Origin of the sequence: Urbifossiella limnaea, assembly GCF_007747215.1 — a bacterium.
GTDB classification, from domain to species: domain Bacteria; phylum Planctomycetota; class Planctomycetia; order Gemmatales; family Gemmataceae; genus Urbifossiella; species Urbifossiella limnaea.
The window spans coordinates 7509372-7624714 of record NZ_CP036273.1 but is presented as its reverse complement, the minus strand read 5'-3'; the positions used below and the strand labels follow the sequence as shown (position 1 = coordinate 7624714).

Genomic DNA, 115343 nt, shown 5'->3' with positions numbered 1-115343 from the left:
GAATTCGACGCCGAGGCGGAACCGGCCCCCCCGGACGGCCATGATGCCGCGGGCGGTGCTTTTCAGGATGTCCTTAATGGACCGGATCGCACGATCAAACCGCTTCATCGGGCGAGTTCCTTCAGGCCGGCACGGGGTGCGTATCAAGATCGAGGGCCGAACCGGGCACCGACAATGCAGAAAACCACGTCCGTGCGTGTCATCCGGTTTCGAAGTAATCCCTACCGCCGGGCGGACGGCCGGCGGCAGCCGGCGGGTGGCGCCACCAGGCACTTGCCACCCCGACCAGCCGGCTGCCGCCGGCCGTCCGCCGGGAAGTCAATTCCCGAACCTCGTATCAGGCCCGTCAGGGCGAGACGTTCGGAACGCCTGGCAGGGTCGTTCGAGACCCCAAGGGGGGGCTCCGCCGTCGAACCTGCTGAATCGTCAAAACCAATACATTCTGTTATCCGGCATTCCCATGAGGGTAGCCACGCGACTTTCGCGAAAACGGGGAAAAGGGTTAACGAATCGCAACAATTCCGCCGGGAGTCCCCCGTCTGTGTTGGTACTACGAGCCGAGGGTGGTCCCCAGATACGGAACACGCCCCGCTCGCCCCGGGGGGCGCGAGCGGGGCGGGATTGACACCGTGGCTGCGGCCGGCAGCCTCACCGGCGCCGGGTCACCCGACGTATGCCCCGCCGGTGAACGTCTCCTCGTACGGCAGGATCTCGCCGAGGCTCGCGTGGGTGACGGCGTCGAACAGCCGCACCGTCGGGCCGTAGTCCGGGCCGGCGGCGGCGATGATCGCCGCCTTTCCGGTCGGCCCGATCACGTGGCTGGCGCTGACCGAGAACCCGTTGCGGAGCGGTTGGCCGGTGCTCCGGTCCGGGCCGAACGCGGCGAAGTTGTCCTTCAGCCGGCCGTTCTGGCTATCGAGCACCCGGACCTCGGGGCCGCCGCCGACCCCGGTGCCGGTCACGATGTCGGCGTACCCGAGGCCGTAGAGGTCGCCGGCCGACACGGTCACCCCGCCCGGGAAGCTGCTGTCGTAGGCGAAGAAGCTCCGGATCGTGTTGCCGAACTGGTCGAACACCTTCACGTGCGGGCCGCCGCCCTGGCCGGCGCCTGTAATGACCTCGGCCTTCCCGTCCCCGGTTGTATCCCCGGCGGCCACGAACACCCCGCCCCGGGCGCTGATGTCGTAGGCCGCGAAGCTCGACCGGAGGGCATTCGTCCGGCCGTCGAACACCTTCACCACCGGGCCGCCGCCGATCCCAGTCCCGGTGATGATCTCGGCCCGGCCGTCCCCGTCGGTGTCCCCGGCGGCCACGAACACCCCGCCCCGGAACGACGCCTCGTAGGCCATGAGGCTGGCGATCTCGAAGAAGGTCACCCCGTCGAACACCTTCACCACCGGGCCGCCGCCGACCCCGGTCCCGGTGATGATGTCCGGGATGCCGTCCCCGGTCACGTCCCCGGTCGCCACCAGCACCCCACCGCGGAACGTCGGCTCGTAGGCGGTGAAGCTGGCGACCAGGCTGTTGTCCAGGCTGCTGTACACCTTCACGATCGGGCCGGCGCCGATCCCGTTGCCGACCGCGAACACGTCCACGTTCGGGATCACCACGTTCCCCTGCGGGTTGGCGGTGTACTCGGTCACCCCCCCGTCCTTGTCGATGATCCGGCCGCGGACCACGTACGTGCCGGGTCGCGGCGGCGTGAACGTCGCCGTCGGGCTCGTCGTCGGCGCCCCGAACCCGTTCCCGTCGCCGAAGTCGAACTGGTACCGGAACCCGGCCGCGGTGTCGGTCGGCGACGGGTCGGCCTGGTTGGTGAACGTCACCGTGAACGGCTTCTTCGGGATGAACGGGCCGCTCACCGACAGCGTGGCGGTCGGGTTCACGTTGGTCACCGTCACCACGGTCTGGTAGTCGCTGAACAGCCCGTCCTTGTCGAAGATGCGACCGAACACCGTCTGGGTGGACGGGCCGTCCGGGAACGTGAACTGGGCGGAGCTCCCCGGCTGGGCGCCGGCGTACGACCCCGCCAGCCCGGCGGCCGAGGTGGCGAAGCTGTACCGGAACCCGGCCGCGGTGTCGGTCGGCGACGGGTCCTGCGGGTCGGACAGGGAGACCGTCACCGGGCTCCCCTCGCCCACCGGCCCGGCGTTCGAGATGACCGCCGTCGGCACCACCCCGGTCACCACCGCCGTCGTCGTGTAGTTGACCGTCGACCCGCCGCCGGTCTTCTGCACGAACACGCCGACGGTGTAGTTCCCGTTGTCCAGGTAGCGATGGCTGCCGGACACCACATACGTCGTCCCCGGGCCGCCGGGCTGTGTGACGACCCCGGTGTCCGTCGTGCCGTCGCCCCAGTTGATGGTCGCGGCGAACTCGGACGGGACCGACAGCGGGTTGCCGTCGGTGAACCGGAACACCGGCCCGGTGTACGTCCCCCCTTCAGTCGTCCCGATGGCCGGTTGGGTGCCCGCCGGCGCCGCGACGAGCGGGGCAGCGGCGATCAGGGCGACCGACTGGATGACCGTGGACGCCCCGAACCGGTCGGTGACGACCACGGTGATCGGGTACGTCCCGGGCCGCGGGTAGGTGAACGCCGCGTTGATCCGGTACGTCACCCCGCTCGGCGAGCCGACGGCGGTGACGGCCGAGGGCGGGAGCGGGACCGGCCCGCCCCCGTTGCCCCAGTCGATCGTGATCGACCCGCCGCCGGTCGTGAACTCGGCGAGCGCCGACTGCGGGTCGGCGTCGGTGAACGTCCCGATCAGGACCGACCCGGTCGAGTTCCCTTCGACCCCGTGGACCGTCCCCCCCTCAGACGACAGCGGGGCGCTCCCGACCGCGACCGTGGCCGTGGCCGTGGTGCTGTTCCCGCCGGTCACGCCGCGGACGGTGACGGTGACCGGGTACGGGGCGCCGGCCGCGCTCGGGTCGGCGTAGGTGTGCGTGCCGACGACGGTGAACTGCGGCGGCGTCCCGAGCGGGGTGGAGATCTGGCCGATCACCCCGGCCGAGGTCGTGCCGTCGCCCCAGGCGATCGTCGCCGAGTAGTCCGAGATCCGGCCAAGCAGGTCGGCGTCGCTGAACGTCGCCACCTGGGAGGTGAACCCGGACCCCTCGACCGCCGTCAGCGCCGTCGCCGGCCCGGCCGTCAGCACGGCGTCGGTGACGGTGATGACCGCGGTCGTCGAGGTGGAACTGGTGCCGCTCGTGCGGACGGTGACGGTGACGAAGTACGACCCCACGTCCGCGTACAGGTGCTGGCCGGTCACCGGGTAGACGAGCGTCCCGAGCAGCAGGGTCGGGTTGCCGATCACCCCGGTGGTCACCGCGCCGTCGCCCCAGTTGATCGTCGCGGTGTACTCGGACGGCGGGTTGGGCGCCGCCGGGGGCACGTTCCCCGCGTCGGTGAACGTGGCCACGTTGAACGTCGGGGCCACCACCCCGGGGAGCGGCACCGCCGGGAGCGGGCCTTCCACGATCGTGGTGTTGATCCCGGTCGCGGTCAGCGGGGCGTCGAACACCGTGGCCGTCTGGAACGCGGTGAACTCGGCCCCACCCGGCGCCCCGTCCCGGACGGTGACGCTGAACGCGAACGTGCCCTCCCGCGTGTACACGTGCCCGAGGCCGGACACCGGGTCGGCCCCGCCGACCAGGTACGACGCCCCGCTGCGGACCACCCGCCCGGTCGAGGTGGAGCCGTCGCCCCAGCTGATCGTGGCGGTGAAGTCGGCGGCCGTCCCGTTCGGGTTGGCGTCGGTAAAGATCGCCACCGTCCCGGTGAACGCCACCCCCTCGGTGGCGAACACCGGCACCGCCACCCCGCTGATCGGCGCGTCGGCGATGTTCGCCTGGCTCACCACGGTGGTGGCCGCCAGGCCGTTGTGGCTGATCGACACGGTGACCGAGTACGGCATGTTCGGGGCCACGTTCTCCCGCGGGTAGGTGTACGTCCCGAGGACCTGGAACGAGTTCCCGCCGAGCGGCACGATCTGCCCGAAGGTGACCGACCCCGGCAGCCCGGTGCCCCAGTTGATCGACGCCGAGTAGCTGCTCACCGGCCCGGCGATGCCGCTGTCGGTGAAGTACGCCACCACCCCGTTGCCGATTGGCTGCCCCTCGACGCCGGTGAGGACCGTCGGGGTGCCGGTGATGACCGACGCGGTGACGTTCGCCGTCGTCCGGGTCGTGACCCGGGAGCCGCCGACGTCCACGACGGTGACGGTGACCGCGTAGGGCGCGGCCGGCGGGGTGGTCGGGTTCGCGTAGGTGTGATTCCCGAGCACCACGAACGGCGTGCCGACGCCGCCCGGCTGGACCACCTGCCCGGCCGACTGCGGGGTGCCGTCGCCCCAGTCGATCGTCGCGGTGAAGTCGGTCACCGACCCGGCCGGGTTGCCGTCGGTGAACCGGCCGACCGGCACCCCGGCGAGCGGCGTCCCCTGGAACGCGGTGACCACCGGCTGAGTCGGGTCGGCCGCCAGCGGGGCGTCCGCGACCGTGGCGGTCGTCACCCCGACGGCCTGGAAGAAGCCGCTCGTCTGCGACAGGTCCACGTTCATCACCGTCACCTTGACGGTGTACATCCCGGCGTTGGCGTACACGACCGGCGGCGCGGCCGGGGCGACGACCACGAAGTTCGGCCCGACCCCGGCCACGATGGTGCCCGGGGTGGTCAGCCCGTTGCCCCAGTCGATGGAGGCCGAGTAGGAGGCCAACGGGTCGGCGCCGAACAGGTCCACGAACGTGGCGACGACCGTACCGTTCGTGGTGTTCTGGGCGTTCGGCAGGGCCACCCCCTCGGTCGCCTGGACCGGCGTGGCGGTGACCAGCAGCGGGGTCGCCACGATGGTCACGGTGGCCTGCACCTGCCCGAGCACCCCACCCCCCCCGACCTCGGAGACGGTCACGAGCGGGGTGAACGTGCCGGTCGAGGTGTAGGTGTGGATGCCCTGGACGTGGAACGTGCCGAACGCGTCCACCACGATGACCCCGGCCGACGTCGTCCCGTCGCCCCAGGCGATCGAGGCCGCGAAGTTCGCCGCCGTCTCGAACGGGTTGCCGGACGTGAACGTCGCCACGTCCACGCCCACCAGCGCGACGTTCTGCTGCCCGCGGATCACCAGCGGGGCGGGGTTCGTCGCGATCCCGGCCTCGGTCACGGTCGCCGTGGTCGTGGTCGTCGTCCGGCTCCCGTTGTCGTTCTGGATCAGCACCGTGATCGGGTACGGCCCGTCCACCTGGTAGATGTGGCTCCCGGACACCTGGAACGCCGTCCCGGCCCCGCCCGGCTGGGTGATGACCCCGGCGGAGGTGGTGCCGTCGCCCCAAGTGATCGTCGCCGTGTAGGCGGACGTGGGGCGGGTGGGGTCGGTGTCGGTGAAGGTGGCCACGAGTGCCGTCAAGGTGGTGCCCTCGACAGCCGTGATCCCGGCCGCCGGGGTCGCGGTCAGGATGGAGTTGGCGATCACGGCCGTGCTGCCGCCGACGCCGGAGGTACCGTCCAGGGCGTTCGCCACGGTCACCCGCGTCGCAAACACCCCCGGCTGGGGGTAGGTGTGGGCCGGGGCCGAAACGCTGAACTGATTGCCGCCAAGGGCTGCGACCGTCCCGACCGAGGTGGGCGTGCCGTCGCCCCAGTCGATCGTGGCCGTGTACGACGCGAGCGGGTCCGCCCCGCCGGTGTCGGTGAACGTGGCGATCACGCCGGCGGCCGTCGGGATGTTGACCGTACCGGCGACCGGCAGCGCGCCGACCAGAATCGCCGCCCGGGCGACCGTGGCCGTGTTGTTGATGGTCACGCTCGCGGTGACGTCCAGGATCGTGACCGTGTACGCTGACGACGCCGGGGCGGCCCCGTCGAACGTGTGGCTCCCGAGAACGTGGAACACGCCGTTCGTGTCCTGGACGACCGTGCCGCTCGTGGTCTGCGTCGGGTTCCCCCACGTGATCGTGGCGGTGTAGTCGCCGGCGAGGGCTAGCGGGTTGGCGTCCGTGAACGTCGCCACGTCCACGTACACGAGCGGCGCGCCGGCTGTGGCTGCGACCACCGGCTGCACGCCGGCCGCGGTCAACGGTTGGTCGATGACCGTGATGGGCGTGGAGGCCGCCTGCGTTGTGCCCGGGCCGGTGTTGTCAAACACCACGACGTCCAGGTTCAACGGGGTGAGTGGGTTCGACGCGTGCCGGTAGGTGTGGTACCCGAACACCTGATACGAGGCCCGCCCGGCCCCGTCGTTCGACAGGAATTGAATCGTGGTTGAGCCCAGGCCGCTGCTCGCGGTGCCGTCGCCCCACCCGATCGCGGCGCTGAACTGGATCGACTGGTCGAAGCCGAGGTAGTTATCGACCTGGAACGTGGCGACCGGCAGCGGGGCCGCCGGGCTCCCGAGCGCGACGCCCTCCGTCGGGCTGATCGGGGCCACCGTCATGTTGATGATCGCCGGGACGTCGCGCGACTCCAGCGTCTCGATCACCAGTTGCGACATCGGCTGCGAGCGCTTCGCCGACGCCCGCGGGGCGGACCGGCGTCCGGCGCCGGACCGGGCGAGGGGGCTCGTGAACAATTTGGAAAGAGACTTCTTCCAGCCGGGCGAGTTCATGGTGGGCGTCTCAGATGGTGTCGGTCGAGTCGGTCAGTCGGTGGAGGGCGGCATGGGTTTGGGTCTCCGGCCGCGTGATGGATCGAGGTCAAGCCGGTCGGGGCGATCGTACGGCGGTCAGGTCGCCGGGTGTGGGGTCTGACCGCGGCGCACTCCGTCCCGCCACGTTGCGACGGATGCCGCGGTCGAGTGACGGGTGAAAAAGCCGATTCACGTATCTCGATATGTGGCTGATGCTAATGGAGTTGGTGCGGCGTCACAATAAGCAATCGATCAACTTCTCCCAAACGCCCGACTCGACCCAACCGGCATTGTCAGAAGAACCAGAATTGGCCAGTCTTAAGTTGCAACGGGGTAATACTTTGGGTCGTGATTGGGGGGTGTTCCGATCGTAGTGGCGCAGAATGAAAATTTTCGCTCATTTTCTCTTGACGCGAACTTTTAGTTTCGGCGCAAATCGCATCCGTGGGGCCGACTTCTGATCGAGCGGACGATGGTTAGTGGGGAGGCGACTTGCGGGGACCAATGTGACCTGGAACCTGGATGCTGCCACAAGTGATACCGAATCCGGGTGATCCCTTGCCACTCCGCGGCGGGGTCGCTCGAACGGGGATCATTGGTTCCAGGAGAGTGATCCCTCGTCCGGCGGATGGGTAACCGTCCGCCGGTTGGCTCGGGCAGTTCTCATTGATTCTTGGGACGGAGACACCCCGTCCGTGGAAGCACTGAGTCGTCTGGAAGAAATACTGTTGGAGCGACTCCGCCCGGTCAGCCGCGACGTGAACCCCTGGTCCCACCGACACTTGTGACCACCGGCTACGGATCAGCCCGATTCGGTATGACAACAGAGAAACGATTCGCGATACGGACGACGCCCCGGCGGAACGGTAGCGTTCATTTGTGAATTGGGCTCACATCGTGCGGGACGGGGGGCGCACGCGCCGCAGCATGAAGGACCCCGACGATGATCGGCTCGTCCCTCGTCGGGCGTGGACAGCGAGCACCGACCCGAGAACCTACCCGACGTACACCCCACTGGCGAGGACGGAGCCGCCGAACGGCTCCAGGTCGAAGAACCCGCCCGGTTCGCCGCCGCCGCCGAATCCCGACCCCGCGTAGACCCGCACCCGCGCCGCCGACCCCTCGCCACTGCCGGCGACCACGTCCGCCCGGTCGTCCCCGTCGGCGTCCTTCACCGCCAGCCGTACCCCGCCGCGGTCAGAAGTGTTCCCGGCCACGAAGAAGTTCGCCACCGGCGCCGCGTGCGCCGCGTCCACCCGGCCGGCGCTCACCAGCGCCCCGCTCAGCACGAACACCCGCGGCGCCCCGCCCGGTCCGCCGCCGAACGCCAGGTCGGCGAACCCGTCGCCGTCCACGTCGCCGGCCGCCACGAACACACCGTTGCGAAGGTTTACCGCGTCCGTCCCCGGGAACGCGAAAAAGTCGCTCACCAGCCGCGACGGGCCGCCGCGGAGCGTCACGCCGTCGTAGATCGCCGTCCGCGGCCCGCCGCCGAACCCGGCCACGACCACCAAGTCCGGGGTGCCGTCGCCGTTCACGTCGCCGAACGTCACCCGGGCGCCGCCGCGGAAGTTCCGGTCGTCGATGCCGAAGAAGTCGGCCACCACCCCGGCCGCGCCGAACACCGTGACGCGGCCGCCGCCGCCGGTGTCCGGCGACACGGCAATCTCGGCCTTGCCGTCGCCGTCCACATCGGCCGCGGACACGAACAGCCCGCCGGTGAATGTGTCCTCGAAGGGCAGAATTGTGCGTGCCACGGCCCCGGTGGCGCCGTCGATCACCACCACCCGGCTGCGCACCCCGGGGCCGGTTGCGGTAATCGTGTCGGCGACGCCGTCGCCGGTCACGTCGGCGGTGACGACGCGCGCCGACGCTCCGGTGAACGGCGTGAGCGTGCCAGCCGCCGCGCCGTCGCCGCGGAACATCGCCACGATACCGCTGTCCCCCGAGCCGACGCCGATCCGCCCGACCTCGTCCTGGTTCGTCGGCAGGTTGTCGTCGCGGTACTTCAGCACGCTGATCGTGAACGTGCGCGCCGGCGAGGTGTCGGCGCCACCGGCGTCGTCGCGCAGCAGCACCGTGACGACGGCCGTGCCGAACCCGGTGCCCGGCGTGTACATGAGCGTGCCGGTCGCCGGGTCGATCGCGGGTTGGACGGCGAACAGGCCGGGGTTGTCGGTGGTCACCTCGAACGTGAGCCGCTGGCTGGCCTCGTCGGGCGGGCCGGCGCTGATGGCGGTCGCCCACCCGCGCACGACCTGCGGGCCGCCGCGGCGCGGGTCGGCCTGGTCCGGGCCGGGGGTGAACGCCGGCGGGTCGTTCACCGCCGCGACCCGGAGCGCGACCGCCGCCGGGGCCGACACCTCGCCCGCCGGGTTGCGCACCCGGTAGCTGAAGCCGACGGTGCCGTTGGCGTTCGCGGCCGGCGCGAAGGTGAACGTCCCGGCCGGGGCCAGGTTGAGCATGCCGCCGGCCGGCGCGGCGCCGACCAACTCCACGACCGACCCCGGCTGCGCGTTCGCCGTCGCCAGCAGGCTCGCCGGCGTGGTGAACGGCACGTCCTCGAATAGGTCGAAGCCGGCGGGCGCAGCCACGGGCAGGTCGTCGTCGGCGATCGTCAGTACGACCGGGCCGCCGGCCGCGGTGCCGTTTACGACGCCTCCGATCGTCAGCGTCACCGTTTCGTCCGGCTCGTCGGCGGTGTCGGTGCTGGCGACGACGACGACGTTGGCGGTCAACTGTCCGGCGGGGATTGTGACGCTCGCCGGCGGCGCCACCAAGTCGGTGGCGGTGGCGGTGCCGCCGAGCACGAACGACACCGTGACCGGCAGGTACGATGGGTTCGATAGTGTCACCGCGACCGTGGCGCTGTCGCCCGACTCCGCGACCGGACCGGCGACGGTGCTCAGCGCCGCGGCCGGGATGGCGTCGTCGTTGGCGATCGTGCCGGTGCCGGTGCCGGCGGCGCCGCCGGCGTTGGCGGCGCCGCTCAGCGTCAGCGTGAACGTCTCGTCCGGCTCGAAGGTGTTGTCGCTGGTCGCGGACACGGTGACCGTCTTGCTCGTCTCGCCGGGGGCGAACGTGAGCGTGCCCGAGGCCGCCGCGTAGTCGCTGCCGGCGGTCGCGCTGCCGTCCGCGGTGGCGTAGTTCACCGTCACGGTGCGCCCGCTCACTGCCGACAGCGACACGGTGAACGCGAGCGCGCCGCCTTCCGCGGCCGACACCGAGTCGACACTCAGGATCGGTTCCGGGTCGTCGTTCAAGACGGTGCCCGTACCGCTAGACGCGCCGATCGTCCCGTTCGTCGCGCCGCTCAGGTTCACGGTGAACGTCTCGTCGATCTCGTTGCGCAGGTCGCCGGTCGCATCCACGGTGACCGTCTTGCTCGTCTCGCCGGGAGCGAACGTGAGCGTGCCGGCCGCCGCGACGAAGTCGCCGTCGGCGGTTGTGGCGGTGCCGTTCGCGGTCGCGTAGCTCACGCTCACCGTCCGACCGCTGACGGCCGACAGCGTCACCGTGAACACGAACGCCGTGCCGCCGCTGGCCCCCTCCGCGTGTGACACCGAGTTGACACTCAGCGTCGGCAGCGGGTCGTCGTCGGTGATCGTGCCGGTGCCGGTGGCCGTGCCGATGGTGGCGTTCGTGGCGCCGCTCAGGTTCACGGCGAACGTCTCGTCGGTCTCGTTCCGCGCGTCCCCGGTCACCTGGACGGTGACCGTCTTGGTCGTCTCTCCGGGGGCGAACGTGAGGGTGCCGCTCGCCAGGGTGTAGTCGCCGTCGGCGGCGGTGGCGGTGCCGTCGGCGGTGGCGTACCCCACGGTCACGCTGCGCCCGCTCACTGCCGACAGGGTGACGGTGAACGCGAGCGCCGTCGTGCCGCCGGTCCCCTCCGCGAGCGTCACGCCGCCGATCGACAGCGCCGGCGTCGGGTCGTCGTCGGCGATGGTGGCGACGCCCTGGCCGTCGCCGATGACCGCGTTCGTCGGCTCGCCGAGGTTGAGCACGAACGTCTCGTCCGGCTCGTCCCACATGTCGTTCGTCACCGGCACGCTCACCGTTTTCGTCGTCTCGCTCGGCAGGAACGTCAGCGTGCCCGATGTCGCGGTGTAGTCGCCGTCGGCGACCGTCGCGGTGTCGTCCGCGGTCGAGTAGGGCACCAGCACCGTGTCTGGCGAGGCGTACGACAGCGTCACCGTGAACACCACCGGCCCGCCCGCCTCGCCCACCGTCACGTCCGACACCGACGCCGCCGGCACCATCAGCATCACCCAGCTGTCGGAGGCGTTCGCCGCTAGCGCGTTTTGCGCCGCGTCCTCCACGCCGGAGCCGGCCGCGGTCAGCGTCAGCACGTACGTCCCGGGGGCGGCCGTCAGCCCGGCGAGGTTGCCGAGCGTCCACGTCACGTTGTCGGTCGTCGTCAGCGTCTGCGCGGCGGTCAGCAGGTTCGCGCCGCCGTCGCGGGTCAGGCTCAGGTCCGCCAGGTCGAACCCGGTCACGGCCTCGCTGAACACGACCGCCACCGACGGCACCGGCGACGTGCGCGGGTCGGGCGTCACGTCGATGATGTCCGCGGTCGGGACCACGGGGTCGAAGACGGCCCCGAAGTCGCGGCCGTGGTACGTCGAACCGGCGACCATGGTGAGCGGCAGCCCGGCGGTGCCGATTGTGGTGAAGTAGCCGGCCTGCCGCTCCACCCGGATCGTGGTCGCCCCCGCGGCCAGCCCCGGCAGCAGGTAGTTGCCGAGGGCGTCGGTCAGGGCGTTTACCTCGCCGCCGTCCAGGGTGCCGTTGCCGTTGCGGTCGTCGAACACGCGCCACCCGGCCAGCGTGGGCTCGCCGGCGTCGCGGACGCCGTTGCCGTTCAGGTCGTTCGCCATCTGGCCGTACACGGCGTTTTGCCGCACCGCGCCGAAGTTCAGGCCGGTGACCGACCCGCCGGCCGACAGCGCCTGCGAGTAGCTGCCGCCGGCCGGGCCGGTGACCGTCCACCCGCCCGGCACGACGGTGCGCACCGCGTACGTCCCGGCCGGGAGCCCGGCGAAGGCGAACGTGCCGGCCGCGGTCGTCGTCTGCGTCGGCTCGGCGACCGTGAGGGTGAGCGTCCAGTTGGAGATGGTGCCGGTGTCGGCGGCGGCGGAGTCGCGGACGCGGAGCGTCCAGGCGCCGCCGGCCGCGGTCCCGATGAACGCGGCCAGCGACTCTTCGGGGCGGAACGTGGCGGTGAACGGGGAGCTGCCGCTGGCGATCGGGTTGGCCGCAGCGTCGTCGAACACGGTGTTGGTGAGGTTGGTGCCGGCCGCGCCCCGACCGCTGAACAGCATCACCGACTGCCCGCCCGGGCCGACCAACTCAATCGCCAGGTCGGAGACGTAGGTGTGGGCGATGCTCACCCGCACCGTCGCCTTCGTCACCAGCCCGGCGGCGGACACGGCCTGGGTGCTGGTGGCGACCGCCCCGGTGGCGTCCGGAATGGCGACGTTCACCGCCCCGGAGTTGAACACGACCGCGGTCGGCGTCGCGTCGTAGGTGCCGTTGCCGTTCAGGTCGAGGAACACCTGCCGGCCGGCGACGCCCGGGTCGTTCGCGTCGGCGGTGCCGTTCCCGGCCCAGTCCTCGTACACCCGCCCGGCCAGCGACGGCGTCAGCCCGGTGCCGGACACGGTGAAGTCGAACGTGCCTTCGTTCAGGTCGTTCGAGGTGAACGTCACGGTGCCGGTCGCGGCCCCGCTGGCGGTCGGCAGGAAGCGGAGGGTGAACGTGGTGTACTGGCCGGTCGTGAGCGTGCTGCTGCCGAGGCCGCTCACCACCTCGAACGGGCCGGTCACGCTCACCGCGCCGAGCGTCAGCGGCAGCGTGCCCTGGTTGCGGACGCGGAACGTTCGCGTCGCCCCGACCCCGCCGACCGGCACGCCGCCGAGGCTCACAGAGCCGGTGCCGTCCGGCACGTCGGCGCGGTCGTCGAGCACCTGCACCTCGGCCACGCCGACGCCGCGCACGGCCGCGTTGGCGTTCACCCGCCCGTACCCGAAGCCGACGGCGAACCCGGCGGCGTTCACGTTCGGGCCGATCAGCTCGGTCGTGGCCCGCATCAGGGTCCGTACCTGCGCCGCGGTCAGGGTCGGGTCCACGGCCAGCACCAGCGCACCGATTCCGGCCGCCAGCGGTGACGCCGACGACGTGCCGCCGAACGTGGTGGTGTAGTCCCCCGTCAGCCCGGCGGCGGTGTTGTACCCGCTCGTGCCCTGCCGGTCGGTGGTGACAATGCCGGACACGCCGCCGAAGTTCGGGCCGTCGCTCGGGGCCACGAAGTCGAGCTCCGGGCCGTAGTTGCTGTACGCCGCGCGGGTTTCCACGTCGGTGCTCGCGCCGACGGCGATCACGCCGGGCAGTGAGCCCGCCAGGCTCGCCGGGTACGACACCGCGGAGGCAAAATCGTCGCCGCTCGAGACGAATGTCGGCACCCCCTTGCCGGCCTTCGCGGTGTTGCTCGCCCAGGTGAACGCGGCGGTGATGGCGGCCACCGGCGAGCCGCCGCCCCACGAGTTGTTCAGCACGTCCCCGGAGCGAAACGTGCCGAGCCCGTCCCGCGTCCGCCCGGCGGCGTAGTAGATGGCGGCGGCCACGTTCGCGTCGGAGGTGATCGTGTTGCCGCTGAAGATGCGGACCGGCAGGATGCGGGACTGGAAGGCGATCCCGGTGGTGCCGAGGTTGTTGTTTCCCACCCCGACCGCAACCCCGGCCACCGACGTGGCGTGTTTGTCGCCGGCCACATCGGCCCCAGGGTTCAGGTCGCCGGTAGTGCCGTTCGTGGTGAAGTCCCACCCACACAGGTCGTCCACGTACCCGTTGCCGTCGCTGCCGTCGGCCCCGTCGGCCCACCCGCCGGATGCCGTCGGCGACAGGATGTCGTTCGGGTCGATGCGGCCGTTGCCGTTCACGTCCACGGCCTTGCCGGCGCCGACGTTCGCCGCGTTGTTCAGGTCCACGAAGCTGATGATCCCGTCGCCGTCCACGTCGGTGAGTGCGGCGCGGACCGCGGCCGGGATCTCGCCCTGGTTGATAAAGACGTTCGGCGCCAGGTCCGGGTGCGTGATGTCCATGCCGTCGTCCACCACCGCCACGACGACGTTCTGGCTCCCCTTCGTGACGTCCCAGGCGAGTTCGGCGTCGACGTCGGCCCCGGCCGTCTGCCCGGCGACCTGCCCGGTGTTGTTCAGGTGCCACTCGCTGGCATAGAGCGTGTCGTTCGGCGTGAAGTGCTTCTGGAAGTCCTGGTAGAAGTTCGGTTCGGCCCAGGTAAAGCGTGGGTCGCCGTGCAGGGCTTCGGCCAGGCTCAGCGCCACGGGGCCGTACCCGGCGGCGGCCTTGACTACAAACTGGTCGGGCGTGCCGGGCAACGGCTCCCAACTCGCGAAGCGCGGGTCGGCGAGCGCGGACGGGTCGGCGCCGGGAGCGAGGGCGACGATCACCTCGTTCGTAGCGACGAGCCAGCCGCCGGTGTCGGGGTTCTGGTACACGGGCGCGGTAAAGGTGACGCCGGGGATGGCGGCCGCCTTGGCGGCGTAGTCGGCGGGGCCGGCGAGGACGACGAGCTCGGGGGTGAGCCACCGCGCCGCGGTCAGCCCGACGAGAGGCCCGCCGGTGGCGACCAGTGGAGCCAGCGCCGCGGTGCCGCCGGGGAGGCCGACCACTAACTCGTCGGCGCGGGTGTCGAGGGTGATGATCTGGTCGCCGACGCGGTAGCCTGCTGCCGCGGCCGTGGCGACGGGGTGGGCGCCCGGATTGGTGCGGTCTTCGAGCCGCTCGACGGCCAACCGCTTACGAGTCCGGAGCGGGCGCATGCGCGAGTTACCAAGATGGGAGTACGTGCCCCCCGCCGCGGTGCGAGTCATGGGCGCTGGAAGGCCGGGAGAAGTACTGAATCAGATTGATGTTACGACGCCCGGCCGCCGGCCGCAAGTGTAGGGGCACCAGTGCAGCACCCGGGCGTTCCGGCAATCGGCCGCCAGCCGATCGTCGATGTTCTCCAGGTACCGGTCCAGCCGGCCCCTGAGGCATGAGCGGGAAGGTGATCTCCCAGTGACCTCTGGGATCGGCTACAAGGGATGCCTCACGGAGGAGGTCGTGATGGCAGAACTCACGGACGACGCCCGGCGGGCCATCCTGCTCGCCGCGACGCTGCTCACCGGGCACAAGCGGCGCCGATTCCAGGCCGAGATGGCTCACACCTACTGCCGCGGCTCCGCCCGCCACGCCGAGACGACCTTCGGTTGGGGACGCGACACCGTCCACACCGGCCTGAACGAACTCCGGACCGGCATCCGGTGCGTCGAGGACTTCGAATCCCGCGGGCGGACGGCGACCGAGGACTTGCACCCCGAGGTGGAAGTCCACATCCGCCGCCTGGTCGATCCGCACGCCCAGGCGGACCCCAAGTTCCAGACCCTGTTCGCGTACACCCGGATCACCGCCAAGGCCGTCCGCGAGGCGTTGCTGGCCGTCCCCGAACTGGCCGGGAAGGTGCCGACCCGTCAGACCGTCGGCGACATCCTCAACCGCCTCGGGTACAAGCTCCGCCGGGTTCAGAAGGCGCGGCCGCAAAAAAGGTCCCCCAGACCGACGCCATCTTCGCCCACGTCCAGGAGACCCGCGCCGAGACCGCGGCCGACCCGGACACGCTGAGGATCTCCATCGACACCAAGGCGAAGGTGAAGGTGGGCGACTTCTCCCGCGGCGGCGAGGGCCGGGCGGCGGAACCGGTGAAGGCGCTCGACCACGACATGGCTCCCGAGTCCATCTTGGTCCCGTTCGGGGTTCTGGAGATGAACCGCGGGGCGGTGCCGATCCACCAGCCGTGGTTCCTGTTCGGCCACTCGAAGGAGACGAGCGACTTCCTGGCCGACGGGTTGGACCTCTGGTGGAACGAGCGGAAGGCGGTCCACCCCGGCGTCGCCCGCCTGCACGTCGAGTTGGACAACGGCCCCGAGGTCGGCAACTCGCGGACGCAGTTCCTGAAGCGGATGGTGGCGTTCGTGGACCGGCACCGGGTGGCGGTGGAGTTGGTGTACCTGCCGCCGTACCACAGCAAGTACAACCCGATCGAGCGGTGCTGGGGCATCCTGGAGCGGCACTGGAATGGGGCGTTGCTGTCGTCGGTGGCCGACGTGTTGCGGTGGGCGGGGGCGATGACGTGGCGGGGGCTCCGCCCGATCATCCGGGAGACGACGGCCGTGTACGAGCGGGGCGTGCGGCTGACGAAGGCGGCGTTACGCCCAATCGCCGCCCGACTGATCCGCTCACCCACACTGCCCAAGTGGAGCCTCACCATCCGACCCAAAGAACTGGGAAGGTAACATCCCGCTCATGCCTTACGACCGCCTGATGAGGCCGCGGCACGAGGCGAAACGAGCCATGCTCAAAGGGGTTCGGGAGAAGTAGGCGACATTCGCCCGCCACGCCGTAGTAGCCTTGCGCCGGCGCCGGGAACAGGTGCCTGACGATGAACCGATCTGTCAAATAGGGGGGTGACCTTCGAGAACCGGGGCCACATCGGGTTCGGCTCGAAAGCCGATCCTCCATGCGGGCGAACGATGACATCGCCACGTGCATGTGGTACACGGGGATCGAGCCGTTTTCGAAGAAGCCGGTGACGATCGCCCGCAACCTGCGCGACCGGAAGCTGCAGCGGGCGCTGATGCAGTTCTTCAAGCCGGAGAACTACTTCCTGGTGCGCGACGCGCTGGCGCAGGCCGGGCGGGCCGACCTGATCGGCGGGTGCGACGGGCTAATCCCCGCTCAGCCGCCGAAGGAGGCGATCGAGGCGAAGCGGCGGCAGGCGAACGAGACGCTGCGCGGCGACCACTACCACACCGTGGCCAACCCGGCGACGGGCGAGAAGCCCGGTGAGAGGGGTGCCGGTCCGCCGAAGCCGGCCGGCTACCGGCCGGGGCGGAAGACGCAGGTGCGGCGGAGGAAGTAGACTTCCCCCGACCTCATGCCCCGGAGGTGATCGCCCGCCCCGGTGTCGGACCGACGGGCGGTTCGTCAACAGATGCGGGGGAGTTGTTCGCCGACCGGGGTCGAGACCACCCGGCGCCCGCCGACGGCGGTGCGGGCGACGACGAGCCTCGGGTGCTGGTCCGTGACGCGGCCGATGACGGCGGCCCGGGTGCCGAGCGGGTGCCGCCGCACGGCTGCCAGTAGGTGGTCCGCCGCGTCCGCCGGCACCACCGCGACCAGCTTCCCCTCGTTCGCCACCAGCAGCGGATCGAGGCCGAGCAGGTCGCACGCCGCCCGTACTTCGTCGTCGACCGGCACGGCCGGTTCGTCGATCTCGATCCCGACGCCCGACCCCGCCGCGATTTCGTTCAGCGTGGCGGCCAGCCCGCCGCGGGTCGGGTCGCGCATGGCCCGGGTCGCGGGGCACGCGGCGAGGACGGCCGCGGCCAGGCCGGTGAGCGCGGCGGTGTCGCTCTCGACCCGCGTCTCGAACTCCAGCCCCTCCCGCACGCACAGGACGGCGATCCCGTGGTTGCCGACCGGCCCGGACAGCACGACCGCGTCGCCCGGCCTCGCCTGCTGCACGCCGAGGGTGACGCCGTCGGGCACCACGCCGACGCCGGCGGTGGTGATGTAGCAGCCGTCGCCGTGCCCGCGGTCAACCACCTTCGTGTCCCCGCACACGACCGCCACCCCGGCCGCCCGCGCCGCCGCCGCCATGCGATCGACGATCCGCCCCAGGTCGGCGAGGGGTAGCCCTTCTTCCAGGATGAACCCGGCGGACAGGTACAACGGGGTCGCCCCGCTCACGGCCAGGTCGTTGACCGTGCCGTGGACGGCGAGGTCGCCGACGCACCCGCCGGGGAAGAACAGCGGGCGGACGACGAAGCCGTCGGTGGTGAACGCCAGCCGGCCGGGCACGGGCGGGAGGACGGCGGCGTCGCCGAGCCGGGCGAGGGCGGGGTTGCGGAACGCGGGCAGGAAGAGGTGCTCGACCAGGTCGGCCGACAGCCGGCCGCCGCCGCCGTGCCCCATCACCACGTGCGGGTAGTCCCGGAGCGGCAGCGGGCAGGTCCAGGCGGCGGGGGTCAGGTCGGGCACGTCGCGCGCTCCGTTCCGACGGCGGTCAGCCGGCCGTAGTTGAAGTAGGCGGCGCACGCCCCCTCGCCCGACACCATGGTCGCCCCGAGCGGGGTCCGCGGGGTGCAGGTGGTGCCGAACGCCGGGCACTGGTTCGGCTTGAGCGTGCCGCGGAGCACCTCCCCGCTGCGGCAGTGCGGGGACTCGGCCGAGCGGATGTCGCCGACCGCGAACCGCTCCTCGGCGTCGAACCGCCGGTACCCGCCCCGCAGCCGCCACCCGCTGTTCGGGATGGTCCCGATGCCCCGCCAGTCGCGGTCGCACACCTCGAACACCTCGGCCAGCATCGCCTGGGCCGCCCGGTTGCCGTCGAACGTCACCACCCGCGGGTAGGCGTTCTCCACGGCGTGCGTCCCGGCTTCGAGCTGCCGCACCGCCCGCCGGATGCCGTCGAGCAGGTCGAGCGGCTCGAACCCGGTGACAACGATCGGCACGCGGTACCGCTCGGCCAGCGGCGGGTACTGGTGGTAGCCCATGACGCTGCACACGTGCCCGGCGGCCAGGAACGCCCGCACCCGGTTGGCCGGAGACGACAGGATCGCTTCCATGGCCGGCGGGACGAGGACGTGCGACACGAGCACGGAGAAGTTGGCGAGGCCGAGCTGGGCTGCCTGGTGAACGGCCAGCGCGTTCGCCGGGGCGGTCGTCTCGAACCCGATTGCGAAGAACACCACCTGCCGGGCCGGGTTCCCCTTCGCCAGCCGGACCGCGTCGAGCGGCGAGTACACCACCCGCACGTCCGCCCCGCGGCCCTTCACCGCGAACAGGTCTTCGCGGGTGCCCGGCACCCGGAGCATGTCCCCGAAGCTGCAGAAGATGACGCCCGGGGCGGCGGCGACGGCCAGCGCCCGGTCGATGGCGGCCACCGGGGTGACGCAGACCGGGCAGCCGGGGCCGTGGACCAGTTCGAGCTCGGGCGGGAGCAGCTGGTCGAGGCCGTGGCGGATGATGGCGTGCGTCTGCCCGCCGCACACCTCCATGATCGCCCACGGGCGGGTGACGGCGGCCCGGATCTCGGCGGCCAGCTTCTGCGCCAGTTCGCCGTCGCGGAATTCGGTGAGGTACTTCACCCCGCCTCCTCCCCGAGTTCGTCGGCCAGAACCCCCATCTCGGCAAACGTGCGGAGCGTCTCCGCGGCGGTCGCTTCGTCCACCTGGCTGATGGCGAAGCCGGCGTGGACGAGGGCGTAGTCGCCGACGCCCACGTCCGGCAGGTACGCCAGGCAGACGTCCTTCCGCACCCCGCCGAACGTGAGCGTACCCATCCGCACGCCGTCCGCGTCGAACACCGCCTCCACCCGGCCCGGGACCGCGAGGCACATGATCAACCCTCCGGGGTGCGGCGGGATTCGAGCAGCGCCAGCCACTCGCCCAGCCCGTCGCCGGTCTTCGCCGACACGCGGAGGACCGGCAGCCCCGGCCGCACCGCGTGGAGGTTCCGCACCGCCGCGGCCGGGTCGAACTCGCAGGCCGCCGCGAGGTCGCACTTGGTGATGAGTCCGACGTCGGCGGTGTTGAACAGCGTCGGGTACTTGAGCGGCTTGTCCTCCCCCTCGGTGACGGACAGCAGGACCACCCGGAGCGCCTCGCCGAGGTCGTACCCGGCGGTGCAGACGAGGTTGCCGACGTTCTCCACGAACAGGTAGTCGTGGTCGGCCAGCGCCCACCCGTCCAGGTGTCGGCCGACCATGTCGGCTTCCAGGTGGCAGATGCCGTGGGTGTTGATCTGCCGCACCGGCGCCCCGCTGCGGGCGAGCCGGACGGCGTCGTTGTCGGTTTCCAGGTCGCCGACCAGGGCGGCCGGGTTGCGGCCGCGGTCCCGCAGGGCGGCCAGCGTCCGTTCCAGCAGCAGCGTCTTCCCGGTCCCGGGGCCGGACACCAGGTTGACCACGAACGTGCCGGCGGCGGCGAACCGCTCCCGCAGCCCGGCGGCGATCTCGTCGTTCTTCTTCCGCAGGCCCTTCCGCACTTCCACGATGCGCGCCGTCATGTCACTCCACCTCGATGGACTCGAGCTCCAGCTCGCGGCCGGCCCGCACGTCGGCGGTCGGGGTGTCGCACACCGGGCAGCGGAACAGCTGCACGCCGGGCAGCGGCACGTCCCCGCACCGCGGGCACCGGACCGTCACCGGCACCGGGCGGACGTCTAGCCGGGCGCCGGCGAGGAGGGTGCCGGCGGCGGCCACGTCGAACGCGAACCGGAGGGCGTCTTCGGCCACGCCGGACAGCGCGCCGACCGTCACCGCCACCGCCGTCACCCGGTTCGCGTCGGCGCGGCGGGCGGCCTCTTCGGCGGCCCGCACGAGTTCGACGGCCAGTGACAGTTCGTGCATCCCGGCCCCCCGCCCCAGTCATCTTATCCCGCCGGCGACCACCGCCTGGCCGAGTGACAGGCCGCCGTCGTTGCACGGCACCTGCAAGTGGGTCAGGACCGCGACCCCTTCGGCCCGGAGCCGGTCCGCGACCAGTTGCAACAGGGTGACGTTCTGGAACACCCCGCCGGTCAGCCCGACCGCCGGGGCGGCGAGGCTCCCGGCAACGACCCGCACCATCTCGGCGACGGCGGCGTGAAACCGGGCGGCGATCCGGGGCGCCGGGGTCCGGCCGCTAACGTCGGCGACCACGGCCGCGAGCAGCGGGGCGGTGTCGAGGACGAGGGGGCCGGCCCGGGTGACGCCGAACGGGTACGGGTCCGCCCCGTCGCCCGCCACCGCTTCCAACTCCATCGCCGCCTGCCCCTCGTAGCTCACCGCCTGGCAGACCCCCGCCAGCGAGGCGACGGCGTCGAACAGCCGGCCCATGCTGCTGGTGGGAACACAATTCACGTTCCGCTCCAACTGCCGGCGGATGACGCGCTGTTCGGCATCGCCGCACGCGGTCGTACTCGGCAGGTCCGAATCCCAGCCGATGCCGGCTGCCCACAGGTGGGCCAGCGCGACGCGATACGGTTTTCGGACGGCCGCGTCGCCGCCGGGCAGCGGGACGTACTTCAGGTGGGCGACTCGCTCGATGCGGCCTTCATCTGCCAGGAAGAACTCGCCGCCCCAGACGGCCCCGTCGGTCCCGTAGCCCGTGCCGTCGAAGCACGCCACGAGCACCGGCCCGCCGTGCCAGTTGGCGTCCGCCAGCAGCGAGGCGACGTGGGCGCGGTGGTGTTGCACCCGCACCAGCGGGACGCCGCGGCGCTCCGCGAACCGGGCCGCCCACTCGGCCGACAGGTAACCGGGGTGTAGGTCGCACGCCACCACTTCGGGAGCAACGCCGAACAGCGCCAGCAGGTGGTCGGCGGTGCGGTCGAGGGCGGCCAGGGTGTCGGGGCTTTCGACATCCCCGACGTGCTGGCTCAGGTACGCGTGGTCGCCGGCGGTCACGCACAGGGTCGCCTTCAACTCCCCGCCGACGGCCAGCACCGCCTTGCCCGCCCGCGGCAGTTTCACCGGCAGCGGGGCGTACCCGCGGGAGCGGCGGACGGGGTACTCGTGCCCGGCGAACACCCGCACCACCGAGTCGTCGCACGCCGTGTGGATGTCGCGGTCGTGCATCAGGAAGGCGTCGGCGAGGTCGGCCAGCCGCCAGCGGGCCTCGGCGTTGTCGCGGGCGATCGGCTCGTCGCCGCGGTTGCCGGAGGTCATCACCAGCGGGCGGTCGACCAGCAGGTGGTGCAGCGGCGAGTACGGCAGCATCAGGCCGACGGTGTTCAGGCCGGGGGCGATGACGCCGCCCGCGTCCCGGCGTCGCACCATCACGATCGGCCGCTCGGGGCTGGTCAGCACCGCCGCCTCGTCGTCGCCGACCTCGGCGATCCGTTTCGCCGCATCGATGTCCGGCACCATCACCGCGAACGGTTTGTCCGTCCGCCCCTTCCGCTCCCGCAGCTTCGCCACCGCGGCAGCGGTGCCCGCGTCGCACGCCAGGTGGAACCCGCCGATCCCCTTCACCGCCAGGAGGCCGCCGCCGGCGAGCACCCGCCCCGCCTCGCGGACGGCGGCGTCTCCCGCGGCCACGCTCGCCCCGCCCGCTTCGAGCCACACCCGCGGCCCGCACGCCGGGCAGGCCACCGGTTGGGCGTGGAACCGGCGGTCGGCCGGGTCGAGGTATTCCCGCTCGCAGGCCGCACACATCGGGAAGCCGGCCATCGTCGTCGCCGGGCGGTCGTAGGGCAGGCGTCGGATGATGGTGAACCGCGGCCCGCAGTGGGTGCAGTTGATGAACGGGTAGCGGAACCGGCGGTCGGCCGGGTCGAACAGCTCGCGGAGGCAGTCGGCACAGGTGGCGACGTCGGCCGGCACCGAGCTGCCGCGGCCGGCGGTCGTCTGGCTGGCGACGATGACGAAGTGCGTTTCGGGGACGGTCGGCAGGTCGGCCGCGTCCACCGCGTCGACGCGGGCGAGCGGCGGCGGGCGGGCCGTCAGTTCGGCGGCGAACGCCGCCACCCGGTCGGCGGCCCCCTGCACCTCGATGAACACGCCCGCGGTGTCGTTGCCGACGACCCCGGTGAGGGCGTGCCGCACCGCCAACTGGTAGACGAACGGGCGGAAGCCGACGCCCTGCACGACGCCCCGCACGGCGAGCCGCCGCCTCACCACGACGGCCCGACCCCCTGGCGGAGCACCCGCATGTAGTTCCCCCGCTCGAACGCCGCCGGGTCGGGCACCTTGCCCAGGCTGAGCGCGCCGCGCATCTGCCCGACCGAGGCGTACTCCTTCTCGGCCATCCAGTGCCGCAGGTCGGTCAGGATGTGGCTCAGGTAGCCGACCCCGTGGCGGATCAGGGCGGACGTGAGCATCGCCGTGCTCGCCCCGGCCATCACGCACTTGATCACGTCGCGGGCGGTGTGCACCCCGCCGGTCACGGCCAGCTCGATCGGCACCCGCCCGTAGGCCACCCCCACCCAGTGGAGCCGGGTCAGCAGCTCGTCCGAGTGGCTGAGCTTGAGGTGCGGCACCACGTCGAGTTCGTCGATGTTCAGGTCGGGCTGGTAGAAGCGGTTGAACAGGACGGCGGCGGCGGCCCCGGCATCCTTCAGCCGGGCGAGCAGGTTGACCGGGGCCGTGTAGAACGGGCTGAGCTTCACCGCCAGCGGGACGGTGATCTCGCGGCGGACGGCCCGCACCAGCTCCATCAACCCGTCCTCGACCCGCTGCGCGGAGGCGGCCGGGTCAGTCGGGATGTCGTACACGTTCAGCTCGACGCCGTCGGCCCCGGCGTCCTGCACCAGCCGGGCGTAGCGGACCCACCCGCCGACGCTGGTGCCGTTCAGGCTGGCGAACACCGGCACCCCGACGGCGGCCTTCACCTTCCGCAGTTGCTCCAGGTAGCCGTCCGGCCCGGTGTTGTACGCCCGCATGTCGGGGAAGTACGAGGTGGCCTCGGCGAACGACTCGGTGCCCGCCTCCAGGTGGTGGTGCAGGTCGAGCGACTCGGCCTCGATCTGCTCCTCGAACAGCGAGTGCAGGACGAACGCCGCTGCCCCGGCGTCCTCGGCCTTCTTGACGAGGTCGAGGTCGCGGGTGACGGGGGATGACGACACGATGAGCGGGTTGACCAGGGTGTGGCCGAGGTAGAGGGTGGTCAGGTCGGTCACGACGCACCTCCGTTCGCGGCGGCGGCCAGCGGCACGCCGGCGGCCAGCCGTTCGTATAGCTTCCAGCGGTCGGCGACCTCGACCTCGGCCTCGCGGAGGAGCGTCTCGGCCGCCGCCGGGTCGTTCTGGACCAGCACCGTATACCGCGTCTCGTTGTACAGGTAGTTCTTCAGCGGCAGGCTCGGCGGCTTGCTGTCCAGCACCATCGGGTTCTGCCCGGCCGCTTTCCGCCGCGGGTCGTAGCGGAACAGCGGCCAGTGCCCGCACTGCACCGCGGCCTTCTGTTGTTCCAGTTGCTTGCTCAGGTCGAACCCGTGGGCGATGCACGGGCTGTACGCGATGACCAGCGACGGGCCGGGGTAGGATTCCGCCTCCCGCAGGGCGTTCAGCGTGTGGGCGTCGTTCGCCCCGTAGGCCACCCGGGCCACGTAGCAGTTCCCCTGGGTTACCGCCAGCAGTGCCAGATCCTTCTTGGCCGTCCGCTTGCCGCCGGCGGCGAACTTGGCCACCGCCGCCCGCGGGGTGGACTTCGACATCTGCCCGCCGGTGTTCGAGTACACCTCGGTGTCGAGCACCAGCACGTTCACGTTGGCGGCGGTGTTCAGCACGTGATCCAGCCCGCCGTAGCCGATGTCGTACGCCCAGCCGTCCCCGCCGACGATCCACACGCTCCGCGGGACGAGAGCGTCGGCCACGGCCGTCAGGTCTTTGGCCGCGGCGTCCATGCGGCCGGCGAGCTTGGCCTTCAGTTGCTTCACCCGCTCGCGTTGCGGCTTCACGCTGGCCGATGTTTGCTCGGCGTTCAGCAGCCCGTCGACGAGCTCCGCCCCGAGGTCGTCCCGCATCCTGGCCAGCAACTCGCGGGCGTACTCGGCCTGCTTGTCCACCGCCAGCCGCATGCCCAGGCCGAACTCGGCGTTGTCCTCGAACAGCGAGTTCGACCACGCCGGTCCGCACCCGCTGTCGTCCTGCGCCCAGGGGGTCGTGGGCAGGTTGCCGCCGTAGATGGACGAGCAGCCGGTGGCGTTGGCGACGAGGGCGTGGTCGCCGAACAGCTGCGACATCATCTTCAGGTACGGCGTCTCCCCGCAGCCGGCGCACGCCCCGGAGAACTCGAACAGGGGCCGCAGCAGTTGCACGTCCTTCACCGAGTCGGTGCGGATCGTCGCCCGGTCGGGTTCGGGCAGCTTGAGGAAGAAGTCCCAGTTCTGCACCTCGGCGTCGCGGAGCGGCGGTTGCGGGGCCATGTTGATGGCCTTCAGCCGCGGCTCGCTCTTGTTCTTCACCGGGCACGCCTCGACGCACAGCCGGCAGCCGGTGCAGTCCTCGGGGGCGATTTGCAGGGTGAAGAACTGGCCCTTGCGGTCCGGCCAGCGGGCGTCGGCGTGCTTGAAGGTGTCCGGGGCGCCGTTCAGCAACCCCGGCTCGTACACCTTGCCGCGGACCACCGCGTGCGGGCACACCAGCACACACTTGCCGCACTGGATGCAGATCTTCTCGTCCCACACCGGGATCTCGGCGGCGATGTTCCGCTTCTCCCACTGTGTCGTCGCGGTCGGCCAGGTGCCGTCGTTCGGCAGTGCGCTCACCGGCAGCGCGTGCCCCTCGCCGGCCATCATGCGGGCGGTGACGCTCCGCACGAACTCCGGGGCGTCGGCCGACACCAGCGGGCGGCGGCCGGTGGCGGCAGTGACGGCCGCGGGAACCTTCACCTCGAACAGCCGGCCGAGGGTGGCGTCCACCGCCGCCCAGTTCCGTTCGACCACCGGCTGGCCCCGCTTGGCGTAGGTCTTCTGGATCGACTTCTTGATGGCCGCGATGGCCTCGTCCTTCGGCAGCACCCCGCTCAGGGCGAAGAAGCAGGTCTGCATGACGGTGTTGATCCGCCCGCCCATGCCGTTCTCTTTCGCCACACTCAGCGCGTCGATGACGAACACCCGCAGTTTCTTCGCCAGGATGGCCTCCTGCACCGCCCGCGGCAGGTTGCCCCACACCTCGTCCGGGCCGAACGGGCTGTTCAGCAGGAATGTGCCCCCCGGCTCGACCAGCCCGAGCATGTCGAACCGTTCGAGGAAGTTGAACTGGTGGCAGGCGACGAACGACGCCTGCGAGATCAGGTACGTGGAGCGGATCGGGTTCGGGCCAAACCGCAAGTGCGACACCGTGACCGAACCCGACTTCTTCGAGTCGTACACGAAGTACCCCTGGGCGTGCAGCGGGGTGTCCTCGCCAATGATCTTAATGGTGTTCTTGTTCGCCCCGACGGTGCCGTCGGCCCCCAGGCCGAAGAACACTGCCCGCACGCTCGCCGGGTCTTCGGTGCTGTACGCCGGGTCGTAGCTGAGGCTCAGGTGCGTCACGTCGTCCACGATGCCGACGGTGAAGTGGTTCCGCGGGCGGGCGGCCGACAGGTTGTCGAACACCGCCTTCACCATCGCCGGGGTGAACTCCTTGGACGACAGCCCGTACCGCCCGGCGACGATCGTGATCCCGCCGCGGCCGGCTTCGTGCAACGCCGTGAGCACGTCCTGGTACAGCGGCTCGCCGATGGCCCCCGGTTCCTTGGTGCGGTCGAGTACCGCGACGGCCTTCACCGACTCGGGCAGCGCCGCTGTGAACGCGGTCAGGTCGAACGGGCGGAACAGGCGGATCTTCAGCAGCCCGACTTTTTCACCGGCCTTGTTCAGCGCCTCGACCGCCTCTTCCGCCGCCCCGCAGCCCGACCCCATCATCACGATCACCCGCTCGGCCTGCGGGTGGCCGACGTAGTCGAACAGCTCGTACTGCCGGCCGCCCAACTCGGCGAACCTGTCCATCGCGGCCTGCACGATCGACGGGCAGGCGAGGTAAAAGGGGTTGACCGTCTCGCGGGCCTGGAAGTACACGTCCGGGTTCTGGGCAGTGCCGCGGAGCACCGGGTGGTCCGGCGACAGCGCCCGCCGGCGGAACTCGGCAACGAGGTCGTCGCGGATCATCCCGCGAATCTGCTCGGTCGTGGGCGGGCTGATCGTGGCGACTTCGTGCGAGGTGCGGAAGCCGTCGAAGAAGTGCAGGAACGGGAGGCGGGCTTCGAGGGTGGCGGCGTGGGCGATCAGTGCCAGGTCGCCCGCCTCCTGCACCGAACCCGAAGCCAGCATCGCCCAGCCCGTCTGGCGGCAGGCCATCACGTCTTGGTGGTCGCCGAAGATGGACAGCCCCTGGGCGGCGATGGAGCGGGCGGCGATGTGGAACACCGTCGGCGTCAGCTCGCCGGCGATCTTGTACATGTTCGGGATCATGAGCAGTAGTCCCTGCGACGCGGTGAACGTCGTGCCCAGGGCCCCGGCCTGCAACGCCCCGTGCAGCGCGCCCGCCGCCCCGCCTTCCGACTGCATCTCGACCACCCGCGGCACCGTCCCCCACAGGTTCGACTTGCCCTCACTCGCCCACTGGTCGGACAACTCGCCCATCCCCGACGACGGGGTGATGGGGTAGATGGCGATCACCTCGCTGCAGGCGTACGCCACCCGCGCGGCCGCCTCGTTCCCCTCGATCGTGATCCGGCTACCGGCCATGACGCACCCCCTTCGGGCATGTGGCCGCGTAAAGTTGACATTGATGTCGCATTTTCACACTGGCAGCATATTCTAACCGCGTCCGGAAGCAACGAGGTGCCCACGGAGGACGTGATGCCCGCCACGCTTCCCGCCGACAAGCGGCTGAAAATCCTCGACGCCGCCATCCGCAAGCAGCAGAACCGACCGGACGCGCTCATCGCCGTCCTGCACAAGGCCCAGGAGCTCTTCGGGTTCCTGGACACGCCCGTCCTGTGGCACGTCGCCCGGGCGCTGCGGCTGCCGCCGAGCCGGGTGTACGGCACCGCCACCTTCTACCACCTGTTCAGCCTGAAGCCGCGGGGCGAGCACTCGTGCGTGGTGTGCATGGGCACGGCGTGCTTCGTGAAGGGTGCCCAGAAGCTGGTGGACGCGGTCGGCGACCTCGGCGGCATCACGGCCGGGCAGACGACACCCGACGGCAAGGTGTCGCTCCTGGTCGCCCGCTGCCTCGGGGCGTGCGGCATCGCCCCGGCCGTCGTCCTGGACGGCACCACCGTCGGCACCATCACTCCCGACCAGCTCACCGCCCGGGTGAAGGAGTGGACCCATGGATCATGACGAACTCCTCCGGATCGCCGACGCCGAGCGGGCGAAGGCCAAGCCGAACGAAATCCGCTGCTGCACCTCCAGCGGCTGCCGGGCGTCCGGCTCGGCCGATGTGCTCAAGCAGCTCAAGGCGTCGGTGGCCGCGAACGGGTTGAACGACACGCTCACGGCCGTCGGCGTCGGCTGCCCCGGCCTGTGCAGCGCGGGGCCGGTGGTGATGTCGCACCCGGACGGCGGCATGTTCGGCAAGGTGACGGCCGAGCAGGCGAAGGGCATCGTGGCTGCGCTGAGCGGCGGGGCGACCGACGCCCAGCGGATCGACCCGAACCAGCCGTTCTTCCGCAAGCAGTTCCGCGTGGTGCGGGCCACCGCGGGGCAGATCGACCCGGAGCGGATCGAGTCGTACATCGCCGTCGGCGGGTACGAAGGGTTGTACCAGGCCCTCCAGAAGCGGCCGGACGAGATCGTGACGGACGTGACGGCCAGCGGGCTCCGCGGCCGCGGCGGGGCGGGCTACCCCACCGGCCTGAAGTGGGCGACGGTGGAGAAGATGCCCCCCGGGCAGAAGTACGTCATCTGCAACGGCGACGAGGGCGACCCCGGCGCGTTCATGGACCGGTCGGTGATGGAGGACGCCCCGCACCAGGTGCTCGAGGGCATGGCCATCGCCGCCTACGCGGTCGGGGCGAACCAGGGGTTCATCTACGTCCGGGCCGAGTACCCGCTTGCCATCGAGCGGTTGCAGGCGGCCATCACCCAGGCGACGAAGGCCGGGCTGCTCGGGGCGAACATCTTCCAGACGCCGTTCGAGTTCAAGGTCGAGATCCGCATCGGCGCCGGGGCGTTCGTGTGCGGCGAGGAGACCGCCCTGATCGCCTCGGTGCAGGGGCTCCGCGGCACCCCGCGGCCGCGGCCGCCGTACCCGGCCGAGAGCGGGTTGTGGGACCGGCCGACGCTCATCAATAACGTCGAGACGTTCGCCACCATCCCCGCCATCTCGCGGAACGGGGCGGCGTGGTTCGCCGCCATCGGTACCGACCGCAGCAAGGGGACGAAAATCTTCTCGCTCACCGGCAAGGTGAAGAACGCCGGGCTGGTGGAGGTGCCGATGGGCACCACCCTGCGGGCGGTGGTGGAGGAACTGGGCGGCGGCACGGCCGACGGCAAGGCGGTCAAGGCGGTGCAGACCGGCGGGCCGTCCGGCGGGTGCATCCCGGCGAGCTTGTTGGACACGCCGATCGACTACGAATCGCTGGGCAAGATCGGGTCGATCATGGGGTCGGGCGGGATGATCGTGATGGACGACACCGACCGCATGCCCGAGGTAGCCCGCTTCTTCATGGAGTTCTGCGCCGACGAGTCGTGCGGGAAGTGCGTGCCGTGCCGGGTCGGTACCGTCCAGCTGCACGGCCTGCTCACCAAGCTGGTGGAGAGGAAGGCCACGCGCCACGACCTGGACACGCTCGTCGAGCTGTGCCAGCTGGTGCGGGACACCAGCCTGTGCGGGCTGGGGCAGTCGGCCCCGAACCCGGTGCTCAGCACCATCCGCTACTTCGCCGCCGAGTACGAGGCGCTGCTCCAGCCCGAGGAGTTCGCCCGCCCGCCGCGGGCGTCCGTCATCCCGCTGTCGGTGGTGTGAAGCCGGTGCGTCCGCCCGGCCCGCCCGGGGCAGACAGGAGACCCCAACATGGCCGTCGTCACGCTGACCATTGATGGCAAGCCGGTGTCGGCGCGGGCGGGGGAATCGGTCCTCGCCGCGGCCGCGGAAGCCGGCATCAGGATCCCCACCCTCTGTCACCTGGACGGCGTGTCCGAGGCGGCCGCCTGCCGGCTCTGCCTGGTGCAGGTGGAGGGCCGCGGGCGGTTGCAGGCGGCGTGCGTCACCGCCGCCGCCGAGGGGATGGTGGTCCGCACCCAGACGGACACCCTCCGCGAATACCGCAAGATGATCCTGGAACTGCTGTTCGCCGAAGGGAACCACGTGTGCGCGGTGTGCGTGGCGAACGGCAACTGCGAGCTCCAGGCCGCCGCCGCCGACCTGGGGATGGACCACGTCCGCTACCCGTACCTGAACCCGGTGCGGCCGGTGGACGTCAGCCACGCCCAGTACGCGGTCGACCACAACCGCTGCATCCTCTGCACCCGGTGCGTCCGGACGTGCGACGAGATCGAGGGCGCCCACACCTGGGACGTGGCCGGCCGCGGCACCCTGTCGCACCTCATCGCCGACATGGGCCAGCCGTGGGGCGAGTCGGCGACGTGTACGTCGTGCGGCAAGTGCGTCCAGTCGTGCCCGACCGGCGCCCTGTTCCGCCAGGGGAGCACGGTGGCCGAGATGACCAAGGACCGCGAGAAGCTCGGCGACCTCGTCCTGGCCCGGAGGGAGAAAAAATGGACCGTGTGAGGCTGGCCACCGTCTGGCTCGGCGGGTGTTCCGGCTGCCACATGTCGTTCCTCGACATGGACGAGTGGCTGATCGACCTCGCCCCGCACATCGACCTGGTTTACAGCCCCCTGGCCGACGCCAAGGAGTACCCGGACGGGGTGGACGTTGCCCTGGTGGAAGGCGCGGTGGCGAACGAGGAGAACCGGCACATGGCGAAGGTGCTGCGGAAGCGGTCGAAGGTGGTGGTGTCGTTCGGCGACTGTGCGGTGAACGGGAACGTGACCGCCATGCGGAACCCGCTGGGCAAGAGCCTGGAGGTGCTCCGCACGTCGTACCTGCTGGAGAGCGCCGGCACCGGGCTGAAGCTGCCCGACGACCGCGAGATCGTGCCCGTGCTGCTCGACAAGGTGCTGCCGCTGCACGCGGTCGTCCCGGTCGATCACTACCTGCCCGGCTGCCCGCCGCCGGCCGCCCGCATCCGGGCGATCGTCGAAGACCTGCTCGCCGCCCGCACGCCGAGCCGGGCGGCCGAGCTGATCCGGTTCGGGTGAGTGGTTCTGGTGGCACCGGGCGTCCCGCCCGTGCCGCCCCGCCCACCGGCGTCGCCGCCGGTGCCACCGGCCAGAGGTGTTGCGATGAAGCGAATCATCATCGACCCGATCACCCGGATCGAGGGGCACGCCAAGATCAGCCTGTTCGTCGGCGACGACGGCCGGATCGCCGACGCCCGGTTCCACGTGGTCGAGTTCCGCGGGTTCGAGCGGTTCTGCGTCGGCCGGCCGTTCGGCGAGATGCCCAGCCTCACCGCCCGCGTGTGCGGCATTTGCCCGGTCAGCCACCTGCTCTGCTCGGCGAAGACCGGCGACGGCATCCTCGGCGTCCGCCCGCCGGTCGCGGCGGTGAAGCTCCGCCGCACCATGAATCTCGGGCAGATCCTGCAATCGCACGCCCTCAGCTTCTTCCACCTGAGCAGCCCCGATCTGCTGCTCGGGTTCGACAGCCCGCCGGCCACCCGCAACGTTTTCGGCGTCATCCAGTCTCATCCCGACCTCGCCCGCGCCGGCATCCGCCTGCGGCAGTACGGCCAGGAGGTGATCGAGCGGCTCGGCGGGCGGAAGATCCACCCGGCGTGGGCGGTCCCCGGCGGGGTGCGGGAGGCGGCCAGCGAAGAGACGTGTCGGGAACTGCTCGGCCGGCTGCCGGAAGCGCGGGCGACGGTGCAGACCGCCCTCGGGTTCATTAAGACGTACCTCGACACCCACCGCGAAGAGGTGGAGGTGTTCGGCAATCACCCGAGCTTGTACATGGGCCTGGTGCGGCCGACCGACCACGGCTGGGAGCACCACGACGGCGTCCTGCGGATCACCGACCACACCGGGAAGGTGGTGGCCGACGACATCGACCCGGCCGACTACCGCACCCACATCGCCGAGCAGGTGGAACACGACTCGTACCTGAAGTCGCCGTACTACAAGCCGCACGGCTTCCCCGGCGGGGCGTACCGCGTCGGCCCGCTCGCCCGGCTGAACGTGTGCACCACCATCGGCACCCCGCTCGCCGACGCGGAACTGGTCGAGTTCCGCCAGCGGGCGGGCGGGGTGGCCAACTCGGCGTTCCTGTACCACCTGGCCCGGGCCGTCGAGATGCTCGCCTGCACCGAGTGGCTGGAGCGGCACCTGACCGACCCGGACATCCGCTCGACCCGGCACCGGGCCGAGGCGGGGGTGAACAGCCTGGAGGCGGTCGGGTGCAGCGAGGCCCCCCGCGGCACCCTGTTCCACCACTACACGGTGGACGAGAACGGGCTGCTGAAGTCGGTCAACATGATCATCGCCACCGGGCAGAACAACCTGCCGATGAACCGCACCATCACCCAGATCGCCCAGCACTACATCCGCGACACGAAGGCCATCCCCGAAGGGTTCCTCAACCGGGTGGAGCACGGCATCCGCTGCTACGACCCGTGCCTGAGCTGCTCGACGCACGCCCACGGCCAGATGCCGCTGCACTTGCAGTTGATCGGGCCGGGCGGTGAGGTGATCGCCGAGGCGAAGCGGTGAGCGTGCTGCTCGTCGGCATCGGTAACACCCTCCGCCGCGACGACGGCGCGGGGGCGGCCGTGGCGAACCGCTTCTCGGGCCGCGCCGGCTGTCGGGTGCTGGTGGTCCACCAACTCCTGCCCGAACACGTCGAGGAGTTGGCCCGGTGCGACCGGGTGGTGTTCGCCGACGCCGCGGTGGACGCCGGCGGGGTGCGGCTGGAGCGACTCGCCCCGTCGGCCCGCACCCCCGACTTCGGTCACACCGGCGACCCGGCCTGGTTGCTCGGGCTGTGTGAAGTCCTGTGCGGCCGCGCGCCGGAGGGGTGGCTGCTCGCCGTCCCGGCCTTCGACCTGGGGTTCGGCGAGGGGCTGAGCGCCGCCACCGCCGCCGCGGTGGGGGCGGCCGAGCGGGTGTTGCGAGATCACATCACGAAGTGACGCAGGGCGACGACCCGCCGCCGCAGCTCGTCCCGGAAGTCCGGGTGGGCGATCGAGATCAGCAGGGCGGCCCGCTCCCGCAGGCTCTTGCCGTGCAGGTCCACCGCCCCGTACTCGGTCGCCACCCAGTGCACGTGCCCGCGGCTGGTCACCACCCCGGCCCCGGCGTCCAGTTCGGGCACGATGCGGGACAAGGTGCCGCCCTTCGCAGTGCTCGGAAGGGCGATGACCGGCAGCCCGCCCTTCGACACCGCCGCCCCGCGGATGAAGTCCATCTGCCCGCCGATGCCGGAGTAAATGCGGTGGCCGATGGAGTCGGCGCACACCTGCCCGGTCAGGTCGATCTGGAGGGCGGAGTTGATGGCCACCACCCGGTCGTTCTTGCGGATCAGGGCCGTGTCGTTGGTCCGGTCGCACGGGTGGAACTCGACCAGCGGGTTGTCGTCGACGAAGTCGTACAGCCGCCGGCTGCCATTCACGAAGCTGGTCACGCTCCGGCCGGGGTGGACCGCCTTGTACCGGTTCGTCACCGCCCCGCACGCGACTAGGTCCACGAACCCGTCGGCCAGCATCTCCGAGTGGACGCCCAAATCCTGCTTGTCCTTCAGCCGGGCGAGGACCGCATTGGGGATGCCGCCGATGCCCAGCTGGAGGCACGCGCGGTCCGGGACGAGGTCGGCCACCAGCGCACCGATGGCGTCCTCGACCGGTGTGGTCGGCTCCGGCGGGTGCTCGTGCGGCGGGCGGTCGGAGTGACAGTACGCCGTCAGGCGGTCGAGTGGCACCACCGTGTTGCCGTGGGTGCGGGGCATCCGCGGGGTGATCTCGGCGATCAGGATCGGGGCGGTGTCGGCGGCGGCGCGGGCGGAGTCGACGCTCGTGCCGAGGCTGCAGTTGCCGTGCCGGTCGGGCGGGGAGAGGGTGAGCAGGGCGGCGTCCAGCTTGATCCGCCCGGAGGTGAACAGACCGGGAATGTCCGACAGGAACACCGGCACGAAGTCGGCCCGGCCGGCGGCCACGGCCTCGCGGAGCGGCCCGCCCGTGAATAGCGACACCGCCCGGAACCGGTCCCGCACGCCGGGGGCGACGTGCGGGGCGGGGCCGTTCGTGTGCATGTGGTAGAAGGTGACGTCCTCCAGGTCGGCGCGGGCGGCAACCGCCTCGAGTAGCGGCGTCGGGGTGGCGGCCGCGCCCTGGACGAACACGTTCATCCCGCTGCGGATCGGCAGGACGGCCGCGGTCGGCGACGCCCGCTCGGCTGCTCTCATGTCATCCCCCTCGGCCGTGTCGACGGATGCCCTTTGGTGATTTCGTATGGACTCGAGGTGTCGATGCGACGACTTGGTAGGTCGGCTGGAACTCGGCGTACCGGGTAGCTACTTGTCGGAACTGCTCGTGCTTCCCGATCAGCCGCGCTGCTTGTCAGACCTCATGGAAACAGGTAGACCGTTCGACATCGCCACGTGCATGTGGTACACGGGGATCGAGCCGTTTTCGAAGAAGCCGGTGACGATCGCCCGCAACCTGCGCGACCGTAAGCTGCAGCGGGCGCTGATGCAGTTCTTCAAGCCGGAGAACGACTTCCTGGTGCGCGACGCGCTGGCGCAGGCCGGCCGGGCCGACCTGATCGGCGGGTGCGCCGGCCTGATCCCGGCGCACCCGCCGAAGGAAGCGATCGACGCCAAACGCAGGCAGGCGAATGAAGCCTTCAAGGGCGACCATTACCACACCGTCGCGAATCCGGCGAAGGGTGAGAAGCCCGGCGAGCGTGGGGCAGAACCACCGAAGCCGACCGGGTACCGGCCGGGGCGGAAGTCGCAGCAGCGACGGCAGACGAAGAAGTACGGTGGACCGAAGACGTGACCTCGGGCGGGCCGCACCCGCCCGGTGGTGAGGAGAACCCGAGTGATGGCCGACTTCACTCCGACCCAGGGCCGATACTTGGCGTTCATTCACGCCTACATCGGTCTGCACGGCCGCCCGCCCGCCGAATCCGAGATCGCCGCGGCCATGTGCGTTTCGCCGCCCTCGGTGAATCAGATGGTGAAGACGTTGGAAAAGAAGGGTCTGGTCCTGCGCCACCCGGGACAGCCCCGGTCGCTCCAACTCCTGGTCCCGGAAGACGAGATTCCGCCGTGGAATCGGCGCAAGTCGGGAACGAGCCCCGAACGCCCCGGCAACCCCCCGAGACGCGTTGACGCGACGGCGGCGGCCCCCCCGGCGAACCTGTACGTCGTCTTGGTCTTCCTGGCGGGTGGGCCGGTCAGCGAGAAGTTCGCCAACAAGGTGATTAGCCGCACCATCGAGGTCCGCGGCGACCAGACACTCGAACAGCTTCACCGAGCCATCTTCGCGGCGTTCGACCGGTCCGATGAGCACCTTTACGAGTTCCAGTTCGGCAAGCGGCCGTTCGATCCCAAGGGCCCCAACTACGGCATCCCCGACCCGCAGGAACGCAAGAAGGGGTACGGCGACGCCCGCACGACCACGCTGGACGGCCTCGACCTGAAGCCGAATCGCGTCTTCGGCTACCTGTTCGACTTCGGCGACGAGTGGTTTCATCAGGTTCAGGTGGAGCGGATCGAGCACGCCATTCCGACCGTCACCTACCCGCGCGTCATCAAGCGGGTGGGCCAATCTCCCCCACAGTACGCCGACGAGTAGGGACCAACGTGGCGGAGTGAGGTCGGGTCCGGGTCCGACAGCCCTGGCAGGCCGCGTCGATATCCTGTCCGGAGAAATGCCCGGTTCGAGTAACCCCTCCCCACCCGCACGCGCCGGCTCGAACATGCTGCTACTTCAGGCGGTGGTCACGAAGCACCAGTGCGTCCTCTGGGCGGAACGCACCATCCTCCCGACCGACGCCACCCCCAGCCGGTCGAAGGGTCGGCCGCCCGCCCACCCGTTCGCCGCGACACCCGACGAACTGGCGTCGGCGTTGGGTGCCCTGATCCCCGGCGCGGCTGCCGCCATCAAGTCGGACGCGGCCACGGTCTGGCTGCCCACCGCCGCCCGCCGCCCGGTGCCGTCGTCGCCGCTCCTCGGCGACCCGCCCGACGGAGTCCCGGAGGTCCTCGCCTGGACCGTCCCCGCCTGTCGGCCCGGCATCGCCGTCGTTCTCGATCTGCTCGCGGGCGTCGCCGAGAGCCCGACGCTGGGCGCGGGTGTCGGGGTTGGGGTCACACTGCGGTACTGGGCCGCGGCCATGCGGTTCGCCGCCGCACTCGTCACCCGGCAGCAGTTCCTCCCCGGTCTGGTTCGCCAGTCGGACGGGTGGTTCGCCCGCTGGACGCCGGTCGTCGCGGGGGGCGACGCGACCCACTTCGACCGACTGGCGAAGGCGATGCCGCCGGCGGCACGGGCCGCTGGTGCCGGGATGCCGGACCGCCCCGCGGCCGAGGTTCTCCGCGAGTTCGTCGAGTTGGTCGTGGACGAGTTGGTTCGCGGGCGGGAGCGCGAACGCGCCCGCAAAGAGTTCCCCAGCACCCACGACCGCTGGCTGCACGCCCTCCGCTCCGCCGGCGGCGCGTTCGGGGGCACGGACGCCGAAGCGGTTCAACTGAACGAGCAGGTGAGGGAGTGGCGGCGGCCGATCGCCGCGGCCGAGGCCGCCCCGTTCCGCCTCTGCTTTCGCCTGGACGAACCGGACGAAGAGGCGCACACGCAGACGTGGCAGGTGCGGTACCTGCTGCAAGCCCGCGACGACCTCAGCCTGTACGTGCCGGCCAAGGATGTATGGGCGGGGAAAGCGAAGGGCGTCCGCACCGACCCGAAGCCGCTCCTGCTCGCCGGGCTGGGACAGGCGGCCCGCCTCAGCCCCGACATCGACGCCACCCTGAAGGCCGCCGCCCCGACGGGGTTCGCCGTCACCGCCGAAGGGGCCCACCGGTTCCTCACCGAAACCGCCTGGCTGCTCGAAGAAGCGGGGTTCGGCGTGCTCTTGCCGGCGTGGTGGACCGGTCACGCCACCAGGCAAACGATCCAGGTGACGGCGAAGGTGAACAGCCCGCCGATGTCCGGCGGCGGCGGGCTGACGCTCGAAGACCTGGTGGAGTTCCGGTGGGCGGTCGCCGTCGGCGACGAGGAGTTGACCCTCAAGGAGCTGCAGGAGCTGGCGAGGCTGAAGGCACCGCTCGTCCGCCTGCGGGGCAAGTGGGTGCAGGTGAACGCCGACGACATCCGGGCCGCCATCGAACTGCTCAAGAAGAAGCCCACGCGGCTCGCCGCCGGCGAGGCGATGAAACTCGCCCTGGGGGTCACGCCGGACGGCACGCCGTTGCCCGTTCGGGGGGCGGTCGCGTCCGGCTGGGTCGAGACGTTCCTGCGACAGCTGACCGCGGCGGAGTTCGCGGAGTTGCCACCCCCCGCCGGCCTGAACGCCACGCTGCGGCCGTACCAAATACGCGGGTACTCGTGGCTCGCCTTCCTCCGCCGCTGGGGGTTGGGGGCGTGTCTGGCCGACGACATGGGGCTGGGCAAGACGCTCCAGACGCTCGCGCTGCTGGTGCGCGACCGCGAAGCCGGCGTGACGCAACCGGTGCTGCTCGTCTGCCCGATGTCGGTCGTCGGCAACTGGTCGCGGGAGGCGGCCCGGTTCGCCCCGCAGTTGCCGCTGCTGATCCACCACGGGCCGAATCGGGCGAAAACGAAAGCCGCCCTCAAGAAGGCCGCCGCGGGAACGGCGGTCGTGCTCACCAGTTACGGGCTGCTGACCCGCGACCGCGACCTGTTCGAGCCGCTTGCGTGGTCGGGCGTGATCCTCGACGAAGCGCAGACGATCAAGAACCCGAACACGAAGACCGCCCAGGCCGCGCGGGCGGTGGCCGCGGAGTACCGTGTCGCCCTGACCGGCACCCCGGTCGAGAACCACGTCGGCGACCTGTGGGCGCTCGGGCAGTTCCTCAACCCCGGCCTGCTCGGCTCGGCGGCGGCGTTCCGGCGGGAGTTCTTCACCCCGATCCAGCGGCACGGTGACCAGGCGGCCGCCGGGCGGCTGAAGAAGCTGACCGGGCCGTTCCTGCTGCGGCGGCTGAAGACCGACCCGACCGTCATCCGCGACCTGCCGGCGAAGATCGAGTCGACGGAGTTCTGCACCCTCACCCGCGAGCAGGCCACGCTGTACGCCGCCGTGGTCAACGACCTGGCCGACGCGCTCGCCGGCGCGGAAGGGATTCAGCGGAAGGGGCTCGTGCTCGCCACGCTGTCGAAGTTGAAGCAGGTGTGCAACCACCCGGCGCAGTTCCTCGGCGACCGCTCGGCGCTTCCCAACCGCTCGGGAAAACTCACCCGCCTCACGCAGATGCTGGAGGAGTTGCTGGCCGCGGGCGACAAGGCGCTGGTGTTCACCCAGTTCACCGAGATGGGGGACATCATCCGCCGCCACCTGCACGAGACGGTCGGCCGCGAGGTGCTGTTCCTGCACGGCGGGACCAGCCGCAAGCAGCGGGACGCGATGGTCGAACGCTTCCAGTCCGCCGCCGGCCCGCCGGTCTTCCTCCTCTCGCTCAAGGCCGGGGGCACCGGGCTGAACCTGACCGCGGCCACCCACGTGTTCCACTTCGACCGCTGGTGGAACCCGGCCGTCGAGGCGCAGGCCACCGACCGGGCGTTCCGCATCGGCCAGCGGCGGACGGTTCAGGTTCACCCGTTCGTCTGTTCGGGTACACTCGAGGAGAGGATCGACGAGATGCTGGCGCGGAAGCGGGACGTCGCCGCGGCGGTGGTCGGCACCGGCGAGGCGTGGTTGACCGGGCTGGGCGACGCGCAGCTGCGCGAGGTGCTGGCCCTGAGCCCCGACGCCGTCGAGGACTGACCATGTGGTACGGCGAGTTCTTCCCCAAGTCGAAGCCGCGGGCCGTCGCCGGGGGCATCAAGGCGCAGTCGAAGGCCGGCGCGTTCGGCACGACGTGGTGGGCGAAGAAGTGGATCGGCGTGCTGGAGAGTTTCAACATCGGTGCCCGCCTCGGCCGCGGCCGGAGCTACGCCCGCCAGGGCCAGGTGACGGACATCGGCATCGCACCGGGGAAGGTGACCGCGAAGGTTCAGGGGTCGCGGCCGCAACCGTACGCGGTGGTGATCGAGATCGAGAAGCTCGCGGCCACGGACTGGGACAAACTGGTCGGCGAACTGAACACCCAGGCGGCGTTCGCCGCCAAACTGCTGGCCGGCGAGATGCCGCAGGACATCGAGACGGCGTTCGCCAGGGTCGGGCTGTCGCTGTTCCCGAGCTCGTTGAAGGAGATCAAGACGGACTGCTCGTGCCCGGACTGGTCGAACCCGTGCAAGCACATCGCGGCGGTGTATTATCTGATCGGCGAGGAATTCGACCGCGACCCGTTCCTGTTGTTCCGGTTGCGCGGCACCGACCGCGAGACGATCTGCGGGCGGCTCTCTGCCGGGCCGGGGCCGAACGCGGCCGAGGCCGCTCCGCCCGCGCCACCCGAACCCGTCCCGTCGGACGCCGCGACCTTCTGGGCGAGCGGCCCGCTCCCGGCGGAGTTGTACGGCGACGTCCGGCTGCCGCCGGTCGATGCCGCCGGCCCGAAGCGCCTCGGCGGGTTCCCGTTCTGGCGCGGCACCGACCGATTTCTCGACACCCTCGTCCCGACCTATTCCGCCGCCGCTCGGCGTGGACTGACGGTGTTCGAAGCGGAGTCCATGCCCCCGGCAGCCGACCCTCCCGAGGAAAAACGAGGTGCTCGACGCCCGCAATGACTCTGTGGTGAGATGGCATGTGAGTCGCGTCTAGCGCGCGCTGTCGCCACTGACGTCGCCACGTGCATGTGGTCCACGGGGGTCGAGCCGTTTTCGAAGAAGCCGGTGACGATCGCCCGCAACCTCCGCGACCGGAAGCTGCAGCGGGCGCTGATGCGGTTCTTCAAGCCGGAGAACGACTTCCTGGTGCGCGACGCGCTGGCGCAGGCCGGCCGGGCCGACCTGATCGGCGGGTGCGCCGGCCTGATCCCCGCTCAGCCGCCGAAGGAGGCGATCGAGGCCCGACGCCGTGACGCCGACAACTACCGCACTGTCGCCAACCCCGCGACGGGCGATCCGCCCGGCGAGCGCAGGGCCCTCGACGACCGGCTACCGGCGGCGTCCTTGCCTTCCCCCCTCGCGGGCCGATAATCCTCTCACCCGATTCTTCCAGCGGAGACCGTCATGAGTCGCAAGCCGGTGAGCCTCTTGCGGGGAATCGTCCTGACGACCTGCCTTGCGGTCCTGCCCGGGTGCTCGACGGACGGGTCGAGCACCGAGGGCGGCCAACCCCCAGCACCCAAACAAGGAACTCCCGTGGCCGACGACTACAAGCCGCACCACCCCGTGAACCCGAAGAACCCCGTCGTGTTCTTCGACATCACCATCGGCGATAAGGCCGCGGGCCGCATCGAGATGGAACTGTTCGCCGACACCTGCCCCAAGACCGCCGAGAACTTCCTGCAGCTGTGCGTCGGCACCAAGAACGCCGCGGGGAAGGCGCTCGCCTACAAGGGCTCGTCGTTCCACCGCGTGATCCCGGACTTCATGTGCCAGGGGGGCGACTTCACGACCGGCGACGGCCGGGGCGGCGAGTCGATCTACGGCGGCCGGTTCGACGACGAGACCTTCAAGGGCAAGGCCGGCAAGCACTTCGGCCCCGGCACCCTGTCGATGGCCAACGCCGGGCCGAACACGAACGGCTCGCAGTTCTTCCTCTGCACGGCCGCGACGCCGCACCTCGACGGCCGGCACGTCGTGTTCGGGCAGGTCGTGAAGGGGTACGACGTGATCAAGAAGATCGAAGCCGTCGGCTCGCCGAGCGGGCGGACGTCGGCCAAGGTCGTCATCAGCGATTGCGGCAAGGTCGGGTAGGTCGTCCGAACGGAGTCCGGCGGTGGGCAAATCCCGCGGGAAATCGTCCCCGGTCCCGGCGCTGGCCGCGGCGGTCCACGCGGCCGCGCGGTCGGCGAAGTTCGTCGTGGACGGCGCGCTGCCCGCGGCCGATCCGGGGTTGGTCGTCGAAGGAATCGGGCCGGTACCGGTGCCGCTGCGGCGCGGTGCGGCGAAGGCGCTCGTCGCGGCGTGCCACGCCGCGCCCTACGGCAAGGGCACGCAGACCCTCGTCGACGACCGGGTCCGCAAGACCTTCGAGCTCGACCCGGCGCAGTTCAGCCTCGGCGCCGGGTGGACCGCGGCCGTTGCCGACGCCACGCGCACGGCCGCCCAGGCGCTCGGCCTGCCCGCCGACCGGTTGGAGGCGCGGCTGTACAAGCTGCTGGTCTACGAGAAGGGCGGGTTCTTCCTGCCGCACCGCGACAGCGAAAAGCACGACCGGATGGTGGCGAGCCTGATCGCCGTACTCCCCAACCCGTTCGAGGGCGGAACGCTGGTCGTGCGGCACGGCCCCGCCGAGGAGAAGATCCCGTTCCGGGACGCCGCCTCGGGAACGGGCGCCTGGTTCGCCGCGTTCTACGCCGACTGCGAACACGAAGTGGCGCGGGTGACCGCGGGGGTTCGCATCGCCCTGGCCTACAACCTGGTGCTGGCGCCGGGCGCGGCGGTCCGACCCGCGACCCCCGCGGCCCCGGCCGACGCACTGGTCGAGGCGATCGGGTCGTGGGTCGCGCGTCACCCGACGAAGCCGCTCGTGTTCGCGCTGGACCACCACTACACGCAGCGCGGCCTCTCCCTCGACTTGCTGAAGGGGGCGGACCGGACGCTCGCGGCGGGCGTCGCGGCCGCGGCGGGCCACGCCGGGTGCCTCGTCCACCTGGCGCAGGTGTCGCGCCACCTCACGAATTCCGCGTTCGACGAGTACGACCGCTACGGCTACGGCGACAGGCGGACGCGACTACAAGGCGGGCAGCAGATCCGTGTCGGCGAGGAGATCGAGGACGAACTGTACGCCGAGGAGTGGGCCGACCTGGACGGCAAGAAGCAGTCGTGGGGCGCCGTCGCGCTCGACTCCGTGGCCGTCGTTTCCGCCACGCCGCTCGACGACTGGAAGCCGACGGCCGAGGAGTACGAGGGCTACACGGGCAACGCCGGCAACACCCTCGACCGCTGGTACCACCGCTCGGCGGTCGTCGTCTGGCCCCGCGACCGCCACTACGACGTGGTCACCCGCGGCCACGCGGCCGCGTGCGTCCCGCAGTTCCGCTCGATGGTCAAGGGGCTGTCGAAGACGCCGAAGGCGAAGCGCGACGCGGCCCGCGGCGAGTGCCTCCGGTTCGCCCGCGCCCTCGTGGCGAACTGGCCCCACCGGTACGCGCACTTCCGCGAAGGCACCTCGCCCTGCGACCAATTCCCGGCCGCCCTCCTGGCGCTGCACGACCGGGACGCCGTCGCGGCCTTCCTGACCGTCCTGGCGGAGCGGGACGAGGCGACGCCCCTCAAGACGTTCGTCGCCGCCGCGTGCCGCGAGTTCGGGTGGGACGCGTTCGAGCGGGAGTTGAAGCTGTTGATTTCACCCCGTGCGGACCAGTACGGACACCGGCGGGACCTCGCGCCGCGCGACCTCGAGTGGCTCGCGGAGGTCTGCGGCGAGACGACGCACGACCCCGAGTGGCGGCTTCTCGTCGGGGAGTTGTGCCGGGTCGCGGTCGGCCGCTTCTGCGAGCGCGACGCCCGCCCGCGGTGGGGGCGGGACTGCACGACCGCGACCGCCGCGGAGAAGTCACTTCCCGACCTGCTCCGGGCGCTGGCCGCCGCCGGCCGCGACGACGACTTCGCGCGGGTGATCCGGTACGTTCGGGAATCACCGTCCGACTTCACACTGGACTACGGCCAGGTTCCCGCGCTGAAAGAGCTGGTCCCGTGGTCGCGCGAGCGGTTCGGGTCGGTCTACCCGCCGCTCCGGGCGTGGCTCGACGCGGTGCGGGCCGAGCTCGAACGGGCGACGGCCGCCGAGCCGACCCCGCCGGCGGACTGGGCCCGGCCGGCCACGGTCGAGTGCCGGTGCAACTTCTGTACGCAACTCAACACCTTCCTCGCCGACCCGGCCGCCGGGGTCGGCCGCATCCCGGCGGGCGAGGACAGCCGCCGCCACGTGATTCAACAGGTCGAGCGGCACCGGAGCGACGTGACCCACCGCCTCGAGCGCACCGGGCGGCCCTACACCCTGGTCCTCACGAAGACGACCGGCTCCTACGACCGGGCCGTGCAGCGCTACAAGACGGACTGCCGCCTGCTGCGCGAGTTGCCGTCGGCCCCCTGACACCGCCCGATCCCGCCAGGATCAGCTCCGTCATGCGGACGGCCCCTGACGTCGCCACGTGCATGTGGTCCGCGGGGATCGAGCCGTTCACGAAGGAGCCGGTGACGATCGCCCGCAACCTCCGCGACTACGAGCTCCGGAGACGGAGTGGTGCCGACCTGATCGGCGGGTGCGACGGCCTGATCCCGGGGCACCCGCCGAAGGAGGCGATCGAGTATCCTTGCGAGTGGGTGACCACGGGCGAGCGGGCGAGCGTGGCCGCACGCGGCCCCCAACTCGAAGCCGGATCCCTCACTTGCCCGGCCCGACCCGCTTGAGTTCGAGCACCACGTCGGCCCCCGTCGGGTCGACGGACTTCGGTCGCGGCTTGCCGGCCCACTCCTTCCCCTTCCACTGCCCGACGACGCAGGCCACCGTCAGCTTGTCGCCGTCCAGTTCGTAGATGCCGAGTACGTCCGTGCCCGTCTTCTTCGCGTCGTGCGACCGGTGGTCCCACACCTTCGGGCTGGCGGTCGGGTCGATCTCGAACGTCCCCGCCCACAACTCCTTGCCGTCCTTGTCCTGGGCCGCGTAGCCGCCGTCCTTGCGGAACACCAGCCGGCGGGCGTCCTTCGTCGCCCCGTCCGGCCGGACGGTCACGATCTCCCAGGTGCCGGTAAACGTCTCCAGCGCCTTCGCGCCCGCCGCCTTCCTGACCTCGGCCGCCCTCGGCTCGTCCGCAGCGCCCACGCCCGCGACGGCCAACCACACCACGCCCAGCATGCACCGCTTCATCGTTCCCCCCCTGTTGGTTGATCGGGTTTAGCGCTGCCCGCCGGAGGCGAGGATGATCTCGCCGGTCAGCCAGCCGGAGTCGTCCGAGGCGAGGAACGCCACCACCTTGGCGATGTCGGCCGGCGTCCCGATGCGGCCGAGCGGGGTCCGGGCGACCAGTTGCTGCTCGAACTCGCTCCCCACGCCGTACAGCCCGGCCGCCCTGGTCCCCTCGCTCAGCGTGGCCCCCGGGTTGACGGAGTTGACCCGGATGTGTCGGGGGGCCAGCTCCTTGGCCAGCACGCCGGTGATGGCGTCCAGGGCGGCCTTGCTGGCCGAGTAGATCGAGTAGCCGGGCGGGCACATCCGGGAGGCCCCGGAGCCGATGTTGATCACGCTCCCGCCGGCCGGCCCGAAGTGCCCGAGCGATTCCCGGACGACCAGCAGCGGGCCGAGCACGTTCGTGTCGAACTCCCGGTGGAACTCGTCCTCGGTCACCGCCTCCAGCGGCATCGCGGCGTAGACCCCGGCGTTGTTCACGAGGACGTCGAGCGCGCCGAACGCGCGCGTGACCTCCGCGAGCATTCGGGCCACGTCGGCCGCCCTGGACACGTCGCCGGGAACCGCGACGGCCCGCCCGCCGGCCTGCGTGATCTCGCCGACCACCGCTACCGCTCCGCTTTGATCGGTGGCGTAGTTCACGCCGACCGCCGCCCCGGCCGCGGCCAGCTCCCGGGCGATGCCGGCCCCGATCCCCTTCGACGCCCCGGTCACCAGGGCCACTCTGCCGTGCAGTTTCGACATGGCTCGACCTCCTGCCCCCGTAGACACGGCGGGAGGCCGACTGTGACAACGGCGGATCGGATTGACTCAGTCGAGGTGCAGGGCCGTGCGGACGTCCGGTCGGTCGAAGACCCGCCGGAGCCAGTCGATCTGGTCCGGCGGCTCAAGGAACGGGTGATCGCGATACACGGCCGCGTACTGGCGGTCGAGTACGTCCTCGATCTCGCGAACCGTGCCGGCCGCGGCCTCCCGGACCCGCCGGACGTGCAGCGGGACGAACAGCAGGTGAGCGGGATCGACGTGCCCGTTGTCGATGAACCCCTTCGTCTTCTTGGGGCAGCGGCACGGGTTGCTCGCGTTCACCAGCCCGCACTGGCCGTGCATGAACTGGTACAGGTCGCGGCGGGCGCGCGACAGACACTGCCGGAAGTTGTCCGCCGACACCTCCAGGATGTCGCCCCCGACGGCGTCGCTGACGCCGAAGATCTCGCCGAGCGTGAACACGAGCCGCTGCCTGCGGTCGAGACACATCAGCATCCCGGTCGTGCAGGTGAGTTTCGCCTCCTCGACGAGGAGCGGCACGTCCACGGGCACGGTCTTCGGGTCGGGCAGGTCCAAATCGGGCGTGTCGGTGATGGCCGCGGCGTAGGACGCGAACGTCTGCGGCCGGAGTTCGCCGCCGCGCCGCTTCATGTTCAGGACGTGGTTCGCGGCGATGCGGTAGAGCCAGGTGCGGAACCGGCTCTCGCCCCGGAACGTGCTGAGCCGGGTGACGGCCTTGATGAGCACCTCCTGGGTCACCTCCTCGGCGTCCTGCGGGTGGAAGACCATGCGGACGGCGACGTTGTAGACCCACGCCTGGTGCCGCAGGACCAACTGTTCGAGCGCGGCGCGGTCGCCGTTCCTGGCCTGTTCCACCAACTCGGCGTCGCCCGAGCCGCTCCCGGCCACCTCGCTGAACGGGTTGAACACGAGTCCCCTCTCTGATCCAAAGAAATCGACACGGTCGGTATGGAACTCCCCGGCGACTTGGACACGGGAGGCGTGCGATTGTGACAGCGCGGGCCGGAGAATGTGGTGATCGATTCGCGGGACGCGGTCAGCCAATCCGCCAAGACATCGCCACGTGGAAAAAGCGATAGCGGGACGAAGACCGAGTGGTGCCGACGTGGGCCGAAGGGTCGTTCGCGGGGTTCGCGCCGACTCGTCCGGACGGACGGCGAACCGCGTTGTTCCAGCGACCGGCTTCGCGTTCCAGTTCGAATTTTGCGACCGGGTGAACTTTTCCCCGGTAAGGCGTCCGGCGAGTCGAATCCTACCCATCGGTTCAGCTTCCGCCGGCGAGTCGGGTTGGGGATGATAGCGGCCACCCGCCATTCCCCCCGAGCCCCGAGTCATGGACGACTCCACCGACCCGACCGACCGCCTCCTGCAACGGGCCGCCGACCGCCTGACCGGGCACCCCAAGCGGCTGTTCCAGGCCGAGGTCGCCGTCGCCCTGTGCGGCGGCAGCGCCCGCCGGGCCGAGCGGCGGTTCGGGTGGGGCCGGGACGCCGTGCGCACCGGCCTTCACGAGCTGGCGTCCGGCATCCGGTGCGTCGACAACTTCCCGGCCCGGGGGCGGGTGCGGACGGAGGACGCCGACACGTCCCTCGCCGCCGACATCCGGGACCTGGTCGAGCCCCGGACCCACGCCGACCCGGAACTCAAGACCGACCGCCGGTACACCGACCTGGCCGCCCGGGAGGTCCTCGCCCGGCTCCGCGCCAGCGGGTACGCGGACGCCGACCTGCCGGCCGAGCGGACGATGCGGGACATCCTCAACCGGATGGGGTACCGGCTGGCCCGGGTGCGGAAGGGGCGGCCGCTGAAGAAGACGGCCGACACCGACCTCATCTTCGCCAACGTCGTGGCCGCCCGGGCGGCGGCCGCGGCCGACCCGGGGAGTCTGGAAATCTCGGTCGATACCAAGGCGAAGGTGGCCGAGGGTGCATACGTCCGCGGGGGGAAAAACCCGGACGGCCGGTGACGGGTCGTCCGCCAAGGGGTTGGACCACGACCCGCCGCCGGCCCGGAAGTGGACCCCGCTGGGCATCCTGATGGTCGCGACCGGGGCGCTGTCCTTGTTCTTCGGCCCGCGGGAGACGAGCGACCTGTGGGCGGACGGGCTGGGGCGGTGGTGGGACCGGGTGAAGGGCGGGCTCGGGCACGTCCGCCGGCTGGTCGTGTACCTCGACAACGGGCCGAACTGCTCGGGCTCCCGGACCCAGTTCCTCAAGCGGATGGTGGCGTTCGCCGACGCCTCCGGGCTGGTCGTCCGGCTCGTCTACTACCCGCCGTACCACAGCAAGTACAACCCGGTCGAGCGGTGCTGGTCGGCGCTGGAGCGGAAGTGGCGGGGCGGGCTGCTGACGAGCCTGGCGGTCATCCTCGGGTACGCCCGGCGAATGACCTGGCAGGGGGAGGCGCCGGCGGTGGACACCCTGTCGGGCGGGTACCCCAGCGGTGTGACGCTGACGAAGGCCGAGATGCGGCCGGTCGAAGCCCGGCTGGAGCGGTCGAAGACGCTACCCAAGTACGACATCACCATCCGCCCCCGGAAGCCGAGGGGTAGGTAGCGTTTCACCTGCCGGACGCCTAATCGGCGTCGAAGTCTTGGTGTCGCGCACCGGGATGCCGTCCTGTCGCTCCCGCCGTGCGAATCACCGCCCTCGGCCGCGTGGCGGAGCCACGCCGCCCTCCGGGTCGCCGGCAACCCGCCGGACGGCGGGGTTCTGGGCGAGACGCCGTGTGACCTCCCCCTCCCGCCTAACCAGGGACGGCTCGGTTCGGGCGCACCTGGCCGGGCGGTTCGTTTTGCTGTCTCCGGTCGCCCTGCTCCACCGAACCCGGCCGGTTCATCACCGGCCCGACGAATGTCACCCGACCTCCCGCCGCTCCGCCTGCTCGACGCCCTCCCCCAACTCGTCTGGGCCGCCGGCCCGTCCGGGGAGTTGGAGTACGTCAACAACCGGTGCGCCGAGTACACCGGCATCCCCGCCGACGACCTCCTCGGCTGGGAGTGGGGGTGGCTCGTCCACCCGGAGGACCTGCCGGACACCCTGAACCGGTGGGCGGCCGCCCGCCAGTTGGTCCGCCCGTACCACGCCGAGCACCGGCTCCGACGGGCGGACGGGCGGTACCGGTGTTTCGTCTCCCGCGCCGAGCCGACGGTCGACGCCGGCGGCGTGGTGGTCGGGTGGGTGGGCACCAGCACCGACATCGACGACTTCCGCCGGGCCGGCGCCGCGACCCGGGAGGCGACCGGGTTGATCCGGGCGTTCGTCGAGCGGGCGCCGGTCGGGTGCGTCCTCGTCGGAAGCGACCGGGTGGTCCGGTACGCGAACCCCTGGTTCGCCGGGCTGCTCGGCTACCCGCCCGGAGCCCTGGCCGGTGCCGACGCCGCCGACTGGGTCCACCCGGACGACCGGCGGGGGTTGGCGGCGGCCGCGACCGACCTCCTCGGCCGGCCGGGCGGGCAGGCGGACGGGTGTGCCCGGCTGCGGCGCGCCGACGGGACGTACCACCGCGTCCGGCTCCGGGTCACCAACCTACTCCCGGACCCGGACGTGCGGGCGCTGGCCGTCGCCGTCGAGGCGCCGGCCGCCGGGTAGCCCCTGAACGACCGCGAAGTTGGGCTGACGGGCGAAAACGGCCGGCCTCGCCCGGGCCGGCGTGCTACATGCAGGATACCCGGTCGGCTGTCCGCGGGCGGCGTTCCGCCAGCCGGTCGGTTCGCGCGACTCCTCGCAGTTGATCCCGCCGAGGACGGCCTGATGCCCTGGAGCGAACTCGACGACCCCCCGAGCCTCCCCCCCGACCCTGCCGGGTCGCGGTCCGCCGAGAAGGCCTACCGGGTCCACGCCGCCCGGGTCTACACGGTCGCGCTCCGGCTGCTCGGCGACCCCGCCGGCGCCGAGGCCGTCACCCACGAGATACTACCCCAGATCGTCCGCCGGCCCGCGCTCGCCCCGGACGAGTCGCCCCACCGGTCGTGGCTGTACCGGGTTACCGTCAACGCGGTGCTCGCCCGGCGGCGGGCGCGGGCCGGCGCGCCGGCCCCACGGCCGGAGCCCGGCGCGACCGCCGGGCCGAACCCGGGGATCCAGTTCGAGGCGGCGATCCGGGGGCTCCCTGAAGTCTGCCGCGACCCGTTCGTGCTGGCCGACGTCGAGGGCCTACCGGTGGCCGAGGTCGCAAGCCTGATCGGCGTGAGCGCGGCGGAGGTCAGGGACCGGCTCCACCAGGCCCGCCTCCGGCTCCGGGCCGCGCTGAGGTCGGCGTCGTGACGGGCGGCCGGCGCCGACGAACCGGGTTGCGTCCGGGACGTTCGTGACGTAGGGTTGTACCGGACCACGGCCGGAGCCAACCGCAGCCGGGTCCGACTCACCCCCCAGGGCAGCCGCCGATGCGCCCGGTTCAGGCTCCAGTCAGCGATTCCGATTCCCTTTCGACAACCCCGCTTCCCGCCCGCGCCGCCCCGGTGCTCCCGCCCGGCGCGGCGGCGTGCGAGCGGGTCACGACCTTGTTCGGTGCGTTCCGAGACGGGGCTCTCCCGGAGTTGCTCCGCACCGGCATCGCCCACCACCTGGAAGCGTGCGCGACGTGCCGGGTCCGGGCGAACGACTACCGGGAGGTGATCCGCCTCGCCGGCTCGCTCCCCCCGATCACGCCGCCGCCGGCGGTGGCGGCCCGGCTCCTCGCCACGATCCGGGCAGCTGCGGCACGGCCCGCCTCCGGCGAGCTCGACGACACCCGGCCCGACATCCACATCCTCTGACACTTCTCGCCCTCGGGCCGCGCGGGCTTTTCACGGGCTCGGTTGGCGGCGGGTCGATTCGTGGCCCGGCTCGGGCATGACCGGCCGGGCGCCCGACTCGCGGGCGTGCGGCACGGAGTTCGACGGCCCCCGCGCCCCCCGGCGTCCGCGGACGAGCTGGGCGTCTGGGTCGGGCCCGCGGGGCCGCCGGCCGGGACGCCGTCCCCGGCGCGCGGCCTGGGGCAGGCCCCGCCCCGGCACGCGGTCGCCGCCCGCCCCGCCCCCGGAGGCGGCCCCGGTCGCGGACTGGCTCCGGCAGGAGGCGGACCGGTTCAACGCCTTCGTGGCCGCGCAGCTGGAGCACGTCCGCGTGTGGTGGGAGGAGGTGGCCCGGACGGCGGCGGCCGAGGCGGCGGCGGTCACCTGGGAGCAGGACCTCAACCGCCGGGCGGCCGAGTTGGCCGGCCGGGCCGCCGCCCTCGACCGCCGGGACGCGGACCTCGCCCGGCGGGCGGCCGAACTGGGCCGACGGGCGGCCGAGGTGGACCGGACGGAGGCGGCCCTCCACCGGCGGCTGGCGGAGGCGGACGAGGTCGAGGAGGAGCTCCGCGAGCACTGCGACGCCCTGGAGCGCGACCTCGCCACCCGCGGCCGCGCGGCGGCCGAGGAGGCCGTCTTCCGCCGCCCCGCGGCCGGCCGCGCGGCCCCCGGGCCGCGGGGGTAGGGGAGGCGGCGGCCGGCGACCCGGCGGGCCCCGCCGCGTCACGCCCAGTACCGGCCACCGCCGCGGTGGCGCCCGCGGGTCGGGCCGGGTATCATGGGGGCACCTCACGAGGTGGCAGACCGTGGCACACCGTGGCAGACGGGACGCGGACGAACGGCTCGCCGCCCTCCTGGCCGCCGGCCGGACCGTCCGGGAGGCGGCCGGCGAGGCCCAGGTGAGCGAGCGGACCGCCCACCGCCGCCAGGCCGACCCCGCGTTCGCGGCGCGGGTCGCCGAGCTCCGCGGCCAGATGGTCGCCGCCGCGACCGGGCGGCTCGCCGACGGGCTGGGCGAGGCGGTCGGCGTCCTCCGGGCCCTCCTCGCCCACGACAACCCGGCCGTCCGCCTCCGGGCGGCGGCCAAGGTCGTCGAGCTCGGGGTCAAGCTCGTCGTGGCGGCGGACGAGGCCCGCCGGCTCGAGGCCCTGGAGGAGCAGATGGATCGGCTCGACGCCGAAGCGGGCGGGCCCGGCGAGCGCTGACCCGGCCCGGCCCGGACGGCCGCCGGCCCGGCACGCGCCGGCGACCCGTCGAGACCAGTCGCCCGGCCGGTCAGCCGCCGGGCGGCTTCGACTCGGGCGGGGCGGCCGCCCGGCGGGGCTTCGCCCGGGCCGCCCCGCCGGCGCGGCCCACGGCCGCCAGCTCCCGGCGGGCCAGCTCCCGCCACTCGCCGCCGCCCGGGTCGGCGTACGGGAGCGTCATCCGGGTCCCCCCGCAGTGCCCGCACGGGGCGCCGTGCCACGGGTAGTCCGGCCAGAACGGCCGGCGGAGCCCGCAGCCGAGGCACACCTCCTCCCAGACGTCCTGGTCGGGCGGGCTGTCGGCGAAGGGAGCGGCCAGCCGCCGGAGGAGGTCCGGGGACACGTCGGGCGGGATCCGCGAGATGAGGTTGGCGAGCCGGCCGATCCACTTGTTCGCCCACCCGCCGCACGCGAGCGCGGCCGGGTCCGCCGCCCGCGCCCGGAGGTCCGGGGGGAGGCGGGCGAAGAAGAGGACGGTCGCGGCGGGCTTCAACTCGGGGTCCTCGATCTGCCGGCGGGCGGCGCCCCCGGGGGGCCAGAGCTGGGCATAAAACTGGCGGACCTGCTGGTCGTGGTCGGCGTAGGCCGCCAGCGCGTCCCGCCCGGCCGCGGAGGCGAGCAGCGGCCCCACCTCGGCGAGGGCGGCGGCCCAGCCGATGCCGGCGGGCTCGGGCGCCGGCGGGTGAAGGGCGGCCAGGCGGGCGGCCCGCCGCTCGAGCCGGCGGATCTGACGGTCGAGGCTCACGGCTGGGCTCCGCGGACCGCGGGGGCCGACGGACAAGACCGTTCGGGCGCCCCTATCCGCCATTATACCCATCGCACGCCGCAGTCCTCCAGAGGTCGGCCGCCTCATTCGCCCGCGAGGCTGGCAAATTCGGGCCGGGATGATGCCGGCCGCCCGTCCGGCAGTGGCCTGACACACGGCCCCGGCGCAAGCGGATGGTACACGCCGACCCCACCGGCCGCCGCGGTGAGACGGCGCGGATGCTGACCCGCGCTCGAGCTGTTCGTGTGTGCCGAGGTGGGCCAGCGAGCCGCTGGCGGCCGGTCGATTCCCGCCGGGTCGTCACTTCGCGGGTATGGGACGCCCCTTGTCGTCCAGCCTTCCCTTGCGCTGCAGGAATTCCCGAACGGCCAGTTTGGTGAGGAACGCCACCGACCGCCCTTCGTACTCCTCACTGTCCGCGGTCATCGCCTTGAGGATGTCGCCGTACTCCTTGGGTATGGCGGTGTACGTGACCTTGTCACGGCTCGGGTACCGGGCGGGCTGCTCGGCGTTTCCTTTCTTCGGAGGTCTCGGCATGGGACTTAGAGTACCCGAACTGAGTCACGAACGGGAAGTGTGACAGCGCCAGCTCCTACCACATTGCACTGTGCGCATCTGCAGTACATTGTTTACTTACCAGTCAAGCGCAATTTGCTTTGCTCTATACCAAGCAATTTGGTATACTGGCATCGTCACCTTCCCGCGGGGGTAGTCATGGCTCCCGGGCGTGTCGTTCCCGCCTCCGGAAGCCGGTCCCGGGCTTCGTCGAGGCGTCGTGCCGGCCCGCACTCCCGCGGCGGCCGGGCCGGGCGGGGCATCGAGGCTGACGACTTCGGTCGCGGCGTGCGGCGCGACGCCAGGATCGAAGCAGGGCCGCGGTCGACTGCCGGGCGGCGGGGTCCGGCTCACTCGACCCGCACGGGGGGCGACGCATGAGCCGGGCCGGGTATGTCTACCTCCTCCGGCACCCGTCCGCTGGGGTCTTCAAGATCGGCCGGGCTACGTCCACCGAGGAGCGGACCCGGCTCCTCGCTCGGGTCGCGGGCGGCCTGTGCGAGGTCGTCCACCTGATCACGACGGACGACGCCCCGCGGCTGGAGGCCGAACTCCACCGCACTCACCGGCCGCCCCTGACGCCCGGCGAGTGGTTCCACTTGTCCGCGGGCGCGGTCGTGGCGATTCGCGAGACGGCCGCAATCGTCTACCGGACGCTCGACACGGCCCGGCCGAGCGACACGCCGGTCCCGTGCACCGTCGCCGGCGCCGGCACAGGCGTCTGCCGGGTACCGAACCGTGTCCGGCGATCGGCATCGGGAAGGTGATGCCGATCGGACCGGCCTGCGACGGGCCACGGCCGGGAGCCCGCAGCCTCGAACCGGGCGGGCCGCCTGACGCGGAGCGACTGACTGGTGATTAGCACGGAATCCGGGAGGACCTGGATTCGCCCTAAACACCACAATGATTGATAGAAAAATTACGCTGACAAATAATTTATAAAATTGTCTAGTAGTTTTTGTGTCGGCGCAGGTGAAGCACCACAGCCACCACGTCCGGCCCTCGACCCGCCACCGGGAAGCCGCACCCGGCGGCCTGGTTGGTCGGCTGGCCGATCAGTCGCGGCAGGTGGGCACAGGCGGTGTTGTGGTGGAGCAACTGGAAGACGAAGAGGTGGATGGTGGTGACCGGGTCGAGTAGTCGCTCTCGCTACGTGTGGCCCGCCTCCTGGCAAAGCCGACGGATGACATCCGGGGAGAGTACCGCGGCGATGTCCGCGCGGATCTGTTGCAACGCGGCCGTCGGAGAAAAGATCATCCTGACCTCCGGGGCGAGAACCGAAGGTCAGGATAAACGTGGCGTTACGGCTAATCTTCACGGCATTCCGGGAGAGCCCCTTCCTGATGCCGATCACCACCGGCCGGAAGATCCGGAACATCCGCTGCTCGTCGTGGCCGCCCGACACGCGCGGTGAGCGTGGGCTACCTCCGTGACCGCGTCTGCTTCACAGCGGCGGACTACTCGCGCGTCGGACACCGACCGTGGGGATGAACCGGCTTGGCAAGAGCAGCCGGGACGTCTTCAGACGGAACGGGGCTACGGCATCGATTTAATGACGAATGTACTAGAGACGATCGATCAGTCAGGCGGCAGGTCGTCCACTAGCTCACCGACAGTGACCCCCAGCGCGGTCGCGACCGCTGTCAGTGTCGACAGGGGAAGGTCCCGTGACACCCCACCCACGATCCGCGAGATCGTGACTCGGTGAACCCCGGTCTCCCGGGCAAGCCACGCGACACCCGCCCCGCGCTCGTCGAGCAGGTGCCGGATCCGTTCGGCGAGGGCCCCGGTAAGCCGTCGTTTGGCCACGACCACGCCCAGTTCGGTGCACTGTCTTCCCCGCTACCGCGATTGACAGTTTGGTAGCAACGATGCTGCCATGCCCGCGGAGGTAGCAACGACGCTACCATGCCCGCGGAGGTAGCAACGACGCTACCATGCCCGCGGAGGCGGTCCCTTCGCCCATCAAGTAGGCGGCCGGCGGGCCACCCTGAGAAAGTTCCCCGCCGGCCGCCCTCCTCATCCCCATTACGGAGGACGAGTGCGTGTTACTCTATCCGCCCATCTTCGCCGGCGTCAACGTCGGCGACTCTCACTCTCTTGACCCCGACCCGCTCGCGCCCGGGCAAACGTGCCCGGCCTGTCGAGGCGTCTCGACGTTCTTCCACCGCGACCCCGCGACCGGGCCCGAACTGGTGTGCACTGACTGCCTGACCGGGGCGTTCGACACCACCGACCCGTCGCCCCTACCGCCGACACTGAGGGTGCGGGTTTTGGGCCCGCTTCCCGGCTCCCACCTCGTGATCCTCGAATACTACCTGGACCCGCCGGCGGCCCCTTGCCCGATGCCGCGCGGTGGGGCTGCACTAAAGGGTCCGGGTCGCGAATCCACGCCGAGACGCGCGCCCGCGCACCGCCACGCCACGCCGTAGCCGCCCCGGCGGCTCATCCGGATCGCGACGCTTCCGAGGGCCGGAATGCTGGTACAGACTCCGGTCCACCCGAGAAGAAGGGCCGCCGGCAGCAATCACGGCTCCAGCCAGACCCGCGACACGTCCAGCGTCACGGGCTCCGGCGTGCGGACCACGAACAGCTGCACGTATCGGACGTCGGCCAGGTCGAGCGGAGCGGGGCGGGTCTGCGGGGCGAGGTCGCCCAGGTCGAGGCGGAGGACGTGGTCGCCGGCCAGAAACTGACGTTCGACCTGCACGTGCGTTGTCCCGGCCCCGCGGCCCGCCCCCGACCGGACCGAAACCACCAGCGTGACCGGCCGGTCGCCGACCCGGAACGCCCAGCACAGCCACCGGTGCCCGCGGAAGTCGGGGACGACCGGCCGCAACGCGGCCGACGAGTACGGCTCCGGCCCCGGGAGCAGGATGACCCGCCCCGCCCCGCCGTCCCGCGTGACAGCCGCCTGGTCGCACACCCAGCGGCGGACCTCCCGCTCCGTCCGGAAGTCCGCCAGGGTCGGGAACGTGGACCGGCCGTCCACGGTGTCGGCCAGGTACGGGGCGACCTCGGCGACCGGCCAGACTAGCAGGCCGAGGGCGAGGACCGCGTAACTGAGCCGGCCGCCCCGCCCGCGGCGGGCGTCCCACGCCCGCACCCCGGCGGCGGCGGCCGCCGCCCCGGCCGTACTCCGCAGAAAGTCGGCCCAAACCCCGGACCGCTCGACCCAAGGCTGAACGACCTCAGCCGCCCCGGCGGCGGCGACCGCCAGGGCGAACGCCCCCCGGAGCGACCAGCCCCCCGCCGCCCGCAGGACCAGGACGAGGACGGCGAACAGGGGGACGTGCCCGAAGTCGAGGATATGGTCCTGCCACGGCCCGAGCCGCCGGGTCGGAATCTCGACGAGCAGGAGCGCGGCCGTGGTCGCGGCCGCGAGGGCGACCCAGACGGTCTGTCGCCGCCGGTGGACGCCCGCCTCGTCCGGCGGGTGTGGTCGCGTCGGAAACCTAGTCCGGGGCGCAAGCCCGGGCGGGGGGTCTGAACCCCCGCCCGGGCTTGCGTCCCGGACTTACAGGCTTCTGGCCCCAATTCGTAGGTACGCCCCCGGCCCGAGCGGGCCGAGAGGCGGCGGGTGTGCCGCCACCCCTGGTCCGTGCCGTCGCTACCGGGGGTCATGGGGTGGGGGATGGACGGGACGAGGACCAGCCGGCGCGTCGCGGACGCCCTGGAGATGGTCGTGGGACCGGCTTCCAGCCGGCCAGGGACAGGCCGGCTGGAAGCCGGCCCCACGACCGACGCCCGGTAGGGATTTCTTGCGAACCGTATCACAGCCGACGTGCATGGAGCGCATGGACGGTCCCCCCCGCGGTGCAGAGGAGGACGAGGTCGGTGTACGCCCGGGACCGCTCGACCAGCTGCACGGCGTGCCGCTCCTCCCGCGGCCCGACCTCCACGAACAGCCGCCCGCCCGGCCGCAACAGCCGCGGCGCCTCCTGGAGAGCCCGCATCACGACCGACAGCCCGAACGGGCCGCCGTCGAACGCCTCCCGCGGCTCGTGCCGCAGGTCGGCCCGGTCGTCCAGCAGCTTCGTCGGAATGTACGGCGGATTGCACAGCACGGCGTCCACCCGGCCGTCGAGCCACTCCCCGACGAGCGGGGCGTACAGGTCGCCCTGGAACACCCGAACCCGGCCGCCCAGCCCCAGTTCCCGCACGTTTCGTCGTGTGAGATCGACGCACGGGTCCGTCAGGTCGGTCGCCCACACGTCGGCCGCGGGGACGGCGGCCGCGATCGCGCAGGCCAGGTTCCCCGACCCGCAGCACACGTCCACCACCCGGACCGCCTCGCCGGCCGGCCGGCCGGCCAGGACGGTGTTCAGGAAGTCGATCGCAGCCCGGGCCAGGAGTTCCGTCTCCGGCCGGGGAACGAGTACCCCCGGCGCGACCAACAGGTCGAGCCCCATGAACGTGGCGCGGCCGCGGCCGTAGGCGGCCGACACCTCACACCCGCTGCCCGGGTTCCGTTCCGCCATGGTCCGTCTCTCCCCGTCAGCTGGCGCGGTCACTCGGCTCGACGGCCTCGACCAGCAGCGGCGGTTGGTGCAGGTAGCGGGTGGCGCGGCGCTTCGCCTGGATGTCCCGGAAGACGTGCTCGACCTGTTCCGCGGTCAGCCCGACGGCGGCGGCCGCCTCCGCCTCGGGGATGCCGTGATTGAACGCGTACAGGCACAGGTCCATCTGCTCGTAGGGCAGGGCGAAGTAGAACTCCTCCTGCGACTGCGGCAGCGAGTAGGTGTCGGTCGTCGGCCGGCGGCGGCGGACCTCGGCGGGCACCCCGAGGTACTCGGCCAGTTGGTAAACCTGGGTCTTGTACAGGTGGGCGATCGGCTTGACATCGGCCGCCCCGTCCCCGTTCTTGACGAAGAACCCCTGGTCGTACTCCAGCCGGTTCGGGGTGCCGACCACGGCGTAGTTGAGCCGGTCGGCGTGGTAGTACTCGACCTGCTTGCGGGTCCGCTGCTTCATGTTCGTCGCGGCCACGATCCCGAGGTACGCGACCAGCGGCAGCCGGGTCCGGGTCTGGGTGCCGTCCGGGGCCTGGACCACCAGGGTGAACAGGTTGTACGCCGCCCCGGACAGCGCCCCCGGGAGGACGATCTTGCTCTTGTACCCCGGCCCGTAGTCCGGGACGACCTGGCGGATGAACTCGTCCCGCCGCCGGTAGCACCCCGCCGCCTCCAGGATCGGGGCGATGTCCTCCAGTTCCGCCGGGGTGCCGTGCGTCTCGGCGACGAGCCGCCCCAGCCGTAGGCTCTCCGGGTCGGAGTCGGCCTCGGGCATGAACACGCCGAGGGTGCGGTCCGGCCCGAACGCCCGGGCGCACAGGGCGGCGCACACGCTGCTGTCCACGCCCCCGGACAGGCCGAGTACGCCGCCGCGGCGGCGGAGGGTGCCGAGTACCTGCTCCTTGAGCGCGGCTGTGATCCGGTCGGTTTCTCGGGCCGGGTCAAGGCGGAGAACAGCGGGACCGAAAGCGGGCAGGGTCAATTGTTTTCCCCACGTCATGGGTGCGCCGTGCGATCGCCATCGTGCTGGCAACTGTCCAGTTTAGCCAGGGTAAAGGTGACGAACGGTAGACACCACTCCGCATCCAGCCGGGACAGGGATGAGTTCCCACGATGGATAGCGTACAGCAGGTCGGGGTCGCGGGAGTGGACGGCGACGCCCAGCCCGCAGCACCTGTACCGAGCGTGTCGGTCGTCGAGCTCGCGGAGATGCCGCGGGTCTGCCATCCCCTCCAACGCCGCCGACCCCTGCGCCCAGGCGTCGAACATTAGGTGGTCGAACACCAGCCCGGCAGTCGGGCCGGCCGCACCGACTTGCACCACCCGGCTCAGCCCACCGGGGTTCAAGTAGTACGCGAACCACCCGACCGACCGCCGATCCCGGTCGCGGACCACGGCGGTGCGGAACCGGCCGAGCCCGGTGCTCGCGGCAGCCGCCCCGAGCAAGCGAGAGAGCGAGTCCGCGTCGTACGCCGGGCGGAGTGCCGACTTCCTCGGCAGGGAGTCCCAGCAAGCTAGCACCGTGGTGGCGTCGGCCTCCGTCGCCGACCCCGCCGGCTGCCGTACCCGGTACGGGCCGAACGGCAACCGGCCGGCCACTGCGTCAACCACCCACCCAAGCGGTTGGGCCACCTGGAGAAGTGAGCGGAACCGGACCCGCTTGCCAGTCGCCGTGAGTCGATGCCGGAGGGGGCGAAACACCCGCATCCAGTCGAGGCAGAGGAGTGGAACTACGTCCCCCCCGAGTATCTGCCAGAGCCGGGCGGCATTGTCCTGCGCGCCGTCAGCGTAGGAGAAGTCCTGGGGCCCAGCGAGGAACCGCTTGAGCAGGTCGATGGCGGCGAACCCGCATTCGGTCGTCGGATCGACCATCAACTGGGTCGGGACGGCGTACCTCTTCGGCCGGCCGCGGAAGGTCGCGCGGCGGGACAGCACGCCGAGGAACCCAATCACCTTCCCGCCGTTCGTGCAGACCAATGAGGGCAGATCGGGCAGGTTCAGAGGGTCGCGTAAAAACGCGTCCCGAAAGTAGTCCTGAAGCAAGGCGGGCGGGGAGACCTCGGCCTTGTGGTACGCTCGGAGCCACAAGGCGGCGACGGCCGGCACGTCCTCGTCACGGAACTCGCGGATCCCGGTCGCCGTCCTGCCGGCTGCGTCTTGGGTCGCCATCACCGGCCTCCGAATCATCCCAACTCCCGGCTCCGACAACGCGGTGACACGCGGCTCATCCATCTTGAAGCACAAGGATCTTGACCAGTCGATCGTACCACAAGAAGACGGCGGCCGCACCGGGCTAAGCCGACCCGTCGTCCCTGAGAACCTCGGCCTGTACCTCGCCGCGGCGGATCTTCCCGGTGTCGGTCTTGGGCAGTTCGGCACGGAACTCGACCAGCCGGGGGACCATGAAGTCCTCCAGGTGGGCGGCGCAGTGGGCGACCACGTCCCGGGCGGTCAGGCCGGCGTCGTCCGTCGGGGCGATGACGGCCTTCAGGGCCATCCCGAGCACCGGGTCGGGGACGCCGACCACCGCCGCCTCGCGGACCCCGGGCAGCGCGTAGAGGACGTTCTCGACCTCCTTCGGGCTGACCTTCTCGCCGCGGCTCTTGATGATGTCGTCCTTGCGGCCGACGAAGTACAGGAACCCCTCCTCGTCGGCCTTGAACAGGTCGCCGGTGTGGAGCACCTTCTCCCAGGGGTACGGCCCCGGGCGGAGCATCCGGTCGGTCGCTTCCGGGTTCTCCCAGTAGCCCTTCATCACGTGGCCGCCGCGGATCACCAGCTCGCCCACCGCCCCCGGGCCGAGCCGCTCCCCGCCGTCGCCGACGACGTACGCCTCGGTCCCGGGGATGGCCTTGCCCACCGACCCGGGCCGCGTGGCGAGTTGGTCCGGCGGCAGGTACGTGCAGCGCTTGCACTCGGTGAGCCCGTACATCGAGAAGACGCGGGTCGTCGGGAACAGCTCCTGGAGCTTGCGGATGTGGGCCGGCGGCAGCGCGGCGGCGGTGTTCGAGAGGTACCGCAGGTGTGGGAACCGGCCCGGCGTCAGGTCGCGCATCTTCAGCAGCAGGGCCGCGATCGTGGGGACGACCGGGAACCCGGTCGCCCGCTCGGCCTCGAGCTTCTGCAGAACCACCGCCGGGAACGCGAACGACTGCTCCAGCACCACCGTCATCCCGAGCTTCGCCGCCATCAGCACCTGGTACAGGCCGTAGTCGAACGCCAGCGGCAGGACGCTCAGGATGATGTCGTCCGGGGTGTTCTCCAGGTACGTGGTGATCGAGGTGGCGGCGAAGTCGATGTTCTGGTGGGTCATCATGACCCCCTTGGGGAACCCGGTGGACCCCGAGGTGTAGATGATCATGGCCAGGTCGATGTCGACGCCCGGCTCCGGCGGCGGGTCGGCCGGCGCGCCGGCGAGGGCGTCCGCCCACGCCACTCCGCCGCGGACGGCCGGCTCCCCGATCGCGCCGGCCACCACGGTCGCGCGGACTGACGGCGCCTGCCCCACGGCCGGCCCGGCGGCCGCGAGCAGCCGCTGGCTGGTGACCACGGCCGCGGCCCGGCAGTTGTTCAGCACGTAGGCGAGCTTGTCCGCCTTCGTGGTCGGGTTGACCACCGAGAACACCCCGCCGGCCTTGAGGACGGCGAAGAGGGCGGCCACCGCCTCGACCGAGTTGTCCAGGAAGACCACGACGCGGTCGCCGCGGCCCGCCCCGCGCGCCCGGAGGGCGTGCGCCAGCCGGTTGGCGGTCGCGTCGAGTTCGGCGAAGCTGACCCGGGCGTCGCCCACCACCAGGGCGGTCTTGTCCGGGTGCCGGGCGGCGCTGTCGGCGAGGAACCGTTCAACCCGCACGGCGCGCCCCCTCGTCGGCGGGGAGCTTCCGCCGGACCAGCGCCGCCACCCCGGCGATCGAGTCGAGGTTGGCCGGGACGACCTCGTCGTCGGCGACCCGGACGCCGAACGTGTCTTCGACGAACGTGACGAGTTCCAGCACGCCCATCGAGTCGATCAGTCCCGCCCCCAGGAACGACTCGGTGTCGGCCAGGGTCGCGGCCGTCCCGCCGAACTGGTAGTTGTCCGCGACGAACGCCCGGACCCGCTGCTCGATGGTCGTCGTTTTCTCTTGCGTCAGCACGGGAGAACCTTTCCGGTGAGGGTCAGGCGGCGGGGGCGAGGCCCGCCGCGCCGCGGACGAACAGGTGGTCCAACAGCTGGACCGACAGAATCCCGACCAGGGCCATGTTGTCCCGCAGGGACACGGCCGCCCCGGCCCGGCACTTCTTGACCAGCTTGGCGACGGCCGCCGGGTCGAAGTAGCCGCCCCGGGCGACGGCCGCCGGGCCGAGCAACTCGGCCACGTACTCCGGTGCAGCCGGGCCGAAGAACGACTGGCTATCCGGGGCGCGGTACGGCTGCTTGGGCCGCCGGGCGATCGCCGGCGGCAGGTACCGGCCGACGCTCTCCCGGAGGATGTGCTTCTCGGTCATTCCTTTCAGCCGCAGCCGCGGCGGGATGCGGGCGGCGAACTCCACCACCCGGTGGTCGAGGAACGGGAACCGCCCCTCGACCGCGTGCGCCATCCCGACCCGGTCCCCCTGGGACGACAGGATGTACCCGGGCAGCAGGTGGCAGGCCTCCAGGTACTGCGCCCGGCAGAGCGGGTGCCACCGGCCGAAGTCGGCGGGCAACTGCCCGCGGAGGTCCTCGACCGCGTCGTACCCCTTGAGCGAAGCCGCCAGGTCGGCGGAGAAGAACGCCTTCGTCGCGGCCGTGCTCTGCCACCGCGGGCGGTGCGAGAAGAACGGGTCGTGGGGGTTGGTCAGCCCGGTCCGGAAGAACGCCTCCAGGTACGCCTGCGACTGCCCCTGAATGCCGGGCAGGTACGGGTAGAGGCGGCGGAGCAGGCGGGGCCGACTGGTCGAGTTCGGGCACCGGGCCCAGAACCGCCGCACCTTCGCCTCCTTGAAGATGTCGTACCCGCCGAACACCTCGTCGGCCCCCTCGCCCGTCAGCACCACCTTGAACCCGGAGTCCCGGACCAGCCGGGACAGCCGGAACAGGGGGGCCGGGGCAGTCCGCAGGACCGGCCGCTCGGCGTGCCGGATCACGTCCGGGAACGCCGCCCCGATGGACGCCGCCGTGCACACGACCGAGGCGTGCTCGGTGCCTAGCGAGCGGACGACCTCCTGTTGTTGCGCCGTCTCGTCGAACTCGGGGCTCTCGAACCCGACGGAGAAGGTGCAGAGCCGGCGGTCGGTGAACGTCTTGACCAGCGCCGCGACGGCCGACGAGTCGAACCCGCCGCTGAGGTACGCCCCGACCGGCACGTCGGCCCGGAGGCGGATGCGGGTGGCGTCGACCAGCAGGTCGTGGAGCTCCTCGGCGACCGCCCGGCCGTCGGCCCGCGGGCCGGCCCGGTGCTCGGCGGCGTCCGGGAACCGCAGCTGCCAGTACGGGCGGACGGTGACCTGCCCGCCCTCGGAGACGAGGTAGTGGCCCGGCGGCAGCTCGCTGATCCCCTGGTACGGGGTCCGCGGGGCGAGCGGGAACCAGAAGGTGAAGCACTGGTCGAGGGCGACCGGGTCGAGCTCGGCCCGCACCCCGGGGACGCGGAGCAGCGCCTTGACCTCGGACGCGAACACCAGCACGCCGCCGACCCGGGTGTAGTACACCGGGCGGACGCCCATCCGGTCGCGGGCGATGAAGAGTCGGTCGCGGGCCTTGTCCCAGAGGGCGAACGCGAAGTCGCCGTTGAACTCCTCGACGCACCGGACGCCATACTCGGCGTAAGCGTGGAGGATGACCTCGGTGTCCGACCCCGTGCGGACCCGCCGGCCGCGGGCCCGCAGGTCCCGCTGGAGTTCGAGGTAGTTGAAGATTTCGCCGTTAAACGTGACACAGTGATCGCCGGCCTCGTCGGCCATCGGCTGCCGGCCGCCGGCCAGGTCGAGGATGCTCAGCCGGGCGTGCCCGAGCCCGACCCCGGGGGCCAGAAAGCAGCCCTGCTCGTCCGGCCCGCGGTGGCGGACCGCCGCGACCATCCCCGCAAGGACGGCTCGGTGGTCCGCGTCCCAGTCCGGTGTCCCGTGAAAGCCTGCGATGCCGCACATAAGGCTCGGGCGAGTTCGGGTGAGCCCACCGCCCAGGGCCGCTCGCGGGCGAACTGCGGCCTCCCTCCGGGCCACGCCATGGCGGAGGAGAGCCAATTGTGGTCTCGGGCGGCTTGGGGTGTTTGATGCGTTACGGGGGGATTGGGTTCTCAGAATGTCCGACCAAGTTGCCCGTCCGAGACCAATACCCCGCGGTCCGCAGTGATACCGCACGTTTTCAACTTTTTCCCCATTGCACTCATCCCCGCAGGGCGAATAATCACTTATTCCGACGACTGATGGGGCGGGTACGCGAAGGGGCCCGCGAACACAGAGACTGTTTTTCCAACTCCCCCACTCGCACTCGGTGCGACAGGGTCGGGTCGGCCGAAGGTGCTTCCCGTGGGTCTGTTCGGGCAAATCTACCGCGACTACCGCCGCTACCGGGCGACCGGCGGGTCGTGGGTGCTGACCCTGTTTTTCACCCAGGGGTTCTGGGCCTCGACCGTGTATCGGGTGAACCGGTGGGCGGTCCAGCGGCTGCGGTTCCGGCCGTTGCGCCTGCTCGCGCAGGTGTTCCTCAGCCCGCTCAACAAGTTGACGGAGATTGTGACCGGTATCTGCATCCCGGCCTCGGCCGACATCGGTGAGGGGATGTACATCGGGCACTTCGGCGGCATCTTCTTCCCCTCACGGGGGCGGCTGGGGCGGAACTGCTCCGTTTCCCAGGGCGTGACGATCGGACAGGCCGGCACGGGCGACAAGCGCGGCGCCCCGACGATCGGGGACCGCGTGTACATCGGCCCGCACGCGATCGTGGTCGGGAAGATTACCGTCGGCGACGACGCGGCCGTCTGTGCGGGGGCAGTCGTCACCCGGCCCGTCCCCCCGCGGGCGGTGGTCGCCGGTAACCCGGCCCGGGTCATCTCCTACGACGGCAGTTTCGAGTTTATCTGCTACGACGGCATGGAGGGGGATCCGGCCCGACTGGCGGCCCTGGCTGCCGGGGCTTACCCGGCCCCCACTTCCCTGGGCGCCGCGCCGGCGCCCGCCCTCGACCCCACCCTGGTCAACACCGGCGGGGGCGCGCCGTGACTGCGGGTTCGGCGCACCTTCCCGCCCCACCCCGCCAGGTCTTCTTCGGCCACCGGTCGGTTGGCGCGAACATCCTGGCGGGGGTGGCGCGCGTCACCCCGGCGCCGCCAGTGGTCGAGATCACCGGGGCCGGGTCGCTCCCGCCGGCTGGTCTCGCCCACGCCCGAGGTCGGGACGAACGGCGACCCGCGGTCCAAGTTCGAGCACTTCGCGCGGCTGGTCCGCCAGGGAGTCGGCAACTGGGCCGACGTGGCCCTGTTCAAGCTGTGCTACGTTGACGTCGGGGCGGACACCGACGTGGCCGGCCTCTTCGCCGCGTACCGGAGCGTGCTGGCCGGGCTGGTGGTGGAGTTCCCGGGCGTCCGGTTCGGGCACGTCACCGTGCCGCTCCGGGCCCGGGGGAGCGGGACCCGACCCGCTGGCGGGCGGTCGTTCCCGGCCCTCGAAAGTGCCTGAGGTCGATGGTGCGTCGGCGAGTCCCTCTCTACAACGGCTCCCGAGCACTACCCGGCCGGATCGCCTCGATCCTGGGGTAAGACAGCCTCAACGGAACAGTAGCGGGCATTCCGCCCACCCGAGCGTTAGCGTCAACCTGTCTGGACGGCCACCCTCAAGTCCTTCCACTCACACATCGGGGCCGCGGCGATGCTAAGATAGACAGAATAATCGAATTGACGAATTGCTTATAAAATTGTCTAGTGATTTTTGTGGTTTTTCACTCGCCGCCCTCATCGATCCGCCCGTCGCCCGTAGGGGCGAAATCGGACAGCGACACTCTCAGCGCCTCGGCGATTCGAACGAGGACGGAAAACGAGGGCTCAGTTTTACCCCGCTCGTAGTTACTCACCTCGTGTGGGTAAATCCCCACCGCGGCGGCCAACTCCGCCTGGGTGTAGCCGGCCCCCTCTCGCAACGTGCGAAGTCGTGCCCCCGACCAGAGTCGGATCTTCCGCTTGGCCACGATCACCACTGCGTTGCCCGACGGCCGAACACGCCGCAACTTTCATTGCGTAGACATACAAAATTTTGTATGTTGAGTTCCGGTCGATCGGAAGGTCCGGTCGCTAAAACCGTCGGGAGGCGGGTCCGCCCTGGAAAAGTTGACCCGCCCCCCGACCTCCTCACCCCCCTTTGGGGAGGGCGATTGCGTGTCAATCTATCCACCCAGATCCGCCCTGGTCAACCTCGGCGGCCCGCTGGACCCCGACCCTTTCTCGCCGGGGCAGGTGTGTCCCGGTTGCCGGGGTGTCTCGACGTTCTACCACCGCGACCCCGCGACCGGACCGGAACTGGTGTGCACGGACTGCCTGACCGGGGCCTTCGACACCACCGACCCCTCGCCCCCGCCGCCGACACTGCGGGTGCGGGTCTTGGGTCCCCTCCCCAACTCCACCATTGTGATCCACGAATACTACCTGGATCCTCCGGTCGCCCCGGGCCCGGCCATCCTCGGACGAGCGGTCTCCCGCCGCGCCGCCAAGCCGTAGCCGGACCGGGCGGCCGGACCGGGGGCTCCGACGACGAAGGACTGGCATCCCGACCCGGGTTCCCGCACGCCCGGCGAGCCGCGCCGGCCGGTTCGGTCACGGCTCCAGCCAGACCCGCGACACGTGAAGCGTCACGGGCTCCGGCGTGCGGACCACGAACACCTGCACGTATCGGACGTCGGCCAGGTCGAGCGGGGCGGGGCGGGCCTGCGGGGCGAGGTCGCCCAGGTCGAGGCGGAGGACGTGGTCGCCGGCCCGAAGCGGGCGCTCGACCTGCACGTGCGTCGTCCCGACCCCGCGGCCCGCCCCCGACCGCACCGAGACCACCAGCGTGAGCGGCCGGTCGCGGACCCGGAACGCCCAGCACAGCCACCGGTGCCCGCGGAAGTCGGGGACGACCGGCCGCAGCGCGGCCGAGGAGTAGGGCTCAGGCCCCGGGAGCAGGACGACCCGCCCCGCCCCGCCGTCCTGCGTGACAGCCGCCTGGTCGCACACCCAGCGGCGGACCTCCCGCTCCGTTCGGAAGTCCGCCAGGGTCGGGAACGCGGACCGGCCGTCCACGGTGTCCGCCAGGTACGGGGCGACCTCGGCGACGGGCCATACGAGCAGGCCGAGGGCGAGGACCGCGTACCCGAGCCGGCCGTCCCGCCCGCGACGGGCGTCCCACGCCCGCACCCCGGCGGCGGCGGCCGCCGCCCCGGCCGTACTCCGCAGAAAGTCGGCCCAAACCCCGGACCGCTCGACCCAAGGCTGAACGACCTCAGCCGCCCCGGCGGCGGCGACAGCCAGGGCGAACGCCCCCCGGAGCGACCAGCCCCCCGCCGCCCGCAGGACCAGAACGAGGACGGCGAACAGGGGGACATGCCCGAAGTCGAGGATATGGTCCTGCCACGGCCCGAGCCGCTGGACCGGAATCTCGACGAGCAGGAGCGCGGCCGTGGTCGCGGCCGCGAGGGCGACCCAGACGGTCTGTCGCCGCCGGTGGACGCCCGCCTCGTCCGGCGGGTGTGGTCGCGTCGGAAACCTACTGCCCATCCGACACCCCCGGGAAACAAAAAGTTCAACAAGCTTTATCTCATGCGGGCAGCGGCCGAGATTCGTTCAAGCCAATCTATGAGCAAGAGCCGGAAGCACTTAGGTTTGCCCCATGGGTGTCACGAGGCGGCTCGAGCTCGCTGTGCTGGTCAGCCACTGCTCGATTTGCGCTTGCGGCTCACAATTCGCTGCACTATAGCGTGAGTGTCGGTACGCCCGACCCGCATACTTGAGTTGGCGCCCGTGCCCTGGGCAGCGATGAGCAACGCAGGGCAGCCGAGCTTGACTCAGGTTTGGGTATCCGACGCCATATCACCCCCGACTCCAGGCTCCGGGACCTTGGCTGTGGCCGAGGCCCGCCCCCTGTCACGCCTTGATCGGGTAACGAGGGCCTCGCCGTGCCGCCGCAAGATCGGTTCCGCCGCCGCCTGGAGTTGCTCGAGTCGCGCGACCTGCTCGACGCCACCAACCTCGTCGCTACCCCGGTGTCATTATCCGAAGTGAACCTGACCTGGGACCTGACCGACACAGCCGACACGACGGTGGTGGTGGAGCGGGCGTCGGCCGCCGGCGGCCCGTTCAAGGTACTCGCGACTCTGCCGGGTGGTGAGAACACGTACACCGACACGAGCGGTTGGGCCTCGACGACCTACTTCTACCGGGTGCGGACGACCACCAGTTCCGGCCCGACGCCTTACAGCTCGACGGCGTCGGCGGCGACCAAGGCGGTCGCGGCCGGGGCGATGCTCACGATCAATAACCTCCAGGCCGTGGGCAACTCCCCGACGGAGGCGACGATTTCGTTCACCGACCGGAACACCTCGGTCGGAACCCGCAACTACCTGCTCGAGCGGTCGGCCGACGGGGTCGCGTACCAGGTGGTGGCAGCCCTGGGCACGGGTACGACCTGGCGGGACACCGGGTTGGTCCCGGGGGCGACCTACTACTACCGCGTCCGCGGGACTTCCTGGACGGCTACGACGTCCAACTACTCGACCGCGGCGGCGGTCACCCTCCCGGCCCGGGCCGCGGGCCGGCCGGTCGAGCCGTCCGGCCTGGTGGCGGTCGCCAACTCGGCCACGTCGGTCACCCTGACCTGGGCCAACAACGACGCGGCCACGACTCAGTTCAAGGTCGAGCGGGCCGTCTACACCACCTATTCGACGCCCACTTGGGCGCAGGTGACCCTGACGAGTGCGGGGGTGACCTCGTTCACCGACGCCGGGCTGACGGCCGAGTCGGCGTACATGTACCGGGTCCGGGGGACGAACGCGGCCGGGGACTCGAGCTACGCGGCCCCGGCCAGCGACGTGATGGACTCCCTTTTCGGGACCGCGGTCGCGGTGGTGACGGCCAGCGCGGGGACCGGGGCGCCGCGGGTGTACGACATCGGCCCGGGCAAGCCCTACACGAGCATCGCCGCCCTGGACTGGAGCCGGCTCGGCCCCGGCGACACCGTCAACATCCACTACAAGCCGGGCGGGTACCACGAGATCTTCCAGATTTCGACCCGGGGCACCCCGGCCGCCTGGATCACGGTCAACGGCGTCCCCGACCCCGCGACCGGCGCCCTCCCGGTCATCGACGGCGCCAACGCGGTGATGGCCCCGCAGTTCGTGAGCCACTACGCCCCGCTCAGCGGGTATGGGGCGGTGGTCGTCGGCGCCCGGCCGGGGTTCAAGGATGGTTACAAACCGGGCTACCTGACGATCCAGAACCTCCAGATCCAGAACGCCTACCAGGCCTACACGTTCACGGACTACAACGGGACGATCAAGACCTACGGCACGGTCGGGGCGGGGGTGTACCTGGAGCGGGCGGACAACGTCACGCTGCGCGGCAACACCATCAACAGCAACGGCGAGGGTGTGTTCGGGGCCGGGCAGTCCACGTTCAACCGCCTGATGTCGAACCTGACCCTGGACGGGAATTACATCTACGGGAACGGTAACCCCAACTCGTACCTCGAGCACAACACCTACCTCGAGGGCATCGACACACTCTACCAGAATAATCGGTACGGCCCGACCCGCAGCGGCTCCCTCGGGGCGGGGCTGAAAGACCGGTCGGCCGGCCTGATCATCCGGAACAACTACATCGAGGGGGGGGCCGTCCAGGTACAGCTGCCAGAGGCCCAGAACCAGTCCGACCTCGCCCTCACCCTGAGCCGCTACCACAGCACGTTCGTGTATGGGAACGTCCTCCTCTCAGGCCCCGATAACGAGTCCACCTTCGTCTGGTTCGGTGGGGACCAGGGGCTCGATCCCCTTTACCGAAAGGGCGTCCTCTACCTCTACAACAACACCCTGGTCGCCCAGGCTGATCAGTCCCAGGTGTACAATCTCACAGCCGTCCGGCTGCAGTCCCCGGGCGAGACGCTCGACGCGCGAAACAACATCATCGTCGCGGTCCCCAACACCCCCGGTGCCACCCCGCCGGACCTCGGCCTTCTGAGTTCGGACAGCAACGCCTACTTCGGCCGCAACTGGGTCAATTCGGGATACTACCTGACGACCGCGAGCGGCTACACGTTCACCGGGCACGTGGGCGGCGAGTCCAACCTCATCGCCGGCCCGGGCGTTCAGCCGGGGTTCACGAACGTGTCGGGTGGGGACTACCACCTGGCGGCCGGGTCGGCAGCGATCGACAAGGCGGGTAGACTGGCGGGATCGGCCGCCGCATACACGGTGACCAGACAGTTCGTGGCACCGGCTGGCAGTGAACCCCGCCAGGTCGTCGGCAGCGCCTCCGATTTAGGGGCCTACGAGTACGGTAACTCCACCTCGCCGCCGCCGACGAACACGGGCCCGTCGATCTCGGACGTGGGGAACCGGTCGATCAACCAGGGGGCGTCGACGGGGGCGGTGGGGTTCACGGTGGGTGACGCGGAGACGGCGGCGAGCGCCCTCACCGTGACGGCGACGTCGAGCAACGCGACGCTGGTGCCGGCATCGGGGCTGGTGCTGGGCGGTTCCGGCGCCAACCGGACGGTGACGGTGACGCCGGCGGCGGGTCAGTCCGGCACCGCGACCATCACCCTGACCGTTACCGACGCGGGCGGGCTGACCGCCACCGACACGTTCGTGGTGACGGTGAACGGCCGGCCGACGATCTCGGACGTGGGGAACCGGTCGGTCAACCAGGGGAGTTCGACGGGGGCGGTGGGGTTCACGGTGGGCGACGCCGAGACGGCGGCGAGCGGGCTGACGGTGACGGCCACGTCGTCGAACCCCACCCTCGTCCCGGGCTCCGGGCTGGTGCTAGGCGGGTCGGGGGCGAACCGGACGGTGACGGTGACGCCGGCGGCCGGGCAGTCCGGCACCGCGACGATCACGCTGACGGTGACGGACGCGGGTGGGCTGACGGCGACGGACACGTTCGTCCTCAGCGTGAACGGCGGGCCGTCGATCTCGGACGTGGGGAACCGGTCGATCAACCAGGGGGCGTCGACGGGCGCCCTGGGGTTCACGGTGGGCGACGCGGAGACGGCGGCGAGCAGCCTGATCGTCACCGCCACGTCGTCGAACCTCACCCTCGTCCCCGCCTCCGGGCTGGTCCTCGGCGGGACCGGCGCCAGCCGGACGGTGACGGTGACGCCGGCGGCCGGGCAGTCCGGCACCGCGACGATCACGCTGACGGTGACGGACGCGGGCGGGCTGACGGCCACCGACACGTTCGTCCTCAGCGTGAACGGCGGGCCGTCGATCTCGGACGTGGGGAACCGGTCGATCAACCAGGGGGCGTCGACGGGCGCCCTGGGGTTCACGGTGGGCGACGCGGAGACGGCGGCGAGCAGCCTGATCGTCACCGCCACGTCGTCGAACCTCACCCTCGTCCCCGCCTCCGGGCTGGTCCTCGGCGGGACCGGCGCCAGCCGGACGGTGACGGTGACGCCGGCGGCCGGGCAGTCCGGCACCGCGACGATCACGCTGACGGTGACGGACGCGGGCGGGCTGACGGCCACCGACACGTTCGTCCTCAGCGTGAACGGCGGGCCGTCGATCTCGGACGTGGGGAACCAGGCGGTCAACCAGGGGGCGTCGACGGGCGCCCTGGGGTTCACGGTGGGCGACGCCGAGACGGCGGCGAGCGGGCTGACGGTGACGGCCACGTCGTCGAACCCCACCCTCGTCCCGGGCTCCGGGCTGGTGCTAGGCGGGTCGGGGGCGAACCGGACGGTGACGGTGACGCCGGCGGCCGGGCAGTCCGGCACCGCGACGATCACGCTGACGGTGACGGACGCGGGTGGGCTGACGGCGACGGACACGTTCGTCCTCAGCGTGAACGGCGGGCCGTCGATCTCGGACGTGGGGAACCGGTCGATCAACCAGGGGGCGTCGACGGGCGCCCTGGGGTTCACGGTGGGCGACGCGGAGACGGCGGCGAGCAGCCTGATCGTCACCGCCACGTCGTCGAACCTCACCCTCGTCCCCGCCTCCGGGCTGGTCCTCGGCGGGACCGGCGCCAGCCGGACGGTGACGGTGACGCCGGCGGCCGGGCAGTCCGGCACCGCGACGATCACGCTGACGGTGACGGACGCGGGCGGGCTGACGGCCACCGACACGTTCGTCCTCAGCGTGAACGGCGGGCCGTCGATCTCGGACGTGGGGAACCAGGCGGTCAACCAGGGGGCGTCGACGGGCGCCCTGGGGTTCACGGTGGGCGACGCCGAGACGGCGGCGAGCGGGCTGACGGTGACGGCCACGTCGTCGAACCCCACCCTCGTCCCGGGCTCCGGGCTGGTGCTGGGCGGGTCGGGGGCGAACCGGACGGTGACGGTGACGCCGGCGGCCGGGCAGTCCGGCACCGCGACGATCACGCTGACGGTGACGGACGCCGGCGGGCTGACGGCGACGGACACGTTCGTGGTGGCGGTGAACGGCGGGCCGTCGATCTCGGACGTGGGGAACCAGTCGGTCAACCAGGGGAGTTCGACGGGGGCGGTGGGGTTCACGGTGGGTGACGCGGAGACGGCGGCGAGCAGCCTGATCGTCACCGCCACGTCGTCGAACCTCACCCTCGTCCCGGCGTCGGGTCTGGTGCTGGGCGGTTCGGGTGCGAACCGGACGGTGACGGTGACGCCGGCGGCCGGGCAGTCCGGCACCGCGACCATCACCCTGACCGTCACCGACGCCGGCGGGCTGACCGCCACCGACACGTTCGTCCTGACCGTCAACGGCGGCCCGTCGATCTCGGACGTGGCCAACCAGGGCATCAACCAGGGGAGTTCGACGGGGGCGGTGGGGTTCACGGTGGGTGACGCGGAGACGGCGGCGAGCAGCCTGATCGTCACCGCCACGTCGTCGAACCTCACCCTCGTCCCGGCGTCGGGTCTGGTGCTGGGCGGTTCGGGTGCGAACCGGACGGTGACGGTGACGCCGGCGGCCGGGCAGTCCGGCACCGCGACCATCACCCTGACGGTGACCGACGCCGGCGGGCTGACCGCCACCGACACGTTCGTCCTGACCGTCAACGGCGGCCCGTCGATCTCGGACGTGGCCAACCAGGGCATCAACCAGGGGAGTTCGACGGGGGCGGTGGGGTTCACGGTGGGTGACGCGGAGACGGCGGCGAGCGGGCTGACGGTGACGGCCACGTCGTCGAACCCCACCCTCGTCCCGGGCTCCGGGCTGGTCCTCGGCGGGTCGGGGGCGAACCGGACGGTGACGGTGACGCCGGCGGCCGGGCAGTCCGGCACCGCGACGATCACGCTGACGGTGACGGACGCGGGTGGGCTGACGGCGACGGACACGTTCGTCCTCAGCGTGAACGGCGGGCCGTCGATCTCGGACGTGGGGAACCGGTCGATCAACCAGGGGGCGTCGACGGGCGCCCTGGGGTTCACGGTGGGCGACGCGGAGACGGCGGCGAGCAGCCTGATCGTCACCGCCACGTCGTCGAACCTCACCCTCGTCCCCGCCTCCGGGCTGGTCCTCGGCGGGACCGGCGCCAGCCGGACGGTGACGGTGACGCCGGCGGCCGGGCAGTCCGGCACCGCGACGATCACGCTGACGGTGACGGACGCGGGCGGGCTGACGGCCACCGACACGTTCGTCCTCAGCGTGAACGGCGGGCCGTCGATCTCGGACGTGGGGAACCAGGCGGTCAACCAGGGGGCGTCGACGGGCGCCCTGGGGTTCACGGTGGGCGACGCGGAGACGGCGGCGAGCAGCCTGACCGTCACCGCCACGTCGTCGAACCTCACGCTGGTGCCGGCGTCGGGTCTGGTGCTGGGGGGGTCGGGGGCGAGCCGGACGGTGACGGTGACGCCGGCGGCGGGCCAGTCGGGGACGGCGACGATCACGCTGACGGTGACGGACGCGGGCGGGCTGACGGCGACGGACACGTTCGTCCTCACCGTCAACGCCCCGCCGACGATCTCGGACGTGGGGAGCCGGGCGGTCAACCAGGGGGCGTCGACGGGCGCCCTGGGGTTCACGGTGGGCGACGCGGAGACGGCGGCGAGCAGCCTGACCGTCACCGCCACGTCGTCGAACCTCACGCTGGTGCCGGCGTCGGGTCTGGTGCTGGGGGGGTCGGGGGCGAGCCGGACGGTGACGGTGACGCCGGCGGCGGGCCAGTCGGGGACGGCGACGATCACGCTGACGGTGACGGACGCGGGCGGGCTGACGGCGACGGACACGTTCGTCCTCACCGTCAACGCCCCGCCGACGATCTCGGACGTGGGGAGCCGGGCGGTCAACCAGGGGGCGTCGACGGGCGCCCTGGGGTTCACGGTGGGCGACGCGGAGACGGCGGCGAGCGGGCTGACGGTGACGGCGACGTCGTCGAACCTCACGCTGGTGCCGGCGTCGGGGCTGGTGCTGGGCGGGTCGGGTGCGAACCGGACGATCACGGTCACCCCGGCGGCGGGCCAGGCCGGCACCGCGACCATCACGCTGACGGTGACGGACGCCGGCGGCCTCACCGCCACCGACACGTTCGTCCTGACCGTCAACCCGCCGACGAACACGGGCCCGTCGATCTCGGACGTGGCCAACCAGGGCATCAACCAGGGGGCGTCGACGGGGGCGGTGGGGTTCACGGTGGGTGACGCGGAGACGGCGGCGAGCGGGCTGACGGTGACGGCCACGTCGTCGAACCCCACCCTCGTCCCGGGCTCCGGGCTGGTGCTAGGCGGGTCGGGGGCGAACCGGACGGTGACGGTGACGCCGGCGGCCGGGCAGTCCGGCACCGCGACGATCACGCTGACGGTGACGGACGCCGGCGGGCTGACGGCGACGGACACGTTCGTGGTGGCGGTGAACGGCGGGCCGTCGATCTCGGACGTGGGGAACCAGTCGGTCAACCAGGGGAGTTCGACGGGGGCGGTGGGGTTCACGGTGGGTGACGCGGAGACGGCGGCGAGCAGCCTGATCGTCACCGCCACGTCGTCGAACCTCACCCTCGTCCCCGCCTCCGGGCTGGTCCTCGGCGGGACCGGCGCCAGCCGGACGGTGACGGTGACGCCGGCGGCCGGGCAGTCCGGCACCGCGACGATCACGCTGACGGTGACGGACGCGGGCGGGCTGACGGCCACCGACACGTTCGTCCTCAGCGTGAACGGCGGGCCGTCGATCTCGGACGTGGGGAACCAGGCGGTCAACCAGGGGGCGTCGACGGGCGCCCTGGGGTTCACGGTGGGCGACGCGGAGACGGCGGCGAGCAGCCTGACCGTCACCGCCACGTCGTCGAACCTCACGCTGGTGCCGGCGTCGGGGCTGGTGCTGGGGGGGTCGGGCGCGAGCCGGACGGTGACGGTGACGCCGGCGGCGGGCCAGTCGGGGACGGCGACGATCACGCTGACGGTGACGGACGCGGGCGGGCTGACGGCGACGGACACGTTCGTCCTCACCGTCAACGCCCCGCCGACGATCTCGGACGTGGGGAGCCGGGCGGTCAACCAGGGGGCGTCGACGGGCGCCCTGGGGTTCACGGTGGGCGACGCGGAGACGGCGGCGAGCGGGCTGACGGTGACGGCGACGTCGTCGAACCTCACGCTGGTGCCGGCGTCGGGGCTGGTGCTGGGCGGGTCGGGTGCGAACCGGACGATCACGGTCACCCCGGCGGCGGGCCAGGCCGGCACCGCGACCATCACGCTGACGGTGACGGACGCCGGCGGCCTCACCGCCACCGACACGTTCGTCCTGACCGTCAACCCGCCGACGAACACGGGCCCGTCGATCTCGGACGTGGCCAACCAGGGCATCAACCAGGGGGCGTCGACGGGGGCGGTGGGGTTCACGGTGGGTGACGCGGAGACGGCGGCGAGCGGGCTGACGGTGACGGCCACGTCGTCGAACCCCACCCTCGTCCCGGGCTCCGGGCTGGTGCTAGGCGGGTCGGGGGCGAACCGGACGGTGACGGTGACGCCGGCGGCCGGGCAGTCCGGCACCGCGACGATCACGCTGACGGTGACGGACGCGGGTGGGCTGACGGCGACGGACACGTTCGTCCTCAGCGTGAACGGCGGGCCGTCGATCTCGGACGTGGGGAACCGGTCGATCAACCAGGGGGCGTCGACGGGCGCCCTGGGGTTCACGGTGGGCGACGCGGAGACGGCGGCGAGCAGCCTGATCGTCACCGCCACGTCGTCGAACCTCACCCTCGTCCCCGCCTCCGGGCTGGTCCTCGGCGGGACCGGCGCCAGCCGGACGGTGACGGTGACGCCGGCGGCCGGGCAGTCCGGCACCGCGACGATCACGCTGACGGTGACGGACGCGGGCGGGCTGACGGCCACCGACACGTTCGTCCTCAGCGTGAACGGCGGGCCGTCGATCTCGGACGTGGGGAACCAGGCGGTCAACCAGGGGGCGTCGACGGGCGCCCTGGGGTTCACGGTGGGCGACGCCGAGACGGCGGCGAGCGGGCTGACGGTGACGGCCACGTCGTCGAACCCCACCCTCGTCCCGGGCTCCGGGCTGGTGCTGGGCGGTTCGGGTGCGAACCGGACGGTGACGGTGACGCCGGCGGCCGGGCAGTCCGGCACCGCGACGATCACGCTGACGGTGACGGACGCCGGCGGGCTGACGGCGACGGACACGTTCGTGGTGGCGGTGAACGGCGGGCCGTCGATCTCGGACGTGGGGAACCAGTCGGTCAACCAGGGGAGTTCGACGGGGGCGGTGGGGTTCACGGTGGGTGACGCGGAGACGGCGGCGAGCAGCCTGATCGTCACCGCCACGTCGTCGAACCTCACCCTCGTCCCGGCGTCGGGTCTGGTGCTGGGCGGTTCGGGTGCGAACCGGACGGTGACGGTGACGCCGGCGGCCGGGCAGTCCGGCACCGCGACGATCACGCTGACGGTGACGGACGCGGGCGGGCTGACGGCCACCGACACGTTCGTCCTCAGCGTGAACGGCGGGCCGTCGATCTCGGACGTGGGGAACCAGGCGGTCAACCAGGGGGCGTCGACGGGCGCCCTGGGGTTCACGGTGGGCGACGCCGAGACGGCGGCGAGCGGGCTGACGGTGACGGCCACGTCGTCGAACCCCACCCTCGTCCCGGGCTCCGGGCTGGTCCTCGGCGGGACCGGCGCCAGCCGGACGGTGACGGTGACGCCGGCGGCCGGGCAGTCCGGCACCGCGACGATCACGCTGACGGTGACGGACGCGGGCGGGCTGACGGCGACGGACACGTTCGTCCTCACCGTCAACGCCCCGCCGACGATCTCGGACGTGGGGAGCCGGGCGGTCAACCAGGGGGCGTCGACGGGCGCCCTGGGGTTCACGGTGGGCGACGCGGAGACGGCGGCGAGCGGGCTGACGGTGACGGCCACGTCGTCGAACCCCACCCTCGTCCCGGGCTCCGGGCTGGTGCTAGGCGGGTCGGGGGCGAACCGGACGGTGACGGTGACGCCGGCGGCCGGGCAGTCCGGCACCGCGACGATCACGCTGACGGTGACGGACGCGGGTGGGCTGACGGCGACGGACACGTTCGTCCTCAGCGTGAACGGCGGGCCGTCGATCTCGGACGTGGGGAACCGGTCGATCAACCAGGGGGCGTCGACGGGCGCCCTGGGGTTCACGGTGGGCGACGCGGAGACGGCGGCGAGCAGCCTGACCGTCACCGCCACGTCGTCGAACCTCACGCTGGTGCCGGCGTCGGGGCTGGTGCTGGGGGGGTCGGGCGCGAGCCGGACGGTGACGGTGACGCCGGCGGCGGGCCAGTCGGGGACGGCGACGATCACGCTGACGGTGACGGACGCGGGCGGGCTGACGGCGACGGACACGTTCGTCCTCACCGTCAACGCCCCGCCGACGATCTCGGACGTGGGGAGCCGGGCGGTCAACCAGGGGGCGTCGACGGGCGCCCTGGGGTTCACGGTGGGCGACGCGGAGACGGCGGCGAGCGGGCTGACGGTGACGGCGACGTCGTCGAACCTCACGCTGGTGCCGGCGTCGGGGCTGGTGCTGGGCGGGTCGGGTGCGAACCGGACGATCACGGTCACCCCGGCGGCGGGCCAGGCCGGCACCGCGACCATCACGCTGACGGTGACGGACGCCGGCGGCCTCACCGCCACCGACACGTTCGTCCTGACCGTCAACCCGCCGACGAACACGGGCCCGTCGATCTCGGACGTGGCCAACCAGGGCATCAACCAGGGGGCGTCGACGGGGGCGGTGGGGTTCACGGTGGGTGACGCGGAGACGGCGGCGAGCGGGCTGACGGTGACGGCCACGTCGTCGAACCTCACCCTCGTCCCGGCGTCCGGGCTGGTGCTGGGCGGGTCGGGTGCGAACCGGACGATCACGGTCACCCCGGCGGCGGGCCAGTCGGGGACGGCGACGATCACGCTGACGGTGACGGACGCGGGCGGGCTGACGGCGACGGACACGTTCGTCCTCGCGGTGAACGGCGGGCCGTCGATCTCGGACGTGGGGAACCGGTCGATCAACCAGGGGGCGTCGACGGGGGCGGTGGGGTTCACGGTGGGTGACGCGGAGACGGCGGCGAGCGGGCTGACGGTGACGGCGACGTCGTCGAACCTCACGCTGGTGCCGGCGTCGGGGCTGGTGCTGGGCGGGTCGGGTGCGAACCGGGCGGTGACGGTGACGCCGGCGGCGGGGCAGTCCGGCACCGCGACGATCACGCTGACGGTGACGGACGCCGGCGGGCTGACCGCCACGGACACGTTCGTGGTGGCGGTCAACGGCGGCCCGTCGATCTCGGATGTGGGGAACCAGGCGGTCCGCCAGGGGGCGTCGACGGGGGCGGTGGCGTTCACGGTGGGCGATGCAGAGACAGCGCCCGGCAGCCTGACGGTGACGGCGACGTCCAGCAACGCCACGCTGGTGCCGGTGTCGGGTCTGGTGCTGGGCGGGTCGGGTGCGAACCGGACGGTGACGGTGACGCCGGCGGCCGGGCAGTCCGGCACCGCGACCATCACCCTGACGGTGACCGACGCCGGCGGGCTCACCGCCACCGACACGTTCGTCCTGAAGGTCAACGGCAAGCCGACCATCTCGGGCGTGGGGAACCAGTCGATCAACCAGGGGGCGTCGACGGGGGCGCTGGCGTTCACGGTGGACGACGCCGAGACGGCGCCCAGCAGCCTGATCGTCACCGCCACCTCGTCGGACGTCACGCTGGTGCCGGCGTCGGGTCTGGTGCTGGGCGGGTCGGACGCCAACCGGACCGTGACCGTCACCCCGGCGGCTAGCCAGGCCGGGGAGGCGACCATCACCCTGACGGTGACCGACGATGACGGGCTGACGGCGACGGACACGTTCGTGCTGACGGTGAACGGCGGGCCGTCGATCTCGGACGTGGGGAACCAGTCGATCAACCAGGGGAGTTCGACGGGCGCGGTGGCGTTCACGGTGGGCGACGCGGAGACGGCCGCGAGCAGCCTGACGGTGACGGCGACGTCGAGCAACGCCACGCTGGTGCCGGCGTCGTCGCTGGTGCTGGGCGGGTCGGGTGCGAGCCGGACGGTGACGGTGACGCCGGCGGCGGGGCAGTCCGGCACCGCGACCATCACCCTGACGGTGACCGACGCGGGCGGGCTGACGGCGACGGACACGTTTACCGTCGCCGTCAACCCACCGCCGCCGGTCGGGACGCTCCAGCTCACGACCGCTGCCGCGTCGGCCGGCGAGGGCGCCGGGAGCGTCACCCTCTTCGTGACCCGGACCGGCGGGTCGGCCGGCGCCGTAAGCGTCCAGTTCGCGACGAGCAACGGCACCGCCGCCGCACCGGGCGACTACACGACGACGACCGGCACCCTGACGTGGGCTGACGGCGACACCAGCCCGAAGACGATCACCGTACCGGTCATCGACGACACGACCGACGAGCCGGACGAGACGTTCGGCGTGACCCTGTCGAACGCCACCGGCGGTGCCGCCCTCGGGACCGCGGCGGCCACGGTCACGATCACCGACAACGACCTCCCGCCGTCGCCGCCGCCGGGCGGGACGCCGGAGGTGCTGCGGTTCGACTTCAACGGCACGTCGAACGACGCCGCGCCGGGGCTGACCGGCGTGCACGGCAACGAGGTGTGGACGGCGGGCGCGGACTACGGCTGGCTGGCGGCGGTCGGCGACTTCGAGCGCGACCCGGCGACGCTCCCGGCGTCGATGACGGCCGCCCAAAAGTCGCTGTTCCGCGACGGCGTTACGCTCGGCGGGCCGGTCGGGACGTTCCGGGTGAAGGTGGCGACCGCCGGGGCGGACTTCGCGGTCCGGTACTACGTCGGCGACTCGTACAAGAAGTGGCCGTGGATCCGGCTCCAGGTGGAGGGCGGGACGGCAAGCGGCCAGCTGGCCACGAACGTGAACCAGTACTGGTCCTACGTTATGTTCGGGAAGGACCAGAACAGCGACGGGTTCCTGGACGTGTCGGTGCTCGGGTCGGCGACGTGGATTCTCAACGGGATCGACGTGGCGATGGGAACGACGGCCTCGGCGCTCCCGCCGAGCCTGTTCGCCCCGAGCCCGCAGACGGCCGCGTTCACGGTGACGAGCACGACGGCGCCGAAGCTGACGGCGGCGGACCTCGCGCCAGTGGTGGCGGCGGCGACACAGCGGCTGGTCGCGGCGGGCGCCGACCCGGCCCGGCTCGCGGCCGTGACGGTGACGATCACCGACCTGAACGCCGCGGGCCGGCTCGGCGAGCACGTACCGGGGTCGGTCCACATCGACGACGACGCGGGCGGGAAGGGCTGGTTCGTGGACCCGACGCCGGCCGACGACGCCGAGTTCGGGCCGCCGGAGACGACCGGGCTGGTCGCCAACCCCGGGCCGGCGGAGCGGGGTGTGGACCTGTTGACGGTGGTGATGCACGAACTCGGCCACGAGCTCGGTCTGCCCGACATCGACCCGGCGGCGCACCCGGCCGACCTGATGGCCGAGACACTGGCCGCGGGTGTGCGTCGGCTCCCGGCGCCCGCCGCGGCGGTCGAACTGGTGCCGGTCGCAGCAGGCATCAACGTCGAGATGCCGACCCTTCCGCCGGTGAAGCCGACTGCGACCGAGGCTCCGGTCGCGTCCGGCGACACGGCGGTGGCGCCCCTGCGGGGCGAGAGCGTCGTGGTCGCCGACGGGTTCGCCCCACGGTCGATGGCCACGAGCCTGACGGTCACCTACGGCGGACTGGTTTCGCTGCCACCCGACCCGACCACCTTCGACAGGAAGGTCACAGCCGAGCTCGGCCAGTACCTCGACGGCGACGCCAACGGGGCTGCCGTCGGGGACGACGCAGTCGAGTTCCTCCGCCGGTTCGACGAGGCCGACGGCGACGGCACGGTGTCCGACCAGGACAACTCCCAGTTCGACCGGGTGCACGGCACCCGACCCGGCACCCCGGGGTACCTCTGGTACTTCGACTACGACGGCCTGAACGGCGTGGACTCGACGGCCGGCCGGGTCGAGTTCAACAGGCCTGTGGGGCTGCAAAGTTGACCCGTGGGCCCGTGCAACTGCGCGACCGGCCCGGGCGTCTGGCCGGCGCGCACCCCATCCCCGTCCTCATTCCGAGCGTGTGATGCCGGTACTCGTGACGTGCCCTCGGTGCCGGGTCAGCGGTCGCCTGCCGGACGACGCGCCCGGCGGCACGATCGGCTGCCCCCGGTGCGGGACCGAGTTTGACATCCCTTCCCACCCGGAGCCGTTGCGAGACGATGCCCCGCCGGAGCGAACCGGGGCAACAGGCGGAGCGGACGATCTGGGCGTTTGGGTCGGACTGGCCGCGCCGCTCGAACAGACGCCGCCGCCCCGCACACTGGCCGCCGCTCCTCCCCGGCACGCGATCGCCCAGGCGTCGGCGTCTGCTCCCGACTTGGCCCCCGAATCCGCCGCCACCCTCGACTGGCTCCGGGAGGAGGTCGAGCGGTTCAACGCCTTCGTCGCCGCCCAATTCGCCCACATCCGGCGGGGTCGGGAGGAGGTGGCGCGGTCGGCGGCGGTGGCCGAGTCGGCGGCGATCACCCGGGAGCAGAACCTGAATCAGCAGACGGCCGCCCTGGCCGGCCGCGCCGCGGAACTCGACCGACGGGCCGCGGAGCTCGCGAGGCGGGTCGCCGAATTCGAGCGGCGGGCGGCCGAGGTCGAGCGGCAAGAGGCGGCCCTCCGACGGCGGTTGGACGAAGCGGACGAGGTCGAGGACGAGATCCGCGGGCACTACGAGACGTTCGAGCGGGACCTCGTGTCGCGGCGTCGGACGGTCGACGGGGAAGCCGTCTTCCGACGGACCGCCGGTTAGGGTGGCGTGGTCAGATGCACCGGCCGAAGACGCTGTTGCAGATCGCCCGAGACCGGAACATGGCGAACGACTGTCCCTGGGCCACCCCGATTCGGCGGATGTCGTACACGTCGAAACCGTCGGCCTGATTCACGCCGGAGTAGTAGGAGAACGCCAGCTTGTACCCGGCCTCGCGCGCGACCCGTTTGGTGGCCGGGGTGAACGACGATTGAAGCCCCACCGGGTAGGCCAGGCTGGTGACCGCCCGCCCCGTCTCCCGCTCCAGGATTTTCCGGGACAGGGTGAGTTCCTGGAGTTGCTCGGCCTCGTTCAACCCGGCCAGGATGCGGTGCGTGTGGCTGTGCGACCCGACCGCCATCCCCCCGTCGACCATCTCGCGGATCTCGTCCCACGTGACGATCCACCGGTGGGCGGCAAGGTGCTCCGGGAAGGACACCCCAGCTCGTTCCTCCAGGTGGCTCAGGAACGCCCCCTCGTGGCGGCCGGCGTCCCGCTTGAACAGGTCGAGCACCTGCCGGATGACCCGCGACCGGGGCAGCACCCGGAGGTCGAAGGCGGTCGGCTCCGGGATGTCCAGAGCCAGCACCTCGACGGTCGCACGCTTGACCACGTACGCGATCCGGTCCCACCAGGGGGTCCGTGGGCAGCCAACGTACTCGGTCGGGATGAAGAAGACGGCCGGAACCCCGGCCTCGCGGAGGACCGGGAAGGCCAGCTCGTAGTTGTCCCGGTACCCGTCGTCGAAGGTGACAAGGGCGGTCGGCCGCTTTAGCTCGAAGCCGTCGGTCAGGGCCGCGACCAGTTCGTCGAACGGCGGCAGGTCGAAGTGCCGGCGGAGGAACCGCATCTGTGCCTGCAACTCGGCGGCCGTCGCCGAGAAGACCCCGTCGTCGTACAGGTTATCGGCCGTGGACCCGATCCGGTGGTAGTTGAACACGGTCAGCCGCGGCCGCCGCGGAAGGTACGACGCCGCCTCGACGAGGCCGAGGCCGGTCAGGACTTGTGCGAATCGATCCTTCCGCATACCTACGCCGTTTTTGGCCGCGGCGACTCACTCCGGTCGCGGCGTGTTGTTACGTCTACCACGTCGATTGCCATCACGTCCGGGTCGGGGCGTCGGGTTCAAACTCCCTGTGGTGGTGTGGCTCGCCGATTAGCTCACGGCGCACGGCCGATCTATCACCCGGGCCGCGCGAGGCCCCGACCGGACGCACAGCCTCCGGACGGCATCGCGCACGGCTGCGGCCTCGGCCCGGGCCGCCCGGACGACCGGGTCCTCGTCGGCGTGTGGGTGGACCTCGGCGTAGTCTGGGATGATCCGCACCCCGCGGGCGTCGTCCCGCTGCCGGGCCCGCTCCACCTCCCGCGCCACCCGATCGGCCATGCCGACCAGCGTGTCCAGCGCGCTGTCCACGTCATCACACAAGTCGGCCTCGGCCAACACCCGCCGCTGGAAGGCCCACACGCGGTCGTCACCGGCCTCGACCTCCGCGAGCGCGCCGCTGCCGGTGGTCTGGAGCCGGTCGAGGAGGCCGAGCAGGGCCCAGTAGCGGGCGAAGAAGCGGTACGCCTCGACCGCCCGCACCCGGTCCCCGTCGGTCAGCACGTTCTTGCCGAGCCCGGGGATGTGCCGGTCGGTGTACTGCGGGCGGACGACCGGCACGTCCTCCAGCATCCGGGCGGCGGCGAGCATCAGCTCGACCGTGTCGCGGCGGAACACGGCGAAGTCGAACCGGCTCCGCTTCGCGCGGTTCCGGGCGCGGAACTTGGCCTCGCACCGCCGCAGGGCGTAGACGTTCTCCCGCAGCATCCACGCCGGGCTGATCTGGTTGTACGCCGGGGCGAGGTCGGGGAACGCCTCCTGCCGGGGGGCGACTAGGGAGAACGGGAACGTCACCTTCTGCGGGACCAGGTCCGTCCCGCAGGCGACCACCGTGTACGGGGCCTGGCTGAAGTCGCACGGGAACTTGACGTTCACCCCGAGCCCGAGGAACAGCCCCTCCCCGGCCCAGAACTCCTGGTCCGGGGCCCGGGACGTGTGGTTCGACCCGACGTTCGCCCCGTACCCGACGTTCCCCCGCCCCCCCGGCCACAGGGTCGAAATCAACAGGGACTCGTGGTGGAGGCCGACGAACGGGCCCAGGAGGCACGAGCTGACCTCGCCCCCGGCGACCTCGGTGTTCGGCCCGACCACGCTGTTCTGGACCTTGCCGTGCCGGTCCACGCGGGCCGACTCGACCAGCACCGACCGCTCGACCGACGCCTGCCCGGTGACCCGCACGCCCCACTGCACGAGCGAGTCGGTGACCACCGACCCGGACTCGACCACAGTCGGCTCGTCCGGGCTGCTCAGGAGGGTGCTCCGGACGATCGCCGCGGCCCCGTCGATCCGGGCCGCCGGGCCGATGTAGACGTCCTCGAGCCGGGGCACGCTCCAGACGTGGGCCCCGGTCCCGATTACGCCACGGTCGGAGGCGGCCCGCGCGCGGTAGTCGGCGACCGCGGCCCGGTACCCGTCGAGTTGGCCGCCGGCGTTGCCCGGCCGGGCAACGCCGGCGGCCAACTCGACATCCAACTCGGCGAACAGATCGACCTCCCGGCCGCCGCCCTCGAGCGCGACTGGCACCCGCAGGCCGTTCCCGAACGTCGCCCCGGCCGAGCAGGTCACCCGCCCGCAGTCCACCAGTACGGCCCCCTCGCCGACCACGTAGTTGGCGAGCAGCCGGACGTCCCGGACCAGGGCGTTGTGGCCGATCACGGAGTCGATAACCGTGCTGTTCGACAGACCGGCGACGACTTCCACCCCGTCGGCGAGGGGGACGTACTGGGTGAACCGGCCGAGGGTCACGTCCCCGTGGAACTCGCAGCCCCGCACGCGGCGGGGGTTGAACCCGTCGGCGACGCGGACCCGGGACCAGTCGCGGGCGGTGTTTCCCAGCGCCTCGAGCAACTCGACCTCGGGCTTGTAGAGGGGGCGGAGGGAGGCGCCCCCGAGGGCGAGGGCGAGCCCGCCGTCGGCCCGGACCGAGGCCGCGGCACGGAGCACCTCCGAGTTGGCGGCCAGCCTCCGGACCTTCGCCTCGAGCGTCTCCCCCACTGGACCCCTCCCGAGTCGTCCCGACCCGTGCGACCAACGAACGCCGGCCCCGCGGTCGGTGCGGACTCGTCCCGCGACCACCGACTCCGGAAATAAAGCGGGCATTAGATGCAGGCCGGCCGCGGAAGTTTCGGCGCCCCCGACCGCGGGCTCCGGGCAGAACCCGCGGCCCGGGTGCCCCGGTGGCACGCGCGGTACGGCTTCAGGCGTTGGCCAGTTGCGAGCCCATGAACCCGGCCCGCCGGTAGCAGGCACAAAGCGATCAGTTCGTTCACTCTGTGAACACGCTCAGTGGCCCGCCAGTTCACTCCACCGTCACGCTCTTGGCCAGGTTCCGGGGCTTGTCCACGTCGCAGCCGCGGAGGCGGGCCACGTGGTACGCCAGCAGCTGCAGCGGGATCACCGCCACCAGCGGCTGCAGGTAGTCCGGCACGTCCGGGACGTAGAGCACCTCGTCGGCCTTGCGGGCGACCACGTCGTCCCCCGCGGTCGCCACGGCGATCACCGGGCCGCGGCGGGCCTTCACCTCCTCCAGGTTGCTCATCGCCTTCTCGTGAATCGCCCCCTTCAGCGCCAGGAACACGCTCGGGGTGTTGGCGTCGACCAGAGCGATCGGGCCGTGCTTCATCTCGGCCGCCGGGTACCCCTCGGCGTGGGCGTAGCTGATCTCTTTCAGCTTCAGCGCCCCCTCCAGGGCGACCGGGTACAGGTACTGCCGGCCGAGGTACAGGAAGCTCGTGCAGTGGGCGTACTTTTCGGCGATCCGCCGGGCGTCGGCGTCGCACCCCAGCGCCTCCCGGACGTGGTCCGGCAGCGCCCGCATCTCGGCGATCATCCGCGCGCCCTGGAGCGCCGACATGTTCCGCAGCCGGCCCAGGTGCAGCGCGAACATGGCGAGCGTGAGCACCTGGCTGGTGAACGCCTTGGTGCTGGCCACACCGATCTCGGGGCCGGCGTGCAGGTACATCCCCCCGTCGGACTCGCGGGCGATGCTGCTGCCGACCACGTTGCAGATCGCCAGCGTCATGTGCCCCTTCCGCTTGCTCTCCCGGACCGCGGCCAGGGTGTCGGCCGTCTCCCCGGACTGGCTGATGGCGATGACGATGGTGTCGTGGTCGATCGGCGGGTTGCGGTAGCGGAACTCGCTGGCGTACTCCACCTCCACCGGCACCTGCGCGAACTCCTCGATCAGGTACTCGCCGACCTGAGCCGCGTGGTAGCTGGTGCCGCAGGCTGTGAGAATTATTCGCTTCGCGCGGCGGAGCTGCTGCGGGTCCACGTTCAGCCCGCCGAAGTGGGCGCTCGCGTCGGCGTCGGACAGCCGGCCCCGCATGGTGTTCGCCAGCGTCTCCGGCTGCTCGTGGATCTCCTTGAGCATGTGGTGCTCGAAGTCGCCCTTGCCCGCGTCCTCCTCCGCCCACTCGACCTGGTGGACGCTGGCCGTCACCTTCGACAGCTCGCGGTCGAAGATGTCCCAGTCGTCGGCGGTGATCCGGCACATTTGGTGGTCCTGGAGGTAGACCACGTCCGACGTGTACCCGACCAGCGCCCCCGGGTCGCTGGCGAGGAAGTGCTCTCCGGCCCCGACGCCGAGCACCAGCGGGCTGCCGAGCCGCGCGCCGACCACCGTCTGCGGGTCATCCGGGCTCACGGCCGCCAGGCCGTAGGTCCCCTTCAGGAGCGGCAGGGTGCGGCGGACGGCCTCCAGGAGGTCGCCGTCGAAGTGCCGGCCGAGGAGGTGAGCGATCACCTCGGTGTCGGTGTCGCTGTGGAACTCCACCCCGTCGGCCTGGAGGTGTCGCTTCAGCGAGTCGTAGTTCTCGATCACCCCGTTGTGGACGACCGCGACCCGGCCGCAACTGCTGAGGTGCGGGTGGGCGTTGGCGTCCGTCGCCGGGCCGTGGGTGGCCCACCGGGTGTGGCTGATCCCGACGCACCCGGGGGCGGGCCGCTCGCGGAGGTGATCGACCAGCGTCGCGAGCCGCCCGGACCGCCGGCGGAGGTGGACGTCTCCGGGGCCGGTGATGGTGGCGAGGCCGGCGCTGTCGTACCCCCGGTACTCCAGCCGACGGAGGCCGCCGACGAGGATCGGCTCCGCTTCACGCCCCCCCGCGTAGCCCACGATTCCACACATCGTCTGCGCCCTCGTGTCCGTTTGACTCGGCGGATGACTCGGCACCCCCGCCCCGTCGGCCGTGGCGGGGCTGGTAGGGGAGCACACCCCGGGCGGTTAACCCGACGACTGGGACTGGTGGTTCGGCTGGCGGGAGAGGACACGACTACGGACCGCGAATCGCCGCGCGGGTTGTAGCACGCCTACGACCTCGCGTCCGGGCGACCGAGTCGAGTTCTGCGGATGAAACACGGGGCGTTTGATGCACGGGTAGGCGAATCGATTCGCCCGGCGGGGAGGTTTTTGTGCGGCGGGAATGACCCGCGGGCGCGGGGCTACTCGGGCTGGAATGCCAGGTCGGCGACGACCGGGAGGTGGTCGGAGCCCAGCGACGGCCCCGTCCGGACGCCCCGGCAGACCCAGGGCGGGGCGTACAGCACGTGGTCGATCCGGGTTCCGAACCAGCGCGTCTGCTTCGTCGTCCCCCACCCGGTGCCGGCCGTCGAGAATGCGTTCCGGAACCCCGACCAGTTGCGGCGGTACACCGTGCTCTCGACCGGAGTGTTGAAGTCCCCGGCGACAATCGCCCCGTCGGTCGGCGGGCCGACCCAGTCGGCGACCAGCGCCGACGCCCGGTCGCGGACCCGCGTCAACTCCTCCAACTCCGCCAGCCCCCCCGGCTTGCGGCCCATCACGCCCTCGATCCCCGGCCGCGGCGTCGGGAGGTGGACGCTCACCACCACGATCGGGCCGACCGGCGTCTGGACCTGCACCCGGGCGCAGCCGCCGGGCGCCCCGAAGTCGGCCTCCGTCACCCGCCCGGCGGCCACCGCCGGCAGCCGGCTCAGGACGACCGCGCCCGGCCCCGCGTCCACCACCGCCCAGCCGGGCGGCGCGTCGCCGGGCTCGAGCGGCGGTGACTCCTGGAGGAGGATCAGGTCCGGCCCGACGACCTCGACGTAATCCTGGAACGCGGGGTTGCCCGCACCGCTGCCGGCCGTGTTCCACGTCATCACGCGCAGGGCGAACGCCCCGCCCGCCCCGCCCGCCGGGGTGGGCACGGCGACCCGCCCGCCGAGGAGTGGACCGGCCGCCACGCCCGCGGCGGCCAGGAGGATCAGGCCCGACCGGGCCGACCGCGCCGCGGCGGCGAGCAGGGCCAGTGGCCCGAGCGGCAGCGCGACCACCCAGCGGGGGCCAAACAGGAACAGGGTGACGGGCCACGACTCGACGGCCACGAACCAGACGACCAGCGCCAGGATGGTCACCGCCGCGAGGTACGCGGCCGCGAGCCGAACCGTCCAGCGCCGCCACCGGTCGAGGCGCGGGGACGGTGCAACCAGGGCGGGGTCGCGTGCGCTCGGGGCGGGCATGGTACCGAGTGAGGGGAAAAGGTCCGGCTCGCCGCCGACGGGGTAGGCTCGGGCGGGTCGGAACGCGTTACCAGAGTGGCCCGACGACCGTCTCGTCGAGGGAGCAATCCGGCTCCCGATTGGGGGCGCGGGTGGCGTGGGTGATCATCTCCCGCAATCTCTGCTCGACCCCAGGGGGCAGCGCGGGCGGCGGTAGTGTTCGTGCCAGGCGAATCACCTCGGCGTACTCCTCGGCCGCCCGCCGGCAGGCCGGGCAGCCGGAGAAATGAGAGTCCAAGCTCAGGCGCTCCTCGATCGTTAACTCATGGGTGAGGTAGAACCCCATCGCCCCGACGACGCGCTCGCAATCGGCCGTCGCGCCCTCCGTCTCCGGGCTCGCGCCGCGGCCCGGGTCGGACGGCATGCCGGTATACGGGGCCGGGGTCGGCGGCTCGTCCGAGTTCACAGTGTTGCTCCGATCGGCCGGGTACGACGGGAGAAGTCGTCTCGCGGTTGAGGGCGGTTCCAATCGGCCGGGGCGAATGAACAGGCGTGTGGGGAGGTCTCGGAGTGCGGGCGGCCGTACCCCATCGACTCAGGAGTCCGCGGGACGCCGGGCGGCGGGGTGGTACACCCGCCGGGATTCAGCCCCCTGCGCGGGCAACGACACGGCAGACCGGCGCCGACGGCTGACACCGGCCGGCCGCCGGTCGCGGCCGGACCGGGGCCTCCGTGCCGCCGGCGGCCCCGGGGGCGTGGCCCACCAAACCGGCGGGGATGCGGAGGATCAGCTTCGAAACCCCGAACGGGACGTGGAGCATTTTCAGACCGGTGCACAGCATCAGTCGGAGGTCGAGCCACAGGCCCGCGTGGGCGATGTAGTGCACGTCGTATGCCAGCTTCAACCGGACGCTCTCCAGGCACGTGTCGGCGGGGAGTTGGACCTGAGCCAGGCCGGTCACGCCGGGGCGGACGGTCAGTCGCTCCGCGTAGCCGGGGATCTCCGCCGCCAGCCGGGTGACGAACTCCGGCCGCTCGGGTCGCGGCCCGACGAGGGCCATGTCCCCCCGCAGGACGTTCCACAACTGCGGCAGCTCGTCCAGGTGCGTATCCCGGAGGAAGGCTCCGACCCGGGTGATCCGCGGATCGCCGGCCGACGCCCACCGGACCCCCGACACGGCCTCGCAGTTGTGCCGCATGGTTCGCAGCTTGTAGATGCGGAACTCGCGGCCGTTCAGCCCCACCCGGTTCTGGGTGTAGAGCGCCGGCCCCCGCGAGGTGAGTTTGATCAGCGCGGCGGCGGCCAGCATCAACGGCATCGCCAGAACGAACATGCCCGCCGCCAGTACGAAGTCGACCGCCGCCTTCAGTTCGAACCGCCGGGGATGGTCGTCCCCGCCCGGGAGGTCGTCCGTCACGGACGGCATGTCGAGCTGCGTTTCGGCCGCATGACCCGGGGCGGTCACGAGCGCGACGGATGCCGCGCCTTGGGGTTCGGGCGGTGACCCGAGCAGGATATTCGACGGGCGCATGTGCGACTCGCGGAACGGGGCGACGGCCTTCCTCCGGTGGGCCGGGAGGAAGCCGGGAACGAGAATCCATCTTCGGAGTGGCAAAACAACAGGTAGATGCGGCGGGGCCTGAAAAGTTTCCGAGGAATAACCAACCTGTTCGGGTGGGTACACGTCGGACGCACCGACGGCGGCACCGAGGTTCGGGTGCACGGGTCGGTGTCGCGCCGGTCCGGCCGGGGATCGGGGAACGCGAACCGCCCCACTCACGTGGGGCGGGCGAGGCAGATTGGGCGGGAGGGTCGGACGGCTACTGAGCGCCGAGCGTGCGCCGCTCCTCGAAGTAGTCCTGCAGGGCGTCACGGAGCATCAGCCGTGCTCGGTGCAGCCGGCTCTTCACCGCCGGGATGCTCAGCCCGAGGATGTCGCCGATCTCGGCGTTCGACAACTGCTGAACATCGGAGAGGATGAACGGGTCGCGGTAGCCGTCGGGCAGCTGGTCGATGGCCGCCTCGACCCGCCGGCAGCGTTCCCGGTCGAGGGCCTCGGCCTCGGGCCGGGCGGTCGGGCGGCCGCGGCGGCCGGTCTCGGCGTGACCAGTCTCGCTGGCGTCCTCACCGAACTGCCGCTCGCGGGCGGACGCCCGCTTCCGCCGGAGGACCAGGACGGCGTTGACCGTCACCCGGTACAGCCAGGTGTCGAACGTCGAGTCGCCGCGGAACGTGTCGAGCCGGCGGATGACCTGAAGGAGCACGTCCTGGGTGACGTCCTCTGCGTCGGCCTCCGACCGGAGCATCCGCATCGCCAGGGAGTAGACCCGGGTGGCGTAGCGGTGGTAGATCTCCTCGACGCTCAGGACGTTCGAGTTGACAGGGGTGCAGGCGGCCGCGCATTCTCCCCGGGTCGCGGTCTGACGTTCAAAATCGCGTAGGGCTTCAGGATGCGGGCTCATGGTTGGGCGATCCTTCAGTCAGCGATCCGTGCCTTTGGCACACGGAACTGGGCGGTTCCGTCGGCACGCGCCGTCGGAGGGTGGCCGCGGTAGGAGAGAGGGCGGCCGGTCGGGAATGAGCAGTCAAAGCTCAGGAATAACGGAGCGTCACGCCGGCATGGCCGCTGCGGCGATTGCCGGGGTCGGCCGAGCTCGAAACACACAACCTCCAGCATATAGAGTAAAGCGACATTACCAGCATGTCGAGGGCGAATAATCTATCGCGGGCTTCGGCTCGGTTCACGACACCGTCGAGAGACGCCTGGGTGCACTCCGGAGCAGGCGGGACGAATCCGCGAGCACGTCCGATCCGCTAGTACACCGGCATTCGACTGTCATTCAGAGTGACATCGGCCGAGAACATTGTTCAAGCTAATGGTGTCTCCAGGCCGTCGCAAGACAATTTATTCGCGTTTTAGCATTTTTATCGATTCTTCCGGCTAACCGGTCTGCAAGGGTGACGCATTTCGCGCACACTCCCTTGACATCACGGATCGGCGAATTTTTTCTGCCCGAGCGATTGAGACGAGCGGTCGGGACCAAGAGTTCCGCAATGACAGGAAGATTCTGTGTAGCACAGAATCAACGGTGGATTCCTCCGGGTAATGTGGAGGATCACAAACCACTCAACGCGCCGTCGTAAAATCAATTATGACAGTCGCTTGCGATCGAAACGACTAAACGGAATTGCCCCGAACTCACCACCTTTGCGGCTGACCGTTCTCGGCACGGTTGGCAGTTCCGCTCGACTGCACGGGCAGGCGACTCCGACCGTCTCGCCCGGGGCTGCGGCGGAACCGTTGACCCTAGCGAGTTGGGTACCGGTCCCGCGCCGTCCGGTTGCCGATCTCACGTCACCTCGACCTTCTTCACGGTCGTGTTCCGCTCCATGCCGAGTTTCTTCAGTACGCGGACGAGGCGATACGCGCCCGACCGCAGTACGTTGTCGAACGTCTTCGGCGTCCGCCGGGATATTAGCCGGATGAACGCCGCCTTCGTGCCGTCCCGCCAGGCGTGTTCGCGCGGCAGCGGAGGGGCGAAGCCGAACCGCCGGAGCACGTAGTTCACCTGGTGAACGTGGGCGTCCCGGGTCGCCTGGCGGAGGCACAAGCCGAGCGATAGCGAGACCGACACCTCAGACCCGTTCTGGACCCAGTGCGGCGCGTTGATCGGGTGGTGGACGCCGTCGCCAGGTTCCAGGTCGTACGCGATGCCCGACACCCCGTCGTGCCGCGCGGGCATGGTGCCCACGGCGTAGAAGTCTTCCTTCTCGGCCTGGGCCAGCACCCGCGGGTCCGCGGGGTCGAACAGATGCACCGTCTTGTGCCCCTGGATCTGTAGCAGATAATTCCACGTGTGGTCGATGTGATACGGCGTGACCACGCCCGGGGACGAAACGAACAGCGTGACAAACGTCTTGACCACTTCCCGCGGGATGTCGCACTGAGAAAGTTCGGACAGGTCCTGGTAGAACTTTTCGACGACGCCGCCCAACTCCGGGGCCACGTCATCGACCCGGGTCAGTCGCAGCCACCCGCGCCGGGACCCGTACTGGTCGAGCGCGTCCAGGATCGCGGGCCCACTGCCCGCGTCGGCCCGCTTCGGACCCCACCCCTCGATGCCAGCGTCGAACATGATCTGATCGAACCGCCGCTCGTCCAGCAACCGCTTCGTGATGTCGCGGACGGCCGTGAGGCTCATGATCGGGGCGTGCCCCAGGGTGTGCCGGAACTGGTACGAGCGCGTCGAGCTCATCGACACCGTCTCACCCGACGCCACGGTGATGACCCGGCCCGCAGCACTGCGGGTCGGCAGGCCCGTCTCGGGGGCGCTTTCGACGATGGTCTGGCTCATGCGCAGTCGCCTTCGCTTGCGGAATCGGGGATGGTGACACACTCAGTGGGACTGTCAACGCCGCGCAACACCGTCCGGCGAGCCGGGTCACCGCACGCGCTCGACCCAGTTCTCGACCCGGTCGAACATCGCAAGCCGCTGGTCGCGCAGCGAGTAGAGGTGGTCGGCGGCCGGCATGTACCCGACCTCAACCTGGTCGCCGCCGGGGGTGAGCCGGCCGAACATCTCGGAGAACTGCCGCGGGTGGTTGAAATACGACTCCACCCCGCCCGTGTAGAGGTAAAGGAAGCGGGTGCCGCGGGCGACCGCCGTGGCGAATAACTCCCTCCCACGATCCGCCGGGGGGAACCGAAAGAAGTACTGGTCGAACAAGAGCCGTCGGTCTTCGGCGTTCCCGGCCGGCGCGGGGCGGGGGCGGACGACCCGGCGGGCGGCGTTCACCCACGACCGCCACTTCAGGAGGCGCTTGCCGTAGTGGCGGAGGTAATAGCCCGGGGTGCGGAACCCGTAGCCGTCGATGAACGCGGCGCCGGCCACCCGCTCGTCGCGGGCCGCGACGTGCTGGGCCAGCATCGCGCCCGAGCACAGGCCGACGAGCACGAACCGCCGGGCCGCGCGCTCCCGCGCCAGCAGGTCCATCGCCCCGGCCACGTCGCGGATGGCCCGGTCGAGGGTCTCCTGGGCGTCGCTCCGCGGGGCGCTGTCGCCGAGCCCCGCGAGGTCGAAGCGGAAGCTCCGGATCCCCCGCCCCGCTAGCCGCCGCGCGAGGGTCGCGTACCAGCCGAACGGCCCGACGTGGTGCAGCACGCCGGAGTTCAGCCACAGGACCACCGGCGCATCGGGCCGCACGCGGTCGGGGAGGGGGTCGGTCGTCACCCCGACGAGCGACTCGTCCGGGCCGAAGCAGAAGGCCTGTTCCGTCACGTCACGCCCCCCCCGAGAGGAGTTCGACGACCTGCCGCCGGCCGTCGTGGAGCAGGACCGGCCGGGTGTAGTCCACGGGCGCCTCCCACGGGCCCGGCTCGCGCGCCACCCGGACCGCCGGCCGCAAGCGCTCGCCGTCCAGGTGGGCAAGCAACCGGGCCGCGTCGGTGCCTTGCGACAACAGGACGCTGACCCGCTCCGCGGCCGGCCGCCCCGCCGTGAGGTCGAACTGCTCCAACTCCTCGACGAGCGGTCCCGGATAGAAGTAGCCGAGCAGTTCCTCCACCGCCGGGTCGCCCCGACCCCCCGGGCACTCTCGGGCGTGCAGGCGGCGGAGCCCGGCCAGGTACTGCCGGCCGTTCACGACCGGGTCCCAGAGAACCAGGTGCTTGACCCGCGTCTCGGCGGTGGCCTGGTACGCCAACGCGGCCCCGAGCCGCAGCCCGACCAGCGACACGTCCGACACCCCGGCCCGGTCGGCCAACTCGCGCGCCGCGGCGCCGACGTCCCCGATCCACTCGGCCGCGCGGGCTTGCTCGAACTCCCCCCCCGAGTCGCCCACTCCCGAGGGGTCGTAGCGAAGGACCGGGAAGCCGGCCCGGGCCAACTCGGCCGCGAGCAACCGGAAGCACCAGTGCGACGACATGTACTCGTGCCCCGGCGGGGCACAAAGGACCACCCCCTCCCGGCGCACCGGGCCAGCCGCCGGGTGGTACACCCCGTACAGCGGTCGGTCGGGCTGGCGGAAGAAACAGGGGACGGGTCGCCCGGGCGGCGCGACTTCCGCCGGGCCGGTGCCGGGAGACGGGCCGGTCGTCGCGCGGGGAGTCAGGGGACCACCCCGGAGCAACTCGGCCATTCGCTCGACGGTCGGCGAGTCGTACACCGCGGTCGGGGGCAACCGCGACCCGAACGCCTGCTGAACCCGGACGAGCAGGCGGGCGCCGAGGAGGGAGTACCCACCCAGGTCGAAGAAGTTCGCGGTGACGCAGAGGCGGTCGACTCGCAGCAACTCGCGCCAGATCTCGGCCAGCCGGACCTCGTACTCGTCACGCGGGGCGACGCGTGCGTCGCCCGGGTCCGTGGCGACGGCCGGGGTCGGGAGATACGCCTCCAGGCGGTTGACCGGCGGCGTCGCGGGCTCGGACACGGGTGGGGTGGCGACCCGGGCGTGAGACCGACCGTTCTGGTACACCGGCTGCGGGTAGGGGGCCGGTCGGGGAGGGTCCGTGTCCGCGGGCCGGAAGCTCGACACCCGCCGCGACGGGTCGGCCGCCACCGCTTCCAGGATGCGCTGGAGCTCGTCGAGCAGCCCGCGGACCGTCTCCGGGGTGTACCGCGCCGTGTTGTACTCGCACGACGCCCGCCACCCCTCGTCCCGCTCGACCATGAAGAAGTTCAGTTCGTGCATCGCCCCCGGGGAGAGGGAGCGGACGGGCGTGATGGCGATCGGGCCGGCGGTGGCAGGGGTGAGGAACGCCTTCTGAAAGATGAAGTGCATCTGAAAGAGGGCGTGGCGGTCCTTCTGCCCCTGGGTGGGCAGTGACTCCAGGACCTGGGTGAACGGGATGTCCTGGTTGGCCATGACGTCGGTCACGGTCCGGCGGGACAGGTCGAGGAGTTCGACAAAAGTCGGGTCGCCGGACAGGTCCGTGCGGAACACGACCGTGTTGGCGAACCGGCCCACGACCGGCTCCAACTCGGTCTTCGACCGCCCTACCGTAGGTGTCGACACCGTGAGGTCGGTCTGTCCCGTCCGCGAGTGGAGGAGAAGGCTGAGCCCAGACAAGCAACTCATGAAGAGAGTCGCCCCGTGCTGGTGGCCCGCCGCGGTCAGCCGGTCGGTCAGCGCGCGGGGGAGCAGGATCGACTCGATACTTCCTTTCGCCGAGCCGGACGAGGCGGCCGACTCGTCGTACGGGATTCGGACCGGCTGAACCCCCTTCAGGTGGTCTTGCCAGAATGCGAGCTGGGCGGCCGCGGCCGGCGTCTGGAGCCACTCCGACTGCCACAGCACGAAGTCGGCGAATTGAAGGGTCGGCTCGGGGAGGGGGGACGGCCGGCCGGCGTCATAGGCCTCGTAGAGGGCGGCGAACTCGCGCAGGACGATGCCGGTCGACCACCCGTCCGAGACGATCTGGTGGATGGTGATCAGTAGCATGTGCTCGTCCGCGCCCCGGCGGACCAGCCGGGCGCGGAACACCGGCCCCGTCTCGAGGTTAAACCCGCGGCGGGCCTCGGCGGCCATTGCCCGGTCCGCCGCCTGGGCCGGGTCCGGGTCCCGCTCCACGTCGTCCACCGGGAGGGGGACGGGGGAGGGAGGGGCGACGACCTGGAGCAACGTCTCCCCGTCCCGCACGAAGCGGGTGCGCAGGGCCTCGTGGCGGCGGACGATCTCGTCCACCGCCTGCTGCGCCACGTCCGTTCGGAGCGGGCCGGTGACCCGGAATCGGATCGTCAGGTTGTACGCCGGATCGCCGGGGTGGATCTGGTCGAGGAGCCAGAACTTCTGCTGACCGACCGCCGCCGGGAACGCGTATTCCTCGGTCGCCGCGGCGTCGGCCGCCCCCGGGGGCGCGGCCGGCGGCGTTTCGGCCGGCTCGAGTCGCAGGGCACTCACCCTAACACCTCGGTCTTGGGTCGGTTGAAGCGGTAGTTGTCCCGGCGGGCCGCGACCAGGGCCGGCTCGGCGGGCTGGGCAGCCGCGGACGCGAGCCCCGCGCTAATGACCGCCACCGTCTGGCCCGTCAGAATCTGCTTCACCGTCAGGTTCAGCCCGCGGTCCTTCGCCCGGGCCACGATCTGGAACAGCCGCAACGAGTCCAGGCCGAGGTCGAACAGGTTGTCGTCGAGGTAGACGGCCGGTTGCTTGAGTACGGCCGCGCAGACATCGGCCAACAGTTTTTGCTCCTCGGTCCGTGGGAGAACCCGCTCGCCGGCCGCCGCCACCGCTGCCTCCGGGGCCGGCAAAGCTCGGCGGTCGATCTTCCCGTTGGGCGTCTGCGGCAGAGCGGCCAGCGGAACGAACGCCGACGGGACCATGTACCCGGGCAGCAGTGCCCCCAGGTGGCGCCGCAGGTCGGCCGGGGACGGCGGGGCGCCGGCCGCAACGATATAGGCGACTAGCTGCTTGTGGCCGGGCACGTCCTCGCGGACGACGACGACGCAATCCACCAAGCCAGCATAGCGCTTGATCGCCGCCTCCACATCCCCCGTTTCGATGCGGAATCCGCGGATCTTGACCTGGTTGTCCAGCCGCCCCAGGAACTCCAGCGTCCCGTCCGCGCGCGGCCGGACGAGATCGCCGGTCTTGTACAGCCGCCGCCCCGGGGCAGGGCGGAACGAGTCGGCGACGAACCGGTCGGTGGTCAGCTCCGGCCGGTTCCAGTACCCGCGGGCCAGCCCGTCGCCGCCGATGTGCAGCTCCCCGGCCACCCCGAGCGGGACCGGCCGGCCCCGGCCGTCGAGGACGTAGAACTCGGTGTTGGCGATGGGCGGCCCGACCCGCACCGGCTCCGGCCCGGGCTCGACCGGCGAGGTGGCCGACCACACCGTCGTCTCCGTCGGCCCGTACATGTTCCAGACCGCCCCAGCCCGAGCGAGGAGCTCGTCGGCGAGGTCCCGCGGCAGCGCCTCGCCGCCGCACAGCACCTTCAGCCCGGTCCCGCCGACCCACCCGGCCTCGAGGAGGAGCCGCCAGGTCGCCGGGGTGGCCTGCATCACCGTCGCCCCCGACGACCCGAGCAGGGCCAGCAGGCGGTTGCCGTCCATCGCGTCGTCGCGGGTCGCCACGACGACCCGCCCGCCGACCATGAGCGGTAGGTAGAGCTCGAGGACCGCGATGTCGAACGACAGCGTGGTCACCGCGAGCAGGACGTCGTCCGCCCCAAGCCCAGGCTGGCGGGCCATCGACACCAGGAAGTTGACGACCGCCTGGTGGGGGATCTCGACCCCCTTCGGCTTGCCCGTCGAGCCCGAGGTGAAGATCACGTAGGCGAGGTCGCTCGGGGCGGCCGCCGAGGGGAGCCGAGTGTCAGGGGCGGCTTCGAGCTCCGGCCGGGTGGCGTCCACGCAGACCGCCTTCGCGGCCGGCAGGGACAGCGTGGCCGCGATCTCCCGCCGCGTCAGGATGAGGGCTGGGTCCGCGTCCTCCACGACCATCGCGATCCGCTCCGGCGGGAACTCCGGGTCGAGCGGGATGTAGGCCGCCCCGGCCTTGAGCACCCCGAACACCGCCACCACCATGTCGGGCGAGCGGTCCAGGCAGATCGCCACCCGGCTGCCGACCCCGACGCCCCGCCCGCGGAGGACGTGGGCGAGGCGGTTCGCCCCGCGGTCGAGTTCGGCGTAGGTGAGCTGCCGCCCGCCGGCGACCACCGCCACGGCGTCCGGCGTGCGGGCGGCCTGGGCCTCGATCAGCTGGTGGGCGCACAGGTCGCGCGGGAAGTCCGACTGCGTGGCGTTCCACTCGTCCACGAGGCGCCGCCGCTCGGCGTCGGAGAGCAGGTTGACGGCCGAGACCGGCTGGTCCGGGTCGGCGGCCATCGACTCGAGCAGTGTCTCGAAGTGCCCCATCCACCGTTCCACCGTCTCCCGGTCGAACAGGTCCGTGTTGAAGTCGCAGTCAAGGAGCAGGCCCGTGGGCGTCTCGACCACGTTGAGGAACAGGTCGAAGTTCACGAACGCCTTCGGGCACGGGTCCACCTCGGCCTCCAGGCCGGGGAACGTCAGCCCGGCGCCGAGCTTCTCCAGGTTGAACTGGATCTCGACGAGCGGGAGGCGGCTCGGGTCGCGGCGGACGGCGAGCTTCCGAACCAGGCTGCCGAACGTGTAGTTCTGGTGGTCGTATGCGTCGAGCGTCATCGCCCGCACTGCCTTGAGCAGGGCGCCGACCGCCGGGTCGCCGTCGAACGACGTCCGCAGCGGGAGGAAGTTCACCCCTTGACCGACGAGGGCGCTGTCGGCCAGCAGCGACTGGCCGGCCGCCGGGATGCCGACGACGATGTCGGACTGGCCGCTGAGCCGGTGGACCAGCGTCTTGAACCCGGCCAGGAGGGTGGCGAACAGCGTACACCCTTGCCGCGCCCCGAACTTCTTGACCCGCGCGGCCGCCTCCGGGCCGATCGTCCGCCGCGCGGTGTCGCCGTTGAACGACTTCACCGCCCCGCGGGGCCGATCGGTCGGCAGCTCGAGCGGGGTGACCGGGGTCTGAAACTTCGACACCCACCACGCCTCGACCGCGGCCCGCTCGGGCGACCGCTTCCACCGCTGCTGGTCGAGTGCGTACTGCCGGAACGACGGGGCCGGCGGCAGGGCCGGGGCGGTCCCGGCGACCCGCGCCGCGTAGATCGCGGCCAGTTCGTCGAGCACGACGTTGGCGGACCAACCGTCGAACACGATGTGGTGGCTGGTGAACAACAACGTGTGCCGGTCCGGCCCGAGTTTGACGAGGGCCGCCCGGACCAGCGGCCCGGCCGCGAGGTCGAACGGCCGGGCCGCGTCCGCCCGGACGCGCTCGGTCAGCCCCGCCTCGCGGTCGGCCTCCGGCCGGTCCGACAGGTCCACCACCGGCAGGTCGAGCGGGAACGGGTCGCGGACGCGGAACGTCTCGCCGCCCGGCTCGAACGTCGCCCGGAGGGCGTCGTGCCGGGCCACCAGGGCGGTCAGCGAGTCGCGGAGGGCCGGCACGTCGAGCGCCCCGCGGAAGTGCAGGGCGACCGCCTCGTTGAACGCGCACGTCTCCTCGTCGCCCAGGCGGGCCGAGACGAGGATCTCGAACTGCGGCTCGGTCATCAGCACTTCGGCCGGCAGGTCCGCCGCCGGGGCGGGGGCGGGTTGCGGGGGCGCGCCGGCCGGCTCGGGCAGGAACCCGGCGGCCTGGAGCTCGGCCGCGCTCTCCTGGAACGCCCGGACCACGGCCGCGTAGTCCGCCTCCGTGTGCGCCGTCGTCAGGAAGCAGCCGAAGCCCTCCAGGATGAAGACACCCTTCTCCCGCAGGTGGTAATGCAGCAGGCTGGCGTACGGCTGGTCGCTCGGGAACGCGAAGTAGAACCACGACGAGAACTGCTCGACCTCGGCCGGGACGCCGTACTCCTTGAAGACCCCGTTGACCTCGTGGGCGAGCGCCGCCACCCGCTCCCCCAGCTTCCGCTGGAGCTCGGGGCCGGCCGCCTTGAGGTGCCGCAGCACCGCCCGCACGGCGGCCATCGCCAGCGGGTGCCGGACGAACGTGCCGGCGAAGAAGGTGACGCCGACCTCGGGGAACGAGTCGTCCCCGAACTGCCACATCCCGCCGTCCAGGGCGTCCATGAACTTCGCCTTGCCGCACAGGATGCCGACCGGCATCCCGCCGCCGGCCACCTTCCCGTAGGTCACGAGGTCGGCCCGGATGTCGAACAGCGCCTGTACCCCGCCCGGGTGGACCCGGAACCCGGTCACCACCTCGTCGATGATCAGCGCCGCCCCGGCATCCTCGGTAATGCGGCGGACCTCGCGGAGGAACTCGACCGGCCGCAGCCCCGGGTGCCGGCTCTGCACCGGCTCGACCATGACGGCGGCTAGCTCGCGGGCGTTCGCCCGGATGTACTCCAGCGCCGACGGCTCGCCGTACTCCAGGACCACGATGTTCGACACCGCCTCGGGGCAGACGCCCGGGGCCATCGGGAGCGAGTGCGGGGCGCCGCCCCGCACCACGCCCTTGACCAGCACCTCGTCAAACGTGCCGTGGTAGTCGCCGGCGAACATCACCACCTTCTTGCGGCCGGTCACCGTGCGGGCCAGTCGCATCGCGGCCATCACGGCCTCGGACCCGGTGTTGCAGAAGGTGGTCCGCTCGTTCCCCGTCAGCTCGCGGATTAGTTCGGCACACTCGCCGGCCAGGGGGGTCGAGGGGCCGGTCTCGAACCCCTCCTTGAGCTGGGCCGCGACCGCCTCGGTGACGAAGTCGGGGGAGTGCCCGAGCATGATCGGGCCGAACCCGTTCACCAGGTCGATGTACTCGTTCCCGTCCACGTCCCAGATCTTCGACCCGCGCGACCGGACGGCCGCGATCGGGTAGACCATTTCCTTCCACAGCGACCGGAACCCGGCCGCGGTCCGCGGGTCGGCGAGGATCGGCCGGCGCTCCTGCGCCAGCTTCTTGGACCCCGGCGTCTTCGCGTTCATCCGGCGGACGAGGTCGTCGAGGTGAGCCTTCTGGCGGTCCGTCAGGCCACCGGTCGGGCCGCGCTGGATCGACTTGAACCGCCCCTGGGCCTTGTACTCCCGGGTGTCCGTGCCGTTCGCCGACGGCTTGGCGGCCGCCGCCGGCGCGGGGGCGCTCACCACCGGGACCGGAATGACGGCCGGCGTGGGGGTCGCGACCGCCGTTGGCGCGCCGCCGCGGACGACCTCCAACTGGTTCGCCATCAGTTGGGACATCGCCTGGAGCTGCGCCCGGATGATCCCCTCAAGACCGCCCGTGCCGTCCGTCAACTGAACCGCCGGAAGCGCGGCCACCGGTTGGGGGGCCGACACGGTCGGGGCGACGGCCGCGGGAGCCGGGGCCGCGACAGCAGCCGGGGCGGGGACCGCGGGGGCGTCCGGGGGCATTTTGGCGTCGAGGTACGCGGCCAGGGCGTCCGGGCTGGACTCCTGGTCGAGCAGCTGGCGGAACGTCACCTTCACCCCGAACCGGTTCACCAACTCCTGTGCCACCTGGGTCAGGAACAGGGAGTCGAACCCGAGTTCCAGGAAGGTGGTCCCGTCGGTGCCGGCCAGGTCCATCCCGGACAGCCGCTGGAGGATGTCGATGATCTCCGCGCGGAGGCGGCCGGTACGGGCGGGGGCGGCTGCGGGCACAACGGCCTCGGGTTGGGGCTCGAGGGTGGGTGGGAGGGTCGGGGTCGGGGTTGCCACGGGGGTCGGGGCGGCGGCGGCAGGGGCGGGCGGGTCGACCCAGTACCGCTTCCGCTCGAACGGGTACGTCGGGAGGGGGCACCGGCGGGCGCCGGGGCCGGCCATCGCCTTCCAGTCCGGCTTCACGCCGTGGAGCCAGAGGGTCCCGGCCGCGGCCAGGATCGTCAGGCTGTCCGCCCGGTCGCCGGGGGCGTCCGGGAGTGACGGGACGGCGGGGCCGCCGGCCGCGTCGCGGTGCTGGCGGGCGAGCTTGCAGAGCACGCTCCCCGGCCCGACCTCCAGCAACAACCGCCCCGGCTCGGCCCGGAGCTGCTCGACGCACTTCGAGAATAGCACCGCCTCGCGGAGGTGGCGGCCCCAGTACGCGGGGTCGGTCGCCTCCTCGGGCCGGAGCCAGTCGCCGGTCACGCTCGACAGGATCGGGCGCGTCGGGGGGTTCAACCGGATCCCGCGGAGCATGTCCGTGAACGGGCCGACCACCGGGTCCATCATCGCCGAGTGGAAGGCGTGGCTGGTGGCCAGCCGCATCGCCGCGACGCCGGCGGCGGCGAGCTTCTGCTCCAGCTCGGCGACCGCGGCGTCCGGCCCGGCGACGACGCTCAGCTGCGGGGCGTTCACCGCCGCGAGCGAAATCTCGTCGGTCAGCCAGGGCAGGACCTCGGCGTGGCTGAGGCGAACCGAGAGCATGGCCCCCGGCGGCTGCTCCTGGGCCATCCGCCCGCGGGCGGCGACCACGGCCAGGGCGTCCTCCAGCGCGAAGACGCCGGCAAGGGTGGCGGCGACGAACTCGCCGACGCTGTGCCCGATCATCGCCTGCGGCACGACGCCCCACCGCTCCCAGAGTCGGGCGGTGGCGTACCCGAGCACGAACAGGGCCGGCTGGGCGAAGCGAGTCTGCCGCAGGTCGAGCGGCGCGCCCGGGCCGGCGAAGAGGGCCTCGCGGAGGTCCGCCCCGAGGTGGGGCTGGAGCAGAGTGGCGCAGGTGTCGATGTCCGCCCGGAACCCGGCGTCGGACTCGTACAGCCCGGCCCCCATGCCGGTGTACTGCGACCCCTGGCCGGGGAACATGAAAACGACCGGGGCCGGCGCGCCGGTGCAGGCCCGGGTCTGGACGCGGGTGCGGTCGCGGGTCTCCAGGGCGCGGACGGCCTCGGCCGCGTCCGTGCACCGGACCGCCCGGCGGTGGTCGAACGCCCGCCGGCCGGCCTGGAGGGTGTAGGCGACGGCCGCGAGGTCGGCTTTGGGGTGGTCGCGCAGGTGCGAGGCGAGGTTGTCGGTGGCCTTTTCCAGGGCCGCGGCCGACCGGGCCGAGAGGAGCAGCAAGTGAGCCGGCCGGGCCACCGGGGCGGGCACCGGCGGCGCCTCCTCCAGCACGACATGGGCGTTGGTCCCGCCGAGCCCGAACGAGCTCACCCCAGCCCGCCGCGGGGCCGACCCGGCGGGCCACCCGGCGAGCCGGGTGTTGACGTAGAACGGGCTGTTTGCCAGGTCGAGGTGCGGGTTGGGCTCGCCGAAGTCGGCCGCCGGCGGGAGCTGGCGGTGGGCCAGGGCCTGGGCGGCGGCGATCAGCCCGGTCACTCCGGAGGCCATCTCCAGGTGGCCGAGGTTCCGCTTGATCGTGCCGATGGCGCAGAACTGTCGGGCCTGGGTCTCGGCCCGGAACGCCCGAGTCAGGGCGGTGAACTCGATCGGGTCGCCCAGCGGAGTGGCGGTGCCGTGCGCCTCCAGGTACCCGATCGTGTCCGGGGACACGCCCGCGAGCGCCTGCGCCTGGGCGATCACCTGGGCCTGGCCGTCCACGCTCGGCGCGGTGTACCCGACCTTGCCGGACCCGTCGTTGTTGACGGCGAACCCCTTGATGACGGCGTACACGTGGTCGCCGGCGGCGAGGGCGTCGTCGAGCCGCTTGAGGAGGACCACGCCGGCCCCGCTGCCGAATACCGTCCCGGTCGCCCGGGCCTCGAACGGGCGGCAGTACCCGTCGGCCGTCCCCATCCCGCCTTCCTGGTAGACGTGGCCGCGCTTCTGCGGAAAGGTGACGGCCACCCCGCCGGTCAGCACCATGTCGCTCTGGTAGCTGAGCAGGCTCTGGCAGGCCTGGCTGACGGCGACCAGCGAGGTGGAGCAGGTCGACAGCAGGGTGAAGCTCGGGCCGCGGAGGTTCAGCTTGTACGACACGCGGCTGGTGAGGGTGTCGGCCATCGCCCCGAGCATCGTCGCGAACTTCCCCATCGGGTACGCGGCGGTGAACTCCTCGACGGACTGGCGGTCCGTGCAGAGGTTGCGCATCAGGTAGGTGTTGATGGCGCAGCCGGCGATCACCCCGATCGCCCCGGGGTAGGCGCCGGGGTCGTACCCGGCGTCCTCGAGGGCCTCCCAGCAGCACTCGAGGAAGATGCGGAACTGCGGGTCGAGGCGCTCGGCCTCCGTGGGCAGGATGCCGAAGAACCCGGCGTCGAACTGGTCGACGTCGGCGAGGACCGACCGGGCCCGGACGTACCCGGGCCGGGCGTTCTGTTCGGCCGCCCCCGCGACTTCGAGCTCCTCGGCCGGGAACCGGGAGATGCACTCCACCCCGTCCCGGTAGTTCCGCCACAGGTGGGCGGGTGTGCCGGCCCCGGGCCAGCGGCCGGACATGCCGACCACGGCGATGTCGGTGCTGGGCAACCCGGCCGCGGCGTCCGCGTGGTCACTCACGACACGCCCCTCCGCCGGGTCATGGCCAGTTTCTGACTGCGGGCCCGCTCCCGGGCCGCGGCCACGGCGGGATCGGCCACGCCGGTACCGGCCAGCCGGCGGGCCAGCGACCGCACGGTCGGGTGCTCGAACAGGACGGTGATCGGCATCGTGCCGTGGGCATTCTGCAACTCGACGTGCACCTCCGCCAGGTGGAGGGAGGTGCCGCCCAGGTCGAAGAAGTTGTCCTCAGGCGCCACGTCGCGGCAGAGGTGGCGGCGCCACACCCCCTGAATCTGGCGCTCGAGGTCGTTGGCCACGGCCGGGGCCGGCGGGGCCGCCGGGGCGGCGCTCTCGAGAGCCGGGAGGGCGGCCCGGTCCAGCTTCCCGTTGGGCGTCAGCGGCAGGGTGCCGAGGACGACCACGGCCGCCGGGATCATGTACTCGGGGAGCGACTCCCGGAGCCGGGTCTTGAGAGCCTGCGGGTCGATCACCGCGCCACCCCGGGGGGCGACGTACGCGACTAGCCGGCGGCCCCCCGCCGGGTCGTCGCCGACCACCACCACTGACTCGCTCACGGCCGGCTGGGCGGCGATCGCCGCCTCGATCTCCCCGAGCTCGATCCGGAACCCGCGGAGCTTGATCTGCCCGTCGGCCCGGCCGAGGAACTCGATCTGCCCGTCCGGCAGGAGCCGCGCGAGGTCGCCGCTCTTGTACATCCGCTCGCCCGGGTCGGCGGCGAACGGGTCGGGGAGGAACCGCTCGGCGGTGAGCTCCGGCCGGTTCAGGTAGCCCCGCGCCACGCCCGCCCCGGCGATGTACATCTCACCCACCTCGCCGGCCGCGGCGGGCCGCCGGTGCTCGTCGAGCACGTGGATTCGCAGGTCCGGCAGCGGGTGGCCGATCGGGCTCCCCTTCAGCGGGACGGACAGGTCGGCCACGGACAGCGGCCGGTACGTCGAGTAGACGGTCGTCTCCGTCGGGCCGTACATGTTGACCAGCACCGGCGACTGGTCGCCGTGCCGGTCGAACCAGGGCCGCAGCCCCTGAACCTCGACCGCCTCGCCGGCGAGCACCACCCACCGCAGCGCGAGGTCGGGGGCCACGCCGAGGGCCTCCTCGGCCCGGATCAGCTGGCGGAATGCCGACGGGGTCTGGCACAGGCCCGTCACCCGGCTGGTGCGCAGGAGGCGGTACAGGTCGTGGGGCGCGCGGCTGACACCGAACGGCACCACCACGAGGCGGCCGCCGTGGCCCAGGGCGGCCCAGAACTCGAACACCGAGACGTCGAACGAGATGGAGTGGAAGATCGCCCAGACGTCCGCCGGGCCGAACCGGAACCACGGGTCGGTCACGGCGAACAGGCGGACGACGTTCGCGTGGGTGACCACGACCCCCTTCGGGGTGCCGGTCGATCCCGACGTGTAGATGACGTAGGCCGGGTCGTCCGGGCCCGCTCCCCCGGGCGGCGGGGCGGCGCCGACCCCGGCCTCCCACGCCGGGTCGTCGAGGACGACCCGCGGGCCGCCGTATTCGGGGGCCGTGGCCGCCAGGTCCCGCTGGGTCAGCAGCGCCGCCGCGCCGGCGTCGGCGAGCATGAACGAGAGCCGCTGGGCCGGGTAGGCGGGGTCGAGGGGAAGGTAGGCGCCGCCGGCCTTGAGGATGCCGAGTACGGCGGTGACCATGTCGAGCGAGCGATCCAGACACAGCCCGACGACCTTGCCCGGCCCGACCCCGAGGCCGCCGAGCTTTTGGGCGAGCAAATCCGCGCGGGCGTTCAGGGCCCCGTAGCTAAGTTCCCGGCCGTCACACTCGACCGCGACCGCGTCGGGCTGCGCGGCGGCCTGCGCCTCGAACAACTCGTGGATCGTGTTCGGCAGCGACGCCATGAGGCCGATCTCCGAATAACTCCCACCGACCGTCCGCATCCGAGAACAACGACCGTGACCAGCGCGAGCCGGGCGGAACGGGATCGCGGCGCAATGTCTGGAGGATAGCAGACAACTGGGGCCAATTTGCACCGGCCCGGCAGTACGGACCCCGAAAATAGTCAGCAGGAGGCGGGCTACGGGGTCTTAGATGCACCAATGTGTGGATCGTTTCGCCGATCGGGGGGAAAGATTCCGGCAATGAGCGTCGGGACCGTCGGCGTAACGGATTACCGGCACCTCACTTGAGCCACGCGGAATGGGCGCGAAGGCCAAAGCGCAAGAGGTGAGCGCAATAAGCCGCCTTGCGGTTGCGGCCCCGGTTCGGCCGAACCATTCCGCTATCGCAGGCGGGCGGCGAGTTGGTCGTAGGCGTGGCACTCCAGCGGGTGGAGGTCGGCCCGACGAAGGCCGGCGTCCGTCGCCTGCCGCCAGGCCGACCGGGCCTCCAGGTCGCGGTTGGCGGCCGACTCGACCTGGGCCAGGTGGAAGTATGCCGACCCGGTCGGGGTCTGGGCCACCACCCCCTCCAGCAGCTTCCGGGCGGCGTCCGTCTCCCCCTTCGCCAGCCGGACCAGGGCCTCGGTGTCGTCCAGTTCGGGGTTCGGGCCGACCGCCTGGCGCGCCCGGGCCAACAGGCCGAGCGCGTCGACGTGCTTCTTCTCCTGTGCGGACACCAGGAACGCGAGGTTGTTCAGCGCGACCGCGTCCCGGGGGTTGGCCGCGATCGCCTGGCGGTAGAGGGCCATCGCGGCGTCGTAGTCTCCCTGGAGGTTGCGGACCGCCGCCAGCAGCTGCACCAGCCCGGCCTGCTCCGGCCCGCGGGCCGCCCGGACGGCCTCGTCGAGCCATCCGGCCACCGTCGCCATCGCCGCCGCCGGCGGGTCGGTCGCGGCGTAGAGCGCGGTCACGGCCGCCTCCCCGACCACCACCGCCGGCACCCGACTCCGGACTTCGGCACAGACCCGCAGCGCGTCGGCCAACCGCCCACGGCGGCCGTAGAACCTGGCCAGTACAAGCGCCGCCTCCGGCCGGGCCGATTTGGCCCCGTCGGCGACCCGGGTGTAGAGCCGCTCGGCGTCGTCGAACAGGCCGATCTCTTCGCACACCCGGGCGATGGCCTCGACCGGGGCGTTCGGCCCGTCGGCCTTCGGCACCAGGGCGGACCGGGCGGCCGGAAGGTCCTTCCGGGCGGCCGCCAGCCGGGCCTTCAACTCGGCCGTCCGTAGGGCTTCGGGTTCTCGGGCGGCCAGCTTGGTGACCCACTCCTCGGCCGCGCGGACGTCCTGCTCCCGGATGAGCCAGGCGGCGTAGAAGGCGACGTAGAGCGGGACCCCCTCCGCCCGCCGGAGGAGGTCGGTCATCACCACCCGGACCTGGGGCTTGTTCCCGGTCGCCACGTACAACTGGGCGAGGAGGAACTGGTCGCTGGGGGCGAGCTTGTCGCGGATCTCCTCCAGGGTGCGGACGGCTTCGAGCTTGCTGGCCCGGTCCCGCTGGAGGGCAAGGGCGACCGCCCGGGCCCGCCGCTGGTCCGGCGTCTCGGCCGCGGCCGGGGCACGGAGGGCACCGTTGTCCAGCAGCCCGAGCAGCTCCAGCGCCCGCCGGGAGGTCTCGTAGTCCGGGCTGGCGGCCAGGCAGATGGCCAGCATCCGGCGGGCAAAGTCCTTGTCCTCGGCGGACGCCGACTGGAGATCCAGGATTCGCTGGAACGCCTCGCGGGCCGGGTCGAGCCGGCCGGCCTGGAACAGGAACTCGGCCTCGGCCTGGAGGGTGCGGAGGTCGTCGCGCCGCTCGGCCCGGGCCTGCCCGAACGCTTCGGCCGCCCGGTCCGGGTCCCCGAGTCGGGCGTGCGCCATCCCCAGGAACAGGGTCCGCTCGGCCGGGGCGACCTTCCCGCGGGCGTCGGCCAGTTCCCTCGCGCCGTCGTCCCTGCGGCCGGTCGCGGCGAGGTAGTGGATCAGGACCAGCCAGCCGTCGGGGGACTCCGGTCGGAGAGTCACCGCCCGGCGGAACGGGGCCTCGGCCTTGGCCCGGTCGCCGGCCGCCCAGTACACCTGGCCCTTCCAGATGTGGTCCTTCGGGTCGGTGGAGGTGTCGGGCACCGCCCGGGTGGCGTACTCCAGGGCCCGGCGGGGGTCCTCCGACCGCAGCGAGACCTCGGCGGCCAGCCGCTGGACGTCCGCCCCGGACGCGACGGCCGCGGGGAGTCGCTCGAGGAGCTGTGCGGCCTCGGCGCTCCGCCCGCGGGCGTGGAGGATCTCCATCAGCCGGCGGAGGGCCTGCGGGTTCGACTCGCCGTAGTCCACCGCCTGCTGGTACTTCCCGAGAGCCGCGTCGAGGTCGCCTCGGAGGTCGTGGACGAGGGCGTGGGCCAGAGCCACCCGGCCCCACCCGGCCCGCTCGCGGGCCAGCCCCTCCAGCACCTCCAGAGCCTCGGGCAGACCGGACTTGTCGTCCCGGTGCTGGGCCCGCCAGATCCGGTGAAGGACTCGGGCCAGCCGGGCGGACGGGCCCCCCTCCCCGTCGATCAGACCGATGTCGCCGAGGACGGTGGTCACGGTCTGCTCGTCCCCGGCCGCGAGAGCCCGGTCGAACCGGACTAGCTGGGCGGCGAGATTCTTCGGCTGGACCACCGCCACCTGCTCCCAGAGCCGCCCGGCCACGTCACCCGCCCCGGCGGCGGTGGCGACCGCGGCCAGATCCAACAGTAGCCGCCGGTGGCGGAGCCGACCGAACTTTTCGGCCCCGGCCGCGAGGCCGAGTACCCGGGCGGGGAAGTCGGGCTCCTTGATCTCGGCCCACAGCCGGGCCCGGGCGAGCCGGATCTCCGGGGTGTCGCCCGCCTCCCGCTCGCCGGCGGCCAGCGTCTCGGCCGCCCGCTTCGGGTTCCCCTCCCGGAGGTCCTGAGCCGCGGCCGCGACCCACACGGCGGCCTCCTTCGGGCGGGCGGCCCGGAGTTCGTCGAGGGCCGTGCGGGCCTCGGCCGCCTTCCCCCGGAAGTGGAGCAGGTCGGCCCGGAGGATGCGAAACTCGGTCGCGTCCGGGAGGGCCTGACCGGCGGCCGCCACCGCCTCCTCCGAGGCCCGCCAGTCCCGCTTCTCGGGGGCGGTCAGGAGGGCGCGGATCGTCTCCAATCGGGCCACCTGAACCCACGCCCCCGCGGCCCGGTCCTTGAGCCGGCGGTAGCTGGCCAGGGCCGCATCAGCCAGCCCGAGGGCCGCCTCGGCCTCGGCCACCCCGGCCAGGGCCGGCACCCAGAGCGGGTCGTCCGGGTCGGCCGGGACGGCCCGACGGAACGCGGCCAGCCGCCGGTCGTTCTCCCCGATCTGCTCGTAGCACCGCCCCAGCAGGAGGTCGGCCTCTCGGACCAGTCGTTGCTCCCGCAGCAGATCGGGCCGCACCTTCTCGAGGGTCAGGGCCGCCTCCAGGTACTGCTCCGCCAGCATCTGCAGCCGGGCCTGGTGAAACTCGGCCACGGCGGGCGGCAGGCCGGCCCCCCGGAGCCGGTCCAGGGTCTCGGCAGCGGCCGCGGCGTCGCCGGCCCGGAGCTGGTAGTCGAGCAGGGCGACGACGAGCGGGTCCGAGTCGGGAACGGCTTCCAACCCGCGGCGCACGGCGGCAGCGGCGGCGGCCGGCCCATGGGTGTCGGCCTCCAACTCCGCCATCGCCAGGTGTGCGGCCGGGGTGGTGCGGTGAAGTGCCACCGCCCGGCCGAGCAGCTGGCGGGCTTCCTCGGTCGCCACCCGGGCCTCGTCCCGCTTCCCGACCCGGGCCAGCGCGGCGGACCGGTCGCGGGCCACCTCGGCAGCGACGAGGAGCACGTCCAGTTCGTCGGGGCCGAGGCGGCGGGCCTCGCCGAGCGCCCGATCGGTGGCATCCGCGACGGTCGCCGCCGCCGGGAGTTCCTGGGCCTTGGCGACCGCCCCGGCGGCCGCGGCCGCGGGCTGGTGAGCTTTCGCGAACACCCGCCAGTACTCGGCCACGTTCAGGTGGGCGCGGAACTGCCGCGGGTTGGCGGTCAGCATGGCGGCGACGGCCGCGTCCGCGTCCTCGGGCCGGTTCAGGTGGAGGCGGAGAACCGCCGCCCGGGCGGCGTACGCGGCCAGCAGGTCCGGCCGGTGCCGAACGGCCGCCGTGTACCGGGCCTCCGCCTCGGCGAACATCTGTGCCGCGACGAGGCAGCGGGCGGCGAGTTCCAAGAGCTCGCCGTCGTCCGGCCGTCGGGTCAGGAGCACCTCGATGTCGGCTCGGGCCTCGGCGTACAGGCCGACGTCCGGCCGCATCGCCAACTCGGCGGTATAGCGGCGGAGGTCGGCGCGGGCGGGGTCGCGGCGGAGGACCTCCTGGAGGACGAGGTAACCCTCGTACACCGTCTTGCCGCCTCTCGCACCCTTGGCCGAGTCGCACAGCACCCGCCCTAGCCGCTCGCGGGCGTCGAGGTCGTCCGGACGGGCGATCAGATAGCGGCGGAGGTACTCGGCCTCGCGGACCGGGTCCTTGGCGTCCCGGGCGGAGTCCGCGTGCCGGAGGAAGGCCCCGACCTGCTGCCCCACCTGCCGGCGGTGGACCAGGTTCACGGCGACCGCCCCAGCCACGAGCACGAGCGCCAGCCCGCCAAGAAATCGCCAGTTCGGCACAACACGCATCGGGACGCAGCCGGGGGTTTGGGCAAGATAAATTTAGACGACGGACCGGACAAGTGGGTGCAAAAAAGTCGGACCGTCGATTCGCGGGGCTGACGTTGCGATGCCGCCTGCGTCGGAAGATAGGTTTCTGAAAGGGTAACTGAGGTATAACGGGTGGCCGATCAAGTGGTTGCGGGGGAGCCACGAATGGCTCCCCCGCGGTTGGACAGCAGGGTTGCCCGAGGTCAGGCAATTGTCTTCGGCTTGCCCCGCCGCCTGAACCAGGTGGCGAGGCCGAGGAACGGGGCACCCGACGCGGCGAGCACGACGCCGGCCGGAGCCGGGGTGACGGAGGTGACCGTCGTCGTGATCGAGGTGAACGCCTCGTCACCCATCCCGAAGCCGTTGAACGACATCGTGTTCATGATCGAGAACGGGGTCGTCTTGATCGACATGTAGTCCACCCGGGAGGTGGACTCCCCGGCCGCGATCAGCTTCTCGGTGTCGAGCGTCTTGAACGACTTGCCGTCGTAGACGATGGCGCTCGACCCGACCACGCCCGCAGGGTCGAAGTAGTACTTCGTCGCCAGGTCCGTCTTGACGGCGACGTCCGTGCCGGCCGCCGGGAAGGTGAATCCGTCCGACTTCAACGAGATCGACAGCCCACCACTCCCCGCGGACTTGTTCCGGATGGCCAGCGTCGTGTCGGTGACGAAGCTCGACACCGGGCCGCCGGGCGTGTTGGTGCTGGCAATCACGTCGATTTCGAACCCCTTCCACATGATCGTCTGCATGACGGTCCCGGCGACGTTCCCCGGCGTGAGCTCGATCGATTGACTCTGTGACCCCTGCTGCAGGAGCAGGGTGAAGGCCGCCGACCCAGTCGACGGACTCCACAGCGTCGCGGCGACGGCCGCGATCGCCCAACAACATCGTCTCATTAAGCCCCTCCTTTCGGGACTGACACCTCTGCGCCCACCGGGTCCCTCACCCGAATGGCACGTTCTGGTAGGAGCGATCGGCCACTACCAACAAATCCGCCCCGTCCGCGGCGGCGAGGTTCGCCATCTCCCGCGCCGTCAAGTGGTGGAACCGGAACATCGAGTCCCGGGCCGACCGTGCTTCTGGGCCGGGCGCGTGATCGCCCGGTCAGTGCGGAGACGTGAGCGATTAGGGGAGAAGTTGGGGGTGCAACGAGTCGCCGATCGACTGGTTGCGGGGGAACCACTGATGGCTCCCCCGCGGTTGGATTACGTGGTCGCCCGAAGTCAGGCAACAGGCAGCGGGTTGCCGCGCCGCCGGAACCAGGTAGCGAGGCCGAGGAACGGGACACCGGACGCGACGAGCACGAGGCCGGCCGGAGCCGGAGCGGTCACCGCGCTAATCCCCGTACTCTGCAACGCCAGGGCCGTGTTCTCACCCAATCCCTGGATGGTGTAGGACGTCACGCTCTTGAGCGTGTAAGGGTTCGTTTTGGCGGAAATCGCCTGGGAGTCGGAAACCCCGCCGACACTGTTGAGTGTCAACAACTTCCCGGCCTGTCCGTCCACGTAACTCTGGTAGGTTACGCTGGACCCACTCGGCAACATCGTGGTGGACAACTGGCTGGTCAGCAACCCCTCGTCAGGGGACTTGAAACCCGTATCTTCCAGCGTAATCGTCAGGTTCTTGGTGCCTACGAACCCCTGCGTGGCGATCGACAGGTTGTTGATGGTCAACTGGGCCAGGCTTTCCGTCCCCGGAGCGTTCGATGATCCGGTGGTGACCTGGAAGTCGAAAATCCCCACCTTGCCGATGAAGGTGATGAGCCCGGCCGGGCCGGCAACATCACCCGCCTTGTTGTCCTCAATCACCGTCGACGTCGTACCGTCGGACAGTGTGAGTTTGAACCCCGCGTCCGCCTGTGACGGCGACCCCAGGATGACGACCCCGGTCAGGGCCGCCACCAAAAGGGGCGGGATGGTGCGGAAACGAGACATCGTGTCAGTCCTGTGATTGTTTGTTCTATCGGAGTCGCCACCCGGGCTACCCCAATTGACAAAAGGATGTAAAATTGTTGCGGTACCTGAACTCTTCAAGTTGACGAGTCACCACCTTTCGCGGTTCCGACGGCCACTAACAGCGGCCTCCGGTTCGGGGTCGCCCGGCGCCACACGGCTGCCGTCTCAACCGAGCCTCCGCACGGCGACCGGCGACTCACGCAGTAGGAGTCCCGAAAAGCTGGCCCGAATACTCATGGCAAAATCAGTGCGACCGCGTAGCCGGTTCAATCGCTCTCCGCCGGTCAGCTGTTACGCTGATGGGGTGAGTGGTCGAAAGCTACGGCTGTCAACTTCTGCTCTATGAGAACACGTCCAGTTCCGATGAATACGGGTTCGGGTGTGAAACTTTGATGCGGCGTTAGACGCGAAGTTGCAAAATAACTTTGGCGGAGCGAACGGGCCAGTCTCGGCTGGCGGAACCTTAACCTGTGAAGGAACTTATGCCAGGGAAGCGGACGCCGGGCCTGGTCGGCCTTACCCGTTCGGAACGTATTTGTACGATCTCGCGTCCGCAACTGACAAGTCCGCCCGGTCCGCGGCGGCGAGGGCGAGGTTCGCCATCTCCCGCGCCGTCACGTAGTGGAACCGGAACAGCGGGTTCCGGGCCGACCGCTCCTTCAGTGCTTCGTGGAACCGGACCATCGGGCCGCCGAGCAACACGTCCTGGTTCGGCTCCTTGACCCCGTGGGTGTGGAGTTTCACGAACAGCCAGTTGGGCCGGCTCGGGATATTCACGCGGGCGTTCATCCAGGTGGTCAGCCGGGTGATGTCCGGCGGTTGCGATTCCTGCAAGCAGGCGTTCTCGACCTTGGGCACGATCCCCCACTTCCGCCGGGACCAGTCGACGGCCAGCGGCCCCTGGATCATCAGCAGCCCGGTCGGCGGCCGCGGCACGGTCCCGAGGTCGGGCCCGGTGTCGTGCGACTTCGGCCGGGCCGGGTCGTCCACCGCCCAGTAGACGCTATTCACCTTCCGGGTCTGGGTCTCGCTCGGGGCCGACGGGAGGGTAAAGTCGGCGTAGCACCCGGTCTCCCGGAGGACGTCGAGTTCGTTGTTCACCCCGCACCAGCGGCCGTCGCACCGGGAGTTGTCCAGCGCCCAGTTGCCGTGGATGAACCCGTACACCACCTCGCCCGTCGTACGGTCCCGCGACAGTAACCCGTGCCGCTCCGAGAGCGTCTGCTTGAAGTCCAGGAGGGTGTGCCGGAGGTTCTCCGCGGTGTCGTTGTCGTGGTGGAGGTGGACCTCCACCTCCCCGTAGCCCTGCCGGCAGAGGCCGGCGAGCATGTCCAGGTACTCCGGCTCGTACTCGTCGGCCGGGTAGAAGAAACTGTACCGGGGCGGGCACCCGTCGCTGTCCCGGAACCGGTCGAACAGCCGCGGGTACTCGTCGACCCACTGCTGCACCCGGGCCCTGGCCTTCGCCGGCGGGGCGTTCCCCCGCTTCGGCTCGTAGTGGTCGCACACCGCGATCAACACATCGACCGGCACGCCGGGCACAGGGGCCGGCCGCCGGGTGGTGAGGTACGACGGCAGCCAGCGGTCGAGCCCCCGGCGGCGGGCGGCCCGGAACCCGGCGACCCCGCCGGCGGCCCCCACCACTCCGGCGGCCGTGGCCGCGATCCCCAGTTCGGTCACGACCCGCTCCCCACCGGCCGCTCCTGCAGACTCCCGCTCGGGTCGGCCGCGAGGGCCGGCGCCGTCCGGTCGGTCCGCCGCCACGTCCCGGTCTGCGGCCGGGTCAGCCACCGGAAGAAACCGACGAGCAGGGCGGCGTTCATGGTCACGAACATGGTCGGCAGCCGGAGGTACCGCACCCACCGCGGGCCGCCCGGCAACAGGTGCCCGGCGGCGGCCAGCGCGTAGAACCCGACCTGGGCGACGAGCAGGCCGGCGTAGAGCGGGTTCCCCACCAGCAGCAGGTTGGCCACGAGCGCGGCGATCATGAAGAACGGGCAGACCCACCGCAGGATCTTGTGGCAGAGGAAGGTCAGGGCGACCCACCCGTGCCGCGGGGACAGGAGCGGCCAGAGCATGCCGATGCTCTGGAACCCGCCGGCCCCGATCCGCGCCCGGCGGCCGAACTCGGCCCCGATCGTCGGGGCCGTTTCCTCGCACGCCGCCGCCCGGGCGTCGTAGACCAGCCGACACCCGGACCGCCGGCGGGCGTCGAGCGGGATGACGAAGTCGTCGATCATGGTCCCCGGGCGGACGGCGGGGAAGACACTCCGGCGGACGGCGTAGATCGCGCCGTTGGCCCCGAGTAGGGCGCCGAGCCGGCTCTCGCACTTCTTCAGGAACGTCTCGTACTTCCAGTACAGGCCGTCGGCGTTCTGCCCGGTCTTCGGGTCGGTCAGCACGAGCTTCCCGCACGCGACCCCGACGGCCGGGTCGCGGAACCAGGCGGCCAGCCGGCGGACGGCGTCGGTCGCCATGTGGGTGTTGGCGTCGGACAGGACGACCACCTCGCCGGTCAATTGCGGGACCACCCGGTTCAGAACCGACGCCTTGCCGGCGTTCTCGGAGAACTCGACCAGCCGGACCCCGAACTGCGTGTACGGGCGGACGAGTTCGTTCGTGCGGTCGGTGCAGCCGTCGGTGGCGATGACGATCTCGAGCTTGCCCCGGGGGTAGTCGAGGGAGAGGGCGTTTAGCACCCTGGCCTCGATGTCGACCTCCTCGTTGTACGCGGCCACGAGGAGGGACACGGTCGGGAGGTCGTCGTCCGAGACGGCTGGCGGGACGGGGCTCCGGCCGAACACGCGGGACAGGGTCCAGATGAGGACCGGGTAGCCGAGGTACGCGAAGCTGACCGCCGCCAGGGCGGTCCAACACACGACTTCGGTGACGGGCGAGTTCACGGGAACGCTCCTACCGGCGGGGCGGCCGGGGTCGGCCCGGCCGGTTCGGCGGGCGCGGCGTCCGGGCTCGGTTGGGGGCGGCGGATGACCCGGGCCGGGATGCCGACGACGGTGGCGCCGGTCGGGACGTCGTGGACGACCACGGCGTTCGCCCCGACCTTCGCGCCGTCCCCGATCCGGATCGGCCCGATCACCTTGGCCCCGGCGCCGATGAACACGTCGTCGCCGAGGACGGGGCTCTGCCGCTTCTCGGCCCCGATTGTCACCTGGTGCTCGACCCGGACGTTCCGGCCGCCCCGCACCGTGCCGTTGATCACGACCCCGTGCGAGTGGACCAGGACGAACCCCTCGCCAAACTCGGCCCCGCGGCCGATGACGCAGCCGCAGAACGCCGTGTTCAGCCGGTTGAAGACCATCTCCAGCGGGGCCAGCCGCCACCGCCGGGCCGCCTGCATCAGGCGGTACCAGACCATGGCCGGCGTCCCGTCGGTCAGGAAGGCCTTGACGACCCCCTGCCAGTCGTCCCGCTCGTAGCACCAAGCGGCCTTGGCCCGGGCGTCGCTCAGGATCAGGCGGAGCAGGGTCGGCATGGTGAAAGAGAGCCCGGGGGCGCGACCGGCCGGTCGCGCCAGGGGGTGCCCCCGTCGCTCGGAGCGTGTCGACAGCCCGACCCGGATTCCGGTCCGACGCCGGGGGGCTCGTGTTCGCGTCGGCCTTGTCTGATGCGGGAGGGGGCGGAAAGATTCGCCCGGGAGGAAAAAAAGGACCGTGCCGCGTCCGTGCGCTCGCAACCCGATTCGGGGAGTTGAGGGTTTGGGTCCGTTGCTCACCCCGCGGCCGCCACCGTCCCGTCCGAATCGCCTTGCGGCCCGACCCTCCGTAGCACCGGAATGCGGAACTGGGGTACAGATCGGGCGTCGCATGAACTACAGTGGGACTGAGCGAAGGTATCCGGGACCGTACGCCCGCCGAACGGTTCGGCGCGATCCACGCGGGTAGCTGACATGCCGAGCGACGAGATTCCTTCGGACACGGGCGCCCCGCTGAGCATCCCCGAGGCGTTC

Annotated in this window: 73 protein-coding genes and 1 pseudogene (2 of these 74 cut by a window edge); 29 read left to right on the top strand and 45 right to left on the bottom strand. The window is 71.6% G+C overall.

Going from position 1 to position 115343, the window contains the following annotated elements:
* From ETAA1_RS30725 to ETAA1_RS30715, 3 genes are all read right to left on the bottom strand, one after another.
* Positions 1–108 carry the start of a hypothetical protein gene (locus ETAA1_RS30725; RefSeq protein WP_145244411.1) on the bottom strand. 47046 nt of this gene lie to the left of the window's left edge, so 108 of the gene's 47154 nt are visible here — the first part of the coding sequence; the start codon lies at positions 106–108; its stop codon lies off the left edge, out of view.
* A gap of 554 nt (positions 109–662) precedes the next feature.
* On the bottom strand, positions 663–6602 hold the full coding sequence (locus ETAA1_RS30720; RefSeq protein ID WP_145244410.1) for a beta strand repeat-containing protein: 5940 nt from the start codon (positions 6600–6602) through the stop codon (positions 663–665).
* Between the two features lie 1016 nt (positions 6603–7618).
* Positions 7619–14464 carry a Calx-beta domain-containing protein gene (locus ETAA1_RS30715; protein WP_145244409.1) on the bottom strand — a complete coding sequence of 2282 codons (6846 nt, stop codon included), beginning with the start codon at positions 14462–14464 and terminating at the stop codon, positions 7619–7621.
* 178 nt (positions 14465–14642) lie between these two features.
* Here ETAA1_RS30715 and ETAA1_RS34005 point away from each other — a divergent pair.
* Both ETAA1_RS34005 and ETAA1_RS30705 read left to right on the top strand, forming a co-directional pair.
* A pseudogene (locus tag ETAA1_RS34005) lies at positions 14643–15976 on the top strand (ISAzo13 family transposase).
* A 224-nt stretch (positions 15977–16200) separates the two neighbouring features.
* Positions 16201–16602: a DUF3362 domain-containing protein gene (locus ETAA1_RS30705; RefSeq protein WP_145244407.1), complete on the top strand. Its 402-nt coding sequence runs from the start codon at positions 16201–16203 to the stop codon at positions 16600–16602.
* A gap of 65 nt (positions 16603–16667) precedes the next feature.
* Here the strand turns inward: ETAA1_RS30705 and hypE are convergent, their stop codons facing one another.
* From hypE to nifJ, 8 genes are read right to left on the bottom strand one after another with little or no spacing between them, the layout of a single operon-like run.
* Complete coding sequence (hypE, locus tag ETAA1_RS30700; RefSeq protein WP_315851284.1) at positions 16668–17723, bottom strand: hydrogenase expression/formation protein HypE; 1056 nt, start codon at positions 17721–17723, stop codon at positions 16668–16670.
* Positions 17711–18832 carry a hydrogenase formation protein HypD gene (hypD, locus tag ETAA1_RS30695; RefSeq protein WP_145244406.1) on the bottom strand — a complete coding sequence of 374 codons (1122 nt, stop codon included), beginning with the start codon at positions 18830–18832 and terminating at the stop codon, positions 17711–17713. The genes hypE and hypD overlap by 13 nt, the downstream gene beginning before the upstream one ends.
* The gene (locus ETAA1_RS30690) at positions 18829–19083 is read right to left on the bottom strand and encodes a HypC/HybG/HupF family hydrogenase formation chaperone (protein WP_145244405.1); all 255 of its coding nucleotides are present in this window, start codon (positions 19081–19083) and stop codon (positions 18829–18831) included. Before ETAA1_RS30690 ends, hypD begins: the two co-directional genes overlap by 4 nt.
* A 2-nt stretch (positions 19084–19085) precedes the next feature.
* Positions 19086–19751, bottom strand: a complete 666-nt coding sequence (gene hypB / locus ETAA1_RS30685) for a hydrogenase nickel incorporation protein HypB (RefSeq protein ID WP_145244404.1) — start codon at positions 19749–19751, stop codon at positions 19086–19088.
* Between the two features lies 1 nt (position 19752).
* On the bottom strand, positions 19753–20094 hold the full coding sequence (gene hypA / locus ETAA1_RS30680; protein ID WP_145244403.1) for a hydrogenase maturation nickel metallochaperone HypA: 342 nt from the start codon (positions 20092–20094) through the stop codon (positions 19753–19755).
* Between the two features lie 18 nt (positions 20095–20112).
* A complete protein-coding gene (gene hypF / locus ETAA1_RS30675; protein ID WP_202920539.1) occupies positions 20113–22344 on the bottom strand; it encodes a carbamoyltransferase HypF in 2232 nt (743 codons plus the stop codon).
* Positions 22341–23345, bottom strand: coding sequence for a dihydroorotate dehydrogenase-like protein (locus ETAA1_RS30670; protein WP_145244402.1), 1005 nt, complete (start codon positions 23343–23345; stop codon positions 22341–22343). Before ETAA1_RS30670 ends, hypF begins: the two co-directional genes overlap by 4 nt.
* Positions 23342–26899, bottom strand: coding sequence for a pyruvate:ferredoxin (flavodoxin) oxidoreductase (gene nifJ, locus ETAA1_RS30665; RefSeq protein WP_145244401.1), 3558 nt, complete (start codon positions 26897–26899; stop codon positions 23342–23344). The genes ETAA1_RS30670 and nifJ overlap by 4 nt, the downstream gene beginning before the upstream one ends.
* Before the next feature lie 114 nt (positions 26900–27013).
* On the opposite strand from nifJ, the gene hoxE reads away from it, so the two are divergent.
* The 6 genes from hoxE to ETAA1_RS30635 all read left to right on the top strand — a co-directional run bounded on the left by hoxE (position 27014) and on the right by ETAA1_RS30635 (position 32352).
* Positions 27014–27499 carry a bidirectional hydrogenase complex protein HoxE gene (gene hoxE, locus ETAA1_RS30660; protein WP_145244400.1) on the top strand — a complete coding sequence of 162 codons (486 nt, stop codon included), beginning with the start codon at positions 27014–27016 and terminating at the stop codon, positions 27497–27499.
* Entirely contained in the window at positions 27489–29126 is a 1638-nt protein-coding gene (locus ETAA1_RS30655) for a NuoF family protein (RefSeq protein ID WP_145244399.1), read from the top strand. Before hoxE ends, ETAA1_RS30655 begins: the two co-directional genes overlap by 11 nt.
* 48 nt (positions 29127–29174) lie before the next feature.
* The gene (hoxU, locus tag ETAA1_RS30650; protein WP_145244398.1) at positions 29175–29891 is read left to right on the top strand and encodes a bidirectional hydrogenase complex protein HoxU; all 717 of its coding nucleotides are present in this window, start codon (positions 29175–29177) and stop codon (positions 29889–29891) included.
* Positions 29879–30424 (top strand): NADH-quinone oxidoreductase subunit B family protein, encoded by a 546-nt coding sequence (locus tag ETAA1_RS30645; protein ID WP_145244397.1) that lies wholly within the window; start codon positions 29879–29881, stop codon positions 30422–30424. Before hoxU ends, ETAA1_RS30645 begins: the two co-directional genes overlap by 13 nt.
* A gap of 84 nt (positions 30425–30508) precedes the next feature.
* Positions 30509–31933 carry a Ni/Fe hydrogenase subunit alpha gene (locus ETAA1_RS30640; protein WP_145244396.1) on the top strand — a complete coding sequence of 475 codons (1425 nt, stop codon included), beginning with the start codon at positions 30509–30511 and terminating at the stop codon, positions 31931–31933.
* Complete coding sequence (locus ETAA1_RS30635; protein WP_145244395.1) at positions 31930–32352, top strand: hydrogenase maturation protease; 423 nt, start codon at positions 31930–31932, stop codon at positions 32350–32352. Before ETAA1_RS30640 ends, ETAA1_RS30635 begins: the two co-directional genes overlap by 4 nt.
* Here ETAA1_RS30635 and ETAA1_RS30630 read toward each other — a convergent pair.
* Complete coding sequence (locus tag ETAA1_RS30630) at positions 32337–33620, bottom strand: acetyl-CoA hydrolase/transferase family protein (protein WP_145244394.1); 1284 nt, start codon at positions 33618–33620, stop codon at positions 32337–32339. The two genes, ETAA1_RS30635 and ETAA1_RS30630, sit on opposite strands and share 16 nt — an antisense overlap.
* A 238-nt stretch (positions 33621–33858) precedes the next feature.
* Here ETAA1_RS30630 and ETAA1_RS30625 point away from each other — a divergent pair, with 238 nt between their 5' ends.
* The 8 genes from ETAA1_RS30625 (at position 33859) to ETAA1_RS30590 (ending at position 42861) form a co-directional block, all read left to right on the top strand.
* A complete protein-coding gene (locus ETAA1_RS30625; protein ID WP_238389327.1) occupies positions 33859–34215 on the top strand; it encodes a DUF3362 domain-containing protein in 357 nt (118 codons plus the stop codon).
* A 45-nt stretch (positions 34216–34260) separates the two neighbouring features.
* Positions 34261–35016: an IS1096 element passenger TnpR family protein gene (locus ETAA1_RS30620; protein ID WP_145244392.1), complete on the top strand. Its 756-nt coding sequence runs from the start codon at positions 34261–34263 to the stop codon at positions 35014–35016.
* A 124-nt stretch (positions 35017–35140) separates the two neighbouring features.
* Positions 35141–38164: a DEAD/DEAH box helicase gene (locus tag ETAA1_RS30615; RefSeq protein WP_145244391.1), complete on the top strand. Its 3024-nt coding sequence runs from the start codon at positions 35141–35143 to the stop codon at positions 38162–38164.
* A 2-nt stretch (positions 38165–38166) separates the two neighbouring features.
* Positions 38167–39066, top strand: a complete 900-nt coding sequence (locus ETAA1_RS30610; protein ID WP_145244390.1) for an SWIM zinc finger family protein — start codon at positions 38167–38169, stop codon at positions 39064–39066.
* Positions 39067–39171: 105 nt separating this feature from the next.
* On the top strand, positions 39172–39477 hold the full coding sequence (locus tag ETAA1_RS30605) for a DUF3362 domain-containing protein (protein WP_238389326.1): 306 nt from the start codon (positions 39172–39174) through the stop codon (positions 39475–39477).
* Positions 39478–39642: 165 nt separating this feature from the next.
* A complete protein-coding gene (locus ETAA1_RS30600) occupies positions 39643–40200 on the top strand; it encodes a peptidylprolyl isomerase (protein WP_390621259.1) in 558 nt (185 codons plus the stop codon).
* Positions 40201–40222: 22 nt separating this feature from the next.
* Positions 40223–42544 (top strand): 2OG-Fe(II) oxygenase, encoded by a 2322-nt coding sequence (locus tag ETAA1_RS30595; RefSeq protein WP_202920538.1) that lies wholly within the window; start codon positions 40223–40225, stop codon positions 42542–42544.
* Between the two features lie 32 nt (positions 42545–42576).
* Positions 42577–42861 carry a hypothetical protein gene (locus ETAA1_RS30590; protein WP_145244386.1) on the top strand — a complete coding sequence of 95 codons (285 nt, stop codon included), beginning with the start codon at positions 42577–42579 and terminating at the stop codon, positions 42859–42861.
* On the opposite strand, the gene ETAA1_RS30585 is transcribed toward ETAA1_RS30590, so the two are convergent.
* The 3 genes from ETAA1_RS30585 to ETAA1_RS30575 all read right to left on the bottom strand — a co-directional run bounded on the left by ETAA1_RS30585 (position 42836) and on the right by ETAA1_RS30575 (position 45052).
* Positions 42836–43318: a TIGR03067 domain-containing protein gene (locus ETAA1_RS30585; RefSeq protein ID WP_145244385.1), complete on the bottom strand. Its 483-nt coding sequence runs from the start codon at positions 43316–43318 to the stop codon at positions 42836–42838. The genes ETAA1_RS30590 and ETAA1_RS30585 overlap by 26 nt on opposite strands.
* Before the next feature lie 27 nt (positions 43319–43345).
* Entirely contained in the window at positions 43346–44101 is a 756-nt protein-coding gene (locus tag ETAA1_RS30580; RefSeq protein ID WP_145244384.1) for an SDR family NAD(P)-dependent oxidoreductase, read from the bottom strand.
* A 66-nt stretch (positions 44102–44167) separates the two neighbouring features.
* Positions 44168–45052, bottom strand: a complete 885-nt coding sequence (locus ETAA1_RS30575; protein WP_145244383.1) for an RNA polymerase sigma factor — start codon at positions 45050–45052, stop codon at positions 44168–44170.
* A 424-nt stretch (positions 45053–45476) separates the two neighbouring features.
* Here ETAA1_RS30575 and ETAA1_RS33665 point away from each other — a divergent pair, with 424 nt between their 5' ends.
* From ETAA1_RS33665 to ETAA1_RS30540, 7 genes are all read left to right on the top strand, one after another.
* Complete coding sequence (locus ETAA1_RS33665) at positions 45477–46109, top strand: ISAzo13-like element transposase-related protein (RefSeq protein WP_145242808.1); 633 nt, start codon at positions 45477–45479, stop codon at positions 46107–46109.
* A complete protein-coding gene (locus tag ETAA1_RS33660; protein WP_261341993.1) occupies positions 46069–46698 on the top strand; it encodes an ISAzo13-like element transposase-related protein in 630 nt (209 codons plus the stop codon). The genes ETAA1_RS33665 and ETAA1_RS33660 overlap by 41 nt, the downstream gene beginning before the upstream one ends.
* A gap of 297 nt (positions 46699–46995) precedes the next feature.
* A complete protein-coding gene (locus ETAA1_RS30560; protein WP_145244382.1) occupies positions 46996–47733 on the top strand; it encodes a PAS domain-containing protein in 738 nt (245 codons plus the stop codon).
* 162 nt (positions 47734–47895) lie between these two features.
* Positions 47896–48408, top strand: coding sequence for an RNA polymerase sigma factor (locus ETAA1_RS30555; RefSeq protein ID WP_145244381.1), 513 nt, complete (start codon positions 47896–47898; stop codon positions 48406–48408).
* 194 nt (positions 48409–48602) lie between these two features.
* The gene (locus ETAA1_RS30550) at positions 48603–48899 is read left to right on the top strand and encodes an anti-sigma factor family protein (RefSeq protein ID WP_202920537.1); all 297 of its coding nucleotides are present in this window, start codon (positions 48603–48605) and stop codon (positions 48897–48899) included.
* A gap of 322 nt (positions 48900–49221) precedes the next feature.
* Positions 49222–49602 carry a hypothetical protein gene (locus ETAA1_RS32590; RefSeq protein WP_202920536.1) on the top strand — a complete coding sequence of 127 codons (381 nt, stop codon included), beginning with the start codon at positions 49222–49224 and terminating at the stop codon, positions 49600–49602.
* Positions 49603–49723: 121 nt separating this feature from the next.
* Positions 49724–50122: a hypothetical protein gene (locus tag ETAA1_RS30540; RefSeq protein ID WP_145244379.1), complete on the top strand. Its 399-nt coding sequence runs from the start codon at positions 49724–49726 to the stop codon at positions 50120–50122.
* Positions 50123–50192: 70 nt separating this feature from the next.
* On the opposite strand, the gene ETAA1_RS30535 is transcribed toward ETAA1_RS30540, so the two are convergent.
* Together ETAA1_RS30535 and ETAA1_RS30530 are read right to left on the bottom strand one after the other, a co-directional pair.
* Positions 50193–50906, bottom strand: a complete 714-nt coding sequence (locus ETAA1_RS30535; RefSeq protein WP_145244378.1) for a hypothetical protein — start codon at positions 50904–50906, stop codon at positions 50193–50195.
* 321 nt (positions 50907–51227) lie between these two features.
* Complete coding sequence (locus ETAA1_RS30530; RefSeq protein ID WP_145244377.1) at positions 51228–51464, bottom strand: hypothetical protein; 237 nt, start codon at positions 51462–51464, stop codon at positions 51228–51230.
* Positions 51465–51859: 395 nt separating this feature from the next.
* Here ETAA1_RS30530 and ETAA1_RS30525 point away from each other — a divergent pair, with 395 nt between their 5' ends.
* Positions 51860–52249: a GIY-YIG nuclease family protein gene (locus ETAA1_RS30525; protein ID WP_145244376.1), complete on the top strand. Its 390-nt coding sequence runs from the start codon at positions 51860–51862 to the stop codon at positions 52247–52249.
* A gap of 811 nt (positions 52250–53060) precedes the next feature.
* Here the strand turns inward: ETAA1_RS30525 and ETAA1_RS30520 are convergent.
* The 8 genes from ETAA1_RS30520 to asnB form a co-directional block, all read right to left on the bottom strand.
* Positions 53061–53297 carry a helix-turn-helix domain-containing protein gene (locus tag ETAA1_RS30520; RefSeq protein WP_202920535.1) on the bottom strand — a complete coding sequence of 79 codons (237 nt, stop codon included), beginning with the start codon at positions 53295–53297 and terminating at the stop codon, positions 53061–53063.
* Positions 53298–54009: 712 nt separating this feature from the next.
* On the bottom strand, positions 54010–54588 hold the full coding sequence (locus ETAA1_RS30515) for a hypothetical protein (RefSeq protein WP_145244374.1): 579 nt from the start codon (positions 54586–54588) through the stop codon (positions 54010–54012).
* A 667-nt stretch (positions 54589–55255) separates the two neighbouring features.
* Positions 55256–55963, bottom strand: coding sequence for a N5-glutamine methyltransferase family protein (locus ETAA1_RS30510; RefSeq protein ID WP_145244373.1), 708 nt, complete (start codon positions 55961–55963; stop codon positions 55256–55258).
* 16 nt (positions 55964–55979) lie between these two features.
* The gene (gene nadE, locus ETAA1_RS30505; RefSeq protein WP_202920534.1) at positions 55980–56978 is read right to left on the bottom strand and encodes an NAD(+) synthase; all 999 of its coding nucleotides are present in this window, start codon (positions 56976–56978) and stop codon (positions 55980–55982) included.
* Positions 56979–56992: 14 nt separating this feature from the next.
* Positions 56993–58165 carry a GNAT family N-acetyltransferase gene (locus tag ETAA1_RS30500; RefSeq protein WP_145244371.1) on the bottom strand — a complete coding sequence of 391 codons (1173 nt, stop codon included), beginning with the start codon at positions 58163–58165 and terminating at the stop codon, positions 56993–56995.
* A gap of 124 nt (positions 58166–58289) precedes the next feature.
* Positions 58290–59849: a class I adenylate-forming enzyme family protein gene (locus ETAA1_RS30495; RefSeq protein ID WP_145244370.1), complete on the bottom strand. Its 1560-nt coding sequence runs from the start codon at positions 59847–59849 to the stop codon at positions 58290–58292.
* Entirely contained in the window at positions 59839–60132 is a 294-nt protein-coding gene (locus ETAA1_RS30490; RefSeq protein WP_202920533.1) for an acyl carrier protein, read from the bottom strand. Before ETAA1_RS30490 ends, ETAA1_RS30495 begins: the two co-directional genes overlap by 11 nt.
* A gap of 22 nt (positions 60133–60154) precedes the next feature.
* A complete protein-coding gene (gene asnB, locus ETAA1_RS30485; RefSeq protein WP_145244369.1) occupies positions 60155–62107 on the bottom strand; it encodes an asparagine synthase (glutamine-hydrolyzing) in 1953 nt (650 codons plus the stop codon).
* Positions 62108–62488: 381 nt separating this feature from the next.
* Between asnB and ETAA1_RS30480 the strand changes: the two genes are divergently transcribed.
* Together ETAA1_RS30480 and ETAA1_RS30475 are read left to right on the top strand one after the other, a co-directional pair.
* Positions 62489–63181, top strand: coding sequence for a serine O-acetyltransferase (locus tag ETAA1_RS30480; protein WP_145244368.1), 693 nt, complete (start codon positions 62489–62491; stop codon positions 63179–63181).
* A 249-nt stretch (positions 63182–63430) separates the two neighbouring features.
* Entirely contained in the window at positions 63431–63637 is a 207-nt protein-coding gene (locus ETAA1_RS30475) for a hypothetical protein (protein ID WP_145244367.1), read from the top strand.
* A gap of 259 nt (positions 63638–63896) precedes the next feature.
* Here the strand turns inward: ETAA1_RS30475 and ETAA1_RS34000 are convergent, their stop codons facing one another.
* Both ETAA1_RS34000 and ETAA1_RS30465 read right to left on the bottom strand, forming a co-directional pair.
* The gene (locus tag ETAA1_RS34000; protein WP_390621258.1) at positions 63897–64142 is read right to left on the bottom strand and encodes a helix-turn-helix domain-containing protein; all 246 of its coding nucleotides are present in this window, start codon (positions 64140–64142) and stop codon (positions 63897–63899) included.
* A 622-nt stretch (positions 64143–64764) separates the two neighbouring features.
* Positions 64765–65703, bottom strand: coding sequence for a hypothetical protein (locus tag ETAA1_RS30465; RefSeq protein WP_145244365.1), 939 nt, complete (start codon positions 65701–65703; stop codon positions 64765–64767).
* A gap of 398 nt (positions 65704–66101) precedes the next feature.
* Between ETAA1_RS30465 and ETAA1_RS32585 the strand changes: the two genes are divergently transcribed.
* Complete coding sequence (locus ETAA1_RS32585; RefSeq protein WP_202920531.1) at positions 66102–79607, top strand: beta strand repeat-containing protein; 13506 nt, start codon at positions 66102–66104, stop codon at positions 79605–79607.
* Positions 79608–79983: 376 nt separating this feature from the next.
* Positions 79984–80406 carry a hypothetical protein gene (locus tag ETAA1_RS30435; RefSeq protein ID WP_145244364.1) on the top strand — a complete coding sequence of 141 codons (423 nt, stop codon included), beginning with the start codon at positions 79984–79986 and terminating at the stop codon, positions 80404–80406.
* Positions 80407–80416: 10 nt separating this feature from the next.
* Here ETAA1_RS30435 and ETAA1_RS30430 read toward each other — a convergent pair whose 3' ends face one another.
* From ETAA1_RS30430 to ETAA1_RS33705, 18 genes are all read right to left on the bottom strand, one after another.
* A complete protein-coding gene (locus ETAA1_RS30430; RefSeq protein ID WP_145244363.1) occupies positions 80417–81430 on the bottom strand; it encodes a polysaccharide deacetylase family protein in 1014 nt (337 codons plus the stop codon).
* Between the two features lie 129 nt (positions 81431–81559).
* Positions 81560–83503: a DUF4954 family protein gene (locus ETAA1_RS30425; RefSeq protein ID WP_202920530.1), complete on the bottom strand. Its 1944-nt coding sequence runs from the start codon at positions 83501–83503 to the stop codon at positions 81560–81562.
* Positions 83504–83807: 304 nt separating this feature from the next.
* Positions 83808–85637: a glutamine--fructose-6-phosphate transaminase (isomerizing) gene (gene glmS, locus ETAA1_RS30420; RefSeq protein WP_145244361.1), complete on the bottom strand. Its 1830-nt coding sequence runs from the start codon at positions 85635–85637 to the stop codon at positions 83808–83810.
* A gap of 314 nt (positions 85638–85951) precedes the next feature.
* Positions 85952–86989 carry an endonuclease/exonuclease/phosphatase family protein gene (locus tag ETAA1_RS30415; RefSeq protein WP_145244360.1) on the bottom strand — a complete coding sequence of 346 codons (1038 nt, stop codon included), beginning with the start codon at positions 86987–86989 and terminating at the stop codon, positions 85952–85954.
* 67 nt (positions 86990–87056) lie between these two features.
* On the bottom strand, positions 87057–87434 hold the full coding sequence (locus ETAA1_RS30410; protein ID WP_145244359.1) for an anti-sigma factor family protein: 378 nt from the start codon (positions 87432–87434) through the stop codon (positions 87057–87059).
* Positions 87435–87612: 178 nt separating this feature from the next.
* Positions 87613–88500 carry a sugar transferase gene (locus tag ETAA1_RS30405; RefSeq protein ID WP_202920529.1) on the bottom strand — a complete coding sequence of 296 codons (888 nt, stop codon included), beginning with the start codon at positions 88498–88500 and terminating at the stop codon, positions 87613–87615.
* 289 nt (positions 88501–88789) lie between these two features.
* Positions 88790–89431 carry an RNA polymerase sigma factor gene (locus ETAA1_RS30400; protein ID WP_145244358.1) on the bottom strand — a complete coding sequence of 214 codons (642 nt, stop codon included), beginning with the start codon at positions 89429–89431 and terminating at the stop codon, positions 88790–88792.
* An 888-nt stretch (positions 89432–90319) separates the two neighbouring features.
* On the bottom strand, positions 90320–91324 hold the full coding sequence (locus ETAA1_RS30395) for a cupin-like domain-containing protein (protein ID WP_145244357.1): 1005 nt from the start codon (positions 91322–91324) through the stop codon (positions 90320–90322).
* An 87-nt stretch (positions 91325–91411) separates the two neighbouring features.
* Positions 91412–92248 carry an alpha/beta fold hydrolase gene (locus tag ETAA1_RS30390; protein WP_202920528.1) on the bottom strand — a complete coding sequence of 279 codons (837 nt, stop codon included), beginning with the start codon at positions 92246–92248 and terminating at the stop codon, positions 91412–91414.
* Between the two features lies 1 nt (position 92249).
* Complete coding sequence (locus tag ETAA1_RS30385; protein ID WP_145244355.1) at positions 92250–94868, bottom strand: condensation domain-containing protein; 2619 nt, start codon at positions 94866–94868, stop codon at positions 92250–92252.
* A complete protein-coding gene (locus tag ETAA1_RS30380; protein ID WP_202920527.1) occupies positions 94865–102841 on the bottom strand; it encodes a non-ribosomal peptide synthetase/type I polyketide synthase in 7977 nt (2658 codons plus the stop codon). The genes ETAA1_RS30385 and ETAA1_RS30380 overlap by 4 nt, the downstream gene beginning before the upstream one ends.
* Positions 102838–104709, bottom strand: coding sequence for an amino acid adenylation domain-containing protein (locus tag ETAA1_RS30375; protein ID WP_202920526.1), 1872 nt, complete (start codon positions 104707–104709; stop codon positions 102838–102840). Before ETAA1_RS30375 ends, ETAA1_RS30380 begins: the two co-directional genes overlap by 4 nt.
* Before the next feature lie 380 nt (positions 104710–105089).
* Positions 105090–109388 carry a tetratricopeptide repeat protein gene (locus ETAA1_RS33655; protein ID WP_145244353.1) on the bottom strand — a complete coding sequence of 1433 codons (4299 nt, stop codon included), beginning with the start codon at positions 109386–109388 and terminating at the stop codon, positions 105090–105092.
* A gap of 233 nt (positions 109389–109621) precedes the next feature.
* Positions 109622–110317: a hypothetical protein gene (locus tag ETAA1_RS30365; RefSeq protein WP_145244352.1), complete on the bottom strand. Its 696-nt coding sequence runs from the start codon at positions 110315–110317 to the stop codon at positions 109622–109624.
* A gap of 327 nt (positions 110318–110644) precedes the next feature.
* On the bottom strand, positions 110645–111355 hold the full coding sequence (locus ETAA1_RS30360; RefSeq protein WP_145244351.1) for a hypothetical protein: 711 nt from the start codon (positions 111353–111355) through the stop codon (positions 110645–110647).
* Between the two features lie 537 nt (positions 111356–111892).
* Positions 111893–113056, bottom strand: a complete 1164-nt coding sequence (locus ETAA1_RS30355) for a hypothetical protein (protein WP_145244350.1) — start codon at positions 113054–113056, stop codon at positions 111893–111895.
* A complete protein-coding gene (locus ETAA1_RS30350; RefSeq protein WP_145244349.1) occupies positions 113053–114279 on the bottom strand; it encodes a glycosyltransferase family 2 protein in 1227 nt (408 codons plus the stop codon). The genes ETAA1_RS30355 and ETAA1_RS30350 overlap by 4 nt, the downstream gene beginning before the upstream one ends.
* On the bottom strand, positions 114276–114869 hold the full coding sequence (locus tag ETAA1_RS33705; RefSeq protein ID WP_145244348.1) for a serine O-acetyltransferase: 594 nt from the start codon (positions 114867–114869) through the stop codon (positions 114276–114278). Before ETAA1_RS33705 ends, ETAA1_RS30350 begins: the two co-directional genes overlap by 4 nt.
* 414 nt (positions 114870–115283) lie before the next feature.
* Between ETAA1_RS33705 and ETAA1_RS30340 the strand changes: the two genes are divergently transcribed.
* Positions 115284–115343, top strand: the 5' portion of a protein-coding gene (locus tag ETAA1_RS30340) for an FHA domain-containing protein (RefSeq protein ID WP_145244347.1). 1155 nt of this gene lie beyond the right edge of the window; 60 of the gene's 1215 nt are visible here — the first part of the coding sequence; it begins with the start codon at positions 115284–115286; its stop codon lies off the right edge, out of view.

Bases quoted from the DNA above. Each gene is read 5' to 3' on its own strand.
- ETAA1_RS30720 (WP_145244410.1), bottom strand. From the start codon at position 6,602: ATGAACTCGCCCGGCTGGAAGAAGTCTCTTTCCAAATTGTTCACGAGC.
- ETAA1_RS30715 (WP_145244409.1), bottom strand. From the start codon at position 14,464: ATGCGCCCGCTCCGGACTCGTAAGCGGTTGGCCGTCGAGCGGCTCGAA.
- ETAA1_RS30705 (WP_145244407.1), top strand. From the start codon at position 16,201: ATGCGGGCGAACGATGACATCGCCACGTGCATGTGGTACACGGGGATC.
- ETAA1_RS30690 (WP_145244405.1), bottom strand. From the start codon at position 19,083: ATGTGCCTCGCGGTCCCGGGCCGGGTGGAGGCGGTGTTCGACGCGGAC.
- hypB (WP_145244404.1), bottom strand. From the start codon at position 19,751: ATGACGGCGCGCATCGTGGAAGTGCGGAAGGGCCTGCGGAAGAAGAAC.
- hypA (WP_145244403.1), bottom strand. From the start codon at position 20,094: ATGCACGAACTGTCACTGGCCGTCGAACTCGTGCGGGCCGCCGAAGAG.
- nifJ (WP_145244401.1), bottom strand. From the start codon at position 26,899: ATGGCCGGTAGCCGGATCACGATCGAGGGGAACGAGGCGGCCGCGCGG.
- hoxE (WP_145244400.1), top strand. From the start codon at position 27,014: ATGCCCGCCACGCTTCCCGCCGACAAGCGGCTGAAAATCCTCGACGCC.
- ETAA1_RS30655 (WP_145244399.1), top strand. From the start codon at position 27,489: ATGGATCATGACGAACTCCTCCGGATCGCCGACGCCGAGCGGGCGAAG.
- hoxU (WP_145244398.1), top strand. From the start codon at position 29,175: ATGGCCGTCGTCACGCTGACCATTGATGGCAAGCCGGTGTCGGCGCGG.
- ETAA1_RS30645 (WP_145244397.1), top strand. From the start codon at position 29,879: ATGGACCGTGTGAGGCTGGCCACCGTCTGGCTCGGCGGGTGTTCCGGC.
- ETAA1_RS30640 (WP_145244396.1), top strand. From the start codon at position 30,509: ATGAAGCGAATCATCATCGACCCGATCACCCGGATCGAGGGGCACGCC.
- ETAA1_RS30630 (WP_145244394.1), bottom strand. From the start codon at position 33,620: ATGAGAGCAGCCGAGCGGGCGTCGCCGACCGCGGCCGTCCTGCCGATC.
- ETAA1_RS30620 (WP_145244392.1), top strand. From the start codon at position 34,261: ATGGCCGACTTCACTCCGACCCAGGGCCGATACTTGGCGTTCATTCAC.
- ETAA1_RS30615 (WP_145244391.1), top strand. From the start codon at position 35,141: ATGCTGCTACTTCAGGCGGTGGTCACGAAGCACCAGTGCGTCCTCTGG.
- ETAA1_RS30610 (WP_145244390.1), top strand. From the start codon at position 38,167: ATGTGGTACGGCGAGTTCTTCCCCAAGTCGAAGCCGCGGGCCGTCGCC.
- ETAA1_RS30590 (WP_145244386.1), top strand. From the start codon at position 42,577: ATGCGGACGGCCCCTGACGTCGCCACGTGCATGTGGTCCGCGGGGATC.
- ETAA1_RS30585 (WP_145244385.1), bottom strand. From the start codon at position 43,318: ATGAAGCGGTGCATGCTGGGCGTGGTGTGGTTGGCCGTCGCGGGCGTG.
- ETAA1_RS30580 (WP_145244384.1), bottom strand. From the start codon at position 44,101: ATGTCGAAACTGCACGGCAGAGTGGCCCTGGTGACCGGGGCGTCGAAG.
- ETAA1_RS33665 (WP_145242808.1), top strand. From the start codon at position 45,477: ATGGACGACTCCACCGACCCGACCGACCGCCTCCTGCAACGGGCCGCC.
- ETAA1_RS30560 (WP_145244382.1), top strand. From the start codon at position 46,996: ATGTCACCCGACCTCCCGCCGCTCCGCCTGCTCGACGCCCTCCCCCAA.
- ETAA1_RS30555 (WP_145244381.1), top strand. From the start codon at position 47,896: ATGCCCTGGAGCGAACTCGACGACCCCCCGAGCCTCCCCCCCGACCCT.
- ETAA1_RS30530 (WP_145244377.1), bottom strand. From the start codon at position 51,464: ATGCCGAGACCTCCGAAGAAAGGAAACGCCGAGCAGCCCGCCCGGTAC.
- ETAA1_RS30525 (WP_145244376.1), top strand. From the start codon at position 51,860: ATGAGCCGGGCCGGGTATGTCTACCTCCTCCGGCACCCGTCCGCTGGG.
- ETAA1_RS30510 (WP_145244373.1), bottom strand. From the start codon at position 55,963: ATGGCGGAACGGAACCCGGGCAGCGGGTGTGAGGTGTCGGCCGCCTAC.
- ETAA1_RS30500 (WP_145244371.1), bottom strand. From the start codon at position 58,165: ATGGCGACCCAAGACGCAGCCGGCAGGACGGCGACCGGGATCCGCGAG.
- asnB (WP_145244369.1), bottom strand. From the start codon at position 62,107: ATGTGCGGCATCGCAGGCTTTCACGGGACACCGGACTGGGACGCGGAC.
- ETAA1_RS30465 (WP_145244365.1), bottom strand. From the start codon at position 65,703: ATGGGCAGTAGGTTTCCGACGCGACCACACCCGCCGGACGAGGCGGGC.
- ETAA1_RS30430 (WP_145244363.1), bottom strand. From the start codon at position 81,430: ATGCGGAAGGATCGATTCGCACAAGTCCTGACCGGCCTCGGCCTCGTC.
- glmS (WP_145244361.1), bottom strand. From the start codon at position 85,637: ATGTGTGGAATCGTGGGCTACGCGGGGGGGCGTGAAGCGGAGCCGATC.
- ETAA1_RS30415 (WP_145244360.1), bottom strand. From the start codon at position 86,989: ATGCCCGCCCCGAGCGCACGCGACCCCGCCCTGGTTGCACCGTCCCCG.
- ETAA1_RS30405 (WP_202920529.1), bottom strand. From the start codon at position 88,500: ATGCGCCCGTCGAATATCCTGCTCGGGTCACCGCCCGAACCCCAAGGC.
- ETAA1_RS30400 (WP_145244358.1), bottom strand. From the start codon at position 89,431: ATGAGCCCGCATCCTGAAGCCCTACGCGATTTTGAACGTCAGACCGCG.
- ETAA1_RS30395 (WP_145244357.1), bottom strand. From the start codon at position 91,324: ATGAGCCAGACCATCGTCGAAAGCGCCCCCGAGACGGGCCTGCCGACC.
- ETAA1_RS30375 (WP_202920526.1), bottom strand. From the start codon at position 104,709: ATGGCGTCGCTGCCGAACACGATCCACGAGTTGTTCGAGGCGCAGGCC.
- ETAA1_RS30365 (WP_145244352.1), bottom strand. From the start codon at position 110,317: ATGAGACGATGTTGTTGGGCGATCGCGGCCGTCGCCGCGACGCTGTGG.
- ETAA1_RS30360 (WP_145244351.1), bottom strand. From the start codon at position 111,355: ATGTCTCGTTTCCGCACCATCCCGCCCCTTTTGGTGGCGGCCCTGACC.
- ETAA1_RS33705 (WP_145244348.1), bottom strand. From the start codon at position 114,869: ATGCCGACCCTGCTCCGCCTGATCCTGAGCGACGCCCGGGCCAAGGCC.